Source organism: Pseudomonas sp. QS1027 (assembly GCF_002814235.1).
Classification (GTDB): domain Bacteria; phylum Pseudomonadota; class Gammaproteobacteria; order Pseudomonadales; family Pseudomonadaceae; genus Aquipseudomonas.
Genome location: NZ_PHSU01000031.1, coordinates 55801 through 171143 on the forward strand (window position 1 = coordinate 55801; position 115343 = coordinate 171143).

Genomic DNA, 115343 nt, shown 5'->3' on the forward strand with positions numbered 1-115343 from the left:
CGTGTTCGGTGCCGGCTTCCTGATGCGCCCGCTCGGTGCGGTGATCCTCGGTGCCTATATCGATGACGTCGGTCGGCGCAAAGGCCTGATCGTCACCCTGTCGATCATGGCCAGCGGCACCATCCTGATCGTGCTCGTGCCCGGTTACGAAAGCATCGGCCTGCTGGCCCCGGCCCTGGTATTGATCGGTCGCCTGCTCCAGGGCTTCTCCGCCGGTGCCGAACTGGGCGGTGTCTCGGTCTATCTGTCGGAAATCGCCACGCCGGGTCGCAAGGGTTTCTTCACCGCCTGGCAGTCCTGCAGCCAGCAGGTTGCCGTGGTGATCGCCGCTGCCCTGGGTTATGCGTTGAACCAGTGGATGTCGGCCAGCGTGGTCGCCGACTGGGGCTGGCGCATTCCGTTCCTGGTCGGCTGCATGATCGTGCCGTTTATCTTCCTGCTGCGTCGCAACCTGGCGGAAACCGAGGAGTTCGCCAAGCGCAAGCACCGTCCGGGCATGCGCGAGGTGTTCAACACCCTGGCGCAGAACTGGGTGATTGTGGTCGCCGGGATGCTGATGGTCGCGCTGACCACCACCGCGTTCTACCTGATCACCGTGTATGCGCCGACCTTCGGCAAGACCGTACTGCACCTGAGCACCGCCGACAGCCTGTTGGTGACCCTGCTGGTGGGTGTTTCGAACTTCTGCTGGCTGCCCCTGGGCGGTACCCTCTCCGACCGTATCGGCCGTCGTCCGGTACTGCTGACCATGTCCGGCCTGACCCTGGCCACGGCCTATCCGGCGCTGTCGCTGCTGGTCCAGGCGCCGACGTTCACCAGCATGTTGCTGGTGCTGCTGTGGTTCTCGTTCCTCTACGGGATGTACAACGGCGCGATGGTCGCGGCCCTGACCGAGATCATGCCGGCGGAAGTCCGGGTAGCGGGTTTTTCCCTGGCTTACAGCCTGGCGACCGCAGTATTCGGCGGGTTCACCCCGGCGATCTCCACCGCCCTGATCCAGTACACCGGGGACAAGGCCGCGCCGGGCTACTGGATGAGCTTTGCCGCGCTCTGCGCCCTGTGCGCGACGCTGTTTCTCTACCGCAAGGCCAGGGTGCAGTTCCAGCCGGCGATGTAAGCCGGCTGTTTCAATCAAAAACAAGAGAGATCCGATGAAAGCAGTGTTTCTCAAGCTCGCCCTGATCGGCAGCCTGGTCCTGGGCAGCGTGGCCCAGGCCGAGGAAATCCGTGTGATGACCTCCGGCGGTTTCACCGCCGCCTACAAGCTCCTCGGCCCGAAATTCGCCGCCGACAGCGGCAACACCCTCGACACCATTCTCGGCCCGTCCATGGGCAAGGCCCCGGAAGCCATTCCCAACCGGCTGGAACGCGGTGAAAAGGCCGATGTAGTGATCATGGTCGGGTATGCCCTCGACGAGTTGATCAAGCAAGGCAAGGTCCTGCCCGGTTCACGGGTCGAGTTGGCCGATTCGCGGATCGGTCTGGTGGTACGCGCCGGCAGTACCCGGCCGGCCATCGGCACCGAAGCGGAACTGAAAGACACGCTACTCAAGGCCAAGTCCGTGGCCTACTCCGACAGTGCCAGCGGCGTGTATATCCAGGATCAGCTGTTCAAGCGCCTGGGCATCGAGACGCAGCTCAAGCCCAAGGCAACCATGGTGCCGAAGATCCCGGTGGCCTCGGTGGTAGCAACCGGGGAGTATCAACTGGGCTTCCAGCAGGTCAGCGAACTGCTGCCGGTGCCAGGGGTGACCTATGTCGGCAAGATCCCCGAATCGGTGCAGTCGGTGACGCGGTTTGCCGCCGGGATTCCGGTGGGGGCCGAGCATCCCGCACAGGCCAAGGCCTTGCTTGACTACCTCGCGGCTCCGGCCGCCCAGGCTACCGTGAAGGCCACCGGGCTGGATTCCGTTCCGCATTGACGAAACGGGCAAACCGACACCTACACCTGCGGCAGTTTCATCTCGACAATCAGCCGCTCCAGCTCCCGCGCCGCCGGGGTCAGTACCCGCCCCCGGCGCTTGAGCAGCCCGACCTTGCGCATCACCTCCGGTTCGATCAGCGGCACACTGGTGAGAATCGGATGCTCGTCGCCCACCGGCATCGCCATGGTCGGCACCGCCGCAATCCCCAATCCAGCCTCCACCAGGCCAATCATGGTGGTGACGTGCCGGGTTTCACACACCCCGGGCTTCTGCGCCTCGATCCCCACCAGCGCCTGGTCGAGCAGGAAGCGATTGCCCGAGGTCTTGTCGAGGCTGATGTAGTCCTGCTGGTACAGCTCGGTCCAGGTCACACTGGCCCGGCCGGCCAATGGATGATCGCGGCGACAGGCCACGACGTAGCGCTCCTCGACCAATAACTCGAATTCGATTTCCGCTTGCAGGTTGCCAGTGAAACTCAGGCCGAAATCCGCTTCGCCACTGAGCACCGCGGCGTGCACGTCATTGGCACTGGAGTCGAGCACCTTGACCTTGATCTTCGGGTATTGCCGGTGATAGTGAGCCACCACCTTGGGCATGAAGTAGTAGGCCGCCGACGGCACACACGCCACCGTGACATGCCCGAGCCGGGTCGAGGCCACGTCGGTGATACCCAGCAGTGCGAGGTCGAGATCGTCCAGCAAGCGCTCCACCGTCGGCGCGAACGCCCGGCCCACCTGGGTCAGGCTGACCCGCCGGGTGGTGCGTTCAAACAGCCGGACACCAAGGGCTTCCTCGAGTTTGTCGACACGTCGGCTCAACGCCGGCTGGGAAATATTGATGGCCTGGGCCGCCTTGCGAAAACTGCCCTGCTCGACCACGGCGCGGAAGGCCTGCAGGTCGTTCAAATCGAAGTTGATGGCCACCGGGCTTACTCGTCGGAAACTGATTGATCAGTTTAACGCATGAGTCTGCCGACTCGATGCATGAGCTGAGTTTGAATGCGCGTTATTCGTCGCAATCGAGCAGGAGCCGGCTTGCCGGCGATGGCGTCTTTAAGGACGCCAAAAGCTTCGCGGGCAAGCCTCGCTCCTACAGTTACGCAGCGTTTTCAAAGCATTTGACCGGTCACAACCGCCGCGACTTCTGATCAGAACTTGTAGGTCGTCGACAGACTGACCACGTCGCCGGAAGCTTCCACCTTGCCATCCAGGGTCGAGCCACCCAGGCGATCTACGTTCTGGGTATTGATCGGAGCGTCTTTCACAAACTGGTGCGAATAGGCCCCGTCGACGCTCAACCCCGGTATTTCCTTGACCTCATAACCAAAGCCCAGGGAAGTGAACCAGCGGTTGTTGTCCGGGATGCGCGGATCGCGGGTCGAATTGCGGGTCGGAGTCTCGTCGAATGCCACACCCGCGCGCAGGGTCAGACGATCAGTGAACCGATAGTCACCGCCCACCGAGTACATCATGGTGTCCTTGTAGTTATAAGGAATGGAGACGATGAGATTTCCATTGGATTTCAGCGTCAGGTCCTGGAAGGACGACCACTGGGTCCAGGTCGCACTGACGCCCAGGGTGAAACGGTCGTTGAAGACGTGTACCCAGTCCAGGCCGGCCGTGGCGGGGATATCCAGTTGGGTACTGGCGTTGGCACCGTCCGGATTGAGGCTGAGCCCGGGATAGGCCAGTCCAACCAGCGTCTGACCGTTGGGCCCCACCGGTAGGGTGGTGTACTGCCTACCGAGCGCATCGGCGTAGATATTGTATTTACCCTCCAGCTTGTTCTTGATCTTGGCGTGATAATTCAGTCCCAGAGAGTCACGATCAGTCGGCTTCCACTCTACCCCGGCAAACCAGCCGACCGAAGTGTTATCCACCTTGACACGCATCAGGTTCGAGCCGACGCCCGATGGGAACGGAATGCCCCCCAGGCCCGGGGACAAGGCCGCCGCGCCAGTCAGGTTGAGGTTCTGGCTGACGAACCCATTGGTGTGTTGCACGATAGCGCCGGCGCCCAACGAAAAGGCGTCGTTGACCTTGAACGACAGCGAGCCGGTGAGCCCCACGGTCTCGATCTTGGTATCCACGGCAAAGTCACGACCTTTCCAGTCTTCGTCCCAAGTACTGCGCATCCCCTGGGGAACCACCTGGCTCAGGCCAAAAGCAAAACGATCGTTGATCGGTACGACCAGGAACCCGGTTGGAACCCAGGCCGTAAAACCGCCTTGGCCACCATCGCCGGTCAGGGGCACCGGGTTGCCGGGAATGCCATTGGCATCCACGGGGGTTACCGAGGCAGGATTACCCTGATAGTCGGTGGCGGTCCCCGTGTACTTCAGTTTGATACGCGCATAGTCGACCGTGAACTGGCCAACACTCTGATCAATGAAAGCCATTGCCGCCGGGTTGTTGAAGGCAGCACTGGGGTCGTTCTTGAACAGTGAGCCGCCACCGAAGGCACGCCCCCAACCCGGTGCACCGTAGGTGGGTGTTGAAAAACCACCGGCCTGAACAGGCCCCGCCGTCACCAAACCACCCAGAACAGCCAGTGCGATAGCCACGTGCAATTGTTGTTTCTTATTATTCATTCCCCACTCCTTATTATTATCAACCGCAACAGGTCATTCCGGCTCACCAGCACTCAACAGACGCCTCCGAGGAGGCGCCGGTCTTATCAACGAGTGATCAGCACGTTGTTCTCAACCCAACCTCAAGGGTTGGTGATGACGAAGGTCGGGCTAGGTGCGACGTTGAGCGCGGTGATACTGCAACTGCCCACGGCCTGGGCGCTTGGAACGGTCAGAGCGCCGCCACCATAGTTGGTGTTGATCGTGGCGGTGCCGCAGTTTGAAATAACACTGAAGCTGACGCCGGCCACCGTTGCGGTGCTGGTGCTGGTCGGTGTCAGCGTCCAGGGCAGGTTCTGCATCACCGGCACACCGCACAGGGAGTTGGAACCGCTGACAGTGGCCGCGGTAATCGACGCCGAGGAACCGTCAGCGGCGGTTTTGCCGGTGAAGGTGATGTTGCAGGTCACAGGCAGGTTGAACGACGCCGGGGATTTCACCGTAATGGTGCCAGGTGCGCTGAAGGTGGTATTCACCGGAGTAATGGTTGCCGCGTTGACCATGGATGCCGCGCCTAAGCAGACAGCAATGGCAGTGAACGATACGAGAGTTTTGATGCCTTTCATTGTTGTTATTCCTCACATGTTATGGCGATTCATTTCGCCGGGGGTAATGGCCTTTAACGGACAACACGGAGTACCACGACAGCAACAGCGACCGAGCTTCCTTTTCCAGCCAAACTTTCAAATCCGTTACATCACTTTTCAACACCCGCCAAACGACGGGTTATTCCATTCAGGGCACAACCCGAAAGTTTGCCGGCATCTGGATAGAGACCGTCTTGATGGTGCAGCCGCCGTCCAGCGCCACATCGGCCGCCTGGAGTTTTCCGGTGCTGTTGTTCCAGGTGCCACTCGCCGTGGTCGGCCCGCAATCGCCGCCCACAAACGGGGCATGCACCGTGACCTGGATGCCGGACATCGAGCCGCTGCCCTCATCCTTGGCCACCAGCTTCCAGGGCAGGTGCGTGGCTTCGACCTGGCCACACTTCAGGCCACCGTCGAAACCGACTTTCTCGACACTGGCATAACTGCCGTCGGCGCTGATCCGGCCGCTGACTTCAATGGTGCAGTCGGCATTGATGATGCTCTTGGCAAAACTGATCGGTCCCTTGGCGCTGAACTCGCTATTGGCCGGTTCCATCCGCGCGGCGGCAAACGCCGGGGCCACGGCGGAAAACCCCAGCAGTACGACAAGTACCCGAACAGCTAATAGAACTGAGTGCATGGTTGACGTCCTTCCTGGTCTTTATTGTTGTTTTATGGGTCAACTTCATCTTTCGCCCGGGTGTCATCCGCCACTCTCGACGTGAGTCTTCCCGTCATGCCCACTTTGAAAAATGGGCATGTTATTCAATTGTTCTATTCAATCGGTGTGACGAGTGCCGTAGTGCTTCAATAATTCCACACGCCGGGAGGGCTGTAAGTTGGCCAGCCTTACATTTCCTTCATAGTGCGCCAGTACCCGATGATCCATCAGTCTTCGCCAGAGAAATGGCACATAGGCCCAGACAATCATGCTTGCGTAACCATAAGGCAGTTGTGGCGACTCATCGAAGTGGCGCAAGGCCTGATAACTGCGCGTCGGATACGCATGGTGATCGGAATGCCGCTGAAGTTGAAAGAGGAAGATATTGGTGACAATCCGATTGCTGTTCCAGGAGTGCCGTGGCGAACAGCGCTCATAACGGCCGTTGGGCAACTTCTGGCGCATCAGGCCATAGTGTTCGACATAGTTCACCACTTCCAGCAACGAGAACCCGTAGATGCCCTGGATCAGCAGGAAAGGAATCACCGCGCTGCCCAGCCAGAGGATCAGGCCTCCCCACATCACCACGCTGAACATCCAGGCGCCGAGCACGGTGTTTTTCCAGTGCAGGGCCGGCAGCCCGAGTTTGCCCAACCGATCGCGCTCCAGGTGCCAGGCCGAACGCAGACTGTGGTACACCGAGCGCGGCAGGAACTGCCAGAAACTTTCCCCCAGTCGCGAGCTGGCCGGATCTTCCGGGGTGGCAACCCGCACGTGGTGACCACGATTGTGCTCGACGAAGAAGTGCCCATAGAAGGTCGGCGCCAGGGACAACTTCGCCAGGAACTGCTCCAGCGGCCGGGTCTTGTGTCCCAGCTCATGGGCAATGTTGATGGCAATCCCGGTGGCGGCCCCGGTGGACATCGCCATGCCCAGGTAGGTGAAGGCACTGACACTGCCATGGACCTGGGCGCGTTCGGTGATATAGGCCAGCAGGGTCGCCAGTCCGCCGTGCAACGACCACGCCTCGCCGAGCCGCAACAGCCCGCCACCGATCAACCAGTCGATGCCACCCGCCGCCAGCCAGGCGGTGCTGATCATCGACAGGGTGACCAGGGCCACGCAGGTGTAGATGATCCAGCGGTAGTAGGTTTGTTTCTCCAGATCCGGAACCACGGTTTCCGGTGGATTGCTGCGGTCTTCACCAAGCAGGCCGTCGATCATCGGGATCAACCCGAAGATCACCAGCACCCCGCTCCACCACAAGCACTGGATGCCCGTGGTGAGGGCGAACAGGCCGGACAGGAGTGGCGTGGCCATCGGTAAAGCACCGAGCCACCACAGATGCCGCTTGCCATCGGTCCAGACGCCAGGTGCCGCCAGGGAAGCGCTCATGGTAGCCTCCGCAGGATCGCAACGACACACGACCGCACATCCGACTGATGGGCAGGCAGGGAGAAAGCAAATGCGTCAGAAAGCGTTATTTTCATTATTTTAATCGCTCAATTGCACTTTTAAAAAAAACATTCAAAACATTTTTTTAAATATTTAGCCCGATTTCGTTAGCTCGTCAACTATTTTTTTATCGAATGTTGAATGTCGTCACGTCACGCTGGATCAACCTGCAAACCGCTCGCTCAGGAAGTCCCCAGCACCGGGGCCGCCAGATCCACGGCAAGACAGGGTTGCGGTTTTGCCCGCAGGGCAATGCTGCGAACCAGCTCGACCACCGGCTCCACGGCGGTGACCGGCAACATGTGCCCGGCCCCTTCGACAATCTCCAGGCACAGGCCTGGCAGCTTGCCGAGCATCGATTCGCCGTGCTTGCGGTGGCTCAGCACGCGGTCCCGGGAGCCATAGATCAGGCCCACTGGCAGCTTGAGGGAGGGATAACGCCTGACCATGTCCGGGAGATCGTCGTTCACCGTGGCGATCTCGCTGGAGGCGCAATAGAAGTTGCGGCTGCGCAAGCCCAGCAACCCACCACCGCGCTCGGCAAAGTCATGGGGCGGCGACTCGGGGGCGAATACCGCCCTGATCAGGGCCTTGCGCCCGAGCAGCCCGATGGGCGCGGCCAGGACTTGCGCAAACCAGCGTCGCAGAAACGCCGGCCTCACCCCCAACGACAGAAACACCGGGGGCAGGATGGGCTGGGGATGGGTCAAGGGCGCCACCAGTACCAGGCCGCACACCGACTGCGGATGATTCAGCGCCAGGGACAACGCCAAGGCGCCGCCGAGGGAATGGCCGAGTACCAGGGGGCGGTCGAGATCCAGTTTGCCGATGAATTCGGCGATCAGGGCGGCCTGGGCCGGGATATCGACCCCGGCGCCAGGCCTGCGGGAGGAGTAGCCGGAGCCGGGACGGTCCAGGCTGATCACCCGGAACTCTTCGCGCAAACGCGGCGACAAGGCATAGGTCAGGTTGCGTCCACAGCCGGACAGCCCATGGATCATCACCAGGGCCGGGCCGCTGCCCTCATCCACATAATGAATCCACTCGCCGCCCACCTCGATGAAACGCCCCTCGGGCGGCACCGCGGCTTCGATGCTCCGGTTGATCCGTGAGCTGATGACCCATAGCGCGGCATTCGCCGCCGCAAAGAGTGCAACCCCAACGCCCCATCCCATTGCTCGCCCCTCGCATCCCTGCCCCAAGGCGCGGCGCCGGGATTGGCTGCCACCTCGAGAATCGCCTACACCTGATGAACAGGCCCATCGGTCGGATGAGTCGCCAGGGTTCGGCAGAACACTAGCGTAGGCGATATTTTCAGGTAAGTTATTTAAATTATTTTTTAAAACATTTAATTTAATTATGCAATGCTGAGTGTTCATCCAGCGCTGCCACTCACCGGCAGGCGTTGCCACAATCGAGGTACACACCATGAATGCGTACTCGTCACCCCCGCCAGATGGCGAAGCCGTTGATATCGCGATCATCGGCGCCGGCTTTGCCGGATTGTGCATGGCCATCCGCCTGAAGCAGGCCGGCATCAGCGATTTCTTCGTCGCCGAACGGGCCGACAGCCTGGGCGGTACCTGGCGCGACAACCACTATCCGGGCTGCGCCTGCGATGTGCAGTCGCATGTCTACTCCTTCTCTTTCGCGCCCAATCCGCACTGGAGCCGGCAGTTTGCGCCACAGGCGGAAATCCGCGCCTATCTGGAACGTTGCGCGAAGGATTTCGGCGTCACCCCCCATCTGCATTTCGACATGGCCCTGAGCCGCGCGGTGTTCGACGAAAGCCGCCAGCGCTGGGCCCTGAGCTTTGCCAACGGGCGCCAGCTGTCGGCGCGGGTGCTGATTTCCGGCATGGGCGGACTCTCCCGCCCCGCGCTGCCGGATATTCCGGGACTGGCGGACTTCCAGGGCAAAAGCTTCCATTCCCAGCACTGGGATCATGGCTATGCACTGGAAGGCAAACGGGTCGCGGTGATCGGCACCGGGGCCAGCGCAATCCAGTTCGTGCCACAGATCGCCCCGCGGGTCGCGCACCTGAGCCTGTTCCAGCGCACGCCACCGTGGATCCTGCCCAAGCCCGACCGTGAACTGTCGACGGCCGAACGCTGGCTGTTCCGACACCTGCCGTTTACCCAGCGCCTGGCCCGCTCGGCCATTTACTGGGCCCTGGAAAGCCGGGTGATTGCCTTCGCCCGCTATCCGAAACTGATGAAGCTGGTACAGAGAATTGCCGTGCGCCATCTGCATCGGCAGGTTGCCGCACCGACATTGCGCAAGACCCTGACGCCCGACTACACCATCGGTTGCAAGCGCATCCTGATTTCCAACGACTACTACCCGGCACTGGCGCGCAGCCACGTGAAAGTGGTCAGCCAGGCCGTCACGCGGATCGAGGCCGATGCCGTGATCAGCGCCGACGGCGTGCGCCATCCCGTCGACTGCCTGATCTTCGGTACCGGCTTCCAGGCCACCGAGCCCCTGCCCCGCGGCCTGATCAGCGGACGCAACGGCCTCGATGTGCTCGATGCCTGGGCCGACGGCGCCCACGCCTACCTGGGCACCTGCCTGCCGGGCTATCCGAATTTCTTCATGATCATCGGCCCGAACACCGGGCTGGGGCACAACTCGATGATCCTGATGATCGAGGCCCAGGTGACCTACATCCTCCAGGCCCTTGAGCAAATGCGCAGCCAGTGGATCGAAACCCTGGAGATCAAGCCCGAGGTGGAAAACCGCTACAACGAGCGGCTCCAGCAGCAGCTCCAGCGCGCGATCTGGTCAACCGGCGGCTGTCGCAGCTGGTACCTGGACCCGCGTACCGGCAAGAACACCACCCTCTGGCCCGGCTCGACCTGGCGTTTCCGTCAGGTCACCCGCCACTTCCAGCTCAGCGACTACAAGGTCGGCGCCCGGATATCCCCCCACCCGGAACAGGCCCCCGCTCAAGCCCAAGCCCCCGGAGGCCGGCCATGAAAACCTTCGACGGCAAAGTCGCCGCCATTACCGGAGCCGGGGCCGGCATGGGCCGCGCCCTGGCCATTGCCTTGGCCCGCGAAGGTTGCCATCTGGCCCTGGCGGACAAGAATCCCCAAGGCCTGGCACAGACCCTGGAACTGGCCCGGGCCGCCGCACTGCTACCGCTGCGCATGACCACCCAGGTCCTCGATGTCGCCGAACGCCAGGCCCTGTTCGACTGGGCGGCGGCCACAGCCGCCGAGCATGGCGGCGTCAACCTGGTGTTCAACAATGCCGGGGTGGCGCTGTCGAGCACCATCGAAGGCATGAGCCAGGAAGACCTCGACTGGATCGTCGGAATCAACTTCTGGGGCGTGGTCCATGGCACCCAGGCCTTCCTGCCCTACCTCAGGCAGGCCGGCAACGGCCATATCATCAACACCTCCAGCGTGTTCGGGCTGTTCGCCCAACCGGGGATGAGCGCCTACAACGCCAGCAAGTTCGCCGTGCGCGGCTTTACCGAATCATTGCGCCAGGAGCTTGATCTGATGGACATCGGCGTCTCCGCCACTTGCGTGCACCCTGGCGGGATAAAGACCGATATCGCCCGTTCCAGCCGGATCAGCGACAACGTCAAGGGCCTGCTCATCGACAACGAGGAACAGGCCCGGGCGGATTTCGAGAAGCTGTTTATCACCGATGCCGACCAGGCCGCCCGGGTGATCCTGCGCGGCGTACGGAAAAACCGCCGACGGGTGCTGATCGGCCGCGACGCCCATGCCCTGGACCTGTTGGTGCGCCTGCTGCCCGGCGCCTATCAGGCCCTGGTGGTGTTCGTCACCCGTCAGATGTCGCCTTCGGGCAAACGCAAGCCCCGGCCCGACGCCAGTGACGCCGGCGGTCTCAATTGAAAGGAGTACCCGTCATGCAGCCTGTACGCCGTGATGTTCGTGTCGACCTGCCCGCCGAGCGTGCCAAGGACTGGCATGCCCAGGGGCCGTGGGTCACGCATTTCTTCAATGCCCTGTCCTTGCTGTTTCCCTCTGGCGAACTGTTCTTCATGGACAGCGTGCGCCATTACCGGGACCGGGTGCACGACCCCGAGCTCAAGCGCCAGATCCAGGGTTTCATTGGCCAGGAAGCCATGCACAGCCGCGAGCACCTGCGCTACAACGACATGCTGCAAGCCGCCGGCCTGCCGGCACACAAGCTCGACCGACGCTTGCGGATCATTCTCGACTTCCAGAAAAAGTACTTTCCGCCCGCCTTCAACCTGGGCATCACCATTGCCCTGGAGCATTACACGGCGATGCTCGCCGACCTGATGCTGCGCGACCCGAGCCGCTTCGGCGACTCGGTCGAGGGTTATCGGCAGATGTGGATGTGGCATGCGCTGGAGGAGACCGAGCACAAGTCGGTGGCCTTCGATGTGTGGAATGCCGCGCTCAAGCCGGGGCTGGGGCGCTACCTGATCCGTGTCGGCAGCATGCTCAGCACCACGCTGATGTTCTGGCTGGTGGTGTTCGACTTTCATGTGCGCCTGCTGATCGCCGACCGCAAGGCCGGTCATCAGCTGAAAGGTTGCTGGACCATGCTCAAGTACCTGTTCGGTCGCCGCGGCGTGTTTCCGCGTATCGCCCTGCCCTGGCTGGATTACTTCAAGCCAGGCTTCCATCCCTGGGATCATGACAACCGCGAGCATCTGCAACGCATCGATGCCCTGGTCGAGGCAATGAATAACCAGCGCCCCTGAGCGAAGCGCCCTGGCCTGTCAGTCGGGTTCTACCGGCTGGACCTGACTGGCGGTGTCGATACTCACCACCACCGACAGCCCCGGGCGCAGCCGATCGATCTCCTCCTGCCCCGGGTCGACGATGATCCGTACCGGCACCCGCTGGGCGATCTTGACGAAGTTGCCGGTGGCGTTGTCGGCCTGCAACAGGCTGAACTCCGAGCCGGTCGCCGGGGCAATGCGCTGCACCCGGCCAGTAAAGCGTCGATGATTGAGGGCATCAACGGTAAAACTCGCCGCCTGCCCCACCCGCACCGCCGCCATCTGGGTTTCCTTCATATTGGCGATCACCCAATGCCGATCCGGCACCAGGGCCATCAACTGCGCGCCGGAGTTCACATAGGCCCCCAGCCGCACGCCAATCTGCCCCAGTTGGCCGTCCCGGGGGGCGGTGATCCGGGTATTCGACAAATCGATCCTGGCCAGCTCCACCGATGCCTCGGCGTTGGTCACCGCCGCCTCCAGGGAGCCACGGTTGACCAGCACGGTTTGCAGGTCCTGACGGGAAATATCCAGCGCCGCCTTCGCCTGGGCCACCGCCGCGTCCGTCTGGGCATGGTCGGCACGGGTCACGTCGAGCTCGCGGCGGGACACCGAGCCATCGGCGATCAGCGCTTCGTTGCGCTTGAGGTCGGCGCTGCTCTTGAGCACCTGGGCCCGGCTGTTGTCGAGGGCCGCCTGGCGCTGGGCAATGGTCGCCTCGGCACTGCGGCGCTGTTGCAGGTTGTTGGCCAGGGCGGCCTTCTGCACGTCCAGTTGGGCCAGCGCCTGGTCCAGTCGCTGCTTATAGATGCGGTCGTCGAGGCGCACCAGCAGCTCGCCGGCCTTGACGAACTGGAAGTCCTGCACCGGCACTTCGTACACATAACCGCTGAGCTGCGGACCGATCAGCGTCACCTGTCCGCGCACCAGGGCGTTCTCGGTGCTTTCGATGGCGCTGCCGAACGGCGGCAGCTGCCAGGCATATAGCACGATCAGCACGCCGGTGATGGCGATCGCGGCAAAGCCCAGGGAGGAGACGATCCGCACCCCCAGGGACCTCGGCTCGGTGGACGAAGCGCCGGCCGGGGTGACCCCTTCGGGGGTGGCGGCAATGGCATTGGTCGTGGTCGCAGGTTCGCTCATCGTGAAGGGGCACCGCTGGTGAGAGTGGAAGACGGGGCGTTGCGGGCAATCTTCTTGTTCATGCTGAGCAACCACAGGCTGCGGGCGAAAATCCACAGCATGGTCAATACGGCGATCACCGCGATCAGCATGAATACATCGTTATAGGCCAGGATATTCGCTTCGCGGGTCGCCGACGCGGCCAACGCCTGCATGCCCTGGGTGGTCCGCGCCGACGGATCGAAAATCACCCCGGCATAGGCCGCACTGCTGCTTTGCAGGCGCGCGGCCACTTGCGGATCGATCAGTGTCAGGTGCTCGACGATGCTACTGGAGTGGAATTTCTCCCGCACCACCTGGAAAGTGCCCAGCAACGCGGAGCCGATCAAGCCGCCGAGATTGTTGCAGATCCCGAACAACACCGAAAAGCTCACCAGGTTGCGCGGGTTGGTCACCACGTTGCGGGTCCCCAGGGCCATGGTCGGGCCGAGGAAAAAGGTCCCGCCGAAGGCCAGCAGGAATTGACTGGCGTACATATTGGCCGGACGTGTCAGGTTGTTGGAGAAACTGTCCATGGACGAACCAACGGCCATCAGCGCCAGGGAAATGATCAGCGGCTTGAGCAGATGATCCGGGTGGATGGTCAGGGCGCTGACCGCCAATCCGGCGATGCTGCCCAGCAACATCACCCCGTAGAGGCTGCGCATCTGCTCGCTGCCCATGTTCAAGGCCTGGAGAAAACCCACCGCGCCGGTGGACTGCTCCGAGAGCACCATGCGGATCAGGATCACCGCCAGCCCCAGGCGGATCATCGCCCCGCTGCCCAGCCAGCGGGTCATCAGCATCGGGTTGCTGCGGTTGTGCTCAATGGCCAGTCCCGCGAGGATCAGCACGATCGAGGCGGCCGAGGCCACTCCGATCCAGGGCGCCTCCAGCCACCAGTCGATCCGCCCCAGCGAGAGCACCGCACACAGCAGCGCGACACCGGTGGCGAGAATGGCGAAGGTCAGGAAATCAAGTTTTTCAAAGGTCTTGAAGCGGTCGCCCGGCGGCAGCTTGAGCAGGAACACGCAACCCAGGGCCGCCAGCGCCAGTCCCAGTTCGAACAGATACAACCCGCGCCACTCGGCGATCTGCAGCAGGTCCTCGGAAAACAGCCGGGCCAGGGGCAGCGCCAACTGCGAGGTGCCCAGCCCCAGCACCAGGGCCTTGAGCCGCCACTTCGCCGGGAAAGCCTGGATCATGTAATACAGCCCCAGGGAACTCAGGGCCGCACCGACCATGCCGTGGGCCGCCCGCACGGCAATCGCCGAACTCAGGTCATTGACGAACAGATGGCCGAAGGTCACCAGCGCATAGAGCACCAGGAACACCTCGGTGAAGGCCCGCAGCCCAAATTGCTGGCGGAACTTCACCAGCAACAGGTTCATCGAGACATTGGTCATGACATAGGCCGCCGGCAACCAGGCGATCTCCGCCGTGGTCGAGCCCAGGGCGCCTTGCAGGTACGGCAGGTTGGCGATCACCAGCGAGTTGCCGAGGCCGCCGGTCAAGGCCACCAGCAGCCCGACCATGGCATAGGCCCAGCGCTTGGGCGTGGAATGCAACGGCGTCGACGGCGATCCGGGCAGGCTGGGGCGCTCGTGGGGCTGCCAGTCGTGCGGCGCGTATTGGTTCATCGGGGCCCTGCTCCAAACACCGGAAAGCGACTCTTTTGCGCGGCTGCACAGATTACCTGAATCGCCGCTGTCTATTGAGCAAAAACAACAGGATGTTCATCTCTTCTTCATAGGCTTTTCACATTTGGGCGTTTACCGTAGAATCCTGCCCGCGCTCCGGGCCAGGGAACTGATAAAAATCATGAACATAACGCTGTTATGCAGCTTTGACATTTCATTTTTTTAGGCTTTAATCGCCGCATGTCTTTTATTACCCCTGTATCATCCCACGGTCATGCCTCTATGCTTGCCCGCATAAAAGGCATCGTTCATTGTGCCTGAGCGTTGAGTCCGGCATGCTATCGGCTGGCTTGAAGCATCGCCGCACCATTGAAACCATTCTGGAAAGAAGCCTTTGAAACCTTATCCAATTCAGCGCGTGTCGATCGTTATCCCGGTCTATAACGAAGAACAGAGCCTGCCTGAACTGTTGCGCCGCACCGAAGCGGCCTGTGCGCAGTTGACCCAGGATGTCGAAATCATCCTGGTCGACGACGGCAGCCGTGATCGCTCCGCCGACATTCTTCAGGAAGCCGCCGAGCGTGAAGGCAGCCCGGTCATCGCCGTGATCCTGAACCGCAACTACGGTCAGCACGCCGCGATCATGGCCGGCTTCGAGCAATCCACCGGTGATGTGGTCATCACCCTGGACGCCGACCTGCAGAACCCGCCGGAAGAAATTCCGCGTCTGGTGGAACAGGCTGCCCTGGGCTTCGACGTGGTCGGTACGGTGCGCAACAATCGCCAGGACTCGGCCCTGCGCCGCTGGCCGTCGCGCCTGATCAACATGGCCGTGCAACGTTCCACCGGCGTCGCCATGAGCGACTACGGCTGCATGTTGCGCGCCTATCGCCGGACCATCGTCGACGCGATGCTGGCCTGCCGCGAGCGCAGCACCTTTATCCCGATCCTGGCCAACAGCTTTGCCCGGCACACCACCGAAGTACTGGTGCAGCACGCCGAACGCGAGCACGGTGACTCGAAATACAGCCCGATGCGCCTGATCAACCTGATGTTCGACCTGGTCACCTGCATGACCACCACGCCCCTGCGGCTGTTGAGCATCATCGGTTTCACCATGGCCGGTCTCGGCGCGCTCTTCGCCATCCTGCTGGTGGTGCTGCGCCTGATCTTCGGTGCCGCCTGGGCTGGTGACGGTTCGTTCGTGCTGTTTGCTATCCTGTTCGTCTTTACCGGCGGTCAGTTCATCGGCATGGGGCTCCTGGGTGAATACCTGGGCCGCATGTACAGTGACGTGCGTGCACGTCCGCGCTTCTTCATCGAGAAAGTGCTGCGTAGCCAGCCTTCTCCTGCCAGCGCTGCTGGTGATACCCCTTCTACTACTACCTCCAATCAGGTCGCACCATGAATCCGAAAGTTGTCGTCTTCGCCTATCACGATATTGGTTGCACCGGCATCGAGTCCCTGCTCGCCGCAGGTTACGACATCGCCGCAGTGTTCACCCATGCCGACGACCCGAAGGAGAACGCCTTCTACGGTTCCGTAGCGCAACTCTGTGCTCGCAAGGGCATTACCGTGCACGCCCCGGAAGATGCCAACCATCCTCTGTGGATCGAGCGCATTGCCAAGCTGAACCCGGACTACATCTTCTCGTTCTACTACCGCAACCTGTTGAGCGAAGAGCTGCTGGCCACCGCCAAGAACGGCGCGTTCAACCTGCACGGTTCCCTGCTGCCACGCTACCGCGGTCGTGCACCGGCCAACTGGGTACTGGTCAACGGCGAAACCGAAACCGGCGTGACCCTGCACCGCATGGTCAAGCGTGCCGATGCCGGTGGCATCCTGGCGCAGAACCGCGTTGCCATCGACCGCACCGACACTGCCCTGACCCTGCACACCAAGCTGCGTGACAGCGCTGCCGCCCTGCTGGGTGAAGCCCTGCCACAACTGGCTGCCGGCAAACTGAGCGAAACCGCCCAGGACGAATCCAAGGCCACCTACTTCGGTCGCCGTACCCCGGCTGACGGCAAGCTGGTCTGGAAAAAGCCTGCCGAAGAGCTGTTCAACCTGGTTCGCGCCGTGACCCAGCCTTACCCGGGTGCTTTCTGCGCCGTGGGCGAGCACAAGCTGATCGTCTGGAGCGCCGAAGTCGTCAAGGGCAACGAAGGCCAGGCCCCTGGCCGTGTGATCAGCGTCGATCCGCTGCGCATCGCTTGCGGTGAAGACTCCCTGGTGATCAAGGCCGGTCAGCGCAACGACGCCGGCCTGTTCCTCAGCGGCCCGCAACTGGCCAACGAGCTGGGCCTGGTGGACGGTTCCTTCCTGCGTGGCGCCGAGTCGGGCCGCAAGCCACGTCGTACCCGCGTACTGATCCTGGGCGTCAACGGCTTCATCGGCAACCACCTGTCCGAGCGCCTGCTGCGTGACGACAAGTACGAAGTCTACGGCCTGGACATCGGTTCGGACGCCATCGAGCGCCTGCGCAGCCACCCGAACTTCCACTTCGTCGAAGGCGATATCAGCATCCACTCCGAGTGGATCGAATATCACATCAAGAAGTGCGACGTGGTCCTGCCGCTGGTGGCCATCGCCACCCCGATCGAATACACCCGCAACCCACTGCGCGTATTCGAACTGGACTTCGAAGAAAACCTGAAACTGGTTCGCTACTGCGTCAAGTACAACAAGCGCGTGATCTTCCCGTCGACTTCCGAAGTCTACGGCATGTGCCAGGACGAGAACTTCGACGAAGACACCTCGAACCTGGTCGTCGGTCCGATCAACAAGCAGCGCTGGATCTACTCGGTTTCCAAGCAGTTGCTGGACCGCGTGATCTGGGCTTACGGCGCCAAGGGCCTGAACTTCACCCTGTTCCGTCCGTTCAACTGGATGGGTCCACGCCTGGACCGTCTGGATTCGGCACGTATCGGCAGCTCCCGTGCCATCACCCAGCTGATCCTGAACCTGGTGGAAGGTACTCCGATCCGTCTGTTCGACGGCGGCGAGCAGAAGCGTTGCTTCACCGACATCGCCGACGGCATCGAGGCCCTGGCCCGTATCGTCGACAACGAAAACGACTGCTGCAACGGCCAGGTCATCAACATCGGTAGCCCGGACAACGAAGCCAGCATCCGTCAGCTGGGCGAAGAACTGCTGCGTCAGTTCGAAGCTCACCCGCTGCGCAGCAACTTCCCTCCGTTCGCCGGTTTCCGCGACGTGGAAAGCAAGGCGTTCTACGGTACTGGCTACCAGGACGTGTCGCACCGCAAACCAAGCGTCGAAAACGCCAAGCGCCTGCTGAACTGGGAGCCTACCGTCGAGATGAGCGAAACCATCGGTAACACCCTGGACTTCTTCCTCAAGGAAGCCATGCTCGAAATCGCGGACAAGCGCTGATGCAGGCTGGACTTCGCATCGATGTGGACACCTATCGCGGCACCCGTGAAGGGGTACCGCGGTTGCTGGAACTGCTCGACGAGGCCCAGGTCAAGGCGACGTTCTTCTTCAGCGTCGGACCGGACAACATGGGGCGCCACTTGTGGCGCCTCATCAAACCCCAGTTCCTCCTGAAGATGCTGCGTTCCAAGGCTGCCAGCCTTTATGGCTGGGACATCTTGCTGGCCGGCACTGCCTGGCCAGGCAAGCCGATCGGTCGGGATCTGGGGCATCTGATGCGCCAGACCCTGGCTGCCGGCCATGAGGTCGGCCTGCACGCCTGGGATCACCACGGTTGGCAGGCCAACGCCGGGCGCTGGAGCGAAGCCGAACTGATCGAACAGATCCGTCGCGGCGTCGATTGCCTGAGCGATATCACCGGGCAAGCCGTCGAATGTTCGGCCACCGCCGGTTGGCGGGCGGACGAGCGTGTCGTGCAAGCCAAGGAGCATTTCGGTTTTCGCTATAACAGCGACTGCCGCGGGCACGGCCTGTTTCTGCCACGGTTGGCGGATGGCAGCCTGGGTACCCCGCAAATTCCCGTGGACCTGCCTACCTTCGACGAAGTCGTGGGTGCGGATCTGGCCGCGAAAGATTTCAATGCGTTCATTCTCGACCGGTTCAGTCCGGCGCGCCTGAATGTCTACACCATTCACGCAGAAGTAGAAGGGATTCTGATGGCAAACGAGTTTCGCCAGCTCCTGGCCCAGGCCAAGGCACGCGATATCGAGTTCCAACCCCTGGTCAATCTATTGCCAGCCCAACTGGACCGCCTGCCCGCAGGGCAATTGGTCCGTGGCACCCTCGGCGGCCGTGAAGGCTGGCTCGGGGTACAGCAGGGATGACCAGGCGCTGGGCTTTGCCGTTACTGTTTCTCGCTTTTCTGCTGTTCTACCTCCTGCCACTGGTCACCCATGGCATGTGGATTCCGGACGAAACCCGCTACGCCCAGATCGGCCAGGAAATGCTCCGGCACGGCCACTGGGCGTCGCCGCACTTCATGGAACTGCGCTACTTCGAAAAACCCATCGCCGGGTACTGGATGATCGCCATCGGTCAGGCCATTTTCGGTGAGAACTTTTTCGGCGTGCGTTTCGCCTCGGCCCTGAGCACCGGGCTGAGCGTATTGTTGGTCTACCTGATCGCCGGGCGCCTGTGGAACGACGAACGCAAGCAGTTTGCCTGCGCCGCCTTGTACATGAGCTTCGGCCTGATCGCCGGGCAAGCCGGTTATGCCAACCTCGATCCGCAATTCACCTTCTGGGTCAACCTGAGCTTCGTCGCCCTGTGGTTCGCCATCGACGGTAGCACCCCGCGGGCACGCCTGTGGTCGTGGGTGGCCCTGGGCCTGGCCTGCGGCATGGGTTTCATGACCAAGGGTTTCCTCGCCCTGATGCTGCCGGTGCTGATCGCCCTGCCCTACATGATCTGGCAGAAGCGTTTCCGCGAACTGGTGGGTTATGGCCTGGTGGCCGTGGCCGTGGCCACGCTGATCAGCCTGCCCTGGGTCCTGGCGGTTCACCTCCAGGAACCGGACTACTGGCGTTTCTTCTTCTGGCACGAGCATATCCGTCGTTTTGCCGCCGAAGACGCGCAGCACACCCGGCCGTGGTGGTTCTACCTGCCGATGATCGTGGTCTCCAGCCTGCCGTGGGCACTTTTGTTGCCGGTGACCCTGAAGGACGCCTGGCGTACCAAGGGCCAGCGCATCACCGTGTTCCTGCTGCTCTGGTTGCTGCTGCCGCTGGCGTTCTTCAGCCTCAGCCGCGGCAAGCTGCCGACCTACATCATGCCGTGCCTGATGCCCCTGGCGTTGCTGATGGGACATTCACTGATGGAGCGCATCAAGCTTGCGCAAGGTCAGGTTCCCCGTCTCAACGGCCTGCTCAACCTGGTACTGGGCCTGGCGGGACTGGCGGCTCTGGTGTATTTCCAGATCAAGCAGCCGTTCTACGATAACGAGCCGTTGCACCTGACCCTGCTCTGCGTCTTCATCGGCAGCTGGATCCTGGTCAATATCCTGCCCGTGCTCAAGCCGCTGACCTTCTGGGCCACGCCGGCGCTGGGCATGGGCATGCTGGTGCTGTTGCTGCCGGCGGCGATGCCGAATGTCATCGTGCACAACAAGATGCCCGACCAGTTCATCGCCCACCATGCCGAGGAACTGAGCCAGAGCCGTCACTTCCTGAGCAATGACCTGGGTGCCGCTTCGGCCCTGGCCTGGCGCATGAAACGCAGCGATATCACCCTCTACAACACCCAGGGTGAATTGCAGTACGGCCTGGGTTATCCCGAGACCGCGGGTCGCGCTCAGGATTTGAGCCAGATCCAGGCCTGGATGGACAACGCCCGCCGTGAAGGCCAGGTCGGCGTGGTGATGCGCGTCAAGGATGAGGACGAACTGCACGAGATCGACCTGCTGCCCAAGGATCATGTTCGCTATGAAGAAGGCAACATGGTTATCCTGATTTTCTCGAAGACCGCCCCATGACCCTGATGTTGTTACTCAGCGCCTGCCTGCTGACGTGCCTGGGCCAGGTCGCGCAGAAGTTTGCCGTCGAAAGCTGGCGCGGCCCGGACCTGGGCATCCTGCATAAACTGCGTTCGCCCTGGCTGTGGCTGGCCCTGGCCAGCCTCGGTTTCGGCCTGCTGGTCTGGCTGCTGGTCCTGCAACGGCTGGAAGTCGGGATTGCCTACCCGATGCTCAGCCTGAACTTTGTCCTGATCACCCTGGTGGCGCGCTACCTGTTCAAGGAGTCGATCGACACCCGCCATTGGTTGGGCGTGGCGTTGATCATCGCCGGTGTGGTCCTGTTGGGGCGTCACGTATGAGCCAGGCTCGTGGTTTTACCCTGGCCACCGGCAGCGTCCTGCTGGTCAGCGGTGCCCAACTGGGCATGCGCTGGAGCATGACGCGCCTGCCGGAACCGACGCAGTGGCTGGACGCCCTGATGACTCAGGACGTATCGTTACTCGCCTTGGGTGTGGTGGCCGGGTCGATCCTCGCCTACGCCCTGTCCATGCTTTGCTGGCTGGCCGCCTTGCGCGACCTGCCATTGGGCCGGGCCTACTCGTTGCTCAGCGTCAGTTACGCGCTGGTCTACCTGTTGGCCGCCGGCCTGCCGTTTTTCAATGAAAGCTTCAGTCTTTCGAAATCGCTGGGAGTGGCCCTGGTCATTCTCGGCGTGTTAACGATCAACTCTCCACGTATACCCCGTCCTAGGGACTCCGTATGAAAATCAGCGTAATTGGTAGCGGTTATGTCGGTCTGGTGCAGGCGACTGTGCTGGCCGAAGTCGGTCATGATGTCGTGTGCATGGACGTCGACCAGAACAAGATCGACTTGCTGCGTAAAGGCCACATCCCCATCTTCGAACCAGGGCTGGAGACCATGGTCAAGAGCAACCTGGAAAGCGGCCGCCTGCACTTCACCAGCGACGAGAAGCTGGCGATCGAGCATGGCCAGGTACTGTTTATCGCCGTCGGCACGCCGTCGGACGAAGACGGTTCGGCTGACCTCAAGTACGTCCTCTCGGTGGGCGATGCCGTGGTCCGCCACCGCGTCGAGCCGCTGATCCTGGTGGAAAAATCCACCGTTCCGGTCGGTACCGGCGACACCCTGCGCGCGCATATCCAAGCCGCCCTGGACAAGGTCGGCCGGACCCTGGAATTCGATATCGTCTCCAACCCGGAATTCCTCAAGGAAGGTTCGGCGGTGGAAGACTGCCGTCGTCCGGACCGGATCGTTATCGGCTGCGAGCGTGAAGAAGTCCGCGAAGTGATGCGCGACCTCTACGCCCCGTTCAACCGCAACCATGACCGCATCATGTTCATGGACCTGCGCAGCGCCGAGCTGACCAAGTACGCCGCCAACTGCATGCTGGCGACCAAGATCAGCTTTATCAACCAGATCGCCGAACTGGCCGAACACCTGGGCGCGGACATCGAAGCCGTGCGCATGGGCATCGGCGCCGACCAGCGCATCGGTTACCACTTCATCTACCCGGGCTGCGGCTACGGCGGTTCGTGCTTCCCTAAAGACATGCGCGCCCTGATCCACAGCGCCCAGGCGGCCAACTGCTCGAGCGACCTGCTGCAAGCGGTGGAAGCGATCAACGAGCGTCAGAAGCACAAGCTGTTCGACCGTCTGAACGCGTTCTACAAGGGCGACCTGAAAGGCAAGACCTTCGCCCTCTGGGGCCTGGCGTTCAAGCCGAACACCGACGACATGCGCGATGCACCGAGCCGCGTGCTGATGGAAGCCCTGTGGGCGGCCGGCGCACAGGTTCGTGCGTTCGACCCGGAAGCCATGCAGGAAACCCAGCGCATCTATCCGGATGAGCCAGGCCTGTCGCTGATGGGCACGCCGGAATCGGCCCTGGTCGGCGCCGACGCGCTGATCATCTGCACCGAATGGCAGCAGTTCAAGGCGCCGGACTTCGAGCTGATCAAGCAGCGCCTGAAAGCGCCGGTGATCTTCGACGGCCGCAACCTGTTCGACGCCAACCGCATGCAACGCAAAGGTTTCACCTACTTTGCGATCGGTCGCGGTGCTTCGCTGGACCTGCCGGTGACCCGTCACGGTCTGGAATGATGCCCTGCCCCTTGTCCAGGGGTGACTGAGCAGACAAACGACGCGGTCATTTCAAAAAAATGACCGCGTTTTCGTTCCTAACGGGTTCGCCCGTTTTTTCAGGTTCACGGCCGTGACATTGACGTCCTCATCCCGCAACACCCTGAATCGCCAATCCCTCGGCCTGGGCCTGGTGGCCCTGCTGCTGTTTATCGCCGGCGTCTATCAGCAAGCCGCCATCGGCTTCGACTCGCGCTTCGTGCTGTTCGCCGAGGAAATGCTGCGCCATGGTCCGAGTTTCTTCCCGACCACCTATGGCGAGCCGTATCCGGATTATTCGGCATTTTCCACCTTGCTGATCTGGCTGCTGTCGCTGCCGTTCGGCACGGTCAACGCCCTCGCTGCCTGGCTGCCAAGCGCCCTGGCCTCGGCCTGGATCGTGGTGCTGATGTACCGGCTGGTGGCTCCGCATTCGCCACGTTGGGCGCTGCTGAGCATCGCCTTGCTGTTGCTGACCAATAATTTCCTGATCGAAACCCGCGCGGTTTCCCTCGACCAGATGCTCGCCGCCGTGTCCCTGGCAGTGTTCTACCTGGGTTATGCCGCCAAATACTACGGCGCGCCAAAACGCAGCGTGCTGCTCCTGGCGCTGCTGGTGCTCGGCTTTGCCATTCGCGGCCCCATGGGCCTGGTGATCCCCACCGGCATGCTGTGCAGCTTCTACCTGCTCAGCGGTCAATGGCGCCGGCTGTTCGTGTTTGGCTTCCAGGCGCTGTTCCTGCTGGCAGCCTGCATTGGCCTGCTGTTGTGGCTGGCCTCGCTGGATGGCGGCCCGGCCTTCCTCCAGGAAGTGATCCGCATGCAGTTCACCGGCCGCATGGACGGCTCGGCGGGCTCCAGCGGTACGCTGTACTACTTCAGCAGTGCCTTTGGTAACTACGCCCTGGCGTATCCATTGGCCGTGCTGGTGCTGGTCGCCATCCTCGCAACCGGTCGCCAGCATCGTGGACCGGCCTTGCAACTGACCCTCTATGCGGTTGCGGCGGGTCTGATCGTGATGCTCGGCTTGTCAGTGCCCCAGGCGAAAAAAGCCCGTTATATCCTGCCCATGGTGCCGATGGCGGCAATTGTCGCAGCCTATCCGTTCCAGGTTGCCAAGGGTCGTTTGTTCGCCTGGTTGCGTGGGCTGATCCAGGGGCTCTGGCTGATCCTGCCGGGCCTGCTGATTGCCGGGATGTTCATGTTGCATCGGCGCTTCCCTGAAGAACTGCCGAGCCTGGGCGTCGCGCCTTATCTGGTCGGGGCCTTGCAGGTGATCGCCGTGCTCGCGCTGTTCAACGCCCGCTGGCGTGCACTCGGGCTGGCCGGTTGTGCGGTGCTGGCACTGTGGAGCAGCTATATCCTGATCGTCGAGCCGACCGAACGCGTGGCCTACGATACCCGCGCCTTTACCCAGGCGACCCAGCAGTTGATGCAAAAGGATCCGGCACCGCTGGTCATGCACGCGGTGGGCAAGGATGGACGGGCGATCAAGTTCATGGTCAATGCCGAGGGCGATCTGCAGCCGATCTTCACCGATACGCCGGAGCAGCTTCAGGGCGTGGCGCGACCGGCGTGGGTGATGATGGACAAGGGTACTTACGAAGCGCTGAAAGGCACGGCCATCGGCGATCTGACGCCGGCGCTCAGCCAGCGGTTCGACAAGAACGATTATGTGTTGTTGAAGCTGCCATAGAACCTGCAGGAGCCTGGCTTGCCAGCGAAGCTTTTTGGCAATCTTGAGGCCCAATCGCCAGCAAGCCGGCTCCTACAGGGTTTTGTTGTACGCAACACCAGTGTTCAACACTGAACTGTAGGAGCCGGCTTGCTGGCGATTGCTTCACCGCCGAAACCGGCTCCTGCATTACAGCGTCAGGCGATGACTACACTCGCCCCCTTCAACACATCCAGCCCTACCCCCACCAACGTCACCGAATCCGCCCCGAAGGTCAGCACGGTATCGTGCCCCACCACCTTGGCGTGGTCCTGGATATTGTGTCCCTGGGAATCGGCGTAGCCCATGAACACCAGTTTGTCGGAAGCCTGGAAGCCGGTGATCTTGTCCTGGCCGAACGATCCATTGAAGCCGTTGAACAGGAAGGTATTGCCGCCGCCCTTCGCATCCATCAGGTCGTTGCCGGCGCCACCGATAAACACGTTCCCCCCCTTGATCGCACCAATCAGGTGATCGTTGCCGCCATTACCCAGCAACCATTCCCCCGAAGATTTCGCGGTCAGGGTATCAGCCCCATCGCTGCCCACCTGCGAGTTGACATAACTCCCCTCGGACAAGCTCTGGTTGCCCACCACATGAGCCACGTCCTTGTTGAAGAACACCAGGCTCGACTCCTTGCTGATCAGCGTGCCGATATTCTGGGCGATGGTGATCCCGCCACTGGCATCACGGATATACAAGCTGCCGTGGCCGTCATTGGCGATATCGAAGCTGGCCAGGGATTTCTGCAGATCGAAGGTGTTGTTGCCCTTGCCGCCGAGAATGATGTTGTAGCCGCCGTCATCGCGGAAGGTATCGTTGCCACCACGCCCTTCGATGTAGTCGTTGCCACGACCGCCCTTGAGCAGATCATTGGCATCACTACCGATGATAAAGGTGCTGCCGCTATGGGTTTCGGCGTTGCGATTGAGGTCCTGCACCCAAGTCTTGTCCCGCGCCGGATCCGACAGGTTGGCGACGATAATCGTCGAGTCCTTGCTGGTCAGGTTATAGAACTGCGACCCCAGCACCCGATTCAGGCCGTCGCCATAGGCCGTCGGCAGGTGGGAAATCCAGGTGGCGACATTGCCGATGGAAAACGGCAGCACGTTCCAGGCATCGGACGCGTAATGGTCGTTGAAGCTGACGATGTTGTTGGTAGCCGACGCCTTGTTCGCATCGTGCACCCCCAGGGTCGCCAGGGTCAGGCTGGAGCCGTCGAGGGCGCGGAACACCGGGTCGTTTTCGTAACCGATATTCAGCACCTGGGTGCCCGGACCGCTCTGGGTCGGCGAGGCAAAGGCGATGTAGTTGGCGTCCTTGTAGAAACCGCCCCAATGGTCCTTGCTCAGGTCGGCCACGCTGTTGACCGCCAGCCCGCCGAGGCTGTGGCCGCTGACCAGCACGTCCTTGCCGGAAAGACCGTTGGCCGCGGCAAAGCTGGCGACGCTTTTGAGCAGGCCTTCGAAGGCATTGGCGCTGTAGTTCTTCGCGTAATCCTTGGGCCCGATGGCCGCCAGCAGGTCGTTGATCGCGTCGCCGATGGTATCGCTGATCTGGCTTTCCCGAGGCCCGCTGGTGCCACGGAAGGACACGCCGATCTCGGTCAGGTGCCCGCTGGCGTCGTACTTGCCGAGGATTTCCGCCTGCGCCGTGGTGTAGCCGGCCTTCTCGCCATAAAAGGTGCCACGGGCGTCGGTCTTGCCTCCGTAGCCCAGCTGCGCGGCGCTGATGGGCGTCCAGCCGGCGGCCTTCACCGCCGCCAGCGCGGCTTTCTCCGAGTCCGGGTTCCAGGGTATCCCGGGGATGACCCCCTGGGCATCCGTGCCGCCGATCAGGGCCTTGACCAGGGTCGCCGGCAGGCCGAGGCCGAAGCCGTTCTGCTGGTAGCCCACGGCAAAGCCGTTATCGAGGTTGTGGTAGGAATACAAGGTGATCGCCATTGCATCGGAATACAACGCTTTCGAAGCCTCGGTTCCTACGTTTTTATAGTCAAACACACCCATGGTATTGCCTCCTTGCTGGTTGGAATTATTGTCGTATGAAGGCCTCATCGACCCTGGCCAGGTCGGTTTCGCGCAAAGTGCCCGCGTAGTAATGCAATTTGGTCCAGGCCATCAGGTAGTCGTAGCGCGCCTGGGCCAGGTCGCGCCGGGTGCTGTAGAGCTGCTGCTCGGCATTCAGCGCATCGAGGTTGACCCGCTCGCCACCGAGGATGCTCTGCTTGGTCGAGACCACCAGGGCTTCGGCCGAACTCAAGGCCTTCTTGTAGGCGCGCAACTTGCTCACCTCCGACAGGCAGGCGCTGAACTGGCGGCGCAGTTCGATCAGGGTTTCGCGGGTCTTGCCGTCCAGCTCGTATTCGGCCTGCTCCAGATTGGCGCTGGCCTGGCGCACCGACGCCGAGACGCCGCCACCGGCGAACAACGGCACGTTCACCTCGAAACCAATGGTGTTGGTGTCGTAGCGCTGGTTGTAGGTGTTGCCGCTGTCGGACTCGCTCTTGCGCACGCTGGCATAGGCATTGAGCTTGGGCAGGTGCCCGGCGCGATTGCGCTCCACTTCATACCGGGCCACTTCCAGGGCCTGGCGCTGGGACGCCAGGGTCGGGTTGTTCTCCAGGGCCATGGCGTGCCAGGTATCGAAATTCGCCGGTTCCAGGGGAAACGACTGAAAGGTCTGGGCCAGCGGCGCCAGCTCGGAAACATCCACCGACGGCACGCCGATCAGCGCCCCCAGTTCGCGCAGGGCCGCGTCCTGTTCGTTGCGGGCTTCGATTTCCTCGGCGGTGGCCAGTTCGAAGCGCGACTCGGCTTCGAGAATATCGGTGCGCGTGCCCTCCCCCTGACGGAACAGATGCTCGTTCTGCTGGAACTGCTCCTCATAGGCTTTCTTGCGGGCCTGGGCGATCTCGATCTGGTCCTCGGCAAACAACGCCTTGGTGTAATAGGTCAGGACCCGTACCAGCAGTTCCTGGCTCTTGCCGCGAAAGGTTTCATCGGCGAACAACGCCTGTGCCACACCCTTGCGGTAATTGGCGTAGGCCTCGTAGTCGATCAGCGGTTGTTGCAGCATCAGCGTCGAACCGGAGCTGGTGTAGTGGCGGTCCTCATGGGCGTTACCGCGTTCGCTGAGGTAGGTAGCCCGCGAATCGTTGCGGCCCTGGTTGTAGTTGTAGGAAATCTTCGGCAGCAGGCCGGCGCGGCCAATGGCGCGGTTTTCCTGGCCGGCATCGCGCTCCTTGAGCGCGCCGAGGAATACCGGGTCATTGCGCAGCGCCTGCTCATAAATCTGGAACGGCCCCATGGCCTGGCTGCCGGTGCTGACCAACAGGGACAGCGTTGCCACGATCATCGACAGTGTCTTCATTCGGTGAAACATCCTATTGCTCGGTCAGCGCGGAACCCGCGCGGTCCAGCAGGGGTTTGAACAGATAGTTGAGCAGCGAGCGCTCGCCGGTCCGCACGAACATTTCGGCGGGCATGCCCGGCTTGATCACCAGCCCGTGGAGCTTTTCCAGGGCCATGTCGCTCACCGAAGTGCGCAGCACGTAATACGGCGCGCCGGTCTTTTCATCGAGCAACTGGTCGGCGGAGATCAGGCTGACTTCGCCTGGCACCCGTGGCGTGCGGCTCTGGTTGAAGGCGGTGAAGAGGATGTCCACCGGCAGATGGCTGCCGACCTTGTCCACCAGGTTGACCGGCAGATGCCCCTCGACTTCCAGGCGTTCACCCTGGGGCACGATCTCCAGCAGGGTTTCCCCGGCGCGGATCACCGCGCCTTCGGTGTGCACGCTGAGGTTGACCGCGATGCCCTCCGCCGGAGCAATGATCTCGCTGTGCTGCAAATTGAAATCCGCCGAGCGCAATTGCTGCTCCAGGGTCAGGCTCTTGAGCTGGGCCTCGGCCAGTTGGCCGCGCACTTCCTTCTGGTACTCCTCGCTGTGCTGGGAGAGCTTGAGCCGCGACTCGACAATGCCCTGCTCGACCCGCCCGCTTTCGCCGCTGTTCTGCGCCAGGTCCTGTTGCACCTGGGACAACTGGCGCTCGTAGTCCAGCAGCCGGTTGCGCGGGATATAGCCGTTGTCCGCCAGGGGCTTGAGGTTGTCCAACTGGCTGCGCAGGGAATCGGCGCGGGCCAGCATGTCGTTGCGTGCCCGACGCATACCGGCCAGTTGCGAGCTGGCGCCATCGATACTGGCGCGAATGCCGGCCTGCTCGCGGGAAAAGGCTTCGCGACGGCTGCTGAACAGTTGCCGCTGGCCTTCGAGGACCAGCGCCAGGTGCGGGTCGGCCTCCGTGCTCAACTCGGGCGGAAACACCACCCGGGGCAGGTTGTCGCGCTCGCTCTGCCAACGCGCCTGGCTGGCCCAGGCCATGCGGTACTGGGCCTGCAAGGATTGCACATCGGCCGACAGTTGGGTCTGGTCGAGGCGAAACAGCGGCTGGCCCTGGTGCACCACTTGCCCTTCGCGCACCAGGATCCGGCTGACCACGCCGCCGCCGAGGGATTGCACGGCCTTGCGCTTGCCGGACACCACCACGGTGCCCTGCACGGCAATGCCCTGGTCCAGCGGCGCCAGGGCCGCCCAGAGAAAGAAGCCACCGGCACCCAGGAGTGCCAACAGCCAGCCCATGCGGGCAAAGAACCGGGCATCGTGCTCCCGGTATTCAACAGGGGTACTGATCTGCATCGTGCTGTCCTTGCTCATGCGCCGCTGCTGCGCGTCGGCGCGGGATACTGGCGGCTCAGGCTGACGCCGGCCGGGGTCGCGGTCTCGCGGGTTGGCTGGGGCGGCGGCGACGCGCCGGCCGAGAGTGCCTTGAGCACATCGGCGCTGCTGCCGAAGGCTTGCAGGCGGCCTTCGTTGAGCACCAGCAACTTGTCCGCCTGGGTCAGGGAGGTGGAACGGTGGGTCACCAGGACCACCGTGCTGCCCCCGGCCTTGAGCAGGGCAATCGCCTGGGTCAAGGCGGTTTCCCCGACCACGTCGAGGTTGGAATTGGGTTCGTCCAGCACCACCAGGCGCGGGTTGCCATACAGCGCACGGGCCAAGGCCACGCGCTGCTTCTGTCCGCCGGACAGGCCGCTGCCGTCCTCTCCCAGCAGCGTGTCGTAGCCCTGGGGCAGGCGCAGGATCAGCTCGTGCACACCGGCCTGACGCGCCGCCTCGACCACTTTCACTGAGTCGACCTCGGCAAACCGGGCGATATTTTCGGCAATGGTGCCGCTGAACAACTCGATATCCTGGGGCAAGTAGCCGATATGCGGACCGAGGTCATCCCTGTCCCAGCGGTGCAGGTCGGCACCGTCCAGGCGCACGGTGCCGCCCAGGGCCGGCCAGACGCCCACCAGCACCCGGGCCAGGGTCGACTTGCCCGAGCCAGAGGCACCGAGCACCCCCAGTACTTCGCCGGGGGCCAGGCTGAAACTCACCTGGTGCAGGGTCGCGATACGCTTGCCCGGCGGTCCGGCGCTGACCTGTTCAAAGGCCACCTGGCCCTGGGGCGCGGGCAGGCTCATCTGCCCTTGCGTCTCGGGAAACTCGCGCAACAGGCCGTCGAGGCGCTGATAGGCGAGCTTGGCCGTGCTCCACTGTTTCCACACCGCGATCAACTGATCGATGGGGCTGAGCACCCGGCCCATCAGGATCGAGCCGGCGATCATCATCCCGGCGGTCATCTCGCCCTTGATCACCAACAGCGCCCCCAGGCCCAACACCAGCGATTGCAGGCACAGGCGCAGCATCTTGCTCAGGGAAGTAATCACCGCCCCGGTATCGCTGGCGCGGTTCTGCCGCGCGAGGAATCGCGAGTGCACCTGGAACCAGCGCTTGCGCAGGGCACCGAGCATGCCCATGGCCTGGATGGTCTCGGCGTTGTGCAGATGACTGGTGGCCAACTGAGTCGAGCGTTGCGAATAACCGCTGGCTTCGCCCAAGGGCTTTTTGGTCATCGATTCGTTGAGGCAGGCCAGGGCGATCAACAGCAAGGCCCCGACACTGGCGAACACCCCCAGCCAGGGATTGAACAGGAAGATCACAAGCAGGTAGATGGGAAACCACGGCGCATCGAAAAAGGCGAACAGGGCCGGCCCGGTGAGAAACTGGCGAATCTGCGTCAGGTCGCCGAGGGACTGGCCGGCGTGTCCTTCGCCGCGCAACAGGTTGCGCTCGAAGGCCGCCTGGTAGACCCGCAGGTTCAAGCGCCGCTCCAGGGCGCTGCCGATACGGATCACGATAAAACTGCGGACCACTTCCAGCAGCCCGATAAAGGCAAAGAACCCCACCACCATCAGGGTCAGCATCACCAGGGTGGTTTCGTTCTGCGAGGTCAATACGCGGTCATAGACCTGGAGCATGTAGATCGAAGGCACCAGCATCAGCAGATTGATCAATGCGGTGAAACAACCGACGCTGAGCAGCACACTTTTATAATCGCCGAGCACACGGATCAAAGGTGTCCCGGACATCATTTTCGGCGGGTTCATCTATCTTCCTTGAAGTTTGCGGACAGCCGGATACGCACCTTTATTCGATGGCCGGCGAGCCGCTCGGGAATATAGGCACTTTCAATAGGAGTCGTTCTTTCGCGACTCTAAAGACTGAACGACATCACAACTAACGGACACTGGATATCAAGTTGCCGTTTAATCGATTTTCTTCTGAATACTCAGGGCGTATCGCGCACCAGTACCAGAACGGTTCCATTCTTCAAGCGCACTTCATAACGATCGGCCTTCTGCCGGTTGAGATGGACGATGCCGGTTCCTTCGGCGCCATACAGCCACAGGCCATCGGGGGTCGGCTCCCAATTGGCCGGGCGCTCGCCCAACCAGCCGGCGATACATTCCAGGTCGCCGCTCACCCGTGGCGACTGGAGCAGGAGTTCCAGCCCGCAGACCTGGGGGGCGGCTCCTTCGGGGTACATCCGCCACTGACCGGCAAGGGCCTCGGGTGGGGGCAGGATCAGGCTTCTCGCCATGGTGACTTCTCCAGAAAACGCCAGAAACGCAGCCATCAGCCACGTCGAATAGATGCTGCGGACAAAGGTCTTGATCATGGGTCTCGACTACCGGGCCAGAGGGCAGCGCTGCAGCGCTGCCCCTACCGCATCAACTCAAGCCACGATATCCGTGACCGCTGCCTGGCCCACGGTGGTCACCAGGAAATCGGCGACGCCGTGCCCGGAGAAGTCCACCGCCAGGGTACCCAGGTTGGTGCCCGAGGCATACGTCAGCACCGCATCGCCGGCATGGCCGGTAAACGCGTTGACGAAGGTCAGGCCCGAACCATGGGTGATCCCGGACAGATCGATCTTGTCCTGGCCACTGGTGAAATCCATGATCCGGTCGGCCGCTTTCGGCGCCGAGTCGGAAACGGCGGCGAACACGAAGGTATCGTTGCCCGAACCACCCCAGAGCTTGTCGGCACCGCCAGCCCCGTAGAGGATGTCGTTGCCGGCACCGCCGCGCAGTTCGTTGGCCGCATCGTTGCCGATCAGCAGGTCGTTGCCCGAACCGCCGATGGCGTTCTCGATCGTGACGCCCTGGGCAATGGAGATATTACCCACCATGCCGCCAACGTCGGAGAACGAGCCGTCATGCAGGTTGATCTTCTGGTTCTGGGTGAACCCGGAGAAGTCCAGGGTATCGTTGCCGCCACCGTCCCAGACCGAGAACACCAGCTTGTCCGAAGACGAAGTGGCGCTCATGTAGTCGCGACCGGCATTGGAGTTGAACCCATAGGTGGTGTCACCGGAACGGGTGCTGTAGTTGGCGCCGTAGAGCTTCTGGATCGCCGCGATATCATCCATCAGCGGGCCCGAGGAATAAGCCTCGACGCCGCCTTTGCTGAAGTTCTGGCTGGTGTTGCTTTCGCTCCAGTAGCTCATGACGCTGTAGCCGCGGGTGTCCTGCCCATAGGACGCGTCATTGTAGGTCGGGTTGCCCTCGCCGGCGTTGTAGTCGCCGGGATGAGCCAGGCCGAGGGTATGGCCGATCTCATGGGTCAGGGTCTGACGACCGTAGTTGTTCAGGCCAGGCGTCTTGTTGACGTTGTAGCCGCTACCGGTCAGGTACCAGGACTGGCCGTCGTAGCCAGGCTCGGTTCCCGGCAGGAAGGCGAATGCCGCCGCGCCTTCCTGTCCGCCACTGTAGTTACCGAAGGTCATATGACCATCGCCACCCTTCGCTGCCTCCGTGAAGGTCACATTGGCCACGTCCGCCCAGGATTGCATGGACAGAACGGCCTGCGACTTCTGCAGCGCGCTGAACTGGCTGAACCCGGTGACGCCCAGACCGCTGAAATTCGAGGTCTGGGAAGTCAGGAAGGTATAGGTCAGTTCGATCTTGCCGCTGCCGTTCAGATCGTGCCAGGTGGCACCGTCACGCAGCAATTGCGTGGCGGCCTGATCGACGGAGTAGGAGGGTTTGCCATTGACCGTGAGGTTGCCGCCACGGTCGTATTGATGGCTGAAGCTATCGATCTGGTTAAAGGCGGAACTTGTACCGTTGGCCGCCAGTGCCGCATCAGAAGAAACAATAGCTTTGGTTTTGACTTTCGACATAAACACACTTCCTTGTTTGCAAGTGAAACAGTTTTTGTCAGATAGCGACAATCCCTTGGCGAGATCATCCTATCACTCGCCCTTTTTGAAGGCAGCAAGAAACTGACACAATTTGAAATCAAACGTCCAGCGCTTTTTTGATAACAAATCCCATAAACACCGAAAACACCTACAAACGTTGGACGCCGCCATGAAAGTTTTTTCTGACAGTAACAACCTACTCCCGCAAGCAGACTTTCGGAAAACTTCAAGTCGCAAGAATGCATATGGGAAGTGCATCAATAAATGACCAGCCGGTCACTTTTATACTTATAAATTCCCCGGCCGACCGCTCGTTCTCAGTGCATTCAGGACAACTTCACCGTTTAACCCCGGCACCGCTGTTCCATCGGCCGTGCTCATATCCTCGCCGGCCAGCAGGGCATTGATGATCGCCTCCTCCACCGCTTCGGCGGCCGCCAGGAACAACGGGGAAATATGATCGTTGTTGACCATCGCCAGCGGGCTGCTGAACGGCAGGTCCTTGCGCCCGTAATCGGCGGGTGGCAGTTGATCATTGCCGGTGGCGAAGGCCAGGAAGATATCGCCACTGGAGTCCTCGGTACCGCCGCCGGTACGGGCGATCCCGATGGAAGCCCGCTGCGCCAGGCGCTGGCATTGATGGGGCAGCAAGGGTGCATCGGTGGCCAGGATCACCACGATCGAACCCATGCCCGGAGTGCCACGACGGGCGAAAGGCGACGGGATATCGAGTAATTGGCGACCAACCGGATAGCCGTCCACCCGCAGCTCCTGGCGCTTGCCATGATTGGCCTGGACCAGCGCGCCGATGGTCCAGCCGCCCTGCGCTGCCGGCAAGCGCCGCGATGACGTACCGATGCCGCCCTTGAATTCGTGGCAGATCATCCCGGTCCCGCCGCCCACCGAGCCTTCGCTCACCGGTCCGGGCCTGGCGTCGGCCAGCGCTTCACGAACCTGCGCGGGGCCGACATGCTGACCCCAGATATCGTTGAGCACCCCGTCGTAGGTTTCCATCACCACCGGCATGCACCAGTACACCGCCGGGTCCGCCAGGCTGTCGCGCTCGTCGGCGATCAGCGCATCGCGCACCACACCGACGCTATGGGTATTGGTGATCGCCACGGGCGTGGTCAGCAATCCGGCTTCGCGAATCCACTCCAGTCCCGTGGCATCGCCATTGCCGTTGAGCACATGGCAGCCGGCGAAACAGGGCTGTTCCCGCGCCGCACCGGCCCGTGGCTGGATCACCGTCACGCCGGTACGCACCTGCTTGCCGTCGATCTCGGTCTTCAGCGTGCTGTGACCGACCCGTACACCGGGCACATCGGTAATGGCATTGAGTGGCCCCGGTGTGCCCAGGCCCAGGGTGATTCCCCATTCACGTGCGCGCATAATCCCTCCTATCTGCGTGTTTGAAATGTGCGGCCACTCTAGGCGCTCACTCCCCGCCCGCCAATTCCCCTATCGGGGTACTGTCGAGCCCGTGCACGGATCTTCTAGACTGTTACCCGGTCGCCAGTATTCACTGACCCCCTGCATGATTGACCACGACTCCGGGAACCCCATGTCCAGCACCATCAACCACTGGGTCGACCTGAACCAGGACCGCGACACCGGTATCGAAACCCTGCGCGCGCGTTTCCAGGGCCATACCCATGCCTATGATGCCCACTGGCACGACAGCTATCTGGTAGGGGTCACCGAACAAGGCGTGCAGCAATTCAATTGCCGTCGCACCCGCTATCAAAGTCTGGCGGGTAACGTCTTCCTGCTCGAACCCGGCGAGATCCACGACGGCGACGCGCCCACCGACGGCGGCTTCACCTACCGTACGATCTATCTCGACCCGCACTGGCTGGAACGGGAACTGAGCGCGCTGTTCGAGGAAGCCCCGGCAGGCAGCCAACTGAGCTTTGCCACCACCCTGGCCACCGACCCTCGCCTGGCCCAGGCCACCAGTGCCGCGTTCCAGGCCATTCACACCCAGGAACTGCGTATCGTCCGGCAAAGCGCCCTCGACCGGTTGTTCGACAGCCTCACCGACCATCTGCACTGGCGCGCCCGCTATCGCGACGATCCGCGCCTGCCGCGGGTCGCGCAGGTCGCCCGCGAGTACCTGCACGCCCATCTGCAACACGACCTGAGCCTGGATGAGGTCGCCGCCGTCTGCGGTGTCGACCGCTTCCGCCTGACCCGCGCCTTCAAGGCCGCCTACGGCTTGCCACCCCACGCCTACCTGGTGCAATTGCGGGTGGCCAAGGCCCGGCAACTGCTGTCCCGGGGCGAAACCCCGGCGAACGTCGCCATGACCCTCGGCTTTGCCGACCAGAGCCATCTGGGCCGCTGGTTCGTGCGCGCCTATGGGCTGACACCCGCCGCCTACCGCAAGCGCTGCTCAAATCTTCCAGACGCCTGAGGCGGCACACGGGAAGATCGGTTCATCGATCTTTCAGTGGAGCCCATCCCATGTTGTCCAGTCTTTCCAGCTTGCTGCCCTTTGTGCTCTTCGCCATCGTCGCCTCCGTTACCCCCGGGCCGAACAACATCCTGGTACTGAGCAACAGCGCCCGCCATGGCCTGGCGGCAGCGCTGCCGATCATCCTCGGTGCTGGCGCTGGCGCCGCCCTGATCGTCCTGCTGGTGGGCAGCGGCGTCGGTGAATCCCTGGCCCAACTGCCCCAGGTACGGACGGGCATGCAATGGATCGGCATCGCCTGGCTGAGCTACCTGGCCTGGCAGATTTTCAGCGCGCCGGCCACGGCCATCGATCCCGACGCGGCCCCGGTCAAACGTCTCGGCCTGCTGGGCGCGGCCAGCCTGCAACTGATCAACCCGAAGGTCTGGATGATGGCCCTGGCGGTGGTCGGTGTGTTCGCCGGCAGCGGCGCCGAGCGTCAGGCCCACGTGCTGTCGTTGTCCCTGGTGTTCTTCCTGGTGTCGCTGCCGTGCATGAGCCTGTGGGCGGTGCTGGGGGTGGGCTCCGCGCGGCTGTTCCGTTCGCCCCTGGCGATGCAGCGGTTCAATCGCTGCATGGCGCTGTTGTTGCTGGTTTCAGCCTGGCTGAGCGTGCTGGTATAACGGGGCGGGGTCGCCGCAGTGCAAAAGCCGGTCGCACTGGTGCGCTTTTGCCAGCAGTCGGCTGCGTAACGTGGCCGGACGGTGCATGAAGACACCGAACTCCACAATAAACGACCTGCCGCGAGACCTGCGTATCATGAAAAGACTGTTCAACAGCTGTCTGTTCCTCTGCGGTACCGCCCTCCTGAGCACCAGCGTGCTCGCCTCCGAAGACGCTTCCTGCAAGACCGTGCGCATGGGCGTGGTCAACTGGACCGATGTGATCGCCACCAGTGGCATGGCCGATGTGCTGCTCAACGGACTGGGCTATGAAAGCAAGCAGACCAGCGCCGTGCAGCAGATCATCTTTGCCGGGATCCGTGACAAGCGCCTGGATATCTTCCTCGGCTACTGGAAGCCGGCGATGGACAAGAACATCGCGCCTTTTGTCGCCGCCAACCAGGTCAAGGTCCTGGCCCAGCCCAGCCTCTCCGACGCCCAGGCCACCCTCGCCGTACCGCAATACGTGGCTGACGCGGGCCTGAAGACCTTCGCCGATATCGCCAAGTTCAAGGACAAGCTCGGTGGCAAGATCTATGGCATCGAGCCCGGCAGCGGCGCCAACACCACGATCAAGACCATGATCGACACCGACCACTTCGGCCTCAAGGGTTTCAACCTGGTGGAGTCCGGGGAAGCCGGGATGCTCGCGGCCGTGCAGCGGGCGGTCAACCGCAAGGAGTTCGTGGTGTTCGTCGGCTGGACCCCGCACCCGATGAACATCAATATGAAGATCACCTACCTGACCGGCAGCGAAGATGTCTACGGGCCCAACGAAGGCGCGGCCACCGTGTCCACCGTCACCGCCCCGGACTACGCCCAACGTTGCCCGAACGTGAACAAGTTGCTGGAGAACCTGACCTTCAGCGCCGCCCAGGAAAGCCAGTTGATGGTGCCGATCATGGAGCGCCAGACGCCCCAGGACGTGGCGAAGAAATGGCTGCGCGATCACCCGGAAGATCTGCAGAAATGGCTGGCCGGCGTGACCAGTGTTGATGGCAAGGACGGTGTGGCGACCGTGCAGGCCAGTTTGAAGTAGTGATCATCATTGTGGGAGCGGTACACCGCTCCCACACGCTCTCCCGACACCTGGAACACAGCTGAGACTGCGCATGACCGATTACCCGCTCTCCCCCGAACTCAGCGCCTTTGTCGCCAAGACCCTCGATTTCAACGCCCCGGACAGCACGATCAATGGCCTGCGTCTCGGCTACAGCGCGATGTGCAGAGCCTTCACCCCGGCACGCCCGACAAACATCAGCGTCAGCGAACAGCTGATCGGCCAGGTGCTCGTACGCCAATACCGTCCGACTTCAGAAGCGCCGGCCAATGGCTGGCCCAGCGTGATCTACCTGCATGGTGGCGGCTGGGTGGTCGGCGACCTCGACTCCCACGATTTCATCACCGCTGAACTGGCCTCCCTGCTCAACGCCGTGGTCATCGCCGTCGACTACCGACTGGCACCGGAACATCCCTTCCCTGCGGCCTTCGATGATTGCCTCGCGGCATGGCGCGGCTTGCAGGACAACGCTGTAACCTGGCAACTGGACCCGCAACGCATGGCGATTGCCGGCGACAGCGCCGGTGGCAATCTCGCCGCCGCCGTGTGCCTGGCCCTGCGTGATGCCGGACAAGCGCAGCCGCTGCTGCAAGCCCTGATCTATCCGGGATTGGGTGGCGACGACCGGCTGCCCTCGCGCACCGAATGCGCCGACGCGCCGCTGCTCAGCGCCAGCGATGTGCACTGCTATCACGCGTTGTACCTGCCGGGTCCGGCCAGCCCGCCGGCCTACGCAATGCCGTTGCAAGCCACGGACCTGCGAGGCCTGGCCCCGGCGTTTATCGCCGTGGCGCAATTCGACCCCTTGCACGATGACGGCGTGCAGTACAGCGAACGCCTGCAAGCCGCCGGTGTAAGCGTGGACTTCCATCCCGGCCACGGCCTGGTGCATGGCTGCCTGCGAGCCCGGGGTAGCGCACCAGAGGTCGATCTGCTCTACGAAAAACTCCTCGCCGCCCTGCGCCGCTCCCTGGACCTGTAGCAAAAGTTACTTGACGACCGCCTTGCCTTGAGTTCTTCTGAAACCGGTTTCAGTGCCAATGCACCAACCGCCTGCCGACAACTCCAAGAAAAGGTTTCAGGCCGTGAACAGTTTTTCCGCCGCCCAACGCAGCCGCGTGACCATGCTCGATGTCGCTGAACGCGCCGGGGTTTCCAAGGCCAGCGTGTCGCGTTTTATCGGCGATGACCGCGCCCTGCTCTCCGAAGCCATCGCCTTGCGTATCGAGCAGGCGATCAGCGAACTGGGTTACCGCCCGAACCAGATGGCCCGTGGCCTTAAGCGCGGCCGCACCCGCCTGATCGGCATGCTGGTGGCCGATATCCGCAACCCTTATTCGATAGCCGTGATGCATGGCGTGGAAACCGCCTGTCGCGCCCACGGCTACAGCCTGGTGGTGTGCAACACCGACCGCGACGACCAGCAGGAACGCCTGCATCTGGCGGCGCTGCGCTCATACAATATCGAAGGCCTGATCCTCAATACCCTCGGTCATCACCTCGAAGAACTGCAGGCACTGCACCAGGAAATGCCGATGGTGCTGGTGGACCGCAAGGTCGAGCACCTGGACAGCGATCTGGTCGGCCTCGATAACGGTGCCGCCGTGAATAGCGCCGTCGAGCACCTGGAGCAACAGGGTTACCGCGACCTGATGCTGATCAGCGAACCCCTCGACGGTACCAGTTCGCGACTGGAACGGATCGAACATTTCAACCTCGAAATCGCCGGGCGTGACTCACTAAGCGGCCGCATCGGCCATACCGGCGAGTCATTACAGCATCAGTTGCAAGATTTCCTGGCCGCCCCCGGCACCGGGCCCAAGGCGCTGTTCTGTGCCAATGGCATTGCCGCCCTGGCCTGCGTCCAGGCCCTGCGCGAGTTGGGTTGCGAGCTTTTCGACGATATCGGCCTGATCGCCCTCGACGACCTGGAATGGTTCCCGCTGGTCGGTAGCGGCATCACCGCCCTCGCCCAGCCCACGCAACAGATCGGCGCCCATGCCTTCGACTGCCTGTTCAAGCGCCTGCGGGGCGACAAGGGTGCGGCCAGGGTCCTTGATTTTCCCGCGCAATTGATCGTCCGTGGTTCCACCCAACGTACAACATTGGCCTGAGGCACAGCGGCGCGTGAAGCCCAGTGGTAAAAGCCTGCCAAAAAATGAAACCGGTTTCAGAGGTACAACAACCATGAAAGAACAGCTGTTTCCCGTCTCCATCAGCCTCTCCAGTTATGGCGCGACGCTGGTTCGCGAACGTGGCCAGGAAAGTTTTATCGAACTGCTGGCCGAGGCCGGCGCCCGCCGGATCGAGGTGCGCGAAGAGCTGCTGACCCACGAAGACCCGCAGCGCTTTGCAACCCGTGCGGCGGCCATGGGCCTGGAGTGCGCCTACTCCTCGCCACTGGAATTGTGGCCGGCCGGTCAGTCGCGCCCCGACCCGCAACTGGCAGCCACCCTGCAACACGCCGAAGCCTTTGGCGCCCGCTGGCTGAAAGTCTCCCTGGGCTACTTCAGCGAAAACTGCGATCTGTCGGCACTGGCAGGATTGCTCTCGGCGTCACCGGTACGCTTGCTGGTGGAGAACGACCAGACCACCCAGGGCGGGCGCATCGAACCCCTTCTGCGTTTTTTCGATCAGGTCGAGCAACAGCAACTGCCGGTGAAAATGACCTTCGATATCGGCAACTGGCAGTGGCAGGACCAGTCCGCCAGCAGCGCCGCACGCCTGCTCGGCCGGCATGTCGACTACCTGCACTGCAAGGCCGTGGCCCAGCGCGCGGACGGCAAGCTCGTTGCCCTGCCACCGAGCGCCACCGACCTGGAACTGTGGGAACGTTTGCTGGGCCAGATGAGTCAAGGTGTAACCAGGGCCGTGGAATACCCGCTGCAAGGCGACGACCTGCTGGCCGTTACACGCGAACAGGTGCACACCCTCGCCCGCCTGGGTCGCTCCATGGAGGAAACTGCCCATGCCTGAGATCGAAATCCTTTCGTTCGGCGAAACCATGGCGATGTTCGTCGCCGAACAGACCGGTGACCTGGCCCGGGTCGGACACTTCCACAAGCGCATTGCCGGCGCCGACAGCAACGTCGCCATCGGCCTGGCGCGCCTGGGTTTCAAGGTGAACTGGCTGAGCCGGGTCGGCGCCGACTCCCTGGGCCGTTTTGTGATCGATACCCTGCAAGGCGAAGGCCTGCACTGCGATTATGTCGACATCGACCCGGCCTATCCCACCGGTTTTCAACTCAAGTCCCGGGAAGACCAGGGCCAGGACCCGCAGGTGGAATATTTCCGCCGGGGTTCAGCCGCCAGCCACCTGTCGGTCGCCGATATCCGCCCGGAGCTGCTCAAGGCCCAGCATCTGCATGCCACCGGTATTCCTCCCGCCCTGTCGGCCAGTGCCCGGGAGCTGTCGTTCGAGCTGATGACACGCATGGCGGCGGCCGGGCGCAGCGTGTCCTTCGATCCCAACCTGCGCCCGAGCCTGTGGTCCAGCGAAAAACAGATGATCGAAGACATCAACGCCCTCGCCGCCCTCGCCCATTGGGTCCTGCCGGGACTGGGCGAAGGCCGCTTGCTGAGCGGTTACCAGGAACCACGGGATATCGCCGCCTTCTACCTCGACCAGGGCGCCGCCGTCGTGGCCATCAAGCTCGGGGCCGACGGTGCCTACTACCGGACCCAGCGGGACGAGGGGTTTGTCGCCGCGGTGCCAGTGAAGAGCGTGGTGGACACGGTCGGCGCCGGTGACGCTTTCGCCGTCGGCGTGGTCAGCGCGCTGCTGGAGAACCACAGCGTGGCCCAGGCCGTGGCGCGTGGTAACTGGATCGGCGCCCAGGCGGTGCAGAGCCGCGGCGACATGGAGGGTTTGCCGACCCGGGCACAACTGACAGCGGCGCGCCGGCCCGAACCCGCCGACTAAGCAAGACCACGATTTTTTGAATGCCACCTGCTGCGACAAAAACAACAAGCTCAGGAGCCACACCATGCACACGTTGAAACTCGCCACCCGCCGCTGGTGGTACATCATGCCCATCGTTTTCATCACCTACAGCCTGGCCTACCTGGACCGCGCCAACTATGGCTTCGCCACCGCCTCGGGCATGGCCGCCGACCTGCAGATCACCCCCGGCCTGTCGTCACTGCTCGGCGCGCTGTTCTTTCTCGGCTACTTCTTCTTCCAGGTGCCCGGCGCCCTCTACGCGCAGAAGCACAGCGTGAAGAAGCTGATCTTCGTCAGCCTGATTCTCTGGGGTGGCCTGGCCACCCTCACCGGCATCGTTTCCAACGCCTATATGCTGATCGGCATCCGCTTCATGCTCGGCGTGGTCGAAGCCGCCGTGATGCCGGCGATGCTGGTGTACCTGTGTTATTGGTTCACCCGCGCCGAACGCTCCCGGGCCAATACCTTCCTGATCCTCGGCAACCCGGTGACCATGCTCTGGATGTCGGTGGTCTCGGGTTATCTGGTGCAGCACTTCAGCTGGCGCTGGATGTTTATCGTCGAAGGCCTGCCGGCGGTGATCTGGGCCTTTATCTGGTGGCGCCTGGCCGACGAACGCCCGGCCCAGGCGAGCTGGCTCAGCGCCCAGGAAAAGCGCGACCTGGACAGCGCCCTCGCCGCCGAACAGGTCGGCATCAAGGCGGTGAAAAACTATGCCCAGGCCTTCCGCGAACCCAAGGTGATCATCCTCGCCCTGCAGTTCTTCTGCTGGAGCATCGGCGTCTACGGCTTTGTGCTGTGGCTGCCGTCGATTCTGAAAAGCGGCTTGAAGATGGACATGGTCGAAGCCGGCTGGTTGTCGGCCCTGCCGTACCTGGCCGCGGTGATCGCCATGCTCGCGGTGTCCTGGGGTTCGGACAAGCTGCAACGGCGCAAACGCTTTGTCTGGCCGCCGCTGCTGGTGGCGTCGGTGGCGTTCTATGCCTCCTACGCCCTGGGCGCGGAGCATTTCTGGTGGTCCTACAGCCTGCTGGTGCTCGCCGGTGCCTGCATGTACGCGCCCTACGGGCCGTTCTTTGCCATCGTCCCGGAGATCCTCCCGGCCAATGTCGCCGGCGGTGCCATGGCGCTGATCAACAGCATGGGCGCCCTCGGCTCCTTCGGCGGCTCCTACCTGGTGGGCTACCTGAACAGCGAAACCGGTTCACCGGGGGCTTCCTACCTGTTGATGAGCGGTGCCTTGCTGCTGTCAGTGATCCTGACCTTTTTCCTCAATCCCGGCGCCAGCGATCGTGCAGCCCCCAAGGGCTTGCCGAGGCCGCGTGCGCTCTCCCATCCCTGAACCCTGTCGAGCGAATCCGATGAAAAAACCGGTTGTGTTGTACAAGAAGCTCTCGCCCCCGCTGATGGCCCGCCTGCATGAGCACACCCAGGTCACCCTGATCGATGACCTCGGTGACAACGGCCTGGCGCAATTGCGCGCCGCCCTGCCCGAAGCCCGGGGACTGCTGGGTGCGAGCCTGAAGCTGGACGCCGCGCTGCTCGACCTGGCACCGCAACTGGAAGCCATCGCCAGCGTTTCGGTGGGCGTCGACAATTACGACATCGATTACCTGACCCGCCGGCGGATCCTGCTCAGCAACACCCCGGACGTGCTCACCGAAACCACCGCCGACACCGGTTTCGCCCTGATCCTGGCCAGCGCCCGACGGGTAGTGGAACTGGCGAACATGGTACGCAACGGGCAGTGGACACGGAATATCGGCCCGCTGCATTTCGGTACCGATGTGCATGGCAAGAAGCTCGGCATCATCGGCATGGGCCGTATCGGTGAAGCCCTGGCCCAGCGCGGGCATTTCGGCTTCGGCATGCCGGTGCTCTACCACAGTCACTCGCCCAAGCCCGAGGTGGAGCAACGCTTCAACGCACGCTACCTGGGACTGCACGAACTCTTGCGGGAAGCCGACTTTGTCTGCCTGACGCTGCCCCTGACCCCTCAGACCGAGGGGCTGATCGGTGCCGGGGAATTGGCCCTGATGCGCCCGGAAAGCGTCCTTATCAATATTTCCCGGGGCAAGGTGGTGAACGAACAGGCGTTGATCCAGGCCTTGCAGAACCGGCAGATCCGTGGCGCCGGCCTCGATGTGTTCGAACGCGAACCGCTGGCGCCGGACTCGCCGTTGCTGAGCCTGAGCAACGTGGTGGCCACACCGCATATCGGCTCGGCCACCTATGAGACTCGCGAAGCCATGGCGCGCTGCGCGGTGGACAATCTGCTTGCGGCCCTGGCCGGAGAACGCCCGCCCAACCTGGTCAATCCCCAGGCCTACCGGCACTGAGAGCCTTGCCGGTAGCGAGCGTTGCCACGACGCGGCAACGCTCGCGCCATCAGATCACGAAGCGCGCGACCATGGTATTGAGGTCCACCGCCAGGCGCGACAGTTCATGGCTGGCGGCACTGGTCTGGTTGGCACCGGCGGCCGACTGGGAAGCCAGGTCGCGGATGTTCACCAGGTTGCGGTCCACTTCACGGGAGACCTGGGCCTGCTCTTCCGAGGCGCTGGCGATCACCAGGTTGCGCTCGTTGATCAGGTTGATCGAGTGGGTGATCTGCTCCAGGGCCACACCGGCGGCACGGGCCGTCTCCAGGGTACTCTGGGTCCGCTGGTTGCTCTGCTGCATCGATTGCACGGCCTGACCGGTGCCATTCTGGATACCGGCAACCATCTGCTCGATTTCCTTGGTCGACTGCTGGGTACGATGAGCCAATGCCCGTACCTCATCGGCCACCACCGCAAAACCACGCCCGGCCTCACCGGCCCGCGCCGCTTCGATGGCGGCGTTGAGGGCCAGCAGGTTGGTCTGTTCGGCAATCGCGCGGATCACGTCCAGCACCTGGCCGATATCACGGCCCTGGGTCGCCAGGCCCTCGATCAGCACCGAAGTGCTTTGCACGTCCTGGGTCATGGCCTGGATAGCTTCCACCGTCTGCACTACACGGTCACGCCCTTCACGGGCGGCCTGATTGGACTGTTGCGAGGCTTCGGAAGTCGACACCGCATTGCGCGCCACTTCTTCGACCGCGCTGGTCATTTCATTGACCGCCGTGGCCGCCTGCTCGATCTCGTTGTTCTGCTGCTGCAGCCCGCGGGACGACTCCTCGGTCACGGCGCTGAGCTCTTCGGCCGCCGACGCCAACTGCGTGGCCGAACCGGAGATCTGCTCGATGGTCTTGCGCAAGTTGCCTTGCATCTTCGACAAGGCACTGAGCAAACGCGCCGGCTCATCCTTGCCCTCGACGGTAATGGCCTTGGTCAGGTTGCCGCCGGCAATGGTTTCGGCGGCTTCGACCGCTGTGTTCAAAGGCGCGACTATGCTTCGGGTCAACAACCAGGCCAGCAACACGGTCATCAGCGCTGCAACCACCGAGACCAGAATGATACCGAAACTGGCATTGTCGTATTGCTCGCCAGCCAGGTTCGAGGCGGCCTTGGCCCCGGCTTTGTTGATATTCACCAACTGGTTGAGTTGCTCGCCCATCAGGTCGGTGCCGTTCTTGATCTGGTTATTGATCAGGTTACGCATCTCCTCGACATTGTTCTGGCGCGACAACTCCAGCATCTGGTTCTGGTCACGGAGGTAGGTATCGAGCGTCGCCGCGAACTCTTTGTATTTGGCCAGCTCGTCCCCATCCGCAGGCAAATCGGCGTAACTCTTCACGTCCTTGCGAACTTTTTCCACCAGTGCAGCGACGCGTGTGTCGGCGTCCTGCAAGGATGCCGCATCACGGTTGATCAGAATGCGAAAGGACAGAATGCGCATACGCAGCACACTTTCGAGCGCATTACCCAGATAACCTACACTGGGCAGTTGATTGGTTTCCATGTCGATGGACGCCTGACGAATCACTGTCATGCGGGTCTGGGAAAAGACCCCCAGCGCAATCACCAGTAATGCAATGAATGCAAAACCAAGAAAGGCACGAGGAGCGATATTCATATTTCGTAGGGACATGGGCTGCTCTCTATAAGGCTTGAGGACTACTAGCTTCCATGCCGGAAACCTGCCAGATAGCAAAAGGCTATACCGACAGTCTTGCACCACTCTTTTCATCGACGGTGGGCTTACGACTGATTATCGGCAGAAGTTGTGAATTTATTCAGGGGGAATGAAAAAATATTTCATTTTATGACTGGGCACGGTCAAATATTTCATCACTGATACACTTATTGCCCTGCGAACATAAAATTATGGCTATATGCCATTAACTGTACAGACGTGTTCAATGAGCTGGAGCTGTAACTTGTGGGAGAACTGAACTCCCACAAGCGGGTCAAGGACTCGTCGCCCATTATTCGCCGGTCTTGATCTTGCTCCACAAGCGCGTACGAATCCGGTCGATATTCAGCGGCATCGCTTCCAGGGCAAACAGCTTGCCCATCATTTCCGGGCTCGGATACACCTTGGTGTCAGCCTTGAGTGCCGGGTCCACCAGGCTATCGGCCGCCGCATTGCCATTGGCGTACTTCACGTAGTTGCTGATGCTGGCCATTACTTCCGGGCGCAGCAGGTAGTTCATAAAGGCGTAGCCGGCCTTTTCATCCGGGGCATCGGCCGGCATGGCCACCATATCGAACCAGATGGCGGCGCCTTCCCTGGGAATCGAGTAGCCGATATTAATACCGTTCTTCGCTTCCTTGGCCCGACTATCGGCTTGCAGGATATCGCCGGAGAAACCCACCGCGACGCAGATATCGCCATTGGCCAGGTCGCTGACGTATTTCGAGGAATGGAAGTAAGCCACATAGGGACGTACTTTCATCAGCAAGGCTTCGGCTTTCTTATAGTCCGCCGGGTTCTTGCTGTGGGGGGGCAGGTGCAAGTAATTCAAGGCAGCCGGGAGCAACTCGGGGCCATTGTCGAGTATCGCCACCCCGCACTTCTGCAGCTTTTGCATGTTCTCGGGCTTGAAGATCAAGTCCCAGGAGTCCACCGGCGCGTTGTCGCCGAGCACCGCCTTGACCTTGTCGATGTTGTAGCCGATGCCCGTGCTGCCCCACAGGTACGGGAAACCATGCGCATTGCCGGGGTCGTTGACCTCCAGCGCCTTGAGCAGCGCCGGGTTGAGGTTCTTCCAGTTCGGCAGCAGGCTCTTGTCGAGCTTTTTCAGCGCCCCGCCCTCGATCTGCCGGGCCATGAAATGGTTGGACGGGAACACCACATCGTAGCCGGACTTGCCGGTCATCAACTTGCCATCCAGGGTCTCGTTGCTGTCATAGACGTCATAGGTGAAGGCAATCCCGGTCTGCGCCTGGAAGTTCCTGGTGACCTCCGGGGAGATATAGTCCGACCAGTTGTAGATCTTGACGGTCTCGGCCGCCTGGCCGAGTGAGGCGACCAGCATCAAGGGAGCAAGGGACATGCGGATCATGAGTCGATTCCTGTGTGAGTTTTTGTTGGCAGGTTCGGGCGATCAGAGGATCAGAAAATCAGCACATAGGTCTTGCGCACGGTTTCCTGGATATCCCAGATCCCGGTGCTGTTGGCCGGCAACATCAGTGCATCGCCGGCCTCTATTTGTAAGGGCTCGCCATGGTCCGGGGTGAAGGTGCAGCGCCCCTGGATGAAGTGGCAGAATTCCTGGGCGACGATCTGCCGCCGCCAGCGACCGGGGGTGCATTCCCAGATCCCGGTCTCGACACCGTCGTCGTGCTCGACGCAGGTGACCGAGGTCACTGAAACCGGCTCGCCGAGGGGCACGGCCACCGGGTTGGAAAGCTCAAGGACGGCAGTGCCGGTGTGCTTGAATTGCGTAATGCTCATAGGCTTGATCCTGCGGGTGGATGAGCCGGCGCCCAGGCGCCGGTTACTGCATGAAACCTTCCATGAACCCGGCCACGCCGCTGGCCAGCTTGCGGCGCCAGGGCGGCGTGTTGGGGTTGGCCAGGGTCTGGTCTTCATGGACGAAGCTGCGGATGATCGCGTTGTAGCCCAGCCAGCGGCAGGGTTCCGGCTCCCAGGCTTTCAGCGCCTGGAGGCCGCCCTCGCGGATCACCCAGGGTTGCCGGACCCGTTCGCTGTCCTGTTCCAGGATCAGATCGGCCAGGGTCCGCCCGCCGAGATGGCTGGCACCCACACCCTCGCCGCCGTACCCCCCGGACAGAGCGATGCCATTGGCACGGTCGCAGAGCATGTGCGGCTGGAAGCGTCGCGACATGCCCAGGTTGCCGCCCCAGGAATGGCTGATACGGACCTTCTTCAGTTGTGGGAAGAGTTCGCCGAACAGGTAGCGACGCAACTCGATTTCGTTGTCGGTAAGGTCGAAGTCATGCCGTAGCCGGCCGGCAAAGCGATAGCCGCCGCGAGCACCGAAGATCAGTCGGTTGTCCGCCGAGCGCTGGCCGTAGGTGACCTGGCGGCTGCTCTCGCTGAAGGCCTGGCCCTGGCTGAGGCCGATTTCGTCCCAGGTCGCGGCGGACAACGGTTCGGTCGCCACCAGCAGGCTTTGCACCGGCAGTTGATAGCGGCCCAGGGGCGGCAGCGTCACCGAATAGCCTTCCACGGCCGGAACCACCCAGCGACTGCGAATCAGTGCCCGGGCCGTGCGCAAGCCGCCGGAGTGCCAATCGGTCACCGGGGTGTTTTCGAAGATCCGCACGCCCAGGCGCTCGACGGCGCGGGCCAGGCCGCGTACCAACTTGGCCGGCTGGACGGTGGCGATATGGGCGGCATGGATGCCGCCGTAGGGTCGGGCGACACGAATCTGCCCGGCCAGTTGCTCGGGGCTCAGCCAGCGGTAGTCGCTTTCGTTGAGGCCTTGCTTGTAGAGTTTGTCCAGGTAGGCCCGCAGGCTGTGTTCCTGCTCGGGGTAACGCGCGGCGCAGTACAGCGCCCCGCCTTTGCGGTAGTCGCAGTCGATGCCTTCACGATCGATAACCCGCTTCACCTCGTCGGGAATGTCATGCAGCAAGTCGAAGGACGCCCGCCGCTGTTCGGGCGACAACCCGGCCAGCAAGCGATCTTCACCGAGCAGATTGCCCATCACCCAGCCGCCGTTGCGCCCCGACGCGCCGAAACCGGCGGTCTGCGCCTCGACAATCACCACGTTCAATTGCGGGGCCTGGCGCTTGAGGTAATAGGCGGTCCAGAGTCCCGTATAACCGGCACCGACAATGGCCACGTCGACATCCAGGTCCTGCTCCAGCGACGCCCGCGGTGTCAGCGGCTCATCGAGCTGATCCATCCATAAACTGATATTGCGCCATGCCGGCATTCCAGACTCCACCACCCGTAACAGATGGTGGCGATCCTAGTGCCAGCCGTCAGAGGCTGTCGTGCGCGCGTGCACGCAGAGAAATTTGCCTGGCATAGGCCTTGGGCGACAGGCCAGTGTGCTCGCGAAAGCATTTGTAGAAGGCCGACAGGGAGTTGAACCCGGCGGCGAACGCCAGTTCATCGATGCGTACCGGTGGCGCGGCCTTGTCCAGCGCCGCCAGCAGATGCTGCAAACGCGCCTGGTTGACGTAACGGTAGAAACTCTGGCCGAGCACCTGGTTGAGCAGATAGGAAATCTGATTGCGGCTGTAGCCGCACTCCCTGGCCACCCGTTGCAGGTCCAGGTCGGGGTCCAGGTAGGCTTGCTGACGCTGGAAATACTGCTGCAGGTCGTCGGCCATAAAGCTCAGTTGCCGTGGCGACAGGCCCAGGCGACTGGTCGCCGCGCGCCTACCGCCGGTGGTCGTGCTGGCGGCCTGTTCGCGCACCAGGGAAGCGTATTCATTGACCCGCCAGATCAGGCCATCACGAACGGTGATCGCCTCGCTGGAGTGAAACGACACCAGGCCCTCGCCGCCCCGCAGGGTCATCTGGTACTGGATAAAAGCGGTATTGCCATCCAGACGGATGCGATCGCTGTGCTCGAGGGCTTCGTCTGATTCGCGCGGCATACTCAGGCGCACGTATTCACGCAAGTCCGCAAGGCCGAGGACACGGTTCTGAAAGAAGTCGTGGTACTGGATCTGGGGATGGTACAGCGCCATGACCCCGTCGAGGTCGCGATGTTTCCAGCACAGGTGGTAACGCAAAACGGTTTCGCCGGTCGCCCGGGTCTGCTGCGGGCCGTCATCGTCGTCGGACATGGCGCACTCGAATCAAGATAAGAGACATAGATCAAATTACACGAAAACAATTGCCGAACGGCTTGAAAAAACTCTCCTGCGTCCATTGAACGGATGCTATTTTTAAGCCTTGTGCTGGCGGGACCATGAGGTCCCGCCGTTCCTACCCGCGAGCAAAAGGAAGCGCTCAATGAAACAGGTGGGCAACATGAGTAAAGTCTTCAGCAAGGTGACTTTCCCCAACGCTTGCCAGCTGATGCGCTGGCATTTTCATCCCATGGGCTTCGAAGCCAGCATGGATGCGCCGGGCAGCATGGTCGCCCGGCTGTTCGACCGGGTCAGTGGCGAAACGTTGATCGCCATCGCCGGCATTCCTTGCGCCACGGTGATGAACGCCGCCGATGTCGAGCGGATCATCGAGGCGGTCGAGGATGAGCTCGAGGCCTTTGTGCCGCCCATGGGGCTGCGGGCCGTCAACTGACGGCCCTACGGCTTGACCCGTAAGTCGGCGAAAAACGCCTTGTCTCCCGCCACCCGATCCGAGGCCTTCGGCCCATTCGCGGCCTGGCCGTCCTGCCCGTCCAGATACCAGTAGCAGTGCTTCACCGCCCGGGTGATGCCGACGTAGGCCAACCGCAGGATCTCGTCCTTCTGCGCCTTGTCGTAGGCCTCGGCATCGCCATCCTCCCCGAGCCCGGCCATGCGGTAGACCTGGTTCTTGTAGGGCGAACGGGTCAGATGCAGGCAGTCGCCCAGCAGGAACACCACGTCGGCCTGCAAGCCCTTGGCGCTGTGGTAGGTCAGTTGCTTGAGCCGGCGCTGCTCGAAAGGCAAGCTAGAATCAACATTAACTACAGATGAAATATGCTCATTAATCAGTAACTTATCGCTACTTTTTCGAAACAACATCAAGATACTTTCGCCACGGCGATAGTGTTCTTCCAAGCGCTTGGCCAAACCGGCATCGTCACGATCCAGCACATTGACCGGCCACAGCTCCTTGGGCTCGCCGCTGGCCTTGGCTTTCTTCCCGGCAATCGCCGGTGCCGCGCGGACGATGTGCTCGGCCGCATCGATGATGTGCTGATGGCTGCGATAGTTGTCGCTGAGCATGACCCGGGTGGTCGTCGGCGACGGGAACTGTTTGCCGAACTCCATAAAGTACTTGGGCGAGCTACCCCGCCAGCCATAAATCGACTGCCAGTCATCGCCCACGCACAATAACGACGAATGCCGGGCCGCGCGGCCGACCTGCATCGCCGGGCCACGGCGACGGATTTCCCGCAGGCTGGCCCGCAGCCAGGAAACGATCTGCGGTGACACGTCCTGGAACTCGTCGATCATCAGGTGTGACAACGGACGCAACAACTCGTCGCTGAGCAGCGCCTGGTTTTCCGGGGTGTTTTCGCCGAACAGCGAGAACATCCGGTTATAAGTCATGATCGGTGGCGACTGGGCCAGCAGATGGCTCTCCAGGGCCTTCCAGAACAAGCTCAGGGCTTCGAAGAAGAAGCGGTCCGGATCGTCCTGGGCGAAACTCATCCGCGCCACGGCGGCCGGCACATCCAGGCCGAGGTTCTCGATAAAGCCGGCGGCCATCACAAAACAGTCGAGCAGTGGCGCGGACGCCAGTTCACCCTTGACCTTGTAATCGAAGCCGGGACCGGCGGTAGCATTCCCTGCCAGGGACGCTAAAACGCATTTCGCTGACTCATAGTTTTCCAACCATATCAATGGTTTACGACAGAAAGCTTGAAACAGGGTGCGCTTCACCGCCCATTCGGCGCGTACCGTGAGTTTGGCCCCTGGACGGCTGATCTGCGGACTTTCCCGCGGATCGAAGCCCAGCACCACCCAGGCCTCCAGCTCGGCAATGTAACCATGGCAATGGAACGGCGAACCATTGATCTCGATAACCTCACGGTCAGGCTCAATCCCGGCAATCGGCCAGGCGCCCGCACGAAACCACAGGTCCTCCAGGGTGTCGCACAGCTCCTCGTCGCGTTTGGATGCCAGTTCGGTGACCGCCATGCGCTTGCGCACATCCGGGTGGTCCTGATCCAGCTCGCGCAGTTGCAAGGCCTGCTTGTAGAGCGGCACCAGCACTTCGCGAAAACGCGGGTTATCGGTATGCAAACGTTGATAGCAGGCATTCAGCTGCTGGCGCTGGGCGTCGTTGATCCGCAGGTCGAACGGGTTGCTGTCGGCGCCGTCTTCGGCGAACAGGCTACGCTCACTGAGGTTCTCGAACGCCTGCAACTGGCCGAAGCCCGGCAGGCTGCGGACCATGGGCAGAATCCGCGAATGGAAGGTACGCACCACCTCACGGGCATCCCGGGGGCTGAGCACGTGCCCCCAGAGGCCCATGACTTCCACCAGCTTGGCCATGAAGTCCTTGCGCGACTCACGGGTAAAGGTCACCACGGTCATGGCGTCCAGCTCGAAACCCAGATAGTGGGTCAACAGCAGGATGCGCAGCACCAGCGAAGTCGACTTGCCCGCACCGGCCCCCGCAATCACCGACGTCGAGGGCGTGTCACTGAAGATCATTTTCCATTGCGCCGCACTGGGCTGCGACTGGGCGGGCAGGAGCCGGGCCACATCGGCCTTGATGCGTTTCTTCAACTCGGCCGTCAACGGCAGGCGCCAGTCGTCGAACAGGTTATCGTCGACCCCGGGCGCGCGGTGCTCCGATGGCCGCGTATCGCGGATCAGCAGGACCTGGCGCCCCTCTTCCAGGCCGTCGCGCCGCCCTTCGTCGTAACCGTACTCGAGGCCCGCGCCATGGCCACTGCGAAAGCCGTCGGCCTGGCCCTGCAACCAGGACGCCACGTGCTGGGCGCGCAAGCGACTCAGCCCGCCGCCCAGCAACTTGGCCAGCAAGCGCTTGAACAGGGGCAATTGAGCCAGGGAGGAAAGTTCGGCAGGCGGTTCGGGTGTCGGTGATGGCACGCTGACTCCAGGTAGGCGACGGTCTGGGCGAAAGGCCTATGGTCGCTCCATTACGCCCCGAGTTCTAGTCAATTGCTTGTCGATCAGCCATTTAGGCGACGAATTGAAAGTCCGGAGAGAACTTTAATTATCGAACAAATCGATTGATTTAAGGCATTTTTTACGCTTTTTATCGATATCGATTTAATAGATGATCGCTGCCATCAACCACCGGTTACCGTCCTGCCCCGGCTCCTGCCGGCCCATGACGAACCTGAACAGGAGAAGACTCATGCTGCAACTTCGACCCTTCAAGACCCTGGGCGGCGCTCATCATGGCTGGCTGGATGCGCACCACCACTTTTCGTTCGCCGAATACCATGACCCGCAACGCATGAACTGGGGCAACCTGCGGGTCTGGAACGACGACGTGATCGCACCCGGCACCGGCTTTCCGAAGCACCCGCACCGGGACATGGAAATCATCACCTATGTCCGTGAAGGCGCCATCAGCCACGAAGACAACCTTGGCAACAAGGGCCGCACCGAAGCCGGTGATGTCCAGGTCATGAGTGCCGGGACCGGGATCGCCCACAGCGAGTACAACCTGGAGTCGACGCCGACCAAGATCTTCCAGATCTGGGTCATTCCCAACGAAGCCGGTTCGGCACCGTCCTGGGGCGCCAAGCCGTTTCCCAAGGGCGAACGTGGCGAAGGCTTCGTCACCCTGGCCAGCGGCAAGACCGGCGACGACCAGAGCCTGCGGATTCGCGCCGACGCCCGTCTGGTGGCGGCCAACCTGAAGGCTGGAGAAAGTGCCGAGTATCACCTGGACAGCGGTCGTCGGGCCTACCTGGTGCCGGCCACGGGGGTGATCGAGGTCAATGGCCTGCGTGCCGAAGCCCGTGACGGGGTTGCGGTGGCCGATGAGCAGGTGCTGCGGGTGACCGCCGTGCAGGACAGCGAAATCATCCTGGTGGACCTGGCCTGATTCGCTGATCGGAAAAACCAAAAAGGGGTGAACGACAATCGTCGTTCACCCCTTTTTTACGCTGCAAACGCAATCAACTGTGAGCTGGCTTGCCAGCGATAGCGATGTAGCATTCACCACCGCTATCGCCAGCAACCCGGCCCCTACAGAAACCGTGTTCAGCTCGGCGAAATCGCCCCATCCACCAGCACCTGGGCTTCTTCCACCAGGCGCTTGAGGTGATCGTCACCGATAAAGCTCTCGGCGTAGATCTTGTAGATGTCCTCGGTGCCCGAAGGACGCGCGGCGAACCAGCCGTTCTCGGTCATCACCTTCAACCCGCCAATGGCTTGGTCATTGCCCGGTGCATGACTGAGGATGCGCTGGATCGCCTCGCCCGCCAGTTGCGTGGAGATCACCTGTTCCGGCGCCAGCTTGCTCAGCAGCGCCTTCTGCGCCGGGGTCGCCTTGGCATCGACGCGCACGGAGAACGGTTCGCCCAGCTCATCGGTCAGGCCACGATAGATCTGGCTCGGGTCACGACCGGTGCGCGAGGTCATTTCCGCTGCCAGCAAGGCAGGGATCAAACCGTCCTTGTCGGTGGTCCAGACGCTGCCGTCCTTGCGCAGGAACGACGCGCCCGCACTCTCCTCGCCACCAAAGCCGAGGGAGCCATCGAACAAGCCGTCGGCGAACCACTTGAAGCCCACCGGCACTTCGTACAGGCGTCGTCCCAGACGGGCCGCGACCCGATCGATCAGGCCGCTGCTGACCACGGTCTTGCCCACGGCCGCATCGGCGCGCCACTGTGGACGGTTCTGGAACAGGTAGTCGATGGACACCGCCAGGTAGTTGTTCGGCGCCAACAGGCCGCCGGACGGGGTAACGATGCCGTGGCGGTCATGGTCCGGGTCGCAGGCAAAAGCCACGTCGAAACGCTCTTTCAAACCGATCAGGCCTTGCATCGCATAGCTGGAGGACGGGTCCATGCGGATCTTGCCGTCCCAGTCCACGCACATGAAGCGGAAGGTCGGGTCGACCTCGGTGTTGACCACTTCCAGGTTCAGCCGATAGTGCTCGGCAATCGCCGACCAGTAACGCACCCCGGCCCCACCCAGCGGGTCCACGCCCAGGCGCAGATCGGAGGAACGGATGGCATCCAGGTCGATGACATTGATCAGATCGGCCACATAGGTATTGAGATAGTCATGGCGATGGGTCGTACTGGCCTTGAGCGCTTGCTCATAACTCACACGCTTCACACCGGCCAGGCGGTTACCGAGCAGCTCGTTGGCCTTGGCCTCGATCCACTTGGTGACATGGGTATCGGCCGGACCGCCATTGGGCGGGTTGTACTTGAAGCCGCCACTTTCCGGCGGGTTATGGGACGGGGTGATGACCACGCCGTCCGCCAGGCCCGCGGTGCGGCCGCGGTTGTAGCAGATGATCGCATGGGACACCGCGGGCGTCGGCGTGTACTCGTCGTCGGCGGCGATCATGGTTTCCACGCCATTGGCGGCGAACACTTCCAGCGCACTGGCGCCGGCCGGCGTGGACAGGGCGTGGGTGTCGATGCCGACAAACAGCGGACCGTCGATCCCCTGGGCCTGGCGGTAAAGGCAGATGGCCTGGCTGATGGCCAGGACATGCCATTCGTTGAAACTCAGCTCGAACGAAGTGCCACGATGCCCGGAGGTGCCGAAGGCTACACGCTGGGTGGAGATCGCCGCATCGGGCTGGCCGGTGTAATAGGCCGATACCAGTCGCGGGATATCAACCAGCAACTGTGCCGGTGCCGGCTTGCCCGCAAAAGGACTGAGTGTCATGCAAAACCTCTGGAAATGGGGGGTACGGGGGAAGACGCGCAGTTTACTGGCAGTTCGACACTGACGTTAAGGGTTCTATCCGTTGCCGCGAAGATTTTCCATGGGAGACGCGCTCCCCCGGGAAGGAAGCGCGTCTCTTGATCGGCGCAAATGATGCGGCGCGTTAGCGCGCCCGTGCTTTCATTTCGCCAGCGGCGGCGACCTGATGATTTTTCAGGTCATAGCGCAGTCCTGCAATCAAGTCGGAAATGGCCCGACTGCTGTCAAGCTTCGAAGCCTGGATGCCGGTGACCATAAGGTCGATCCGTTCGGATTTTCGGTCGAAGACTCTGACCGTCAACGACTCATCCGCCCCCAGGCTGCATTGGCAGCGCGTGGGCAGGAAACTGCTCTCGATAATGTTGCGTAATTCCAACGTGGACAATACTTGCATGGCGACTCTCTCCTTTATGTGAGACGGCCAGGTCTTTGGCAGAATAGCCAGGGTTAGCCATTCACATCTGCGTTTCAGGCGGGCGCCCGATCCAACCTTGGAGGACGACACCGACTTTTAGATTAGGCTTTTTCACACCACTCGTTAAGGTTATTCGTCCGACAATCCGACACAATGAACATGCACTCAACATGCCGAAACAAGATGAATAATTGTTTGATGGAAAATCAATGAGTTAAGGTGCTAATAAGGCGTTAATCGGCCCGTGCGCCCGTGCAAAATGCATCAAATGCCTTCTAGGATCATGCCGTTTGCCGGTATCGTGACAAACGCCCCTGGCCTGGACCGGCATCCAGCGTCAGTGTCAGTCGGCGCCGTACCGCCACCGCATCCAACAAACGAGGGAGTCCCCCTCATGACAGGGCAACGAGAGCTCATGAATTCGACGACGATCGCCGCAACCTTCCTGCTGGCGCTAACCACCACTGGCGCGTTTGCCGCCGACAAAGCAGACCTGGCGCCGTTCCCCAAGGCCGAAGACGGGTTCACCCGTTCGGTCATTCGCGTGCCGAAGATGACCAAGGACTCCGACCACCGGGTCGAGATCATCGCCGGCAAGGTCATGCCCGTCGACTGCAACACGAAGCGCCTGGGCGGCAACCTGGACGAGAAAAACCTCGAGGGCTGGAGCTACTCCTATTACCGCCTGGAGAAAGTCACCGGGCCGATGTCCACCCTGATGGCCTGCCCGCCCGGCAGCAAGGCGAAAAAAGACTTTGTCCCGGTGATCGGCGAAGGCTACATGCTGCGTTACAACAGCAAGCTGCCCCTGGTGATCTACGCGCCCGATGACCTCGAGATCCGTTATCGGATCTGGACGCCGTCCAAGCTGATCAAGCCCGCCAGCCCCGAATAAGCCGCCCAGGTTCACGCGGCCCCGGCTTTTCATACAGAGCCCAGGGCCGCGCGCTCGGCGACATGGCGCAGGCTGTCGAAGTTGATGTTGGCTCCCGAGTTGATCGCCACCAGGGTCTGGCCGCGCAGCCCATGCGCCGCCACGTACTGCTTGATGCCCGCCACCGCCAGCGCACCGGAAGGTTCGGTGATGGAGCGGGTATCGTCATAGATGTCCTTGATCGCGCTGCACAGCTGGTCGTTGCTGACGGTGATGACCTCATCGACGTACTCGCGGCAGACTTCAAAACCGCACGCGCCGATCTGCGCCACGGCCACGCCGTCGGCAAAAGTCCCGACCTTGGGCAACACCACCCGCTCCCCCGCCCTTAGCGCCGCCTGCAGGCAATTGGAGTGTTCCGACTCCACGCCGATGATGCGCACCTCCGGCCGCAGGTATTTGACATAGGCGGCGATGCCGGCGATCAACCCACCGCCACCGACCGGAACGAAGATCGCATCCAGCGGCCCGGGGTGCTGGTTGAGCAACTCCATGGCCACGGTGCCCTGTCCGGCGATCACATCCGGGTCGTCGAACGGCGAGACGAAGGTGTAGCCACGCTCCTCGGCCAGTTGCAGGGCATGGGCCAGGGCAAACGGAAAACTCTCCCCGTGCAGCACCGCCGTGGCCTCACGGCTGCGCACGCCCTGCACTTTCAGCTCCGGCGTGCTGGTGGGCATGACGATGGTTGCCTGGATCCCCAGGGTCCGGGCCGCCAGGGCCACACCCTGGGCGTGATTGCCCGCCGAGGCCGTGACCACACCGCAGCGGCGCTGGGCCTCGCTGAGCTGGACCAGCTTGTTGTAGGCGCCACGGATCTTGAAGGAGAACGTCGGTTGCAGGTCCTCGCGCTTGAGCAGGATCTGATTGCCCAGGGCCAGGGACAGCGCCGGGGCCACTTGCAGCGGCGTCCGGATCGCCAGGTCGTAGACCGGCGCGGCGAGGATCTTGCGCACATAGTCGCCAAGCAGGTCGGTACGGGTGGCAGGTTCCTGGCTGAGGGTAGCGGTGCTGGGCATGGCGGTCTCCGGGTGATCGGTTGGCCTCGGAGACAGAAACAAAAAACCCGCCTCGGAGGCGGGTTTGGGTAACAGATACAGGTCAGCCCGCCAGATAAGGAATGGCGGTAATAATGCTTGGCTGAGAAAAACGCTGTACGGAAGTCATGTGTCGACGTTATCCGGGCACCACGGCCAAGTCAATGCCCGGATGCATCGATTACCAAGCCTGGCCACGGCGCTTGAGCTCCAGGCGCCGGACAAACTCCTCGAGCACCAGGCCGTACAGGTCATCCTGCAGATAGGCGTCCTCGATGCCGGCGTCCATGTTCGGGTTGTCGTTGACCTCGATCACCACCACCTTGTCGCCGGACTGCTTGAGGTCGACGCCGTAGAGACCGTCGCCGATCAGGTTGGCGGTCTTCACCGCCAGCTCCACCACCGCCCGCGGCGCTTCGTGAACCGCCAGGGTGCGGCATTCGCCGTTGATGTCCTGGCCCTTGGCCTTGTGGTTGTAGATCTGCCAATGGCCCTTGGACATGAAGTACTGGCAGGCAAAGATCGGTTTGCGATTGAGGACACCGATGCGCCAGTCGTATTCGGTGTAGAAGAACTCCTGGGCCAGCAACAGGACCGAGTGTTCGAACAACTCGGCGGTGGCCTCCAGCAACGCCTGCTGGCTTTCGACCTTGATCACGCCTCGGGAGAAACAACCGTCGGGGATTTTCAGCACCAGGGGAAAGCCCAGCCGGTCACCGACCCGTTCGAAATCTTCCGGTCGCTCCTTGTAGAGAATCTCGGTGGCGGGCATGCCCAGCTTGTGGCTCTTGAGCAGGTCGGTCAGGTAGACCTTGTTGGTACAACGCAGGATCGAGGTCGGGTCATCCATCACCACCAGGCCTTCGCTTTCGGCTTTCTTGGCGAAGCGATAGGTGTGGTTGTCGACGCTGGTGGTCTCGCGGATCAGCAAGGCGTCGTACTCGGCGATGCGCGAATAATCCTTTTTCTCGATCAATTCGACATCGATGCCCAGGCCCTTGCCGACCCGGATAAAGTTCTCCAGGGCCTTGGCATTGGACGGCGGCAGCGCCTCCTGGGGATCATGCAGGACCGCCAGGTCATAACGGGCCAACCGTCGCGAACGGGGCACACGCCAGATCTTGCGACTGAAACTGTCCAGGGACTGGGCGAAGTGATCTTCCTGATCTTCGCGTAACTTGTGCAGGGTTCCCGACTTGACCCCTTCGATATGCCAGGCGTTGGTCTTTTTAAACTCGACCAACAATATCGGACAGGGGAATACTTCAAATAACTGACGCGCCAGATCCTGTAACGGCTCGATCACCGTACTGCCAAAATACAAGGTCAGGGTAAAACCTTCGGTGCCTTGGTAAAGTTGATCTCCCAAGGCTTTATCGAGGGTTTTATCAAGATCATCCAGGGCCAGGCCGTACAGCGCCTTGCGAGTCAATTCGCTGATCGTGCGTACCGACGGAATGACCTTGTGCCCCCGCGCTTCGGCCAGCAGCGAGCAGTAATAACCGTGGCCCAGGTACTTGTAGCTGCGGCACAGGTTGATCACCTGCACGCGCTTGCCGGGCTCGTTGCCCCGGGTCTGCTCAAGGTATTCCTGGGCCGTGACAATGTCTTCGCTGGGAAAATAAGAGGCCCAGTCTTCCTTGCGCTCCACGATAATAACCAACTGACTGCCGGGACTCGTTGAACTTGACAAAATACTTGTCGTGGTTATTGCTGTCAGTGCAGTTTGCTCGGATACTTCGCGCCAATGACCTTGTACCGCTGACATAAAAACCGACCCCATGGAAAACAAGACACTTCCTATTAAGCACGAAGTTTTTTGAAAGTCCCGTTTCGTTACACAACTTTTACGGTGGTTATATGGATCTTGTCTTTCGCGTTGCCACGACCGATGATTTGCCCGCCTTGCTGGAGCTGGAAGAGCACTGTTTCACCACCGACCGGCTGACCGCGCGCAGCTTCCAGTGGATGGTCAGCCGCGCCCATGCGCAACTGATGGTCGCCCAGCAAGCTGACGGTCGACTGGCCGGTTATGCCCTGGTGCTGTTTCATCGCGGCACCTCCCTGGCGCGCCTGTACTCCATCGCCATCGCTCCCCATGCCCGCGGCACCGGGCTGGGCAAGACACTGCTGCAACGCAGCGAAGCCTGCGCCCTGGAACATGACTGCGCCTACCTGCGCCTGGAAGTGCGCAGCGACAACGCCGCCGCCATTGCCCTTTACGAACGCAACGGTTATCGCCGCTTCGGGCGCATCAGCGATTACTACGAGGACCATGCCGACGCCCTGCGCCTGGAAAAACGCATTCTCGAACACCGTGACAGCCGCGACCTGCATGTCCCCTACTACGCCCAGACCACCGAGTTCACCTGCGGACCGGCCTGCCTGCTGATGGCCATGGGCGCGTTGCAGCCGGGGCGCAGCACCTCGCGGCGGGAAGAGGTGCAGATCTGGCGCGAGGCGACCACGGTATTCATGACCTCCGGCCATGGCGGTTGTAGCCCCCAGGGCCTGGCATTGGCCGCTTGGCGCCGGGGTTTCGCGGTGCGCCTGCAAGTGAGCATAAGGGGTCCGCTGCTGCTCAACGGCGTGCGCAACGAGCATAAAAAAGATGTCATGCGCCTGGTCCACGAGGGTTTTGAAAGCGAGTTGGCGTCAACCGATGTCGAGCAGGTATTCGGCGGCCCGCTGGACCTGCCACGCCTGCTGGCTGCTGCTGGCCAGCCGCTGGTGCTGATCAGCAGCTACCGCCTGACCCGCTCCAAGGCGCCGCATTGGGTGATCGTCACCGACTGCGATGAGGAATTCGTCTACCTGCACGACCCGGATGTGGATCATAGCCAGCATCGCCAGCCGCTGGACTGCCAGCATCTGCCGGTCAGCCATGCCGAGTTCGACAAGATGAGTGCTTTCGGCAGCAGCAAGCTTCGGGCCGCAGTGATTGTCTATCGACGCCTGGAACAATGAACTCAGCGTTGCGCATTCGGATCGCTGCGGGTGCCCGGACTGATCGGCACCGCCATTGGTGCTGACTGATCACGCGGGTAGCCGTTCTGGATAGCACCGTTTTCGATGGTCGAGGGCCGCTGAGTCGGTAGCGTACTCGGACCGCGCAAGGGCGGTGCGCTGGACACCGAGCCCTGGCGACTGTTGGGGTTGGCGCGACGAATCGGGCTGTTGTAGGGGTTGTCGCTGTTGGGCAGGTTTTGCGTCAGCAACTGCGGCGCGCCCTGGGGAGCACCTTCGGCAGGAAGGGCAACGACCAGAAGCCCGACAACCAGCAAAGCTATCGGAGCGAAGACAAGTCTGTTCATGACGCCTCTCTTCAAGGGTGAGTTCGTTATGGGGGTTGGACAACGCCGCACCCCATAATATACCCGCGATCACCTCGAATTCAGCGCCGCAGCCGACCGCCTTACTGCCGGCTCAACCCCGCCAGCAGGCCACTCAACGCCTGGGGTGCCAGTTGCAATCTGGTCCCGCGTTGCGCCGCCTGCTCGATATCCGGGATCAGCAGGCTGGTATGGACATCACTGTCGTAGAGCATCAGATCCTCGCCGCTGCGTTGCAACACCAGACGCTCGGAATCGGCACTGATGACCGCATCGCGGCTCTGCTCGTCAATGACGATCTGTCGATAATGGCTCAGCAACCCACGACCCAGTGGGTAGTGATGCACGCCATGGCTATGGCCGGAAACCATCAGGCACTCGGCCTCCTCCAGGAGCGGCAACGGCTCGCCGTACGCCGGACTGCTGTCGTCGAGCTGCAGGATCAGGTTGCCTTCGGACAAATGGACAAAACTGTAGCGCCCTGCCGGCGTCGCCTGCAGATTGTCCAGGCACCACAACTGCCCACTGTCTTCATCATGGATGTAACCGCCCGCCTGGCCTGCGGCCTTGCCCAGGTAAGTCAACTGATGGTCTGCCTGCGGACCTGGGGCACACAGCAGCTCGGCGCTGTCCGGCAGATACCAGCCAGGGGCCTGACCTGGCTCGGTCAACAGTCGCACGGCCGAGGGCAGGTCGTAGTGCTTGCGCAACACCGCGATCCGCTCGCCGACCTGCGCCAGCTCCTGATGCGCGTTGATCCGCAGCGCAATCAGCACCGCCCGCTCCGTCAGGGTGGCGGCCACCGGCAGCAGGACCATGACGCCATCGCTGCTTTCCAGGTGCAATCGGGTCCCTTGGCGCTGCCCCCTGATCCACCGCTGCGGCGCCTGCCAGGCCAACGCATCGGGGGCCGCTGGTGACGGGTGCAATTGCTCGTCGAAGGTCAACTCGGTCTCGGCCGGGAGCAGCGCCTGGCGATAGAGCTGTTGGCTCTCGCCATCCAGAATCCAGGCATGACGGTCATCGGCCGTCAATCCCAGATAGGTCAGGGCATGCCGTCCATCAAGATTGCCACCGCCCTGCACGAGTCGTTGCGCGGCACAGTCATACCAGGCACCGATGGTTTTTCCCGCCAGGCCTCCCAGCCCCCATAACACCAGGTTGTCGAGTCGCGCTGGCGTAGCCCTGGCCAACCGCCCCAGCTCCGCTGCCAGGTCTTCCCGGTGATGGCTCAGCCAACGGGCAACCACCCCCGCCAGCCGCGCAGCTCCACGGTCCAAGAGCCATACGCCCCCCTCCGTCGTCAGGGCCAGCCACGGTGACTGATCGTCGCCCCGGACGGCACTGACCTCACTGAGGGCCACCGCCGTGGCCAACGTCCCGGGCATGCCCTCATCGGATTGAAAGTAAGCCCGCCGCTTGTCGGGGTCATAAAAGTAGAAACCGGGCTTGTCCCCGCCCGTCGAACCGACCAGCGAAAGGTCCCGCGGCAAGGCCGAGCCCAGGTTGGCCCGCACCACACGGGGCAGCAGGTACTCGCTGTTGAAAACCAGCCACTGGCGCTCCGTCGTCGGCCCCTGGCTGGCGGCGCAGGTCACCACTTGCGCGCAGGTGGCGCTGACTTGCCGCTCGGTCATCCGTTGCAGCGGATCACGCCAGTGTGCAGCGGCCGATAGCAGCGCCAGGCTGTTTTCGCCGGGGTTGAACAGTTGCCCGGCCCGATGGATCGCCAGCAGTTTCAGCGAGGCCTCTTCGACCCGGTAGATGTGCTCGACGGAGCAGTCCGGCAACAGCTCGTCAATCGCCAGCAGCAGTTGACCATCGCGTTGCACCAGGTGGCTGTGGGTGATGGTTCCGCCAAAGGTCCGCGGCCGGTACTGGACAAGCACTTTCCCCGTGGCAATCGCCACCTGCCAGACATCCGCGCCCCGGTAGAACCAGGCCTTGTCTTCGACGATGCCGCCCAACAGTGCCTGGCCGAGAAATTCACTGGCCCGCGGATAGTCGGTGTAGATAAAACGGTCCTGGCTCACCTGATAGAACGCCCTGCCGGTGTCCTGCCCGGCCGGGCGATAATGCTCAACCGTCACGAAGGGCTGGCTGTGGGGTGAGTCGCCGGTCAACTGCTTGAGATGCGCATGCAGCGCCTGCCAGTCCATAAATCCGCTGCCATCGGCTTCCGACAGGTTCAGTTGCTGCTTCTCCCGGTCGACGGAAAACAGATCGCCACTGGCGTTGATCAGCGAAACCTCGCCACAGTTCTCCGCCAGCGTTATCGCCAGGCTACCCACCTGCAGTTGATTGCCGTTGAGGTGGGTCGTGGCCTCCTTCAGTTGCCGGACATCCAGTGTCCAACGGCTGTTCGCCGTGCCACCCAGGGAAATCGACACGCCGTCCAGCAGGCTGAGACGGTAATGGCCGCCCTCGCCCTCCAGTTGATAAGACAGTTTGCCCTGCAGGATATCCGGCAGCGCGGGCACCAGGATGTCACGGTCCTGCGCGTCCAATAACACCCTGACCGGCGTCTCCACGTACTCAGGCACAATCCGCCGGACAATCCGCTCCCCGGGGAAGGCGTAGAAGTCAAAGTCGAAGCGATAGTCTTCCTCAAGCCTGCGCAGCACATCAAAGCCGTAGTCGTGCCGACTGGTGGCAAACGGCAGGATCATGTATTCGTAATTGAGATACGACTTCGCGGTCATCGGCAGCACCAGAATCGCATCGCCGGGGGCGAAGCTGACCTGGGCCTGGCGATAACCGATCCCTTCGCGAATATTGATCGCCTGGTTCTTGTCCAGGTTCGCCCCGCGGCCTGGCCACCAGAGGAAGTAGTTGCTCTTGCCGGAACCGGTCGAGCCCCTGGGGTCGTTGCGGTAAAGGTATTGGCTGCCCAGGGTCAGTTGCTGGCGACGCAGATCCAGTGTGTCGATCACCGCGCCCGGAATGGATTCCATCAGGACATGCCCGGGGGCCTGGGCATCCGCCCCATGATCGGTGCTGTTTTTGCGCTCCACGCGCCGATAGCCGCCCTGGCGATAGGCGGCATCGAGACCGGCAAAATAGCTGCCCACCTGGGCGGCTTCCTCGGCCACGGCACTGAATGCCTGGGCCAGGGCGGTGAAGCCGATGCCCAGGCCCGCCATGGGGGCCGCCAGCGCGCCGGCAAAACCCGAGGCGGTGGCGGCACCGACGATACCGGCATTCGCCGCCATCGAAGCGCCAAGACTGAACACGCCGAGGGCCAGTCCGGCGCTATCAAAGGCCAATTGGGTAGCGAAGACCGCACGCTGGGCTTCATTCTGCGCCTGGGACAACTCGATGACGTCCAGTACCACGCTCCCCAGATTCAAGAACAGGCCAACGCCGGTATTGAGTTTCGAGAGCGCCCCCATCATGTTGAGGGACTGCGCCTGACTGAAAAACGCCTTGCCCTTGCTGATCGCCTGCGCCGCCCGAAACAGCTGTACGACTTTCACCACGTCCATGGCCGTGCCATGGACGATCTGCGCCGTATTGAGCCAGCCGTGCACCTGCAGCGAGCAGCCCAATACCCCCGTCAACTCGCCGCCGGCCACCTCCGTGCGACTTTTGTGGCCAAACCAGGCGAACAGGGTCTGGACCATAAACAGGGCATTGAGCCCATCGGCGGCCTCCCCTTCGGTCGCCTCGACCTGGCCCGCCAAGGGCTCGCCCGCTCCCTTGTGAGCCTGCGCGACCCGGGTCAGTTGCCGGTTGTAGTCCTGCATGAATTCAACCACGCGGCGGTCCGACAAACGCAGTACCCGGGCAGGCTCCTCAGGATGCGCGATCCGCGCGAACTCCAACCGGTACTCGCCGCCCGTGACGGCCTCCTCCTGCTTCAGGCTGTGCCAGAGCGGCAGCCATTCGCCCGCGGACAAATCATTGTCGCGGTACAATCGCACCATGCCTTGCTGAAACGCTTGCGCCCGCGTCACCACGCCGAGCCGCTGCTTCTTCAGTGCCAACTGAGCCAGTTTTTCATCCAGCGTCTCCGTCAGCAGCAGGCTTTCGTCATACCCGGTTTTTCCTGGCGCGACCATCGCCATCCAGGCATCGCCGCTACGACGCAGAACCATCTTGGTGTCCGTGAGAGTGACGCCCCGTTTGCCGCCCTGCGGGGTGACGATAATCTTCGCCGAATGGGCCGCGACAGAACGTACGGAGAGTTTTTCCCGATCCAGGGCGTGTACAAAGGCCTGTATATAGCTGCTGGTTTCTGTCGGCTCGTTATCCACCAGCGCACATCCCACCAGGCTGATATGTTCCGGCGCGACAGTGCGCGCCTGCCCGGGCCGCAGCGGGTTGTCCAGAAACTGTTTGAGGGTTTGCACCAATTCGGACGGCAAGTACCCCGCCAGGGTCCGCTGTCCGGCGGCATCATCACGGCCATGACCTACCACTTGCAAACGCCAGTGATTTTTCCCCTGCCGGTTCAACTGGCCGATACGCGCCAGCACTGCGTCCTGGCCTGCGGTAAAGCGCAACTGGCCCGCGACGTCGAGCTGGAGCAGCAATGAATCCGAAGGGTGTTTACCGGCCAGATCAATCGCCGCCTGCCTGACCGTCCGGTTGTCTTCAAGTTGGATAATCAACTGATAGTCAAACCGGCTGGTGCCCTCGCCTTCATTGGACGCGGCCAGCGCCGACAGATCCCACTCGCCGACTTCGTCCCGGTTCAGCACGCTGTCATCTTGCGAAAGAGGCTCTCTGTCCTCCTCCTCAGAGGCTGACGCCGCCCACTGCTCGGCATTCGCCCTCTGGACCGCCTCGGGGTCGTAATAATCCTCGTCACTCCAGCCAACCAATAATTCACCTGGAATAAAACCGACCCGTTTCTCGATATCATGCATCGCAACCACAAAATCGCGAAGACGGTTGTTTAATGCCTCGGGGGCACTGGAGGCCGCGACAACATTGCGCAACGCCAACAGATAGGATCTTTTATTGTTATTCAATCGCGCATGCCGCGAAACCTGGTAACCACGCTGTTTGAAACCCTGTTCCTTGGCGTCACTGAAGTCATTGATAATCAGGACCTGCGCGCCCTTTTCAACCGCTCGCGCCACATAAAGATCGACTTTCTCATAAAACCCTTCGACGCTCAGATAGCTGTCACTGAAATGCCCGCTGAGCAGGATCAAATCGCCTGGCCCCAGATCGGCGCGCGCAAACAACTCCCAACCGTCACCGTTCAGGAACTCGGTGCTGTCGAGATTCCCGCCGTGGAGCCGACTGATAAAAAACAACTTTCTTTCATTGGTGATCAAAGGAAGAAAATTGACTCTGTAATGTTCCTCCGCCGTCAGCAAGGACAGAGGCAAGTGTAATCTGTACCCTACCGAGGGGACCTCGTTGATGGTGACCGTACTCGTATGTTTGGCCGCGTTCTGCATGACATAAAACAACGCGGCGATACGTGTCCTGGCGGTTAATTGGCCAATTTTCGGCACGGCCGGCTCATCAACAATCATCTTGCCATCTTTCAGCGAGATCAATTCAGCCAGACTGTCTTCAAAATAATCCTTTACCGCCTGACGAAGATTGTCCGCCCGATCCTGCCTGACAAACGCCTTGAGCTTTTCCCGCCTTCTTGCTCTTTCCTCCTCTTTTTTGGGTAAAGGGACGTCATCCGGAAAGACACGCTCAAAGCTCATGGACAGGTTGTCGTCGAAATCAAAGCCATGTTGGCGGCCGATCGCCAGGAGATCGGACTTGATCTCCTGGACACCCCTGACGACGCCCTGCGGATGGCTGACCACCTCGCTCTGGGTCACCGCGATCAAGGGATTGATATCGTTGACGATGATTTTGCCCTTGAACCCCAGCGCCCTGGCCCAGTTCGAATAAACCCCCGAGCCGGCCATGGGTTCTATCACGCGGGTGACCACAGGTGCAGGGATACCCTCTGACTGGCGGTGAAGGATATCGGAAATCAGCGCGCCATCCACCTGCTCCAGTTCGGTCGCCACACTGCCCGGCATGCTGAAAAAAGGCAGGCCACGCAGATCAATCCGCAGGTCCATCTGGCTGAGCGCCCGGACCTTTTCCGCCCGTGTTCCACTGCTATCGCGCAGGCGCTCTTTCACCTTGCGCCAGAAATCGGGATCACGTTTGCCGCCACGCCCCATGCCGGTCACCGGGTAAGCGGGATGCCGGGTGTTCCAGTTCGAGACAGTGGTCAGATAGTCCTCGTAAATAGAACCTTTCAAGCCATAACTACCGTAGTGATAGCGATCACGCAGCCAGCCACGGAACTCGCTGATCCGGCTTTCCACCTGGGCCGGCGTATAGCCGCTCAAGACCCCTTGGGCACCCGCCACGCCGAGGACCAGGATGCGGGCATACCCGTTCATGTGTTCGGGATCGCCAAGCACCCGTGCAAAATCCTGCCCGCTCAGCCGAAACCACAGGGTGGGCTTGTCGGGATGCTGCAGTCCGAGCGAGCGTATGGCGTCGGCAGTCCCCGGGACCTCGCCGAGTTCCAGGATGACCTGGCTGTCAAAGGTTTCAGCGGCCTCGTTGTAGCGCTTCGATTGCCCCCAGAGAGCGAGGTTGGCCCCGAATGGGCTCGGTTCATTACTGTGTGTCGAGGCGCCGGCTTCATTCCCCTGGATCCTGGGGCGTCCGCCCTCGTTCCCGACGGCCGAACCGGGTCTTTTCCTCGATCCGCTGCTCCCGTTCCCATCAATACCGTCCCTGGTTGTAGCCGCTCCAACACCCATGTACCGCCTCCAGAATCATGATTTCAATTAGGGGGGCGTATTGTGCTGAGAAGCGTTATGTCTCAAGTCGTACATATGTATGGCACAGCTCTGCGCCGGGCCGTCGCAGACAGACACCCGCCGACAGCCATGTAACTGTCGTCATCCGTATGCGACAATAGGCCCAATGTCTGGAATGAATCCCGCCTTTAATTGCACAGCAGCTCGGACGAAACCGTCGGATGCTGCTCTTTACGTACGCGCGCTGGCTGAACTCCAGCGGTGACCGGAGCGAGATGGAAAAGCTCCTGAAATGCCCAGGGAATGGCCCAAGCACCCAATCAGCAGCGCGTAACCCCTTGATAGGTAAAGTAATTGATCTCCACCGCAAATATCACCATGCAGTTCGGCGCCAAGCCGCTCTTCGAGAACGTCTCGGTCAAATTCGGCGCCGGTAACCGCTACGGCCTGATCGGCGCCAACGGCTGCGGCAAGTCGACTTTCATGAAAATCCTCGGCGGCGACCTCGACCCGTCCGGCGGCCAGGTCATGCTGGAGCCGAACGTACGCCTGGGTAAACTGCGCCAGGACCAGTTCGCCTACGAAGAATTCACCGTACTCGACACCGTGATCATGGGTCACGAAGAGCTGTGGAAGGTCAAGGCCGAGCGCGACCGCATCTACTCGCTGCCGGAAATGACCGAAGAAGACGGCATGACCGTGGCCGAGCTGGAAACCGATTTCGCCGAGATGGACGGCTACACCGCCGAATCCCGCGCCGGCGAATTGCTGCTGGGCCTGGGTATCGGCATCGAACAGCACAACGGCCCGATGAGCGAAGTCTCCCCGGGCTGGAAACTGCGGGTGTTGCTGGCCCAGGCGTTGTTCTCCGACCCGGAAGTGTTGCTGCTCGACGAGCCAACCAACCACCTGGACATCAACACCATCCGCTGGCTGGAAAACATCCTGACCCAGCGCTCCAGCCTGATGATCATCATCTCCCACGACCGTCACTTCCTGAACAGCGTCTGCACCCACATGGCGGACCTGGACTACGGCGAGCTGCGCCTGTTCCCGGGCAACTACGACGAATACATGACCGTGGCGACCCAGTCCCGCGAGCAGTTGCTGTCGGACAACGCCAAGAAGAAAGCGCAGATCTCCGAGCTGCAATCCTTCGTCAGCCGCTTCTCGGCCAACGCCTCGAAAGCCAAGCAGGCCACTTCCCGCGCCAAGGCGATCGACAAGATCCAGCTGGCCGAAGTCAAGCCGTCGAGCCGCGTCAGCCCGTTCATCCGCTTCGACCAGACCAAGAAGCTGCATCGCCAGGCGGTCATCGTCGAGCGTATGGCCAAGGGCTTTGATGGCAAGACCCTGTTCAAGGACTTCAGCTTCCAGGTTGAAGCCGGCGAGCGCGTGGCGATCATCGGTCCGAACGGGATCGGCAAGACCACCCTGCTGCGCACCCTGGTCAACGAACTGACCCCGGACGCCGGCACCGTCAAGTGGACCGAAGCGGCCGAACTGGGCTACTACGCCCAGGACCACGCCTCGGACTTCGAAGACGAATCCAACCTGTTCGACTGGATGGGCCGCTGGACCAAGGAAGGCGAACAAGTGGTTCGCGGCACCCTGGGCCGCATGCTGTTCTCCAACGACGAGATCCTCAAGTCGGTCAAGGTCATCTCCGGTGGTGAGCAAGGCCGTATGCTGTTCGGCAAGCTGATCCTGCAAAAGCCGAACGTGCTGATCATGGACGAACCGACCAACCACTTGGACATGGAGTCCATCGAAGCCCTCAACCTGGCGCTGGAGAACTACCCGGGCACGCTGATCTTCGTCAGCCACGACCGTGAGTTCGTTTCGTCCCTGGCCACCCGCATCATCGAGCTGAGCCCAAGCGGCGTGATCGATTTCAGCGGCACCTATGACGACTACCTGCGTAGCCAGGGCGTGGTGTTCTAAAAAACGCTGGGAGCCGGTAAGCCGGCTCCCACAGCGCACACAAGAAATTAGTTAGCCTGCTTTCTTTTATCCTTCCATCCCGCCATCATGTTCGCCTCTAACCGCCCGCCCGCGAACGAGCCTTCATGTCCGCCCAGCAACCGCCCCGACCGACCAGCAACCTGACGATCACCCTGCAGATCGTTTCCATCGTCTTCTACACCTTCATCGCCTTCCTCTGCATCGGCCTGCCGATTGCGGTGTTGCCCGGTTACGTGCACGGACAACTGGGGTTCAGCGCGGTGATCGCCGGCCTGACCATCGGTTCGCAATACCTGGCGACCCTGCTCAGCCGCCCCATGGCCGGGCGCATGGCCGACGGTATCGGCACCAAACGTTCGATCATCTATGGCCTGTCGGGCATTGTGCTCAGCGGCGCGCTGACGTGGGTCTCGACACAGGTGCAGCACCTGCCACTGTTGAGCCTGGGGATTCTGATCGTCGCGCGCCTGCTGCTGGGGATCGCCCAGGGCCTGATCGGCGTCGGTACCATCAGTTGGGGGATTGGCCAGGTCGGCGCCGACCAGACCGCCCGGGTCATCTCCTGGAACGGCATAGCCTCCTATGGCGCCATCGCCATCGGTGCACCACTGGGGGTGCTGATGGTCGAGGATTACGGCTTCGCCAGCCTCGGCATTGCCTTGTCGAGTCTGGCCCTGGGCGCCCTGCTGCTGATTCGCAACAAACCCTCGGTGCCGGTGATTCGCGGCGAGCGCCTGCCGTTCTGGGCGGTGTTCGGGCGTATTGCGCCCTATGGCGCCAGCCTGACCCTGGCTTCCATCGGCTACGGCACCCTGACCACCTTTGTCACCCTCTTCTATCTCAGCCGCGGCTGGACCGGTGCCGCCTATTGCCTGACGGTGTTCGGCACCTGCTTCATCCTTGCCCGGCTGTTCTTTATCGGCTGCATCAACCGTTTCGGCGGTTTCAAGGCGGCTATCGCGTGCATGAGTATCGAGACCCTCGGCCTGGTACTGCTCTGGCTGGCGCCTTCCACCGGCGTTGCCCTGACCGGCGCGGGCCTGGCGGGGTTTGGCCTGTCGCTGGTGTATCCGGCATTGGGTGTGGAGGCGATCAAACAGGTGCCGAGCAGCAGTCGCGGCGCGGGCCTGAGCGCTTATGCGGTGTTTTTCGACCTGGCGCTGGCCATCGCCGGTCCGGTGATGGGCGCGGTGGCCTCGAACCTGGGCTATTCGTGGATTTTCTTTACTGCGGCGCTATTGTCGGTCAGCGGCCTGTCGGTCACGGTGCTGCTGGCACGTCGCGCAGCAGCCCACTGACTCACTGATCGGCGGTCTGCATCCCGCCATGGCTCGGCGTACTGAGAGTCTTGGTGAAGAAGCGCCCGGCTTCATGGATCAGGTCGCGATGAATATCCTCGCGGTTGACCCCTTCGGCATCGGTACACAGGCCTGGCGTAGCCTGGAGTTGCTCTGGGCTGCACGGCGCCATGAAGACGAAATGCCCGGCCCCGGCGATCAGCTTGAACTGCGGCGCCACCGGAAGTTTGCGCGCCAGGGCGGCGGCATTCTTGTCCGGAAACACCAGTTGGTCGGCGCCACCGCTGTACATCAGCACCGGCACATGGACATCCGCCAGGGTATGGCGGCCGAACATCAGGCTCAGCGGTGCCATCAGCAGCAAGGCATGCACCCGAGGATCGGCTACCGGCTGCAAGTCATCGCGGTCGACGATCAGTTCACCCTTGGTGTTGCAGGCATCCTTGTCATCCGGACGCTGCTGGCAATAACGGCGCAGGCGCTCCAGGTTCGGCTGGGCTCCGGCCAGGATCAGGGCGGTTTCACCACCCGCCGAATAACCGATCACACCGACATCCTCGGCTTCGATAAAAGGTGACAGCGTCGCGTCACCCAGGGCAGCGGTGATGGCCTCGGAAATCTGCATGGGCCGACCATAGAGGTTGCTCAGCGTCCCCAGGCGGCTTTGATCCTTGTAGTTGTCGCCCGGATGCAACACGGCGACCACGATAAAGCCCTTGCGCGCCAGGGAGGTGGCCAGGTCGTGCAAGGCCAGCGGCGTGCCGGTGTTGCCATGGGACAACATCAACAATGGATAGCGGCCGATAGCGACCTTGGTGTCTTCGCCGGCCTGGATCGTATAGTTGCCGATCCGGCTCGTGTGCTCACGATCGCTGGAAGGATAGAAGGCAATCGCCGACATCGGCTTGAGATCCAGCGGATCAAGGAATGTCAGGCGATGATAACCGACGCTCCAATGAGCGGGCGGCGCCGCCTGCACTGTAAGGAGGCTGCTGGACAGACAGATCAGTAACACTGCACAAAGACGCATCATGGGGATGCCCACCTTTGTTGCGTAATTAGCACACCAATTCTCTTCAATTCCTTGAAGTTAAAGCTCCGTAAAGGGCTTTGACTGATTTTCGAGGTTTTTCAGAGCACCTATGGTTGATCGATGATGCATAACCCGAGCCAAACCCAAACAGCCAGACGCAAAAAACTCCGTACGCTGACCATTCATAATGATCAGAGCACAGAGTTTAATGGGTGTTCCGGAAAGAAGCTCGCGTGTTTACGAAAGCTTTACGCGGTGGCGAACAGCTCTTCGCTGATCCGTGCCTGCGCGGTGCTGATGGCCTTGGCGCGGACGTCTTCGCCGTAACCCAGGCCATGGGCGCGGACGAATTCGATGTCGGTGATGCCGAGGAAACCGAACAGCACGTTCAGGTAGTCTTCATGGGCCACGCCGGTAGGCATGCCGACATGCAGGCCGCCGGAAGTGGAGACGATCACCAGCTTCTTGCCGCCCGCCAGGCCTTCAGGACCGGCTTCGGTGTAGCGGAAGGTCTTGCCGGCAACGGTGATACGGTCGATCCAGGCCTTGAGCTGGGTCGGGATGCTGAAGTTGTACATCGGCGCGGCGATCACGATGGCATCGGCGGCGAGGAATTCTTCGATGGTCGAAGCGCTGAGTTCGGCTTCGTGGCGCTGGGCCGCGTCACGCAGTTCGGCAGCGGTACCGCCGGCAACCAGGGTCAGGCTGGAGAAGTGGCTGATGGCGTCGCTGGCCAGGTCGCGGTAGGTCACCACGGCAGAAGGCTCGGCGAGTTTCCAGGCGTCGACCACCTGACGGCTCAACTGACGGGAGGCGGAGTTGTCGCCCAGGATGCTGGAATCAATGTGCAAGAGTTTCATGCGGGATCTCCAAGTGAGGATCGCCACTGGGCGATCAAGTTGAGATAATCCTACAGGCGAAACCAATAGCCGATTAGACGGCTTGAATGTGATAGTTTGTCCCAACCATAGAACGATCGAGTCACGGCCCATGCAAGACCTCAACGATCTCTACTATTTCGCCAAGGTGGTCGAAGCCGGCGGCTTCGCGGCGGCCGGACGCCTGCTGGGAATTCCCAAGTCGCGCCTGTCACGGCGGATCGCCGAGCTGGAGGAACGCCTCGGCGCCCGCCTGCTGCAACGCACCACCCGCCAGTTGAAACTCACGGCCGTCGGCGAGCGCTACCTGCGCCATTGCCAGGCGATGCTGCTGGAGGCCGAGATGGCCGACGAGGCGGTGGCCAGCATGTCCAGCGAACCCCGTGGACGCTTGCGCGTTTCCTCTCCGGTGGGATTGGCCCAGGAGTTCATGCCCTGGGTGATCTCCAGCTTCCTGACCGCGCACCCACTGGTCCAGCTGGAAGTGCTGATGGTCAATCGGCGGGTCGACCTGGTGACCGAAGGTGTCGATGTCGCCCTGCGGGTCCGCGAACAGGGCGACGAAGACCCGTTGCTGGTGACCCGCCGCCTGCGCCAGGCGCAGACCTTCATCCTGGCGACACCGGCCTTTCTCGAACAACATCCCATCAACAGCCTGGAGGACCTCAGGCATGCACCTGTTCTGGGCGCCCTGGAGGCAGATCGGCTGGTGCACTTGAGCCTGATCAACGCCGAAGGTGAAAAACGTGAACTGACCCTCGAGGCCCGGCTCGGGGTCGACGATTTCGTCGTGCGCAAGGCCTGCGCCCTCGCCGGCCTGGGCTTCACCGTCCTGCCGATGCTGTATTGTGAGCAAGAGCTGGCCAACGGCACTTTCGTGCAGATACTCCCCGAATGGTCCTTGCCCGGCGGCTGGTTGCAGGCCGTCTACCCCCATCGGCGCGGCGTACTGCCGGCGGTGAGGGCCTGGATCGATCACCTGGCCGAAGTTTTCAAAGGTTGCGGAGATAGAACACTGTGAAAGGATCGAACCTGAGCCGGGAAGACGTCGCGCATTTCTGCCTGACATTGCCCGGGGCGCGAGAAGACTATAAATGGGGCGGCGTGCGCGTTTTTTCCATTGCCGGCAACAAGATGTTCGCCGTGCAGGGGCTGCGCGGCGACTCCCTGGCCTTCAAGGTCGACAAGGAGCTGTTCCTCGGTCATGTCGACCGTCCGGGGATCGGGCCCGCGCCCTATCTCGCCAGGGCCCACTGGATCATCATGGACACGCCCTACCCGCTGGACCGTGAAGAACTGCAAGGGCTGATCCAGCGCTCCCATCAACTGGTGGTGGCAAAATTGCCCAAGCGCGTCCAGGTCGGCCTGCTGTTATAAAAACGACAGGTGCGCCAGGCTGGCGCCGAGGAACAGGTGATCGATCCAGAACACCTGGTGCAACAGCACGATCAGCCAGAACACCAGTTGAAACGAGACTTTGCGGGTCTTGTGCCGGAACACCTGCTGGGCGATCAGCGCCCCCGGCCAGCCGCCCAGCAGCTCGATGGCGTGCAGGACCTTCTCCGGTGTGCGCCAGGTCTCGTCGCGGGCCTTGCGCTTGTCGCTCCAATAGAGGAAGAACGCCAGCAGGCTGGCGATCCCATAGCCCCACAGCGGCAGCGCCGAACCACCGCCGAGCCACATCCTCAACCCGCCAAATCCAGGCAACACACAGAGCACCAGCAGCACCGCCAGCTTGAACCTGAGGTGTTGGACCCGAGTCGCGACCTGGCGAGTCTGTTCCTGGCTACGTGGCGTCCTCATGAGTGGCTCGACCAGTCGACCCAGCCGAACTGCCAGGTGGCCAGGATCACCAGGCCGAAGACAATCCTGTACCAGGCGAACGCCACATAGGTATGGCTGGCGATGAATTTCAGCAAGCCACGCACGGCGATCATCGCGAAGACAAAGGAGGTCACGAAGCCCAGGGCGATCACCGGCAAGTCCGCCATCTGGAACTGATGGCGGAAACCGTAGCCGGAGTACACCGCGGCGGCGACCATGGTCGGCATTGCCAGGAAGAACGAAAACTCGGTGGCGGTCTTGCGCGACAGCCCGAACAACAAGCCGCCGATAATCGTCGCGCCGGAACGCGAGGTGCCGGGGATCATCGCCAGGCATTGGGCGAAGCCGACCTTCAGGGCGTCTTTCCAGGTGATCTCATCCACCGTCTCGGCGTGCACCACATGCTGGCGGCGCTCGGCCCAGAGAATGATAAGGCCGCCCACCACCAGCGCGGCGGCGACAGTGATCGGGTTGAACAGGTAGGTGGCGATAAGCTCCTTGAACAACACCCCCAGCACCACCGCCGGCAGGAATGCCACCAGCAGATTGAGGGTGAAGCGCTGGGCATTGCGTTGCGTCGGCAGATCCCGGACCACCGAGAACACCTTGTGGCGAAACTCCCAGACCACCGCCAGGATCGCCCCGAGCTGGATGATGATATTGAAGGCAATCGCCCGTTCCCCGCCAAAGTTCAGCAGATCCGCAACGATAATCTGGTGCCCGGTGCTGGAGATCGGCAAGAACTCCGTCAACCCCTCGACGATACCCAGAATCACTGCCTGTGCGGCGGTCCAAAGATCCATTATTCCCCCCTGCTGCCGCACACCCCGCGCGGCACTTGAAAAACTCGACGCTCGATAGTTTGCCCGTGGGCAACACCTGTCCAGCGTGCCGTACCGCTTGTCGTCAAAGCGTAAAAAATGCCTGAAAAATCAAACATCAACTCAGGTTTGTCGATTTCGGGCCGAGATCCTATCAGACACGCCTGTTTGTGGCTGCCTGGAAAGTAGCCATAAGCCTACTGGGCAGGAGCGACAAAACCTGTTTGGATGCAGATCGGCGATGATCACAACAAGAAGAAACAAGGAGCGATGCCCACATGAATAGTTTGCGAAATGTGTCGATCAGTCGGCGGCTGTGGCTCATCCTCATCGTCGCCATGGCGATGCTGCTGACCCTGGGCCTGTTGATGCTCCAGCAGATCCATGACGACCTTTACCAGGGCAAGGCGCAGAAGACCCAGCACGTGGTCCAGGTCGCCAGTGGCGTCCTCAACTACTACCACGACCTGGAAACCGCCGGCACCCTCAGCCGCGAAGCCGCGCAGAAGCAGGCCCTGAGCGTGATCCGCGGCCTGCGCTACAACCAGACCGACTACTTCTGGATCAACGACCAGCGCCCGGTGATGATCATGCACCCGGCCAACCCCAAGCTTGAAGGCCAGGACCTGTCAGGGATCAAGGACCCGGACGGCTATGCCCTGTTCAACGAGATGGTCACCCTGACCAAGGCCAAGGGTGCGGGCATGATCGACTACCGCTGGCCGAAACCGGGCGCCAGTGCGCCGGTGCAGAAAACTTCCTATGTGCAACTTTTCGAACCCTGGGGCTGGATCATCGGCTCGGGGGTGTACGTCGACGACCTGCAGGACGAGTTCTACGGCCAGGTATGGCGAGCGTCGCTGATCGGCCTGGGGATTGCGCTGATCATGGCGTTGCTGGTGACAATGATTGCCCGCAGCATCGTGCGCCCCTTGCAGGAATCCGTGAACGCCATGGCCAATATCGCCAGTGGTGAAAGCGACCTGACCCGCAGCCTCGACACCCACGGGCAGGATGAAGTCACGCAACTGGCCCGCCATTTCAATGGTTTTACCAGCAAGCTGCGCAGCGTGGTCGGTCAGCTCCAGGACTCGGCAACGGCGCTCGGCCAGTCCTCCACCGACCTGGGCAGCAATGCCACCCAGGCCCAGGCCCGCAGCCAGCAGCAATCACAACAGATGGAAATGGTGGCGACGGCGATCAACGAAGTCACCTATGGCGTGCAGGACGTGGCGAAAAATGCCGAGCAGGCCGCCAGCGAGATGCGTGATGCCGAAGCCCAGGCGCGCCAGGGCCAGCTGAATATCGACAACAGCCTGCAACAGATCGATTCGCTCTCCGCCACCATCAACCAGGCGGTGGAAGTGATCCGCACCCTGGCGGCCGAAAGCACGCAGATCGGCAGCGTCCTGGAAGTGATTCGCTCGATTGCCGAACAGACCAACCTGCTGGCCCTGAACGCCGCCATCGAAGCCGCCCGGGCCGGTGAACAGGGTCGCGGCTTTGCCGTGGTCGCCGATGAAGTGCGCCTGCTGGCCCAGCGCACCCAGAAGTCCACGGCGGAGATCCAGTCGATGATCGAACGCCTGCAAGGCCATTCCGAAGCCGCGGTGAAAGTCATCGGCGACAGCAGCCGCGCTTCGCAACTGACCATCGAACAGGCCGGCCTGGCCGGCGAGAGCCTGAATGCCATCGGCCAGGCCCTGCGCAACCTCAACGGGCTGAATGCCTCCATTGCCAGCGCCACCCTTGAGCAGTCCCATGTGGTGGAGGAAATCAACCAGAACGTCACCGACGCGGCGGGCCTGTCCCACAGCACGGCCCTGGCGGCCGAGCAATCGAGTGTCGACAGTGAAAAGCTCAAGAACCTGAGCCAGCAGCTCAATACCTTGCTCAAGCAGTTCAAGGTCTGAGAATGGGAGGGTACAATCGCCCTCCTTTTTTCGAGCCCAAGGAATCCCCATGTCCGCGTCCATGAAGGTCGTCGTCCTGGCGGGGCCTGAGTCCAGTGGTAAAAGCTGGTTGTCCGCCGAGTTGCAAGCCCGTTTCGGCGGCCTGGTGGTCGGCGAATACGTGCGTTATTTCATCGAGTGCAACCCGCGCGATACGTGCCTGGCAGATATCCCGGCCATCGCCCGCGGGCAGCTCGAGTGGGAGGATGCGGCCCGTACGCAGGCGCCCAGGCTGCTGATTCTCGACACCCACTTGCTGGGCAACCTGCTCTGGAGCCGGACCCTGTTCGGCGAGTGTCCGGCGTGGATCGAACAGGCTCTTGAGGCACGCCACTACGACCTGCACCTGTTGTTGCGCCCCGAGGGCGTGGGCTGGACCGACGACGGCCAGCGCTGCCAACCGGAGCTGTCTGAACGCCAGGCCTTTTTTGCCGCCAGCCTGGATTGGCTGACCCGGCACGGGCAAGCAGTGAGCGTGATTGACGGCGATTGGCAGGCGCGTCGTGAACAGGCCTTCACTGCCGTCACCCGGTTGCTTGAAAGTACCTGAAGCCAGCGAAAACCCTGGAAAAACCGGGGTCAGTGTCCACTTATGAAACACTTCGTACACAGGCGAAGCCTCAAAATCAACGGTTCAGGCACGGCACTGCCCCAAGTGTTAAGCCGCTGATACACCTGCCCTGAAAGGCCCGTATTACCGCATTGCGCCGTATTTTCCCCGCCCCGCCCCCTCACTCCTGTCTCATCCGTGAAACAGCTTTCCCGCGTTTCATCCTCAATCAAAAACAACCCATTGTTTTAAAAGGAAAAACAAAAAGCGGCACAGCTTCTGCTCTTTCCCTCTCAACGCCAGGCTAGGGCCAGCGTACTGAAGAAGGAATGCCGTCATGGGGACTCTCACTACCGGCTTTACCCGCACCGTGCTGATCAGCTGCGCGATCAGTTCGATGCTCTGCCTCACGGCCCAGGCCGGTGGCAACGGAGTGATTGTCCTTGATCGTACCGTGCAACCTCAGAGTTATGGCCGCCCTGCCCTCCAGCCAGATCCCAACCCGGTCACCGTCAACACCAATCCATCCGGTCTGATCACTTCGATAACCGGCCGGGAACTGAGCGACGGCGATATCGCGGGTATCAGCACCGGCGGCTCCATCAGCCAACTGATCGACGCCAATACCACCAGCATGCCAGGCCTGAACAACCCCAATGGCCTGCCAGGCATGACTGCCGGACACGGCGGCGGCAATGGCGCCAGCATCGCCAACACGATCAACCACGGGTTGTCGGCCGGTATGAACGCCCTCGGCGCCATCGGCAAGGGGCAATGACATGCGCCATTCACTGTTTCTTCTCGCCCTGTTCAGCAGCGCCAGCGTATTGGCCGACTCAAGTAGCCCGGTCATCGACAGCGCCACGATCAACAACAGCGGCCAGCAATACAACGGCAACGTGATGGTCAACCAGGCCGCCGGCGACCAGCAGCAACAGCTCAACAGTCGCGCTATCGCGGTCGGCACCAGCGCCAACGCCACCACCTTGCTGAACCAGAAAATCACCAGCGGGGCCAGTACGGCGATCAACGCCAAGGCCGCCATCCAGGGCAACTCTTTCAGTAACGGCAACGGCATGATCGGGGTCAACCAATCCGCCGGTGCCAACAACCAGGCAATCAATGCCGTGCGGATCAGCATCAGTGCCGCGCCGCAAAGCATCGACGACAGCGTCCTGTCCCAACAGAACGTGGCGCTGTCACCGAACTCGGACTCATCCACACCCTCCGGCAGTCGCCAGGTCGTTACCAGCGACCAGGCCTTCACCGGCAGCCGGGGCGTGATTCAGGTGAGCCAGAGCGCGGGGGTGGGCAACCGTATGGCCAACACCCTCAGTATCCGGGTCGCTGATTGACCCGTGCAGTGCCAATTAGAAAGTACCAACACTTAACTCAACTAATAAGCACGGAGATACACACCATGAAACCCACAATGGCTCTCAAACCACTGGTCTTCGCACTGGCCGCCGTCATGGCAATGGCTGCCCAAGCAGGCGGCGATGATGGACACGGTCATCGTCATCATGACCATAACAAAGGCCCGGACCTCGCTACCCTGCTGCAGATCACTGCCGGCGCCAATGCCTCGGTGAACGACACCCAGGACAGCCACGGCAACGTTGTCACCAACGAAGGCACCCAGAACAATGGCAGCATCAACAACTCGTTGAACAGTGCCAGCGGCAACATGGGCGCCAACGCCGCAGCCGGCGACGGCAACCAACAACTCAACGAAGCCGCGCTGGCCACCGCCGACGAAAGCTTCATCTTCGGCAGCGCCACCTCCAATACCACGCTGACCCAGACCAACCACAACAACACAGTCGCCAATGAATCCACCCAAAACAACGGTTCATTGAACAGCTCTGGCAACTATGGCTCCGGCAACATGGGCGTCAACGTGGCCGCCGGCGACTTCAACCAACAGAAAAACGACCTGGCCATCGCCGTATCCGGCGGTCGTGTTGCCTCGGCAACGGGTTCGGCGACTCAGAACTCCAATGGCCTGCAAGTGGCCAACGCCGGGGTTCAGGCCTACAAAGTCACCACCCTCAAATCCACTATCGATCTCAAAGGCAGCTACAAAGGGACCTTTAGCGGCACTGTAAGCGATCCTAAAGGCGGTCATAACAATGACGGCTGGGGTGGTGACCAGGGTGACCATGGAAAAGGAACCATCAAAGGTACCGAGATGGGCACTATCGACCTGAATGGCGTCGCCACTTATCAAGTGATGACACCTAACGGCTGGACCATGCCAGTGGTCAACAACGCCAGCATCAACGGCTCGCTCAACAATGCCTCGGGCAACGTGGGCGCCAACGTGGCGGCCGGTGTCGGCAACCAACAGGGCAACACCCTGTCCATCGCTGCAGGCTGCCGCGCCTGCATGTAATGGCAACAGTACTGAGAGCCCCGGAAACGGGGCTCTTTTTTCAGCTCTGAGAGGCGTATGACCATGCGTACCATCGCCCTTGCCGTTGCACTTTTGCTCTCCATCCCTATTCAGGCCGCTACCATGGCCGTGCCCGGCCTGCCGGGCGCAGTGGTTTTCTACAAGCATGTACAAAGCATTCGCGAACGGCGTTTTTCCGACCTGGTCGAGCAGAAGACCGACTTCAGTTGTGGTGCCGCCGCACTCGCCACCCTCTTGCGCCAGGCCTACTGGCTGGACGTCAACGAAGAACAGATTATCAAAGGCATGCTGACCACCTCTGACCAGGAGCTGGTCAAGAAACAGGGTTTCTCCATGCTGGACATGAAGCGTTATATCGAAAGCATCGGCATGCGTGCCCGGGGCTACAAGATTCCCGCCGACAGCCTGCCCAGCGTAACCATTCCGGTCGTGGTGATGATGGACATCCGCGGCTACAAGCATTTCGTGGTGATGCAGCGCGCCGACAAGGACTGGGTCTATATCGGCGACCCGGTGCTGGGCCACAAACGCTACACCAATGCCGATTTCCAGAAAGGCTGGAACGGCATCATCTTCGCCATCATCGGCCCCGGCTACGACAAGAGCAACGCCTTGCTCGACCCACCGGCACCGCTGACGGCCAAGAACAAGCTGGACACCTTCCACCCGGTCAAGGACGCGGAACTGATGGATTTCGGCTTTATCCAGAGCGACTTCTTTTAAGGTGAACTAAAAATAAAGGGGCAGGATGCTCCGGGAGCAACACATGAAAACCTCACACAGGCTGATGGTCAGTTGTTTGGTGCTCGCCTGCCTGCCGGCACACGCTGCCCTGCCCTTCAAACCCATCGAACTGAAAGACTCGGAGATGTCCGAACTGCGTGGTCGCTACGTCATGCCAGGACGCATCATCAGCTTCGGGATTGTCATGCAAAGTACCTGGACCAACGCCCGTGGCGACACCATCGGCGCGGCCACTTCCCTGCAAATCCAGCAATCGACCGTCAAACCGCAGTTCTACGTCACCACCTTCAGCACCCAGGGCAATGGCTCGGCTCCGACCCAAGGCACCGGCACGGTGATCGGCGGTGCCGGCCTGAACGCCTCGGCGGGTGTGACCCAGGTGGTGCGCGCCGCCGGCGACGGCAACAGCGCCAACAACAACGTCGCGATCAATGTCAGCGAAGCCAACCAGGTTCCAAGCAGCCCGCAGCAAATGGGCCAGGTGCTCACCAGCGGCGGCAGCATCACCGGTTCCAGCGCCGCCGGCAGCGTCACTGTCTCTGCCGCCGCCAGCGGCGTGACCATGCAGATATTGGCCAACAACAATCAGGGTAATGCGCTGCAGCAGATCGCCCAGGGCGGGGTGCTGCAGTCCACCACCCTGCTGGGTGGCAACAATCTGGTCAACAGCATGACCCAACTCAATGTGGTGTTGCAGAACAACATGCCTACCGTGGGGGCACTGGATTGCAGCCTGACTCAACTCAAGGGACTACGCAGCATGGGATTCTGAACTACGCTCATTTTCGACCATTGGATGTCAGAAAAGGACGACTTATTTCATGTCTCTATCGCTCTCGCTACGCATGGCGGTATGTGTGGGTGCCCTCTTCCCGGCGGCGATGCTACAAGCAGCGCCGGATGCCGAAGTCGAGGCCCTGAAACAGGAACTCCAGGAGCTGAAACAACGCTACGTACAACAGCAACAAGCGTTGTCGGTACTGGAGCAACGGGTTAAGCAGGTCGAAGATCAGCCGGCAGCGCCGCCACCCAAACGCCTGGTCAAGTCTCCCGCGGACCTGAAAAAGGGGCAAACGGTGGCTGTGGGGGCCAGCACGAACGCTACAGGATCGGCGGCCAGCACGTCCGGCGCCTCTTACGGCCAGTCGCTCAAGGATGATTCGGCGCCGGCCCAGAGTGTCTCTGATCTGTACAACGAGGCCAGTGGCTTCTTCGGCAATGGCAAGTTCAGCGTCGAAACAGGGATCACCTATTCGCACTACGATACCCGACAGCTGTTTCTCAATGGCTTTCTGGCCCTGGACTCGATCTTCCTCGGCAATATCAATCTGGATAGGATCAAGTCCGACACCTGGACACTCGACCTGACCGGTCGTTATAACCTCAACAACCGATGGCAGTTCGACATAAACGCCCCGATTGTCTACCGGGACTCGGTCTATCAAGCGGGGGGCGGCAACGGCGGCGCGGCCGGAACTACCGTAGAGCAAACGGTGAAGCAGGATCCAGCCTTGGGTGACGTCAACTTCGGCGTGGCCTACAAGTTCCTCGACGAATCGGAGAATTGGCCGGACGCGGTCTTCAGCTTCCGGATCAAGGCGCCCACTGGCAAGGATCCGTATGGCATCAAGTTTCTCACCTCGTCTCAAAGCAACAGCCTGGCTTACCCACAAAGCCTGCCCACCGGCAATGGCGTCTGGTCTATCACCCCGGGTATCTCACTGGTCAAGACCTTTGACCCGGCCGTACTGTTCGGCACCCTGGCCTACACTCACAACTTCGAGGAGTCGTTCAGCGATATCAGCGCACAAGAGGGTGTGGTCGTTCCCGGCAAGGTCCGACTCGGCGACAGCTTCCAGATTGGCGCTGGCGTGGCCTTTGCCCTGAACGAGAAGATGAGCATGTCCTTCTCGTTCTCGGACCTGGTGCAAAGCAGGAGCCAGCTCCAGCAGAGCGGTCAGAGCTGGCAGAACGTGATCGGCAGCGATGCCAACTCCGGGTTCTTCAACATCGGCATGACCATTGCTGCTTCGCCGAGTCTGACCATCGTGCCCATGCTGTCCCTGGGCATGACCCCCGACGCGCCAAACTTCTCTTTCAGCGTGAAATTCCCCTACTACTTCTGACTTGGCACAATGGAAAAGGCCCGCAACGTGAAAACGCTGCGGGCCTTTTCTTTTCGCTCACCGCGCCCTAGCGGATCTGGTGCTTGTGCAGCAATCGGTAGAAAGTCGGGCGTGACACCCCCAGCACGCGAGCGGCGACGCTCATATTGTCGCTGTGCCGGTTCAGCACATCGCACAGCGCCTGGTGCTCGGCGCGGCGCACATAGTCTTCCAGGGTGCCCATGGGGGCGCTGTCGCAAGGCAGGCTGTCCAGCCCCAGGTCCCGGGCCTCGATCTGCCGTCCTTCAGCCAATACCAGCCCGCGCCTGACCCGATTGGCCAGCTCACGGACATTACCCGGCCAGGCATGATTGCCCAGGGCGATCAATGCCTCTTCGCTGAAACTACGCGGCCGGCGCCCGGTTTCCTGGCTGTAGAAATGGGAGAAATGGTTGGCCAGCATCGCCACGTCGCCATGCCGTTCGCGCAGCGGCGCCGTCATCACTTGCAGGACATTGAGCCGGTAATACAGGTCCTCACGGAAACGCCCGGTGCCGATGGCCGCTTCCAGGTCGACATGGGTCGCCGCCAGTACCCGCACATCCACCGCGATGGGCTGGCTACCGCCGACCCGCTCAATATGCTTTTCCTGGAGGAAACGCAAGAGATTGGCCTGCAACTCCAGCGGCAAGTCGCCGATTTCGTCGAGAAACAAGGTGCCGCCGTTGGCCGCCTCGATGCGCCCGACCTTGCGCTGGTGCGCCCCGGTAAAGGCGCCCTTCTCATGGCCAAACAACTCGGACTGGATCAGGTGTTCCGGAATCGCCCCGCAATTGATCGCCACAAACGGCTTGGCGTGCCGCTGGGACTGCCGGTGCAGGGTGCGCGCCACCAGCTCCTTGCCGGTCCCGCTTTCCCCACGGATCAACACCGGCGACTCGGTGGGCGCCAGTTTGCCCAGCAGCTTGCGCAGCTCACGGATCGGCCGGCTGTCGCCGAGCAACTCGTGCTCCGGCTGGTCGACATGGATCGAACCCTGGCCGCGCAAGCGCGCCATGCCGAAGGCGCGACCTAATGTCACCTGTACGCGGGAAACATCGAAGGGCAAAGTATGAAAGTCGAAGAACCACTCGCACACGAAGTCACCGACATTCTGCAAACGCAGCACTTCCTGGCTGAGAACCGCAATCCACTCGGTGCCGCTGCGGCTGATCAGGTCCTTGACCGCTTCAGGGCGTTCGAGATGAAAAGGTTGCAGGCGCAACAGGCCGACATCGCAGGAACGGTCGACGGCAGCGTCCAGATTACAACTGTCGACATCCCAGCCAACGGTGCGCAAGCCGGGTAACAGGCGATGACAGTCATCGCAAGGATCAACCACCAGCAGGCGTCTGAGCGGAACCGCTTCTTGCATGACTGATCCTTGGCGCCAGAGTTTTAAATATTTATTAGAAACAAGCAGTTGGCAAACCTGCCTGTAACACTAGCAAGAACTTGACGCAGACTTGTACCGTTTGGTTATAACTTTGCCGATGGATAAGCCATAAATCCGGAAAGTCGCGTGCCAGAGCCTTCGGGCGACCACTACTGGTTCAGTGGAACTGGCCTGAGTATCCCGGGGCTTGAACTGAGTATATGAAAGAAAGTGAAAAAAACTTTATGACTTGTGTGACCTGATGCCCGCGATCGGACATCAGTACAAGTAACCGACCGAAACGGTGAGCCCAAACCGACGGTCCAGAGAATTGTTTGGGCATACTTGAGAGAAAACCCCATGAACGCCCCGCTCCGTATGAACGAAGCACTTCTGATGGCCGGCCAGGCCCTCAAGCCATTCCAGTGTGTTGCCTGGGTGGCACAAGACAAAGGCGAACTGAGCCTGACCGTGATCGACCGTACCAACAACAGCATCGGTCGCCAGCAGATTCCTTGCAGCGCCTACTCCGACTCCGAGCAGTTGGTCAGCCTGCTGCAACAGGCCCGCGCGGAGTTGAGCCAGAAAGGCTACGACCTGCAGCCGTGGACATTGTCGGCCTGATAGCGCTCCAGAGAACACGCAACCCCCTGTAGGAGCAGAGCTTGCTCGCGAACCGCTGCAAGCGGCCATTCACCATAGAGCTACGGCGTCTATGAAGCCGTCTTCGCGAGCAAGCTCTGCTCCTACAGGGACCGCGTTTTCCCTGCATGATCGCAGTGCCTGTCAGACCGTTGTCAGGTCTTCGATATGCCGATACTGGGCACCCAGCTCCGCCGCCAATTGCACGGCACGTCCCAGACGGATCGGACCTTTTTCCAGGTCCACCAGCAAGGTCTGGCAGTTAAGCACCGGCAAGCCGGACCAGGCTTTCAAACGGCCATCTGTCAGCAACAGCACCCGCTGCTGTTCAGCCCCAAAGCGCTTCTGCCGCTTGGCCAACCAATCCGCTGCCTGCGTCAGCGCCGCCTGCAAGGGTGTGCCGCCCCCTGCCCCCAAGCCCTCCAGCCAACCACGCAAGTCACTCGAAGCCTTCAGCCCCTGAAGCTGCCACCTCGGCCGATCACCGCTGGCCGTCATCAACGCCAGGCGCGCCCGCTGCCGGTAAGCATCGTCAAACAACTGCGCCAGCAAGCCCTTGGCCTCACTCAACGCCTGATGTCGACGGGTCGAGGCCGACGCATCGACAATCACCAGCCACAATTCATGGGGCGAACGGCTGCGTGGACGAAAACGCAGGTCCTTGCGCGAACGCGGGCGCCCGCCCAACAAGGTCTCCACCCAACTGATCGAGCCGCTTTCGCCGGCCCGGCTGACGCCTTGACGCCCAGCGGACAAACGACCTGACCGAGGCCTGGCATCCGCCCCCGGCTTCAGTCGAGGGCGGATGCCTAGGGCTTTTTTGGCCAGCTCGGAATTTCCCGGCGCGCACCGACCGGCAAGGCCTGGGCCGGCAACTCACCCCATTGCCCCTGGCCCTGGGCCGGATCGCTCGCCGCCTGAGGTGCGGTGCCCGGATTCGACGCCGGCGCCGAGGCCGGCGGTGTCAGTTCGCGACGACGATGGCGCAAGGCAAACTCGGCCACCGCCTCGATATCCTCCGGGGCGATCTGCCCGGCCCCACGCCAGGCCGCATGGGCCCGGGCGGCACGCAACCACACCAGATCGGCGCGCAGGCCATCGACACCCGCCGCAAAGCAGCGTTCGGTAATCGCCTCCAGGGCCTGGTCATCCAGGTCGATATCCGGCAAACGCACGCGGGCCTGGCGGCAGCGCTCACGCAAAGCCTCCTGCGCCGGCGCCCACTGCTCGCAAAAGCCCTGCGGGTCGCTATCAAAATCCAGTCGCCGACGAATAATCTGCCCCCGTTCGCTCGGCTGTGGCTGGCCGCTGAGGGCCACGTTCAGGCCGAAACGGTCGAGCAACTGTGGACGCAATTCGCCCTCTTCCGGGTTCATGGTGCCGATCAGCACAAACCGCGCCGAATGCCGATGGGAAATACCATCACGCTCGACCCGATTGACGCCACTGGCGGCGACGTCCAGCAACAGGTCCACCAGATGGTCAGGCAGCAGGTTGACCTCGTCGACGTAAAGCACCCCGCCGTCAGCCTTCGCCAGCACGCCGGGGGAAAACTGCGTCCGGCCTTCGCCCAGGGCCGCGTCCAGATCGAGGGTGCCCACCAGCCGCTCTTCCGTCGCCCCCAACGGCAAGGTGACGAACAAGCCGCTGGCCAGCAGATCGGCCAGGCCACGGGCCAGGGTCGACTTGGCCATGCCCCGCGGGCCCTCGATCAGCACACCGCCGATCTTCGGGTCGATCGCCGTCAGGCACAGCGCCAGCTTCAGGTCGTCGGAAGCAACCACGGCCGACAGCGGGAAATGCGGGGTATCGCTCATGACTTGCACACCTCAGGAATCTTCTTCTATATCCAGCAGCAGGTTTTCCAATGCCTCGCGGTACTCGCCAGGCTCGCTCCACAACCCACGCTGCTGGGCTTCCAGCAGCCGTTCGGTCATATCTCGCAGCGCCGCCGGATTGTGTTCGCGGACAAAGTCGCGGGTGTCCGGGTCCAGCAGGTAGGCATCGGCCAGCAAGGCGTACTGGTGATCGTCGATCAGGCCGGTGGTGGCGTCGAAGGCAAACAGGTTGTCGACGGTCGCCGCCAGCTCGAACGCACCTTTGTAGCCATGGCGCTTGACCCCGTCGATCCATTTCGGGTTCGCCGCCCGTGAGCGGATCACCCGGTTCAACTCGTCCTTGAGGGTGCGGATCTTCGGCAGGTCCGGCTGGCTGTGGTCGCCATGATAGCTGGCGGCCTGTTCCCCGCGCAGGGTTTCCACCGCCGCCAGCATGCCGCCCTGGAACTGGTAGTAGTCGTTGGAGTCGAGCAGGTCGTGCTCTCGATTGTCCTGGTTTTGCAGCACCGCCCGGACCTGGCTCAAGCGTTGCGCGAACTGCCCGCGCGCCGCCGTGCCTTCATCCTGGCCGCCATAGGCATAACCGCCCCAGTTCAGGTAGACCTCGGCGAGGTCCTCGCGGCTCTGCCACAAGCGCCCGTCGATGGCGTTCTGCACCCCGGCGCCATAGGCCCCGGGTTTGGCCCCGAAAATTCGCCAGCCGGCCTGACGGGCCGCCTGCTCCTCATCCAGGCCTTCAGCCCGCAACTGCTCGCGCTCGGCGCGGACCCGGGCGGCCAACGGGTTCATGTCCGCCGGTTCGTCCAGCGCCGCCACGGCCTGCACGGCCGCGTCGAACAGGCGGATCAGGTTGGCAAAGGCATCGCGGAAAAACCCGGACACGCGCAAGGTCACGTCGACCCGCGGACGGTCCAGCAGGCTCAGGGGCAGGATCTCGAAATCGTCAACCCGCTGGCTGCCGGTGGCCCACACCGGCCGCACGCCCATCAGCGCCATGGCCTGGGCAATATCGTCGCCGCCGGTACGCATGGTCGCCGTGCCCCAGACCGACAGGCCGAGCTGGCGCAGATGGTCGCCATGGTCCTGCAAATGCCGTTCGAGAATCAGGTTGGCCGACTGAAAACCGATACGCCAGGCCGTGGTGGTCGGCAGGTTGCGCACATCCACGGAAAAGAAGTTGCGCCCGGTGGGCAACACATCCAGGCGCCCGCGACTCGGCGCACCGCTGGGCCCCGCCGGCACGAAGCGACCCGCCAGGGCATCGAGCAGGCCGTTCATCTCAGCCGGTCCACAGGCATCCAGGCGCGGCGCGACCACCGTCAGCAGCCCGTCGATAATCAGCCGTACATCGGCCCACAACGCCGTGTCCGGCCAATCGATTTCGGTTTGCAACGCCCGCTCGATCAGTTGCCCGGCGTACAGTTCGAGGCGCTCGCGGCTGTCGCCGGCGGTACGCCAGGTTTCCGTACTGACGCTTTGCAACGATTCGGGCCGGGGCCCGCCCCAGGGTTCGGCCAGGGCACAGTCCAGCGGATCGAAGCCCATTGCAAAGGCCTTGGCCAAGGCCCGCAACAAGCTGGACTGGGCACCACGCCCGTCACCCCGGGGAATCCGCAGCAAGGCCAGCAGCGTATCGATGCGCAGGCGCCCGGTTGGCGATTCGCCGAACACATGCAAACCGTCGCGGATCTGCGACTCCTTCAAGTCGCAGAGATAGGTGTCCAACCGGGGCAACCAGATCGCCGCGTCGGCATCGCTGTCCAGGCCCGCGTCGAGTTGCAGTTCACGGTCGATCTGCGTCTCGCGCACCAGCTTGAGAATATCGCGCTGCAATTCGCGGGCACGCCGTGGGTCGAGCAATTGCGCTTCGTAGTATTCGTCGGCCAGCCGTTCCAGGTCTCGCAGCGGTCCGTAGGTCTCGGCGCGGGTCAGTGGCGGCATCAGGTGATCGATGATCACCGCCTGGGTGCGACGCTTGGCCTGGGCGCCCTCACCCGGGTCGTTGACGATAAACGGATAGATATTCGGCAACGGCCCCAGCAATGCATCCGGCCAGCACTGCTGCGACAGACCGACGCCCTTGCCCGGCAGCCACTCCAGGTTGCCGTGCTTGCCGACATGGATCAGCGCATGGCTGCCATAGGTGTGCCGCAGCCAGAAATAGAACGCCAGGTAGCCATGGGGCGGCACCAGGTCCGGATCATGGTAGACCGCGCTGGCATCGACCTGATAACCCCGGGCCGGCTGGATACCGACGAAGGTCAGGCCAAAGCGCAGGCCGGCGATCATCATCCGCCCGCCACGGAACATCGGGTCCTGTTCCGGCCGGCCCCAGCGCGCCACGACCGCCTGGCGATTGGCCCCGGGCAGGCGCTCGAACATCGTCTGGTAATCGGCCAGGGCCATGCTCTGGTGACACGGCCGCAGGTCGAGGTTATCGAGATCATTGCTGACCCCGCCGAGCAAGGCCTGGATCAGCGCCGTGCCGCTTTCAGGCAAATCGTCACTCAGCGGATAACCCTGCGCCTTGAGCGCCCGCAGGATATTCAGCGCCGCCGCCGGAGTATCCAGGCCCACGCCGTTGCCGATCCGCCCATCGCGGGTCGGGTAGTTGGCGAGGATCAGGGCGATGCGCTTGTCCGCGTTGGGCACCCGCGCCAGATCGATCCAGCGACGGGCCAGTTCGGCAACGAAATCCATGCGTTCGGGCTGGGCGCGATAGCAGACCACATCACTCTGGCTGCGCTCGCTGCGCCAGGCCAGGTCCTTGAAGCTGATGGGCCGGCTGATGATACGCCCGTCCAGTTCCGGCAAGGCGATATGCATCGCCAGGTCGCGAGGGCCGAGGCCCTGCTCGCTGGCCTGCCAGCCGGGTTCGTTGTCCTGGGCGCAGATGGCCTGGATCACCGGAATATCCCGGCGAAACGGCCGCAGATGAGGGGCTTCAGGGCTGGACTGGGCAAATCCGGTGGTGTTGAGGATGATCGAGGCCGCCACCTCGTCCAGCAGGTCCTCGACCACGCTCAGGCACGCGGGTTCCTTGAGACTGGCCACGGCAATCGGCAAGGGATTGAGCCCGGCCGCCTGCAAGCGCTGGCAGAACACGTCGATGAAAGCGGTATTGGCCGCCTGCAGGTGCGAGCGATAGAACAGCACCGCCGCGACCGCTTGCCCGACCTGCCAGTCGGCGCGCCAACCCGCCAGTCCGGCGTCATGGCGGTGTGGATGATAGATCGCCGTGCGCGGTAAGGGCTTCGGCTCTTCCCAGGCATAATCGCGCCCCAACCAGCGGTTGGCGAGACAGCGATACAGGTCCAGGGCATTGCCCAGGCCGCCCTGGCGCAGGAAATGCCAGAGCCGCTGGCCTTCCTCGGCGGGCACCGTGCTCAGGTCGCTCAGTTCCGGGTCCGGACGATCGTCCCCCGGCACCAGGATCAGGGTCACCCCGCGCTCGGCCAGTTGCACCAGCCGTTCGATACCGTAGCGCCAGTAACCGATCCCGCCGTGCAACGACAGCAGGATGACCCTGGCGTGTTGCAGCACCCGATCGAAATAGAGGTCGACCGAGGCGTGATTCTGCACCTGCATGGGATTGGCCAGGCGCAGACTCGGATAATTTTCAGGCAGTTGCCGCGCCGCTTCGGCGAGCAATGCCAGGCTTGAATCGCCGCTGCAGAGGATCACCAGCTCGGCGGGGGTTTGTCCCAGGTCGGCGATGTTGTCATCCGACACGAAACCGCCGGGCTGGGTCCTGAGCAGATGCATGGGATCAGGCGGTCAGCGCGGCGCGCAGGGTCGATTCGAGCAGCGCGGCATCCAGCTCCTGGCCGATCAGCACCAGGCGGGTGACACGCGGCTCGTCCGCCGTCCAGGCACGGTCGAAGTGCTTGTCGAAACGGCTGCCCACACCCTGGATCAGCAGGCGCATCGGCTTGTTCGGGATCGCGGCGAAACCCTTGACCCGCAGGATGCCGTGCTTGACCACCAGTTGCGTCAGGGCGTCCAGCAGCAGGCTTTCATCGGCCTGCGGCAGTTCGAGGGAGATCGAGTCGAAGGCATCATGATCGTGGTCATCATGGTCGTCATCGCCATGGTGGTGATCGTGGTGGCTGTGACGACCGTCGATATGTTCCTCGGAACCGGCGCCCAGGCCCAGCAGCACGTCCAGGGGCAGGCGACCGCTGCTGGCTTCGATGACCTTCACCGCCGGCGGCAGCTCTTCGGCCACTTCCAGGCGCACCCGGGCCAGGTCTTCAGGGCTGATCAGGTCAGCCTTGTTGAGAATCACCAGGTCGGCGCTCGACAGTTGGTCGGCGAACAGCTCGTGCAGCGGCGATTCGTGGTCCAGGTTCGGGTCGAGCTTGCGCTGGGCATCGACCTGGTCCGGGAACGCAGCGAAGGTGCCGGCGGCCACGGCCGGGCTGTCGACCACGGTGATCACCGCGTCGACGGTGCAGGCGCTGCGGATTTCCGGCCACTGGAAGGCTTGTACCAGGGGCTTGGGCAACGCCAGGCCGGAGGTTTCGATGAGGATATGGTCGAGATCGCCACGACGCGCCACCAGTTCACGCATCACCGGGAAGAATTCTTCCTGGACCGTGCAGCAGAGGCAGCCGTTGGCCAGTTCATAGACACGGCCATTGGCTTCTTCTTCGGTGCAGCCGATCGAGCACTGCTTGAGGATCTCGCCGTCGATGCCCAATTCGCCGAATTCGTTGACGATCACCGCGATGCGGCGGCCCTGGGCGTTGTCGAGCATATGCCGCAACAGGGTGGTCTTGCCCGAGCCGAGAAAGCCGGTGACGATGGTGACGGGAAGCTTGGCCAGTGTTTTCATCGGATGCCCTTTGGCAAAGTGGCGGGCATACGGGACGAGAACCACAGCCCTTGGGCGCGGATGCGTTCGCCACCGGATCACCCCGCCCGGTTGTAGTGAGAAACGGTTACGAGGCAGGTCTCCTGGCTTACGGTCGGGCGGTTGGCGCCGCCTCCGGGAAGCACGCGAACCAGCCTGGCCTTGCGCCTTCCCGCCCAGGGGGCAGTGGCAGTGCAGGGCTATCGAACCGTTTACAGTTGCGGGGGCAGCCGCGGCATACCGCGTTCCCTTCTTAGCTTCGGCCGAGTGCCGAAGAACCTCGAAGCTGCAAGGCTACGCAGTGCGTCGGGGCAGGTCAATCGCGAGCGCCGCTGTGGTTTAATTGCGCCCCTTTTCCCGCCCTGCCCGTTTCAAGGAATCGTGTTATGAACGCCACCGACATCACCCAGGTCCTGGTTATCGGTTATGTCTGGCCGGAACCGCGCTCGTCGGCAGCCGGCGGGCACATGATGCAGATCCTCGAAAGCTTTCTCGAGGCCGGCTGGCGCATCACCTTCGCCAGCCCCGCCGTCGTCGGCGAACACAAGGCCGACCTGGCGAGCCTGGGCATCGAAGAGTGTCGCATCGAGCTCAACAACAGCAGCTTCGACCGTTTTGTCGCCGGCCTGCAACCGGACGTGGTGCTGTTCGACCGTTTCATGATGGAGGAGCAGTTCGGCTGGCGCGTGGAAAAACACTGCCCCACGGCCCTGCGGGTGCTGGAGACCGCGGACCTGCAAAGCCTGCGCGATGCCCGCCAGCAACAGCTCAAGGCGCGCCTGAAAGACGACCAGGACCTGAATGACTTCAGCGCCCTGTTCGCCCCCGACCAACGGCAAATGTTCGAACAGATGAGCGCGACCGATCAGGCCCAGCGGGAAATCGCCGCCATCTACCGCTCGGACCTGAACCTGATGATTTCCGATGTCGAGTCGCAGTTGCTGATCGAACAGTTCAAGGTCCCGCCAGCGTTGCTGCACTGGTGCCCGTTGATGATCGACACCCCCGCGACGGCCTGCCGTGATTTCGACGAACGCGCGCACTTTCTCAGCATCGGCAATTTCCGCCACGCGCCGAACTGGGATGCGGTGCTCTGGATGAAGACCACGATCTGGCCGCTGATCCGCCAACAGTTGCCCACCGCCCAATTGCATATCTATGGCGCCTACACCCCGCCCAAGGCCACCGCGCTGCACAATCCCGCCCAGGGCTTTCATGTCATGAACTGGGCCGAGGATGCCTTGGAAGTCATGGCCGCGGCGCGGGTTTGCCTGGCGCCGCTACGGTTTGGCGCCGGGATCAAGGGCAAGATCGTCGACGCCATGCTCTGTGGCACAGCGAATGTCACCACCCCGATCGGTGCCGAAGCCATGCACGGTGAGCTGCCCTGGGCCGGCGCCATCGAAACCAGCGCCGTCGCCCTGGCCCAGGCGGCCGTGCGTCTCTACCAGGACCGTGCGCTGTGGCAGCAGGCCCAGGCCAACGGCCAGGCGCTGCTCGCCGCCCGTTATGAGCGTCGGGTCCATGGCCCCGCGTTGATTGCCCGGATCCAGGCCTGCCGCGAGGACCTGGCGGCCCATCGCCGGGACAACTTCACCGGGGCGATGCTGCGTCACCATCATCACAAGAGCACGCAGTACATGTCCCAGTGGATCGAGGCGAAGAACCGCACCGACTGAGTCGTCAGGAGGCACCCAGGACCTGACGGATCTCGATCAGTTGCGCCGGCTCGCCGGACACCACCACATGGGCCGACAGCGGCGGCAGTTGCCGCCCCTCCGGCGTGCGGCTGGGCCTGACGGAGAAGTTGACGGTAATCAGGGTGCCGTCGGCAAAGGTCGAGCGCTGCAGCAGGCGGTCCCCGGACAACACCTGGAAATCGTCCATGGCCTGGCTGAACAGGCGCTCGTGCAAGGGCCGGAACACCTTGTCGTAGGCGCTGATCAGCGGCAGGTCGCGGGGGATCACCTGATCGTTGAGGTGATACAGCGGCGGCACCATGTACAGCAATTGCAGCAACGCCGTGACATCACGTTCGCTGGAGAACTTCAGCGAGCCGTACTCCCAGTGGTGGGTACTGACCAGGCTGTCATGCAGCGCGATCTGGTACAGCGGCAGGCGAAACTCGGCGGAAGTCACGAAGCGCGCCACCTCCGGCTTGAGCGGGACCGCCTTGAAATACAGGTTGGGGGTTTCCGGCGGCCAATAGCCGCCCAGGTAGTAGCGCGAGCGCTTGTTCTTGCGCATGTCCGCGTCCATCCAGGCAAAGGGCTGGGTCGCGATGCCATGGCTGAAGGCGATGATCGACGCATAGAAGGACTGCCCGCCTTCGCTGCCCGTGACCAGGTCCAGTGCCTGGACCGGATACGCCAGGCGTCGGCGGCGTGCCTCGGCATCCTGCGCCTGGCTGGTTTCCCGACCCGGAGTGTAATCACTGAACTCGGGCCCGGCGGCATCGACATCGAGAAAGTAACTGTTCAAACGCCCCGCCCGCGCCACGGCACTGATCCGTTGCCGGGCATAGGTTTCGACACTGCGCGGGTTGACGAAAACACCGCGACCATTAAAACCCTGGACCTTCTTGCCCTGCTCGTCGGTATAACCGGCCGCGGCCAGTTCGTCACCCATCTTCGCGGTCGCCCAACTGGCTTGCAGATTAGACGGATGCGCGCTGCCGTAGCTGTCGTAGGCCGACACCAGGTAGCCGGCGGCCTTGGCGGCATCCACCGCCTCGGGGTGCCAGAAGGTATCGCGCCAGTCATCGGCGCCCAGCCAGGCCCGGGCCAGACCCGCGCCCTGCAAGGCGGCAACGGTGTCCAGGGACAAGCCACCGCCCCAGCGCTCGGCCGGTGCCAACAGATCACCAAAGGCCTCGCGCAACTGCTGACGCACCGTTTGCGCCCAGGCCACTTCGGCCAGGGGATCATGATTGCCGGGCAGCGGCGCCTGGGCTTCACGCCCGATCACTGCGAGCAACCCGGAGTTGATCGCCCGGATCACCTGGGTCCGGGCAAAGGGTGGAACCTGCTCAAAGGCACTATCGGCTTCGCCCAACGCCAGCAGGAAGGCCTCGCGGGCCTTGAGCTCGAAGGCCCCCCAGAGCCTGGACGCCAGGTGATCGCTGTCATCCCGGTGGCGGGCAAAAAAGCGCAGGAACTCCGGCCAGTGCAGGACATCGCCGGCCTTCAGCGGCCCGGCATCCCACAGATAGATATGCGGTGCGCCGCCCAGGCGGGCAACCTGCGGTTGAGTGTGGATTTTTTCGCGCAACGAGACGAACTGATCATGATCGCGCAGCCATTGCCGGTACAGCCGTGCGCCGATCAACGGCTCCCGCGGGCCGACGACGACACGCACCCGGTAAGGTGCGCCGGGGGCCAGACGATTGAAGGCATGGCTGAGGATCGGCAACGGCCGGGCGTTTTGCTCCTTGATGCCAAAACTGGTGTTGAACGGCGTCTCGACGATCCAGGTGATGGAATAGTCCTTGCGCAATTCGGTCCAGAACGGCATCGACAACACCCCATTGAGCCGCGCCGGCTGATAACGCCGCAGCAGCCAGTCGAGCCATTGCGGATCGTCGCTGGGGATATAGGCGCCTTCGCCAAACGGAATTGCATGGGCCTCGATCACCCCGTCCTCAATAGGCCTGGGCCACTGCAGCCGCCCTGGTTGTTCGGCATGCACCGTGACCAGCAGGGCATCCCGGTCCACCCCGACCTCGACCCTGAAATCCTGGTCGGCCTGCCGCACCCGCCAGCGGTTGCCGTCTCGCTCGATGACCTGCGCGTCCTTGTCGAAGGCCGCGGCGCTGAGCAGGGCCGGGAGCCGATGTTCGTCGTTGTGGTGCAGGGACACGGCCAGGGTGGCCGGATCGATGACAAAGGTTCCTGAACGATGAGGCAGGTAGACCTGGGAGGCCCCTTCGACGGTCAGGGCCAAGGTCCATCCGAGCAGGGTCAGCCAGATCGGCAAGCAGCGACGATCATTCATCCACCGCGGCGGCATGGCCTTCATGTTGTCCTCGTCGATTCAGGTGTGTAAACCGACGAACCTTAACTGAGCGGGGAGAAAACACCCTGTAGTCCCCTTCTCCTCAATTCGAGTGAAAGCACTAAAAATCAGCACCCCCACAACAAATAGGTTTCAGGACTTGAGTGGCCGACGCAGCAGGTAACAATCCATGATCCAGCCTTTGCGCTTGCGCGCCGCTTCGCGCACACGACGAATCCGCTCGCCCACCTCGTGCAGCTTGCCGGCCACCAAGAGTTCGTCTTCAGTGCCCAGGTAGGCGCCCCAATAGATTTCCAGGTCCTGGTCGGCGAACTGGCCGAACGCGCAGCGGGCATCGAGCATGACCACCACATTGTCCAGGTTGGCTGCCTCCAGCCGTCGCCCGGTGGTGATCAGCAACGGCTCGCCGATACGATTCAGGGGAATCCGATGTTGCGCGGCCAGCACCTGGATACTGCTGATGCCCGGAATCACCTCGACGGCGAACGCCGGACCGCCCAGCGCACGGACCCGTTCAAGAATCCTCAGGGTACTGTCATAGAGTCCGGGATCGCCCCAGACCAGGAACGCGCCGCTCTCATCCTCGCCGAGCTCTTCGTCGATCAGCCGCGCGAACAGCGCGGCCCGTTGCCGGTGCCAATGCTCGACACCCGCCTCGTAGGACGCCGCCGAGTCCTCGCGTACCGGGTCGCTGACCTGCACCTGTCGGCAGCCGGGCTGCTGGATGTAGCGCTCGCAGATGTCCTTGCGCAAATTCAGCAGATCGTCCTTGGCCTCGCCCTTGTCCAGCAGGAACAGCACCGAGGCGCGATTGAGCGCGTTGATCGCCTGAACGGTGATCTGCTCCGGGTGGCCGGGGCCCATGCCGATCAGAAGAAGGGTTTTCATGGCTGGCGCTCCGGTTGGCTGGCGCCTGGCGCGTGCCCCTCTTGGGCACGGTGCAACTGGCGCGATGGTGAGGATGAGGGCATTATCGGAAAGCGCCCACAACAAAAAACGACAAAAGTAGCCAGGCATGACCCGAGCAGCCCGCGTCACCGACCCCTCCTACGAGCTGATGGACGACCACAACGGCCTGTCGATCATCTATCGCCAGCATGGTTTTCCCTGCCCCCTGGTCCGTTGGCATTTCCACAAGGAATACGAGCTGCACCTGATCGTCGCCAGTTCCGGCAAGGTGTTCATTGGCGACTATATCGGCAACTTCTACCCGCAGACCCTGTTCCTGACCGGCCCCAACCTGCCCCACAACTGGATCAGCCAGGTGGCCGAGGACGAAGTGGTGCCCAAGCGCGACATGCTGGTGAACTTCACCGACGAACTGTTCGAAAGCGGCCATCTGGTGTTCGCCGAGCTGAAAACCCTGACGCCACTGCTGGAACGGGCCCAGTACGGCATCGAGTTCCGTTGCCAGCACACCGTGCGCCAGGCCACGACCTTGATGCAGCGTATCGCCGACTCCCAGGGAGTCACCCGGCTCGGTCACTTCCTGATCCTGCTGGAGCTGCTCGGCAACTGTGACGACTACCAGTTGCTGTCGGGTGTTACCACACCACAACTGGCCGACGAGCACAATATCGACCGCACCAACCGGGCGGTCGACTACATCTTTGCCCACTATGCCCGGGAACTGCCACTGGAAGAAGTGGCCGAGTACCTGGGCATGAAGCCCACCTACTTTTCCCGGGTCTTCAAGCAGGCCACCGGCCGTTGTTTCGTCGAATTCGTCAATCGCCTGCGTATCAGCAAGTCCTGCGAATTGCTCGCGGACGGCGACAAACCGGTGACCGATGTCTGCTTCGAGTCAGGCTTCAACAATATCTCCAACTTCAACCGCCGCTTCCAGCAACTCAAGGGCATGACCCCCTCGCATTACCGACGTTTGGCGGTCCAACGCCTGACCGAGCAGAACCACGGCTGAAGCCGTGGTCGACAGGTCAGGCCAGGGCGGCAAAACCACGCTGCAAGTCTTCAATCAGCGAGGTCACCGCCTCCAGACCGATATGCAAGCGGATAACCGGGTGCAGTGTCGGCCCGGCAAATTGCCGCTCGCTCACATCCACCACCGTCACCAGGCTTTCATAACCGCCCCAGGAAACACCCAGCCCGAACAACTGCAACGCTCCGATAAAGCGCTCCAACTGCCCGGGATCGGCCTCGGCGAACTCGAACGACAACAACCCGTTGCTGCCACTGAAATCCCGCACCCACAGTTCATGATCCGGGTGCGTGGACAAGGCCGGATGGAACACCTGCCGCACCTGTGGCTGCGCCTGCAACCAGCGGGCGATTTCCAGCCCCTGGCGCTGGTGCACCTCCAGGCGCGCCGCCAGGGTCCGCGCACCGCGCAGCACCAGGTAGGCATCATCCGGGCTCACCGTGTTGCCAAAGCTGTCGCTCATCCGCGACAGCGCCGGCCAGGCCGCCTCGGTGGTACAGACGCTGCCCATCACCACATCGCTGTGACCGCACAGGTACTTGGTCAGGGCCATGATCGAGATATCCGCCCCCAGGGCCAACGGCCGGTACTGGTAACCCGAACCCCAGGTGTTATCGACCGCCAGCAGGATACCCCGCGGCTTGCACAGGGCCGCGATGGCCGGCAGGTCGTTCAGTTCGTAGAGCAGGGAGCTCGGCGACTCGCAGTAGACCATGCGGGTATTGGCCTGCAAGCGTGACTCGATATCCCGGCCATCCGCCGGAAAATAGCCGACTTCAACGCCAAAGGGCGCGAGGAACTCCTTCGCCAGGCGCCGCACCGGGAAGTAGACGCCATCGGTAATCAGCACATGGTCGCCCGGGCGCAGATAGGCCAGGAAGGTCTGCGCCACTGCCGCCAGCCCGGTACCGAACAGACGTGTGCGATGACCGCCTTCCAGCTCCGTCACCAGGTCTTCCAGGGCAAAGGCCGTGGGATTGCCCCGAGCGCCGTAGCTCAGGACCCGTTCGCTGTCGCGGCGGCGGCGCGCCTCACGCATATCCGCCAGGTTGTCGAACAGTACGGTACTCAGCCGGGTGACCGGCACGTTCACCGAGCGCGGGCCATTGCCCTTGACGGTACGGGCGGCATGAACCAGCCGGGTCCGCACATCCACCGCAGCCTTGGCGGGCGCCAACGGCTTCAGGCTGGCGATCTCCGCTGGCGTCATCTGCCCCAGCAGGCCGGTTTCCCAGGCCAGGTACTGGCGTGCCGCGTCCTTGTTGCCGGAATGGCGGTCGTGGGTGAAAAACAGAAAGTCGATGCAACGCTCGTCAGGCAACACCGACGCATCATTGACCACCGTCAGCCCGGCCGCTTGCCAGACCGACAGGTCCGCACTGAAAAACTGCGCCCGCGCCCGCTGGGCCTCGGGCAATTCCAGGGCCGCCAACTGTGCAACCGCGATATCGTCCGCCAGCAACACCAGGGGCCGTTCTTCACCGGCTACTTCAGCGGCAAGCAACGAACGGATCGACCACTGCGAGCCGGCCAGATGGGCTTTGCGAAAGGCCATGCTCGGGCGCAGGTCGATCAGCACCACCGCGTCTTCGGCCAGTTCACGGGATAGATCCCGCGCCTCAATCACGGGCAATTCGGACCACGGCAAGGCGCTCGCCAACGGCAAGCGCAAGCCGCTGTACAGTCCGTCTTCCAGCACTCGGGCATCGTGTCCCAACTGGCGCAGCCAACTGGCGACAATCGGTGCACGCACACCGTCGTCATCGAACACCACCACCCGCGCCTGGCGCACACCGATATACAGGTCGGTGGACTGGATCAGCTGGCCACCCGGCGTGTGCTGCGCACCCGGCAGGCTACCAAGGCCAAACTCCTCGGCACTGCGTACATCGCAGAGGAACAGGCTGCCCTCAGCCGCTTGCGCCCAGATCGTGACCTGCGCCGCTGTAACCGTTGGCACTTCGGCACGCCGGGCCAAAGCACGGGCGGCCTCGCGCTGCTGCTCGATACCGGCGGGCGGCAACCCGTCAGCGTAGCGGCGGGTGCTGCCATGTTCCAGCTGAAGGTCGGCCAGAAACCAACCCTGGGTGCCGTTTTCCAAGGCATAAACCGGGTTCTTCACCCCGAGGTTGATCAGCGTCTGGGCCCCGATAATGCTACGGGTACGCCCGGCACAGTTGATCACGATCGGCGTCGACTCGTCCGTCACCAGGTCGTGCAGGCGATAACCCAGCTCACCGTTCGGACAGCAGACCGAGCCCGGAATGGTCATCTTGCGGTATTCGTCGAACGGACGACCGTCCAGCAGCACCAGGGGTTCGCCCCGGGCCTGCCAATCGGCCAGTTCGGTCGCACTGATATGCGGCGTATGGCAGGCTTCTTCCACCAATTCGCCAAAGGCCTTGGACGGCACATGCACGCCGGCGAACAACCGCAGGCCCGCCGCCTGCCAGCCGTCGGCACCGCCCTGCAGAATATGCACCTGCTCATAGCCCAGCGCTTGCAGGCGTTGCGCGGCACGGGCAGCCAGTTCACCGCCCTCCTGGTCGTAGATCACCAGCCGGACTCGCAGCTCGGGCGCCAGGCGTCGGGCTTCCAGTTCCAGGCGGCTATAGGGCAAATGCACCCCGTGAAACAGATGGGCCTCACCGTACTGGCCGTGTTCACGCACATCGAACAGGGCGATTTCACGCCCGTCGAACAGCCATTGCTGCAACTGCGCCGGTGTAATGGTTTTACTCACACAAACCCCGTTTTCCAGTGAAAAGCTCATTCCAGCACCAGCGAGCGCTCGCCCGCGGCCAGCTCGCGGCCCCTGGCATAGGCGCGCTGCACCGCCGGACGGGCCTTGATGCGTTCGCGCCAGCCGTTGATCGCCGGGTAGTCGCCAAGGTCGAACCCCTGCCGGGCAGGCTGGATCCAGGGAAAGATGGCCATATCGGCAATGCTGTATTCACCCGCGACAAAATCCTGCTGGGCCAGGCGTCGCTCCAGCACTTCATACAGCCGGGTGGCTTCGCCTTGCAGCAGGTCGAGAGCAAAGGGAATCGGCTCCGGGGCCTTTTCCCGGAACAGCTGCCACTGACTCAGGTACGGCGTGATATGCCCCACTTGCCAGAATAGCCACTCCTGCACCCGCCGCCGCTCGCGACTGCCGACCGGCGCAAGGAACTGCCCGGTCTTGTCGGCCAGGTAATTGAGAATCGCCCCGGATTCGAACAGGCTCAGCGGCTCGCCACCGTCGGCCGGCTGGTGATCGACGATCGCCGGGATCCGCCCGTTGGCGCTGATCTGCTGGAACGCCGCTTCACGCTGCTGGCCCTGGCGAATATTCACCGGCAGCAGGCGATACTCCAGCCCCAGTTCCTCGATCAGGATCCCGACTTTCAAGCCATTGGCCGTCGGCCAGTAATGGAGGTCGATCATGCCGCATAAGCCTTGATCGAAGGCGCCATCTGCGAAGCGTTGTAGTTGAGGATGCTGCCGTCGTCCTGCACGCCATAGCGACCATTGAGCGACTCCAGCGGACGCCCGTAAAGATGGAAATGCAAGGTCGCCTGCTCGCCATCGACACGGATGCTGTGCAGGTCTTCACCGAGGAAGGCGATGGAAGTCCCCGGCTGGACCACGACTTCGCGCTCAAGCTTGAGATCGGCGCGCTGAGGGTCGCTGCCGTCATCACCGCGAGCATAGACGCGGTTGAGTTCCTGGCCTTCAACGGCACTGATCACTGCCCAGGTTTCGTGGTTGTGGGCGATGGTGTTCTTGCCCGGCAGCAGCGAGTTGAGGTACAGGGTCGGGGTTTCGCCATCGTCGTTCAGGCGATAGCGGAAGGCGGTATTGCCCTCGCCGGCCACCGGGGCCGGAAAGGCCTCGAAGTTGAACAGGTCGCGGCGTTCGGCAAGGTCTTCCAACAGGGCGACGATCTCTTGCAAAGCGGCACGGTCGACGCCGCGTTGATGGATGGCGCGGATCTTCACCAGGAAAGATTCGATCACGTTGGCGCGTTCGGTGGTGCTCATGGGCAGGCTCCTTATCGGGTGGATCACGGTCAGACGGATAGGCTGTAGCGGCTGATATTGCTCAGCAAATACGGGTCGGGTGGCAGGTGGCGACGGCCGGCGTCGCCCAGGGCATGCCGGAGGAATTCGCGGGTGCGTTCGCTTTGTGGCTGCTGGAACACCTGGTAGGCGCTGCCGGACTCGACGATCAGGCCGTTCTCGGTGAAATACACCTGATCGCTGATTTCCTCGGCAAAGCGCATTTCATGGGTCACCAGCACGCAGGTCATGCCTTCTTCGGTCAGCTCGCGAATCACCGTCAGCACCTCGCCGACGGTTTCCGGGTCGAGGGCCGAGGTCACCTCATCGAACAGGATCAGTTCCGGGCGCATGGCCAGGGCACGGGCAATCGCCACCCGCTGTTGCTGACCGCCGGACAGTTGCCCGGGAAAGGCGTCGACCTTGTGCTCCATGCGCACCTTGGCGAGCAACTGCCGGGCCTCCTTTTCGGCGTCGGCGCGGCTGCGACCGAGCACCTTGCACGGGGCGATCAGCAGGTTGTCCAGCACCGACAGATGCGGGAACAGGTTGTATTGCTGGAAGACAAAACCGACCCGCTTGCGCAACTCGATCAGCTCGGCCTCGCGGTGCAACTGGTGCACCTCGGTGGCGCCGACGCGAATAGTCCCGCGCTGGGGTTTGAGCAGCCCGGTGATGCAGCGCAGGATTGTCGATTTACCCGAGCCCGAAGGCCCGATGATGGACACTGCCTGGCCGCGCTGTACATCAAGGTCGATGCCCTTGAGCACCGCGTTGGCGCCGAACGACAGGTGCAGGTCGCGCAGGCTGACGAGGGGTTCAGTAGAAGGCATAGCGTCGCTCCAGGCGTTGGGTCAGACGGGAAATCGGGTAGCAGTAGACGAAGAACAACGCCAGCACGCTGAAGTAGATCAGCACGGTGAAACCGGTGCGGTTGACGGTGTTGCTGGCGATCTGCGCGGTGTCGATCAGGTCATGCACGCCCACCAGCGATGCCAGCGCGGTGCCCATGGTGATCACCGCGTAGAGGTTCATCCACGGCGGCAGCATGCGTTTGAAGCACTGCGGCAGGATGATCGAGCGAAACAACTGGCCGCGACTGAAGGCCAGGGAACGCGCGGCTTCCCATTGGGTGCCGGGAATCGAACCAATGGCCCCGCGAAAGATCTCGGCGACGTTGGCGCTGGCCGGCAGCGCCAGGCCGACGGTGACTTTCAGCCAGTCGGGAAACGGCAGGTAGTAGCTGCCGACATGGATCTCGAACGGGAACACGTAGGTGGTGAAGTAGATCAGCACCAGCCAGGGCGCGTTGCGAAACAGCTGCACCCAGAGCCGTGCCGGCAGGCGCAGGATCCGCAGCGGCGACAGCCCCAGCGCACCGATCAGCAAACCCAGCAGCGAACCGATGGCAATCGCCAGCAGGCTGATCAGGATATTCTGCGCAAAGCCCACGGCCAGCGCCGGCGACCATTGCCACAAGGACTCAATGACCATAACCGGGCATCCTCAACCGCGCTTCCAACGCCCGGCCCACACAGTTGACGATAAAACTCAAAACCCCGAAAAAGCTCAGCATCAGGATCATCAGTTCCAGCACATTGTCGCTCTGGGTCCAGATCATGATCGAGGCGTAGGTGATATCGCCGACGGCAATCGCCGAGGCCACGGCAGTCATCTTCACCAGGTCGATCAGGTTGTTCACCAGCGACGGCAGGGCAAAGCGCAGGGCCAGCGGCAACTGCACGTTCCACAGCAACTGGCGACGGCTGAAGGCCAGGGAACTGGCGGCCTCCATCGTCACCGCCGGCACCGCCTCGATCCCGGCGCGCAGGGCCTCGGCATGAAAGGCGCCCTTGTGCAGGGAAATCACGATCACCACCCAGGCAAACGGCGTCAGCGGGTTGGCCGCGCCCACCGCCTGGGTCAGCAGCATGTTCAGCACCAGGAAGGCGCAGTAGAGCTGGACCAGGGTCGGTGTATTGCGCGTCACCTCGATGAACACCCGCGCCGGGCGCGACAGCGCCTTGTTCCCGCTGGTGAGCATCGCCGCCAGGGTGACCCCCGCCAGCAGACTGCCGATGATGGTCAACACGCACAGCAGCAGCGTGGTCCAGGCCCCGTCGATCAGGCTGCCGCGTTGATAGGCGTCCAGCAGGAAGCGGTAGTTGAGCCCCAGGTGGGCGGCCCACTGCACAAAGGTTTCCATTACGCCGGGCCCTCGACCAGGCGGGCGCAGGCGGCAGCGATCCGGCGGCCGGCTTCGCGGACACTGTCGGTGGCCGTGGCAATCGATAGACGGAACCACGGCGACAGGCCATAGGCACTCCCCGCGACCCCGGCGACGCCCTCCTCCAGCAGATAATCCACCAGTTCGTTATCGCTGCCGATGGCCTGGCCGTCCGGACGCAGTCGGCCAATCAGGCCGGCGCAACGGACGAAGACGAAAAACCCGCCCTCGGGTTGCAGCACCTCGAGCCCGTCGACGTCGCTCAAGGCGGCCACCAGCAGGTCACGACGTTCCTGATAAGCCGCCACTTGTGGCTTGAGGAAATCCAGCCCGCCTTCATAGGCCGCCAGGGCTGCGGCCTGGCTGACCGACGAAGCACCGGACGCCGACTGCGACTGGACCACGCTCATGGCCGTGGTCAGCGCCTGGGGACCGGCGCCAAAGCCGATGCGCCAGCCGGTCATGGCGTAGGTCTTGGACACGCCGCCCACCAGCAGGCAGCGCTCCTGCAGATCCGGCGCGACATTGAGCAGGTTCAGTGGTGGCTGGCCGTCAAAACGAATGTGCTCGTACAACTCATCGAGCAGCACCAGCACCTGGGGATGGCGACGCAGCACCTCGGCCAGCGCCCGCAGTTCATCGGCGCTATAGACCGCACCGCTGGGGTTGCCCGGGCTGTTGAGGATCAGCCAGCGGGTACGCTCGCCGATCAGGCCATTCAGTTGCGCCGGGGTCAGCTTGCAGCCCTGTTCCAGGGTCGACTGGACAAACACCGGTTCGCCGCCATTGATCCGCACGCTGTCCGGGAAGGACGGCCAGTACGGCACCGGCACCAGCACTTCGTCGCCCTCGTCGAGGGTCGCGGCGAAGGCATTGAAGATGATCTGTTTCGCGCCATTGGCGATCACGATCTGGGGCAGTGCATAGTCGAGGCGATTCTCACCCTGGAGTTTGCGCCGCACCGCCTCGCGCAAGGCCAGCACGCCCGGCGTCGCGGTGTATTTGGTCGCACCGGCGGCAATCGCCGCATAGGCCGCTTCCTTGATATGCAACGGGGTATCGAAATCCGGCTCGCCGGTGGTCAGGTCAAGCACGTCGCGGCCGCCGTCGCGCAAGGCCGTGGCCCGGGACTTGGCCGCCGCATTGGCCGACAGCGAAACCTTCTGCACCCGTTTGGACAGTCGAAGAGTCATGGCAGTACCTTGCCTGGATTGAGCAACCCACGGGGATCGAGGGCCTGTTTGATTCGGCGCATCAGGTCCAGCTCCACCGGGCTCTTGACCTCGGCCAGCAGCGCACGCTTGCGTTGGCCGATGCCGTGCTCGGCACTGATGGAACCGCCGTGGGCGTGGGTATTGCGATGCACCAGGGCGCTGAGCGCCGCATAGTGGGCCATATGCGCTTCAACCGGCTGACCGAGGGGGGCGGCGACGTTGTAGTGCAGGTTGCCGTCGCCGAGGTGGCCGAAAGTCAGGTTGCGCACGCCGGGGAAATGTTCCTGCAACAAGGCATCGGTCTCGCGGACGAAGTCGACGATATGCGAGATCGGCAGCGAGATATCGTGCTTCATGTTGCGCCCTTCGCGGGCCTGGGCTTCGCTCATGTTTTCCCGCAGTTGCCACAGCGCGGCGCTCTGGGCCAGGCTTTCGGCGATCAGCGCATCGGCCAGCAGATTCAGTTCGAAGGCCTCGCCCAGCACCCGCTCGAAGGCATCCCGGGCATGTTCGGCGCTGTGGTTGTCGGACAGCTCCAGCAGCGCGAACCAGGCTTGCGGTGCCTGGGCGAAAGGTTGCGGGTCATCGGGAAACTGCTGGCGCAACAACGCCAGGCAGGCGGCGGACATCAGTTCGAAAGCCGTCAGGTCGGCGCCGAAGCCGGCACGGGCGTGGGACAGGAAAGCCACCGCCTGTTCCAGGGAGTCGAACGCCAGCAACGCCGTGCTCTGGGCCTTGGGCAGCGGAAAGAGCTTCAAGGTGGCGGCGGTGATAATCCCCAGGGTGCCTTCGCTGCCGATAAACAGGTCGCGCAGGTCGTAGCCGGTATTGTCCTTGCGCAGACCGCGCAAGCCGTTCCAGATATCGCCGTCAGCAGTCACCACTTCCAGGCCCAGGGTCAGCTCGCGGGTGTTGCCATACCGCAACACCCCGGTGCCGCCGGCATTGGTACCGAGATTGCCACCCAGGGTGCAACTGCCTTGCGCCCCCAGACTCAGGGGAAACAGGCGCCCGGCGTTACGGGCCGCGTCCTGCAGGTTCTGCAGGATGCAACCGGCCTCGACGGTGACGGTGTCATTGTCGGTATCGATCTGGCGAATGCGGTTCATCCGATCGAGCAGCACCAGCACGCTGTTGCCGCTGGCATCCGGGGTAGCCGCACCCATCAGGCCGGTATTACCACCCTGCACCACCAGCGGCGCACCATGGTGAGCGCAGACCCGCACCACGGCAGCGACTTCTTCGGTACTGGCCGGATGCACCACGGCGACGACCTGGCCATGGTAGACACGGTGCTTGTCGCTGAGAAACGCACTCCCGGCAATGGAGTCCTGGACATGGGCGGCGCCCAGCAGTTGTTGCAACTGCGCGAACAACCCACTCATGGGAGCTGCGCCAATGGAGCTGCATCCTTGAACTGCTCATGCAGTTGCAGCAGCGCCTGGGATGGCGGCATGCCGGTGCGTTTGCCCAGTTCGATCAGCCAGCCGCTGCGGTGCCAGTCGCGGACAATCGCGTCGAGACGGGCCTGGATATCCTTTTCGCCTTTACGTACCCAGATCACCGAGCGGGACGGGATCAGGTCGGTGGGCAAAGGAATCTCGTAGCCGGACCATTCGGCCTCGTCGAGCAGGCTGTGCATGGTCGGGCTGACGTGCACCGCGGCCACGCAACCATTGCCGCGCAGGGACAGCAGCGATTCGGACTGGCTGCGGAAGGCCTTGATCTGCGCGCCATAGACCTCCTGCAACGGCTTGGTGAAGTTGCTGCCCTGGGAAACACAGACCGGCTTACCCTTGAGGTCTTCCCAACGGGTAATCCCGGCGCCCTTGCGAATCAGCGCGGCGCCGCCGACCTCTTCGTAAGGCGTGGGCACGTAGTCGAGGATCTCGGCGCGCTCTTCGGTGAACTGCATATTGGCGATCAGCGCATCGACCTTGCCCTGCTGCAGGAACTGCACACGGTTGGGCGCCAGTACCGAGACGCTTTCCAGCTCCACGCCGAGACGCTGGGCCAGGCCCTTGGCGAGTTCGACGTTGTAGCCCTGGTGGACACCAGTGGCCGGGTTGATCGTGCCGAACGGCGGACCGCTGAGAATCACACCGATACTGATCTTGTGCCGCACCTGGATCTTGTCGAGGGTGGCATCGGCCTGGGCCAGGGAAGCGAAGAGCGCCAGGGCGAGGGGCAAATACTTGAACATTGCGGGGGTATCCTTGAAGACAGGTACGGTCAACCCTTGAACTGGTTATGCAACTCCACCAGCGCTGGCGATTTCGGCGAGATCTGATTGCGACTCTCGGCCTCGATCAGCCAGCCGCTGCGGTGCAGGCCCTGGACCACCGTGTCCAGGCGCTTCTGGGTATCGACCTCACCCTGACGGGTCCAGATCACCGACGGGGCCGGGTTCAACTCCGGGGTGATGGCGCGATAGTCCTGCCACTCCGGGTTGCCCGCCAACAGCGGATTGATCAGCGTCGCATCGTGGACCGCCGCCACACAGTTGTTGCCACGCAGCGCCAGCAAGGACTCCGACGAACTCTTGAAGGCTTTCAACTGCGCGCCCAGTTCACTCAGCGGCTTGACGTAGCTGCTGCCCTGGGAGGTGCACACCGGCTGCCCCTTGAGGTCTTCCCAGCGGGTGATCTTGCTGCTCTTCAACACGGCCGCGGTACCGCCGACCTTGTAGAACGGCGTCGGCACATGGCCCAACTGACCGTCGCGCTCCGGCGTCCACTCCATATTGGCGATCAGCAGGTCGACCTTGCCCTGCTGCAGAAACTGCACACGGTTGGCCGGCAGCACCGGCACCAGCTCGACATCGACCTTCAGGTCCTGGCCCAGGGCATTGGCCAAATCCACATTGAGGCCCTTGGGCGCCTGGGTCGATGGGTCGATGGAACCGAACGGCCCGCCGGACAGCAGCACGCCGACCACCAATTTGTGACGCTGCTCGATCTTGTCCAGGGTGGCATCGGCCTGGGCCGCAGCCACCGCCCCCAACGCCAGCACGGCGCCGATGAAAGCAGGAAGCAGGCGTTGACCCGGTGTGCGCTTGAACGACATGACTATCCCCTCGATGGCAATCGGCGTATCCCGACCTTGTTGACCTGCATGCTAGGGAGCGTCACGGGCGAACGGAAATTCAAATATCTAATATTGTTATAACTTTCTGGTTATTAGCTTTTGAGAAAAACGGCATAACCCCTGTTTACAGGGGCTTTCAGCGATCCTAATAATTTAGACTCGCCAAATACATCAGCATCTGTAATCTATTGGCGATCGCCCTTGATATGAATTCGAACCGCCATGCCCTCTCCGACCCTGGACCTGGAACTGCTGCGCACCTTCGTCGCGGTGGTGGACCATCACAGTTTTGCCGAAGCCGGCCAGCACCTGGCGCGCACGCAATCGTCCGTGACCCAGCAGATGCAACGCCTGGAACAGCAGGTGGGCGTCAGCCTGTTCCAGAAACAGGGCCGACAGAAACAACTGACCGAGCCGGGTCGGCAGTTGCTGCGCCATGCCCGGCAGCTGCTGTCGCTGAATGACGAGGCGCTCAATTCCCTGCAGGAAAGCCACTTGAGTGGCGTGCTGCGCATCGGTTCACCCCACGATATCGCCGATACCATCCTGCCGCCGATCCTCAGCCATATCGCCCGCTCGGCGCCGCGCCTGCGCCTGGAAATCGATGTCGGCCGCAGTCCCTACCTGATGGAAGACCTGCACCGGGGCAAGATCGACATGGTCATCTCCACCCGCGAAGACTCGCGCCTGCAGGGTTTTGCCCTGCGCACCTCGCCGGTGTGGTGGATCTGCTCGGCGCAGTACATCCACGTCCCCAGCGAGCCGCTGCCGCTGATTCTGGTGGAAGAACCCAGCATCTACCGGCGCTATGCCATGGAAGCACTGGAGCGTGAGGGGATTGCCTGGCGCCAGGCTTATCTGGCCTCGAACCTGATCGGCATCAAGGCGGCGATTCGCGCCGGGCTCGGGGTGACGCCGCGCAGCATGGAACTGCTGGGGCCGGATATGCGGGTACTGGGGGAGAACGATGGTTTGCCGCGTCTACCGGATGTGACCTATCACCTGTGGATCCGGCCCAATACGGTGAACCCGCTGGTGCGCCGGGCCTATGATCTGATTCGTAGCAGCCAGGGGTTGTAGGCGCGCATCAAGCGCGCCAGCTACATCGGCTCGACAGCCACCGGGACCTCAAGCCCCACCTTCACATTGCTCATCGAGACCAGTGTCTTGAAGCGCTTGACGTTATTGCTCTCGAAAAACAGCGTCCGCGTCAGTTCGGTGTATTGCTCCATGTTCCTGACCGCCAGGATCAGCACAAAATCGCTTTCGCCCGTGACGTAATAACACTGCTGGACCTGCGGGCAAGCGAGGAAGGTGCGCTTCATGGCATCCAGCAGGTCCAGGCGCTCATTCTCCACCTCCACCGCCACAATCACCGTCAGCCCGTAACCCAGGCGCACCGGGTCCACCAACGCGACGGTCTTGCGTACGACGCCGTCCGTATTCAGCTTTTTCAAACGCCGATTCACCGCCGCGGGCGACAGGTTGACCCGGGCGCCGAGGTCCTGCTGGGAGGTGCTGGCATCCTGCTGGATGGCTTCGAGCAGGGCTAAATCGAAATGATCAAGGCTCATGGCTGACGGGTTCTCCGAGGGGCAATCGCAGGCGCTGCCAAAAATGGAATAAAAATTCATTTAAGCACCGAAAATCAAGCAATAAGTGCGCGGCATTGAAATAGGATTTACCCAACAACCGCCATCCACTCACGAACAGGCCGGACTGTCAGCCGCCGGAGAGCTCTATGACCCCGCTTCCCCCTCTTCACCTGAACGGAGCCATTCTCCTTCAACAGCTCCGTATCTTGGGCGAAGTGGGTGCTGACCCCTTGAACGGCGGGCGTACCCGAATCGCGCTGACCGATGCCGATAAATCCGCGCGCGACCAACTGGTGGCCTGGATGAAAGAGCTGGATCTGGAGATCCAGGTTGATCGAATCGGCAACCTCTTCGGCACACTCCGTTCCGTTGCCGATCAAGGCAAGCAGGCCCCGCTGATGATGGGCTCGCACATCGACACGGTAAGCAATGCCGGCGCGCTGGACGGTTGTTATGGCGTGCTGGCCGGCCTGGCCGTGGCACGTGCCTTCCGCGAGGCCGGTGTGCTGCCGGCGCGCTCGATTGTCATCGGCGCGTTTACCAATGAAGAAGGTGTTCGCTACCAGCCGGACATGATGGGCTCACTGGTGTACGCCGGGGGACTGCCAGTTGAAGAGGCCTTGGCCACCCTCGGCACGGACGGCACGCGCCTCGCCGAGGAGCTGGAACGCATCGGCTATGCCGGCGACCTGCAACCGGGCTCCATCGTCCCCCACGAATACCTGGAGTTGCATATCGAGCAAGGGCCGATCCTCGAGGCGGAGAACACTCTGATCGGCGTGGTCGAAAACCTCCAGGGGATCTCCTGGCAACAGGTGGTCGTGCAAGGCAATGCCAATCACGCGGGCACCACCCCTACCCGCTTGCGCCATGACGCCGGCTACGTCGCCAGCGCGGTGGTGGCCGAGTTGCGCAAGATCGCCATGGACTCGGACGACACAACCCTGGCCACCGTCGGCTGCATGAGTTTCGAGCCGAACCTGATCAACGTCATACCGCGCAAGGCCAGTTTCACCGTGGACCTGCGCGACCCCGATGAAACACGGCTGGCAAACGCCGAACAACGGCTTTCGCGGTTCCTTGCCAAGATCTCGGAAGCTGAGGGCGTGCATATCAGCAGCACACAACTGGTGCGCTTCCAACCGGTGATATTCGACGCCGGCCTGGCCGACGAAATCGAGGCCTCGGCCCAAAGCCTGGGCTTCAGCCACAAGCGCATGACCTCGGGCGCGGGCCATGACGCCCAGATGATCGCGAGGATTGCACCGTCGGCAATGATCTTCGTGCCCAGCCGCGGCGGCATCAGCCACAACCCGCGCGAACACACCGATGACGATCAGTTGATCAAGGGTGCCGAGGTGCTCCTGGACGTGGTCCTGCACCGCCTGAGCGTCCGGCTTTAGCTTCCCCCGAAACCACAGACTGCCGACGAAAGCCGGTGGTGATGGCCCCGTCTTGCCTGAAGGAGTCCGTAATGTTGTTCGCCAATCCAAACGCAACCCGTGAGACCTACCCCGATGCCCTGAAAAGCATCATGAGTGTCGAGAAGGCAGCGCAAAGTCGTGCCTGGCTGTCCCACTGGTCGCAACTGAATCACAGCACCACGCCACTCTATTCACTGCCCGATCTGGCCACGGAGCTGGGGGTCGCGCAGATTCTGCTCAAGGATGAATCGAAACGCTCGGAACTGGGCAGTTTCAAGGCCCTCGGCGCGCCGATTGCCCTGCTCCGCCTGATCCTGCGTCAGCTCCCGGAGCAGCGCTTCGAACCCCGGGAATTGTTAGCCGGGCAACACCGCCTGGCACTCCGCGATTTCACGGTGATCAGTGCCACTGACGGCAACCACGGCCGCGCCTTGGCCGCGGCGGCCCAAAGTGTCGGTTGTCGCTGCGTCATCGTCCTCCATGCCAACGTCAGCCTTGAGCGCGAACAGGCGATTGCCGCCTACGGGGCCGAGATTGTCCGTATCAGCGGCAACTACGACCAGTCGGTGGCAGAAGCCGCGGCACTCGCTCAAAACAACGGATGGTGGGTGGTTTCCGATACGTCCTACGAAGGTTACGAGGACATTCCTCGCGATGTGATGCAGGGTTACGGCACCCTCGCCGCCGAAATCATCGGAACACTCAACGGCAGCGCCTTCACCCACGTATTCCTGCAAGGTGGCGTTGGCGGTCTGGCGGCCAGCATCACCAGTTATTTCTGGGAGTGGCAGGGTGAGCAACGTCCGAGCTTTATCGTCGTTGAGCCGGAGCAAGCGGACTGCTTGTATCAAAGTGCCGTGGCCGGCAAAGCCGCGAAGGCCAGCGGCTCGGTGGACTCGGTGATGGCTGGCCTTGCCTGTGGCGAAACCTCGCCCCTGGCCTGGAGGTTCCTGCAAGCCAGCGTCGACTTCTTCATGACCCTGCGCGACGACGAAGCGGTCAGTGCCATGCGGCGCCTGGCAACGGGCAGCCAGCGCGATATCCCGGTGGAAGCCGGCGAGTCGGCCGTGGCCGGGCTTGCAGGCCTGATAAGGCTTGTCGCATCGCCAAGCCTGGCCGCGAAGGTCGGTATCGACGCCCAGTCACGCATCCTGCTGATCAGCACCGAAGGGGCTACGGCTCCTGGGGTCTACGCCGAACTGGTGGGCGAATCCGCGGCTTCGGTTCGGAGCCGCCAGCAGGCGTGGTTGGCCAGCGCTTGAGCGGCGCCGACGCCGGTGCCTGGCGTCTCAGTTCAAGTCGTCGTATCCGATAGATGATTGGAAATAACCGTCCGATTTCTACCACTGGTCTTGGCGACATAAAGTGCTTTGTCAGCGATATCGATCAAATTCTCCGGCGTGTCCGCTTTTGAACCGGATAAAGCACTAATGCCCACGCTGATGGTGACGACCTTGGCTGGCGAGTCGTCATGTCGAATTGAACTGTTCTCCAGTTCCGTTCGAATTCTCTCGGCGATAATAAAGGCGCCCACATAGTCTGTATTCGAAAGGACGATAGCAAACTCCTCGCCTCCGTACCGGGCGGCGAGATCGCCATCCCGAGTGATATTTTTCTTGATGATGGTGCTCACCACCTTCAAACACTCATCACCTTGTACGTGACCGTAGTGGTCGTTGTATTTTTTAAACAGGTCCACATCGATCATGATCAGCGCAACATCATCCGGTCTTCGTCTTGCCTTTCGGACTTCGGCACTGATAAACAAGTCGAACTTACGACGATTCGGCAGGCCCGTCAGGCTATCCTCGAGCGCCAGTTGCCCGAGTGCCTTGTTGGCCTCGATATAATTTTTCTCAGAGCGCTGCAATTCCTTTTGTACCTGAATCTGCTGGCCCATCAGCTTTATCAGCCGATAGCCCAGGAAACTGAGAATCAGGAGTAGCACCGAGGATATAAGAAAGCTGGCAAAGGATTCACTACGCCAATCGGCCAGTATTTCACTCTTGTCAAAGGCCGCGATCACGACCAGCGGGTAGCCGTTGACCCGCTGAAAGCTGATGACCCGCTCAACCTTGTCAATAAACGACTTTATGGTAGCGCTGCCCGAACTGATCTCGGGCCTCAGCAACGCAAAGACTTCCCCTTTTGAAATATCGGTGCCGATATCAGCATCGTGAAAAGGTTTGCGTACGACAATATGCCCTGTGGAGGAAGCCAGATTGATCAGGCCATTTTCTCCCATGTCGATGCCGTCATAGAGACTGAGAAAATATTTAAGATAGATTGTGGCTATCGTCACGCCAGCAAAACTGCCATCCGGATGGTTGAGCCGGCGCGAGATGGTCATGACCCATTCGTTGGTTGAACGACTGCGTATGGAGGGGCCAATATAGGGCGCGGAGCTGGTATGGTCGCGATGGTAGATAAAATAGTCGCGATCCGAATTGTTAACGCCGAGCGGGGTTGCGCCGTTTGAGTTGAATAACCAGCGGCCCTGCTCGTCATAAATAAAAAAACCATGGACCTGCGGCAGGCTTTTTTGTTGGTTTTTCAGTATCCCCCCCAACCTTTCCAGGGTCTGCGCCCCCGTGCCTTCCACTTCCACCTGCCCCTGAATACCCAATATCACGGTGTCGGCTTGAGTCAGTGTCGCCGCGATACTGGATGACAAGGCCTTGGAAAGGTTTGACATCTGGATCTCTTTGTCATGCAAGTGGTACTCCAAAGAGTTGAACATCCCCCAGATGCTGATCGCGATCAATGAGATACAGACCGCTGCCACAAAAAGCACCACATGGCTGAGCTTGAGTTTGGCATCTGCCCACTCGGCCTTAAGAAACGAGGTCGCCTTTGTGATCATGAAACCCTTTCCCTGTGGTTGGAATGACGATCTGTAGTTTATGCGATTTTCACGGATACCTCATATTTCTGACAATGAGATGCACTCACGACGTCAGCCCCCTTCAGGGTAGGCCCAAACCGTTACGCCCGATGGCATTCAACTGCTCAAACGTGAAGCGGTCTTTCCAGGCGGTTTCGTAGTGTTCCGGGGGGAAATCATCCGGTGATTCACCGGCCTCGAACGCTCGGCAAACGTCCTTGGCATATTTGAGGTTTTTCGGGCACATCGGGGCGGCAGGCACATACATGACGTTCCCCCAGCCCTCTTGGCTCTGCACTGGCGCGACACTATGGATAACGTCGCAATGCCACCAGACCGAGTCCCCTGCCTGCACATCGGGGATCGGCGTCAGCCCTTGAACCAGCAGCGGATGCCACTTTTGCGAAACCGGCAGTACCTTGCCCGGCGCGACGCCACACAGCTCGTCCTCCGGCACATCATTGAGCAAAGGGCGCAGGAGCATGTAGGCCATGGCTTTGGGGATCGGCAAGGTATGCAGCACACCTTGATCAGCGCGCATATCCGATAAGGCGGTCCAGCCCTGAAAGGTTCTGAATGCAGAGCATTTCACCGTGTCCTTGTAGGCGTACTCATCGACCTCGGTACGATACGCGGCATCCCAAGGGTCGTAAGCCTTGAAATCATTGCGGTAGATCTTATCGAACACCTTCAAGTAGGCAGGATGCAGCCAGCGCTCCAACGCGCCCGAGTCGGTATGCGGCCCCAACCCCCTGGAAGTGGTGCCGGGTGGACGACGGCGCACGCGATCCGGGTAAAGTGCGTTGATCTGCGGGTTGAACCATTGCTGGCCGTGGGAATGAATTTTCCATAAGCGGTTCAGAAACGACTGCGCGGTGCCCATGCGCACATCCTGGCGCAGTTGCATCTGAGAGGCCGACCAATAGATCGGAAAAATCTCCGGCCGCGAGGCATCAAGGTTGCCAAAGAACTGATCGA

General features: G+C 62.1%; 94 protein-coding genes, 2 pseudogenes and 1 riboswitch (2 of these 97 only partly in view). Of the genes and pseudogenes, 44 read left to right on the top strand and 52 right to left on the bottom strand.

The features are described 5' to 3' along the window. Positions 1-1117, top strand: the 3' portion of a protein-coding gene (locus CWE01_RS25630) for an MFS transporter (RefSeq protein WP_100943479.1). The gene continues 182 nt to the left of window position 1, outside the view; 1117 of the gene's 1299 nt are visible here — the last part of the coding sequence; the start codon falls outside the window, past its left edge; it ends in the stop codon at positions 1115-1117. A gap of 34 nt (positions 1118-1151) precedes the next feature. Then, positions 1152-1922, top strand: coding sequence for a substrate-binding domain-containing protein (locus CWE01_RS25635; RefSeq protein WP_100943339.1), 771 nt, complete (start codon positions 1152-1154; stop codon positions 1920-1922). Positions 1923-1942: 20 nt separating this feature from the next. On the opposite strand, the gene CWE01_RS25640 is transcribed toward CWE01_RS25635, so the two are convergent. From CWE01_RS25640 to CWE01_RS25665, 6 genes are all read right to left on the bottom strand, one after another. After that, on the bottom strand, positions 1943-2848 hold the full coding sequence (locus tag CWE01_RS25640) for a LysR family transcriptional regulator (protein WP_100943340.1): 906 nt from the start codon (positions 2846-2848) through the stop codon (positions 1943-1945). A gap of 224 nt (positions 2849-3072) precedes the next feature. Continuing rightward, positions 3073-4515: an outer membrane protein transport protein gene (locus tag CWE01_RS25645; RefSeq protein WP_100943341.1), complete on the bottom strand. Its 1443-nt coding sequence runs from the start codon at positions 4513-4515 to the stop codon at positions 3073-3075. 122 nt (positions 4516-4637) lie between these two features. Beyond that, positions 4638-5120: an alkane oxidation protein activator PraB gene (gene praB, locus CWE01_RS25650; RefSeq protein ID WP_100943342.1), complete on the bottom strand. Its 483-nt coding sequence runs from the start codon at positions 5118-5120 to the stop codon at positions 4638-4640. A 169-nt stretch (positions 5121-5289) separates the two neighbouring features. After that, entirely contained in the window at positions 5290-5781 is a 492-nt protein-coding gene (gene praA, locus CWE01_RS25655) for an alkane oxidation protein activator PraA (protein ID WP_100943343.1), read from the bottom strand. A gap of 138 nt (positions 5782-5919) precedes the next feature. Beyond that, positions 5920-7197 (bottom strand): alkane 1-monooxygenase, encoded by a 1278-nt coding sequence (locus CWE01_RS25660; RefSeq protein ID WP_100943344.1) that lies wholly within the window; start codon positions 7195-7197, stop codon positions 5920-5922. Between the two features lie 242 nt (positions 7198-7439). Beyond that, positions 7440-8432 (bottom strand): alpha/beta fold hydrolase, encoded by a 993-nt coding sequence (locus CWE01_RS25665; protein ID WP_100943345.1) that lies wholly within the window; start codon positions 8430-8432, stop codon positions 7440-7442. Positions 8433-8685: 253 nt separating this feature from the next. Here CWE01_RS25665 and CWE01_RS25670 point away from each other — a divergent pair, with 253 nt between their 5' ends. The 3 genes from CWE01_RS25670 to CWE01_RS25680 are packed head-to-tail and all read left to right on the top strand — an operon-like array spanning position 8686 to position 11971. Next, positions 8686-10236, top strand: a complete 1551-nt coding sequence (locus CWE01_RS25670) for an NAD(P)/FAD-dependent oxidoreductase (protein ID WP_100943346.1) — start codon at positions 8686-8688, stop codon at positions 10234-10236. After that, positions 10233-11129 (top strand): SDR family oxidoreductase, encoded by an 897-nt coding sequence (locus tag CWE01_RS25675; RefSeq protein ID WP_100943347.1) that lies wholly within the window; start codon positions 10233-10235, stop codon positions 11127-11129. Before CWE01_RS25670 ends, CWE01_RS25675 begins: the two co-directional genes overlap by 4 nt. A gap of 14 nt (positions 11130-11143) precedes the next feature. After that, the gene (locus tag CWE01_RS25680) at positions 11144-11971 is read left to right on the top strand and encodes a metal-dependent hydrolase (protein ID WP_100943348.1); all 828 of its coding nucleotides are present in this window, start codon (positions 11144-11146) and stop codon (positions 11969-11971) included. An 18-nt stretch (positions 11972-11989) separates the two neighbouring features. Here the strand turns inward: CWE01_RS25680 and CWE01_RS25685 are convergent, their stop codons facing one another. Together CWE01_RS25685 and CWE01_RS25690 are read right to left on the bottom strand one after the other, a co-directional pair. Beyond that, positions 11990-13135: an HlyD family secretion protein gene (locus tag CWE01_RS25685; protein WP_100943349.1), complete on the bottom strand. Its 1146-nt coding sequence runs from the start codon at positions 13133-13135 to the stop codon at positions 11990-11992. After that, entirely contained in the window at positions 13132-14793 is a 1662-nt protein-coding gene (locus tag CWE01_RS25690) for an MFS transporter (RefSeq protein WP_100943350.1), read from the bottom strand. The genes CWE01_RS25685 and CWE01_RS25690 overlap by 4 nt, the downstream gene beginning before the upstream one ends. Positions 14794-15187: 394 nt before the next feature. Between CWE01_RS25690 and arnC the strand changes: the two genes are divergently transcribed. The 8 genes from arnC (at position 15188) to CWE01_RS25730 (ending at position 24536) form a co-directional block, all read left to right on the top strand. Continuing rightward, positions 15188-16201 (top strand): undecaprenyl-phosphate 4-deoxy-4-formamido-L-arabinose transferase, encoded by a 1014-nt coding sequence (gene arnC, locus CWE01_RS25695; protein WP_100943351.1) that lies wholly within the window; start codon positions 15188-15190, stop codon positions 16199-16201. After that, positions 16198-18189: a bifunctional UDP-4-amino-4-deoxy-L-arabinose formyltransferase/UDP-glucuronic acid oxidase ArnA gene (gene arnA / locus CWE01_RS25700; RefSeq protein ID WP_100943352.1), complete on the top strand. Its 1992-nt coding sequence runs from the start codon at positions 16198-16200 to the stop codon at positions 18187-18189. Before arnC ends, arnA begins: the two co-directional genes overlap by 4 nt. Further along, complete coding sequence (gene arnD / locus CWE01_RS25705) at positions 18189-19073, top strand: 4-deoxy-4-formamido-L-arabinose-phosphoundecaprenol deformylase (RefSeq protein ID WP_100943353.1); 885 nt, start codon at positions 18189-18191, stop codon at positions 19071-19073. Before arnA ends, arnD begins: the two co-directional genes overlap by 1 nt. Further along, positions 19070-20719 (top strand): lipid IV(A) 4-amino-4-deoxy-L-arabinosyltransferase, encoded by a 1650-nt coding sequence (arnT, locus tag CWE01_RS25710; RefSeq protein ID WP_100943354.1) that lies wholly within the window; start codon positions 19070-19072, stop codon positions 20717-20719. Before arnD ends, arnT begins: the two co-directional genes overlap by 4 nt. Further along, positions 20716-21060, top strand: a complete 345-nt coding sequence (gene arnE / locus CWE01_RS25715) for a 4-amino-4-deoxy-L-arabinose-phosphoundecaprenol flippase subunit ArnE (RefSeq protein ID WP_100943355.1) — start codon at positions 20716-20718, stop codon at positions 21058-21060. The genes arnT and arnE overlap by 4 nt, the downstream gene beginning before the upstream one ends. Beyond that, a complete protein-coding gene (arnF, locus tag CWE01_RS25720) occupies positions 21057-21464 on the top strand; it encodes a 4-amino-4-deoxy-L-arabinose-phosphoundecaprenol flippase subunit ArnF (protein ID WP_100943356.1) in 408 nt (135 codons plus the stop codon). The genes arnE and arnF overlap by 4 nt, the downstream gene beginning before the upstream one ends. Further along, positions 21461-22822, top strand: a complete 1362-nt coding sequence (locus CWE01_RS25725) for a UDP-glucose/GDP-mannose dehydrogenase family protein (RefSeq protein WP_100943357.1) — start codon at positions 21461-21463, stop codon at positions 22820-22822. Before arnF ends, CWE01_RS25725 begins: the two co-directional genes overlap by 4 nt. Positions 22823-22940: 118 nt before the next feature. Then, positions 22941-24536 carry a glycosyltransferase family 39 protein gene (locus CWE01_RS25730; protein WP_100943480.1) on the top strand — a complete coding sequence of 532 codons (1596 nt, stop codon included), beginning with the start codon at positions 22941-22943 and terminating at the stop codon, positions 24534-24536. Positions 24537-24712: 176 nt separating this feature from the next. Here the strand turns inward: CWE01_RS25730 and CWE01_RS25735 are convergent, their stop codons facing one another. The 7 genes from CWE01_RS25735 to CWE01_RS25765 all read right to left on the bottom strand — a co-directional run bounded on the left by CWE01_RS25735 (position 24713) and on the right by CWE01_RS25765 (position 34534). After that, positions 24713-26560: a polyurethanase gene (locus CWE01_RS25735; RefSeq protein WP_100943358.1), complete on the bottom strand. Its 1848-nt coding sequence runs from the start codon at positions 26558-26560 to the stop codon at positions 24713-24715. 25 nt (positions 26561-26585) lie between these two features. Further along, positions 26586-27935, bottom strand: a complete 1350-nt coding sequence (locus tag CWE01_RS25740) for a TolC family outer membrane protein (protein ID WP_100943359.1) — start codon at positions 27933-27935, stop codon at positions 26586-26588. Position 27936: 1 nt separating this feature from the next. Further along, the gene (locus CWE01_RS25745) at positions 27937-29265 is read right to left on the bottom strand and encodes an HlyD family type I secretion periplasmic adaptor subunit (RefSeq protein ID WP_100943360.1); all 1329 of its coding nucleotides are present in this window, start codon (positions 29263-29265) and stop codon (positions 27937-27939) included. Beyond that, a complete protein-coding gene (locus CWE01_RS25750) occupies positions 29262-31043 on the bottom strand; it encodes a type I secretion system permease/ATPase (protein WP_100943361.1) in 1782 nt (593 codons plus the stop codon). The genes CWE01_RS25745 and CWE01_RS25750 overlap by 4 nt, the downstream gene beginning before the upstream one ends. A 182-nt stretch (positions 31044-31225) precedes the next feature. Further along, the gene (locus tag CWE01_RS25755) at positions 31226-31537 is read right to left on the bottom strand and encodes an AprI/Inh family metalloprotease inhibitor (protein WP_100943481.1); all 312 of its coding nucleotides are present in this window, start codon (positions 31535-31537) and stop codon (positions 31226-31228) included. Positions 31538-31672: 135 nt separating this feature from the next. Further along, the gene (locus CWE01_RS25760; protein WP_100943362.1) at positions 31673-33121 is read right to left on the bottom strand and encodes a serralysin family metalloprotease; all 1449 of its coding nucleotides are present in this window, start codon (positions 33119-33121) and stop codon (positions 31673-31675) included. Between the two features lie 309 nt (positions 33122-33430). After that, a complete protein-coding gene (locus CWE01_RS25765; RefSeq protein ID WP_100943363.1) occupies positions 33431-34534 on the bottom strand; it encodes a P1 family peptidase in 1104 nt (367 codons plus the stop codon). A gap of 172 nt (positions 34535-34706) precedes the next feature. Here CWE01_RS25765 and CWE01_RS25770 point away from each other — a divergent pair, with 172 nt between their 5' ends. The 9 genes from CWE01_RS25770 (at position 34707) to CWE01_RS25810 (ending at position 43601) form a co-directional block, all read left to right on the top strand. Then, the gene (locus tag CWE01_RS25770; protein WP_100943364.1) at positions 34707-35558 is read left to right on the top strand and encodes an AraC family transcriptional regulator; all 852 of its coding nucleotides are present in this window, start codon (positions 34707-34709) and stop codon (positions 35556-35558) included. A gap of 50 nt (positions 35559-35608) precedes the next feature. Then, entirely contained in the window at positions 35609-36220 is a 612-nt protein-coding gene (locus tag CWE01_RS25775; RefSeq protein WP_100943365.1) for a LysE family translocator, read from the top strand. A 136-nt stretch (positions 36221-36356) separates the two neighbouring features. Further along, entirely contained in the window at positions 36357-37298 is a 942-nt protein-coding gene (locus tag CWE01_RS25780) for a choline ABC transporter substrate-binding protein (protein WP_100943482.1), read from the top strand. Between the two features lie 73 nt (positions 37299-37371). Continuing rightward, the gene (locus CWE01_RS25785; protein ID WP_100943366.1) at positions 37372-38301 is read left to right on the top strand and encodes an alpha/beta hydrolase; all 930 of its coding nucleotides are present in this window, start codon (positions 37372-37374) and stop codon (positions 38299-38301) included. Positions 38302-38404: 103 nt separating this feature from the next. Next, positions 38405-39433: a LacI family DNA-binding transcriptional regulator gene (locus tag CWE01_RS25790; protein WP_100943483.1), complete on the top strand. Its 1029-nt coding sequence runs from the start codon at positions 38405-38407 to the stop codon at positions 39431-39433. Positions 39434-39506: 73 nt separating this feature from the next. After that, the gene (locus tag CWE01_RS25795) at positions 39507-40295 is read left to right on the top strand and encodes a sugar phosphate isomerase/epimerase (protein ID WP_100943367.1); all 789 of its coding nucleotides are present in this window, start codon (positions 39507-39509) and stop codon (positions 40293-40295) included. Beyond that, positions 40288-41241 (top strand): sugar kinase, encoded by a 954-nt coding sequence (locus tag CWE01_RS25800; protein ID WP_100943368.1) that lies wholly within the window; start codon positions 40288-40290, stop codon positions 41239-41241. The genes CWE01_RS25795 and CWE01_RS25800 overlap by 8 nt, the downstream gene beginning before the upstream one ends. A gap of 64 nt (positions 41242-41305) precedes the next feature. After that, positions 41306-42604, top strand: a complete 1299-nt coding sequence (locus CWE01_RS25805) for an MFS transporter (RefSeq protein ID WP_100943369.1) — start codon at positions 41306-41308, stop codon at positions 42602-42604. A 19-nt stretch (positions 42605-42623) separates the two neighbouring features. Continuing rightward, positions 42624-43601, top strand: a complete 978-nt coding sequence (locus tag CWE01_RS25810; protein ID WP_100943370.1) for an NAD(P)-dependent oxidoreductase — start codon at positions 42624-42626, stop codon at positions 43599-43601. Positions 43602-43650: 49 nt separating this feature from the next. Here the strand turns inward: CWE01_RS25810 and CWE01_RS34395 are convergent, their stop codons facing one another. From CWE01_RS34395 to CWE01_RS25835, 6 genes and pseudogenes are all read right to left on the bottom strand, one after another. Next, positions 43651-44514 (bottom strand): methyl-accepting chemotaxis protein, encoded by an 864-nt coding sequence (locus CWE01_RS34395; RefSeq protein WP_371917161.1) that lies wholly within the window; start codon positions 44512-44514, stop codon positions 43651-43653. 42 nt (positions 44515-44556) lie between these two features. Beyond that, positions 44557-45375: pseudogene (locus CWE01_RS34400) on the bottom strand (MCP four helix bundle domain-containing protein); the annotation flags it as partial. Between the two features lie 238 nt (positions 45376-45613). Next, positions 45614-46693, bottom strand: coding sequence for a polyamine ABC transporter substrate-binding protein (locus CWE01_RS25820; RefSeq protein WP_100943372.1), 1080 nt, complete (start codon positions 46691-46693; stop codon positions 45614-45616). 50 nt (positions 46694-46743) lie between these two features. Further along, positions 46744-47085, bottom strand: a complete 342-nt coding sequence (locus CWE01_RS25825; protein WP_100943373.1) for a cupin domain-containing protein — start codon at positions 47083-47085, stop codon at positions 46744-46746. Positions 47086-47128: 43 nt separating this feature from the next. Then, entirely contained in the window at positions 47129-48535 is a 1407-nt protein-coding gene (locus tag CWE01_RS25830) for an FAD-binding oxidoreductase (RefSeq protein ID WP_100943374.1), read from the bottom strand. Positions 48536-48584: 49 nt separating this feature from the next. After that, on the bottom strand, positions 48585-49400 hold the full coding sequence (locus CWE01_RS25835; protein ID WP_100943375.1) for a nuclear transport factor 2 family protein: 816 nt from the start codon (positions 49398-49400) through the stop codon (positions 48585-48587). 169 nt (positions 49401-49569) lie between these two features. Between CWE01_RS25835 and CWE01_RS25840 the strand changes: the two genes are divergently transcribed. After that, the gene (locus CWE01_RS25840; RefSeq protein WP_100943376.1) at positions 49570-49860 is read left to right on the top strand and encodes a DUF1652 domain-containing protein; all 291 of its coding nucleotides are present in this window, start codon (positions 49570-49572) and stop codon (positions 49858-49860) included. A gap of 5 nt (positions 49861-49865) precedes the next feature. On the opposite strand, the gene CWE01_RS25845 is transcribed toward CWE01_RS25840, so the two are convergent. Then, on the bottom strand, positions 49866-52331 hold the full coding sequence (locus CWE01_RS25845; protein WP_100943377.1) for a UvrD-helicase domain-containing protein: 2466 nt from the start codon (positions 52329-52331) through the stop codon (positions 49866-49868). A gap of 271 nt (positions 52332-52602) precedes the next feature. Here CWE01_RS25845 and CWE01_RS25850 point away from each other — a divergent pair, with 271 nt between their 5' ends. Further along, positions 52603-53301, top strand: coding sequence for a pirin family protein (locus CWE01_RS25850; protein ID WP_100943378.1), 699 nt, complete (start codon positions 52603-52605; stop codon positions 53299-53301). Between the two features lie 158 nt (positions 53302-53459). Here the strand turns inward: CWE01_RS25850 and pgm are convergent, their stop codons facing one another. Together pgm and CWE01_RS25860 are read right to left on the bottom strand one after the other, a co-directional pair. Beyond that, complete coding sequence (gene pgm, locus CWE01_RS25855; RefSeq protein ID WP_100943379.1) at positions 53460-55106, bottom strand: phosphoglucomutase (alpha-D-glucose-1,6-bisphosphate-dependent); 1647 nt, start codon at positions 55104-55106, stop codon at positions 53460-53462. 163 nt (positions 55107-55269) lie between these two features. After that, positions 55270-55539, bottom strand: a complete 270-nt coding sequence (locus CWE01_RS25860) for a DUF1652 domain-containing protein (protein ID WP_100943380.1) — start codon at positions 55537-55539, stop codon at positions 55270-55272. 436 nt (positions 55540-55975) lie between these two features. Between CWE01_RS25860 and eco the strand changes: the two genes are divergently transcribed. Continuing rightward, complete coding sequence (gene eco, locus CWE01_RS25865; RefSeq protein ID WP_100943381.1) at positions 55976-56455, top strand: serine protease inhibitor ecotin; 480 nt, start codon at positions 55976-55978, stop codon at positions 56453-56455. A 38-nt stretch (positions 56456-56493) separates the two neighbouring features. On the opposite strand, the pseudogene ilvA reads toward eco, so the two are convergent. Then, positions 56494-57513 (bottom strand): annotated as a pseudogene (ilvA, locus tag CWE01_RS25870) (threonine ammonia-lyase, biosynthetic); the annotation flags it as partial. Between the two features lie 199 nt (positions 57514-57712). Then, positions 57713-59299 (bottom strand): RimK family protein, encoded by a 1587-nt coding sequence (locus CWE01_RS25875; protein WP_100943383.1) that lies wholly within the window; start codon positions 59297-59299, stop codon positions 57713-57715. A gap of 92 nt (positions 59300-59391) precedes the next feature. Between CWE01_RS25875 and CWE01_RS25880 the strand changes: the two genes are divergently transcribed. Further along, positions 59392-60498, top strand: coding sequence for a GNAT family N-acetyltransferase/peptidase C39 family protein (locus tag CWE01_RS25880; protein ID WP_100943384.1), 1107 nt, complete (start codon positions 59392-59394; stop codon positions 60496-60498). 2 nt (positions 60499-60500) lie between these two features. Here the strand turns inward: CWE01_RS25880 and CWE01_RS25885 are convergent, their stop codons facing one another. Together CWE01_RS25885 and CWE01_RS25890 are read right to left on the bottom strand one after the other, a co-directional pair. Next, positions 60501-60845 carry a hypothetical protein gene (locus CWE01_RS25885; protein WP_100943385.1) on the bottom strand — a complete coding sequence of 115 codons (345 nt, stop codon included), beginning with the start codon at positions 60843-60845 and terminating at the stop codon, positions 60501-60503. Between the two features lie 101 nt (positions 60846-60946). Then, complete coding sequence (locus tag CWE01_RS25890) at positions 60947-67237, bottom strand: TcdA/TcdB pore-forming domain-containing protein (protein WP_177410514.1); 6291 nt, start codon at positions 67235-67237, stop codon at positions 60947-60949. A gap of 723 nt (positions 67238-67960) precedes the next feature. Between CWE01_RS25890 and CWE01_RS25900 the strand changes: the two genes are divergently transcribed. Continuing rightward, a complete protein-coding gene (locus CWE01_RS25900; protein ID WP_100943387.1) occupies positions 67961-69550 on the top strand; it encodes an ABC-F family ATPase in 1590 nt (529 codons plus the stop codon). Positions 69551-69675: 125 nt separating this feature from the next. Further along, positions 69676-70869 (top strand): MFS transporter, encoded by a 1194-nt coding sequence (locus CWE01_RS25905; protein WP_100943388.1) that lies wholly within the window; start codon positions 69676-69678, stop codon positions 70867-70869. Between the two features lies 1 nt (position 70870). Here the strand turns inward: CWE01_RS25905 and CWE01_RS25910 are convergent, their stop codons facing one another. Next, complete coding sequence (locus tag CWE01_RS25910) at positions 70871-71902, bottom strand: dienelactone hydrolase (protein ID WP_100943389.1); 1032 nt, start codon at positions 71900-71902, stop codon at positions 70871-70873. 248 nt (positions 71903-72150) lie between these two features. Further along, positions 72151-72762, bottom strand: a complete 612-nt coding sequence (locus CWE01_RS25915) for an FMN-dependent NADH-azoreductase (RefSeq protein ID WP_100943390.1) — start codon at positions 72760-72762, stop codon at positions 72151-72153. A 130-nt stretch (positions 72763-72892) separates the two neighbouring features. Here CWE01_RS25915 and CWE01_RS25920 point away from each other — a divergent pair, with 130 nt between their 5' ends. Together CWE01_RS25920 and CWE01_RS25925 are read left to right on the top strand one after the other, a co-directional pair. Beyond that, a complete protein-coding gene (locus CWE01_RS25920) occupies positions 72893-73801 on the top strand; it encodes a LysR substrate-binding domain-containing protein (RefSeq protein ID WP_100943391.1) in 909 nt (302 codons plus the stop codon). An 11-nt stretch (positions 73802-73812) separates the two neighbouring features. Beyond that, positions 73813-74157 carry an MmcQ/YjbR family DNA-binding protein gene (locus CWE01_RS25925; RefSeq protein WP_218176809.1) on the top strand — a complete coding sequence of 115 codons (345 nt, stop codon included), beginning with the start codon at positions 73813-73815 and terminating at the stop codon, positions 74155-74157. On the opposite strand, the gene CWE01_RS25930 is transcribed toward CWE01_RS25925, so the two are convergent. Continuing rightward, the gene (locus tag CWE01_RS25930; RefSeq protein WP_100943393.1) at positions 74152-74583 is read right to left on the bottom strand and encodes a DUF1294 domain-containing protein; all 432 of its coding nucleotides are present in this window, start codon (positions 74581-74583) and stop codon (positions 74152-74154) included. The two genes, CWE01_RS25925 and CWE01_RS25930, sit on opposite strands and share 6 nt — an antisense overlap. Then, positions 74580-75407 (bottom strand): undecaprenyl-diphosphate phosphatase, encoded by an 828-nt coding sequence (locus CWE01_RS25935; RefSeq protein WP_100943394.1) that lies wholly within the window; start codon positions 75405-75407, stop codon positions 74580-74582. Before CWE01_RS25935 ends, CWE01_RS25930 begins: the two co-directional genes overlap by 4 nt. Positions 75408-75703: 296 nt before the next feature. On the opposite strand from CWE01_RS25935, the gene CWE01_RS25940 reads away from it, so the two are divergent. From CWE01_RS25940 to CWE01_RS25975, 8 genes are all read left to right on the top strand, one after another. Then, positions 75704-77338, top strand: a complete 1635-nt coding sequence (locus CWE01_RS25940) for a methyl-accepting chemotaxis protein (protein WP_100943395.1) — start codon at positions 75704-75706, stop codon at positions 77336-77338. Between the two features lie 61 nt (positions 77339-77399). Then, positions 77400-77927: an AAA family ATPase gene (locus CWE01_RS25945; protein ID WP_100943484.1), complete on the top strand. Its 528-nt coding sequence runs from the start codon at positions 77400-77402 to the stop codon at positions 77925-77927. 337 nt (positions 77928-78264) lie between these two features. Continuing rightward, on the top strand, positions 78265-78705 hold the full coding sequence (locus CWE01_RS25950) for a hypothetical protein (protein ID WP_100943396.1): 441 nt from the start codon (positions 78265-78267) through the stop codon (positions 78703-78705). Between the two features lies 1 nt (position 78706). Beyond that, positions 78707-79282, top strand: a complete 576-nt coding sequence (locus tag CWE01_RS25955) for an adhesin (RefSeq protein ID WP_100943397.1) — start codon at positions 78707-78709, stop codon at positions 79280-79282. Positions 79283-79347: 65 nt separating this feature from the next. After that, complete coding sequence (locus tag CWE01_RS25960) at positions 79348-80322, top strand: heme utilization protein (RefSeq protein ID WP_100943398.1); 975 nt, start codon at positions 79348-79350, stop codon at positions 80320-80322. Between the two features lie 63 nt (positions 80323-80385). Then, positions 80386-81066, top strand: a complete 681-nt coding sequence (locus CWE01_RS25965; RefSeq protein ID WP_100943485.1) for a C39 family peptidase — start codon at positions 80386-80388, stop codon at positions 81064-81066. 43 nt (positions 81067-81109) lie between these two features. Further along, positions 81110-81859, top strand: a complete 750-nt coding sequence (locus CWE01_RS25970) for a hypothetical protein (protein WP_100943399.1) — start codon at positions 81110-81112, stop codon at positions 81857-81859. A 49-nt stretch (positions 81860-81908) separates the two neighbouring features. Continuing rightward, positions 81909-83213, top strand: coding sequence for a hypothetical protein (locus CWE01_RS25975; protein WP_100943400.1), 1305 nt, complete (start codon positions 81909-81911; stop codon positions 83211-83213). Between the two features lie 67 nt (positions 83214-83280). On the opposite strand, the gene CWE01_RS25980 is transcribed toward CWE01_RS25975, so the two are convergent. Then, positions 83281-84606: a sigma-54 dependent transcriptional regulator gene (locus CWE01_RS25980; RefSeq protein WP_100943401.1), complete on the bottom strand. Its 1326-nt coding sequence runs from the start codon at positions 84604-84606 to the stop codon at positions 83281-83283. A 360-nt stretch (positions 84607-84966) separates the two neighbouring features. Here CWE01_RS25980 and CWE01_RS25985 point away from each other — a divergent pair, with 360 nt between their 5' ends. Beyond that, on the top strand, positions 84967-85230 hold the full coding sequence (locus tag CWE01_RS25985; protein ID WP_100943402.1) for a hypothetical protein: 264 nt from the start codon (positions 84967-84969) through the stop codon (positions 85228-85230). 162 nt (positions 85231-85392) lie between these two features. Here the strand turns inward: CWE01_RS25985 and CWE01_RS25990 are convergent, their stop codons facing one another. Genes CWE01_RS25990 through cobW form a run of 4 tightly spaced genes read right to left on the bottom strand, consistent with a single transcriptional unit; the run spans position 85393 to position 91923 of the window. Continuing rightward, entirely contained in the window at positions 85393-86004 is a 612-nt protein-coding gene (locus CWE01_RS25990; RefSeq protein WP_100943403.1) for a VWA domain-containing protein, read from the bottom strand. Positions 86005-86057: 53 nt separating this feature from the next. Further along, the gene (locus tag CWE01_RS25995) at positions 86058-87065 is read right to left on the bottom strand and encodes an ATP-binding protein (RefSeq protein ID WP_100943404.1); all 1008 of its coding nucleotides are present in this window, start codon (positions 87063-87065) and stop codon (positions 86058-86060) included. 12 nt (positions 87066-87077) lie between these two features. Continuing rightward, entirely contained in the window at positions 87078-90851 is a 3774-nt protein-coding gene (gene cobN, locus CWE01_RS26000) for a cobaltochelatase subunit CobN (RefSeq protein WP_100943405.1), read from the bottom strand. Positions 90852-90855: 4 nt separating this feature from the next. Continuing rightward, positions 90856-91923 carry a cobalamin biosynthesis protein CobW gene (cobW, locus tag CWE01_RS26005; protein ID WP_100943406.1) on the bottom strand — a complete coding sequence of 356 codons (1068 nt, stop codon included), beginning with the start codon at positions 91921-91923 and terminating at the stop codon, positions 90856-90858. Between the two features lie 94 nt (positions 91924-92017). Next, positions 92018-92239, bottom strand: a riboswitch (cobalamin riboswitch). A gap of 88 nt (positions 92240-92327) precedes the next feature. Here cobW and CWE01_RS26010 point away from each other — a divergent pair. After that, positions 92328-93620 carry a glycosyltransferase family 4 protein gene (locus CWE01_RS26010; protein ID WP_100943407.1) on the top strand — a complete coding sequence of 431 codons (1293 nt, stop codon included), beginning with the start codon at positions 92328-92330 and terminating at the stop codon, positions 93618-93620. 4 nt (positions 93621-93624) lie between these two features. Here the strand turns inward: CWE01_RS26010 and CWE01_RS26015 are convergent, their stop codons facing one another. Further along, positions 93625-95958, bottom strand: coding sequence for a glycoside hydrolase (locus CWE01_RS26015; RefSeq protein WP_256579415.1), 2334 nt, complete (start codon positions 95956-95958; stop codon positions 93625-93627). Positions 95959-96087: 129 nt separating this feature from the next. Continuing rightward, positions 96088-96843, bottom strand: coding sequence for a precorrin-6A synthase (deacetylating) (gene cobF, locus CWE01_RS26020; RefSeq protein WP_100943408.1), 756 nt, complete (start codon positions 96841-96843; stop codon positions 96088-96090). Positions 96844-96970: 127 nt separating this feature from the next. On the opposite strand from cobF, the gene CWE01_RS26025 reads away from it, so the two are divergent. Further along, the gene (locus CWE01_RS26025; protein WP_100943409.1) at positions 96971-97876 is read left to right on the top strand and encodes an AraC family transcriptional regulator; all 906 of its coding nucleotides are present in this window, start codon (positions 96971-96973) and stop codon (positions 97874-97876) included. Between the two features lie 16 nt (positions 97877-97892). On the opposite strand, the gene metC is transcribed toward CWE01_RS26025, so the two are convergent. The 10 genes from metC to CWE01_RS26075 are packed head-to-tail and all read right to left on the bottom strand — an operon-like array spanning position 97893 to position 108441. Next, complete coding sequence (gene metC / locus CWE01_RS26030) at positions 97893-100637, bottom strand: cystathionine beta-lyase (RefSeq protein WP_100943487.1); 2745 nt, start codon at positions 100635-100637, stop codon at positions 97893-97895. A 26-nt stretch (positions 100638-100663) separates the two neighbouring features. Next, entirely contained in the window at positions 100664-101320 is a 657-nt protein-coding gene (locus tag CWE01_RS26035; protein WP_100943410.1) for a glutathione binding-like protein, read from the bottom strand. Beyond that, a complete protein-coding gene (locus CWE01_RS26040) occupies positions 101317-101916 on the bottom strand; it encodes a cysteine dioxygenase (RefSeq protein ID WP_100943411.1) in 600 nt (199 codons plus the stop codon). The genes CWE01_RS26035 and CWE01_RS26040 overlap by 4 nt, the downstream gene beginning before the upstream one ends. Before the next feature lie 29 nt (positions 101917-101945). Next, entirely contained in the window at positions 101946-102767 is an 822-nt protein-coding gene (locus CWE01_RS26045; protein WP_100943412.1) for an amino acid ABC transporter ATP-binding protein, read from the bottom strand. Continuing rightward, positions 102754-103428 carry an amino acid ABC transporter permease gene (locus CWE01_RS26050; protein ID WP_100943413.1) on the bottom strand — a complete coding sequence of 225 codons (675 nt, stop codon included), beginning with the start codon at positions 103426-103428 and terminating at the stop codon, positions 102754-102756. The genes CWE01_RS26045 and CWE01_RS26050 overlap by 14 nt, the downstream gene beginning before the upstream one ends. Then, positions 103418-104140, bottom strand: a complete 723-nt coding sequence (locus tag CWE01_RS26055) for an amino acid ABC transporter permease (RefSeq protein WP_100943414.1) — start codon at positions 104138-104140, stop codon at positions 103418-103420. The genes CWE01_RS26050 and CWE01_RS26055 overlap by 11 nt, the downstream gene beginning before the upstream one ends. Beyond that, on the bottom strand, positions 104140-105354 hold the full coding sequence (locus CWE01_RS26060; RefSeq protein ID WP_100943415.1) for an aminotransferase class I/II-fold pyridoxal phosphate-dependent enzyme: 1215 nt from the start codon (positions 105352-105354) through the stop codon (positions 104140-104142). Before CWE01_RS26060 ends, CWE01_RS26055 begins: the two co-directional genes overlap by 1 nt. Next, positions 105351-106760, bottom strand: coding sequence for an FAD-binding oxidoreductase (locus tag CWE01_RS26065; RefSeq protein ID WP_100943416.1), 1410 nt, complete (start codon positions 106758-106760; stop codon positions 105351-105353). Before CWE01_RS26065 ends, CWE01_RS26060 begins: the two co-directional genes overlap by 4 nt. Then, on the bottom strand, positions 106757-107578 hold the full coding sequence (locus CWE01_RS26070; RefSeq protein WP_100943417.1) for a transporter substrate-binding domain-containing protein: 822 nt from the start codon (positions 107576-107578) through the stop codon (positions 106757-106759). Before CWE01_RS26070 ends, CWE01_RS26065 begins: the two co-directional genes overlap by 4 nt. A 29-nt stretch (positions 107579-107607) precedes the next feature. Next, positions 107608-108441 (bottom strand): transporter substrate-binding domain-containing protein, encoded by an 834-nt coding sequence (locus tag CWE01_RS26075; protein WP_100943418.1) that lies wholly within the window; start codon positions 108439-108441, stop codon positions 107608-107610. Positions 108442-108684: 243 nt separating this feature from the next. On the opposite strand from CWE01_RS26075, the gene CWE01_RS26080 reads away from it, so the two are divergent. Then, on the top strand, positions 108685-109542 hold the full coding sequence (locus CWE01_RS26080; protein ID WP_100943419.1) for a LysR substrate-binding domain-containing protein: 858 nt from the start codon (positions 108685-108687) through the stop codon (positions 109540-109542). A gap of 20 nt (positions 109543-109562) precedes the next feature. Here CWE01_RS26080 and CWE01_RS26085 read toward each other — a convergent pair whose 3' ends face one another. Further along, on the bottom strand, positions 109563-110036 hold the full coding sequence (locus CWE01_RS26085) for an Lrp/AsnC family transcriptional regulator (protein WP_100943420.1): 474 nt from the start codon (positions 110034-110036) through the stop codon (positions 109563-109565). A 167-nt stretch (positions 110037-110203) separates the two neighbouring features. Between CWE01_RS26085 and CWE01_RS26090 the strand changes: the two genes are divergently transcribed. Together CWE01_RS26090 and CWE01_RS26095 are read left to right on the top strand one after the other, a co-directional pair. Beyond that, positions 110204-111460, top strand: coding sequence for a Zn-dependent hydrolase (locus CWE01_RS26090; RefSeq protein ID WP_100943421.1), 1257 nt, complete (start codon positions 110204-110206; stop codon positions 111458-111460). A 71-nt stretch (positions 111461-111531) separates the two neighbouring features. Then, positions 111532-112743 carry a diaminopropionate ammonia-lyase gene (locus CWE01_RS26095; RefSeq protein ID WP_100943422.1) on the top strand — a complete coding sequence of 404 codons (1212 nt, stop codon included), beginning with the start codon at positions 111532-111534 and terminating at the stop codon, positions 112741-112743. 32 nt (positions 112744-112775) lie between these two features. Here the strand turns inward: CWE01_RS26095 and CWE01_RS26100 are convergent, their stop codons facing one another. Next, entirely contained in the window at positions 112776-114344 is a 1569-nt protein-coding gene (locus CWE01_RS26100; RefSeq protein ID WP_100943423.1) for a sensor domain-containing diguanylate cyclase, read from the bottom strand. Between the two features lie 103 nt (positions 114345-114447). Then, positions 114448-115343, bottom strand: partial view of a DUF1479 domain-containing protein gene (locus CWE01_RS26105; protein ID WP_100943424.1) — the 3' portion only. It continues 373 nt past the right edge of the window; only the last 896 of its 1269 coding nucleotides appear in the window; its start codon lies off the right edge, out of view — the gene reads right to left on this strand; the stop codon is at positions 114448-114450.

What these genes read in the sequence shown, in the direction of transcription:
- CWE01_RS25675 (WP_100943347.1), top strand. Translation starts at nt 10,233, where the DNA reads ATGAAAACCTTCGACGGCAAAGTCGCCGCCATTACCGGAGCCGGGGCC.
- CWE01_RS25750 (WP_100943361.1), bottom strand. Translation starts at nt 31,043, where the DNA reads ATGAACCCGCCGAAAATGATGTCCGGGACACCTTTGATCCGTGTGCTC.
- CWE01_RS25820 (WP_100943372.1), bottom strand. Translation starts at nt 46,693, where the DNA reads ATGATCCGCATGTCCCTTGCTCCCTTGATGCTGGTCGCCTCACTCGGC.
- CWE01_RS25835 (WP_100943375.1), bottom strand. Translation starts at nt 49,400, where the DNA reads ATGTCCGACGACGATGACGGCCCGCAGCAGACCCGGGCGACCGGCGAA.
- CWE01_RS25915 (WP_100943390.1), bottom strand. Translation starts at nt 72,762, where the DNA reads ATGAAACTCTTGCACATTGATTCCAGCATCCTGGGCGACAACTCCGCC.
- arnE (WP_100943355.1), top strand. Translation starts at nt 20,716, where the DNA reads ATGACCCTGATGTTGTTACTCAGCGCCTGCCTGCTGACGTGCCTGGGC.
- cobW (WP_100943406.1), bottom strand. Translation starts at nt 91,923, where the DNA reads ATGAAAACACTGGCCAAGCTTCCCGTCACCATCGTCACCGGCTTTCTC.
- CWE01_RS25660 (WP_100943344.1), bottom strand. Translation starts at nt 7,197, where the DNA reads ATGAGCGCTTCCCTGGCGGCACCTGGCGTCTGGACCGATGGCAAGCGG.
- CWE01_RS25930 (WP_100943393.1), bottom strand. Translation starts at nt 74,583, where the DNA reads ATGAGGACGCCACGTAGCCAGGAACAGACTCGCCAGGTCGCGACTCGG.
- arnF (WP_100943356.1), top strand. Translation starts at nt 21,057, where the DNA reads ATGAGCCAGGCTCGTGGTTTTACCCTGGCCACCGGCAGCGTCCTGCTG.
- CWE01_RS25800 (WP_100943368.1), top strand. Translation starts at nt 40,288, where the DNA reads ATGCCTGAGATCGAAATCCTTTCGTTCGGCGAAACCATGGCGATGTTC.
- praB (WP_100943342.1), bottom strand. Translation starts at nt 5,120, where the DNA reads ATGAAAGGCATCAAAACTCTCGTATCGTTCACTGCCATTGCTGTCTGC.
- CWE01_RS25940 (WP_100943395.1), top strand. Translation starts at nt 75,704, where the DNA reads ATGAATAGTTTGCGAAATGTGTCGATCAGTCGGCGGCTGTGGCTCATC.
- CWE01_RS25935 (WP_100943394.1), bottom strand. Translation starts at nt 75,407, where the DNA reads ATGGATCTTTGGACCGCCGCACAGGCAGTGATTCTGGGTATCGTCGAG.
- CWE01_RS25665 (WP_100943345.1), bottom strand. Translation starts at nt 8,432, where the DNA reads ATGGGATGGGGCGTTGGGGTTGCACTCTTTGCGGCGGCGAATGCCGCG.
- CWE01_RS25885 (WP_100943385.1), bottom strand. Translation starts at nt 60,845, where the DNA reads ATGAACAGACTTGTCTTCGCTCCGATAGCTTTGCTGGTTGTCGGGCTT.
- CWE01_RS25755 (WP_100943481.1), bottom strand. Translation starts at nt 31,537, where the DNA reads ATGGCGAGAAGCCTGATCCTGCCCCCACCCGAGGCCCTTGCCGGTCAG.
- CWE01_RS26095 (WP_100943422.1), top strand. Translation starts at nt 111,532, where the DNA reads ATGTTGTTCGCCAATCCAAACGCAACCCGTGAGACCTACCCCGATGCC.
- cobF (WP_100943408.1), bottom strand. Translation starts at nt 96,843, where the DNA reads ATGAAAACCCTTCTTCTGATCGGCATGGGCCCCGGCCACCCGGAGCAG.
- CWE01_RS25880 (WP_100943384.1), top strand. Translation starts at nt 59,392, where the DNA reads ATGGATCTTGTCTTTCGCGTTGCCACGACCGATGATTTGCCCGCCTTG.
- CWE01_RS25980 (WP_100943401.1), bottom strand. Translation starts at nt 84,606, where the DNA reads ATGCAAGAAGCGGTTCCGCTCAGACGCCTGCTGGTGGTTGATCCTTGC.
- praA (WP_100943343.1), bottom strand. Translation starts at nt 5,781, where the DNA reads ATGCACTCAGTTCTATTAGCTGTTCGGGTACTTGTCGTACTGCTGGGG.
- CWE01_RS25635 (WP_100943339.1), top strand. Translation starts at nt 1,152, where the DNA reads ATGAAAGCAGTGTTTCTCAAGCTCGCCCTGATCGGCAGCCTGGTCCTG.
- arnD (WP_100943353.1), top strand. Translation starts at nt 18,189, where the DNA reads ATGCAGGCTGGACTTCGCATCGATGTGGACACCTATCGCGGCACCCGT.
- CWE01_RS26015 (WP_256579415.1), bottom strand. Translation starts at nt 95,958, where the DNA reads ATGAAGGCCATGCCGCCGCGGTGGATGAATGATCGTCGCTGCTTGCCG.
- cobN (WP_100943405.1), bottom strand. Translation starts at nt 90,851, where the DNA reads ATGCATCTGCTCAGGACCCAGCCCGGCGGTTTCGTGTCGGATGACAAC.
- CWE01_RS25920 (WP_100943391.1), top strand. Translation starts at nt 72,893, where the DNA reads ATGCAAGACCTCAACGATCTCTACTATTTCGCCAAGGTGGTCGAAGCC.
- CWE01_RS25840 (WP_100943376.1), top strand. Translation starts at nt 49,570, where the DNA reads ATGAAACAGGTGGGCAACATGAGTAAAGTCTTCAGCAAGGTGACTTTC.
- CWE01_RS26070 (WP_100943417.1), bottom strand. Translation starts at nt 107,578, where the DNA reads ATGTTCAAGTATTTGCCCCTCGCCCTGGCGCTCTTCGCTTCCCTGGCC.
- CWE01_RS25875 (WP_100943383.1), bottom strand. Translation starts at nt 59,299, where the DNA reads ATGTCAGCGGTACAAGGTCATTGGCGCGAAGTATCCGAGCAAACTGCA.
- CWE01_RS25775 (WP_100943365.1), top strand. Translation starts at nt 35,609, where the DNA reads ATGTTGTCCAGTCTTTCCAGCTTGCTGCCCTTTGTGCTCTTCGCCATC.
- CWE01_RS26075 (WP_100943418.1), bottom strand. Translation starts at nt 108,441, where the DNA reads ATGTCGTTCAAGCGCACACCGGGTCAACGCCTGCTTCCTGCTTTCATC.
- CWE01_RS25945 (WP_100943484.1), top strand. Translation starts at nt 77,400, where the DNA reads ATGAAGGTCGTCGTCCTGGCGGGGCCTGAGTCCAGTGGTAAAAGCTGG.
- CWE01_RS25905 (WP_100943388.1), top strand. Translation starts at nt 69,676, where the DNA reads ATGTCCGCCCAGCAACCGCCCCGACCGACCAGCAACCTGACGATCACC.
- CWE01_RS26065 (WP_100943416.1), bottom strand. Translation starts at nt 106,760, where the DNA reads ATGAGTGGGTTGTTCGCGCAGTTGCAACAACTGCTGGGCGCCGCCCAT.
- arnT (WP_100943354.1), top strand. Translation starts at nt 19,070, where the DNA reads ATGACCAGGCGCTGGGCTTTGCCGTTACTGTTTCTCGCTTTTCTGCTG.
- CWE01_RS26025 (WP_100943409.1), top strand. Translation starts at nt 96,971, where the DNA reads ATGACCCGAGCAGCCCGCGTCACCGACCCCTCCTACGAGCTGATGGAC.
- CWE01_RS26045 (WP_100943412.1), bottom strand. Translation starts at nt 102,767, where the DNA reads ATGCCTTCTACTGAACCCCTCGTCAGCCTGCGCGACCTGCACCTGTCG.
- CWE01_RS25995 (WP_100943404.1), bottom strand. Translation starts at nt 87,065, where the DNA reads ATGAGCGATACCCCGCATTTCCCGCTGTCGGCCGTGGTTGCTTCCGAC.
- CWE01_RS25805 (WP_100943369.1), top strand. Translation starts at nt 41,306, where the DNA reads ATGCACACGTTGAAACTCGCCACCCGCCGCTGGTGGTACATCATGCCC.
- pgm (WP_100943379.1), bottom strand. Translation starts at nt 55,106, where the DNA reads ATGACACTCAGTCCTTTTGCGGGCAAGCCGGCACCGGCACAGTTGCTG.
- CWE01_RS25785 (WP_100943366.1), top strand. Translation starts at nt 37,372, where the DNA reads ATGACCGATTACCCGCTCTCCCCCGAACTCAGCGCCTTTGTCGCCAAG.
- CWE01_RS26060 (WP_100943415.1), bottom strand. Translation starts at nt 105,354, where the DNA reads ATGACTCTTCGACTGTCCAAACGGGTGCAGAAGGTTTCGCTGTCGGCC.
- CWE01_RS25960 (WP_100943398.1), top strand. Translation starts at nt 79,348, where the DNA reads ATGAAACCCACAATGGCTCTCAAACCACTGGTCTTCGCACTGGCCGCC.
- CWE01_RS25690 (WP_100943350.1), bottom strand. Translation starts at nt 14,793, where the DNA reads ATGAACCAATACGCGCCGCACGACTGGCAGCCCCACGAGCGCCCCAGC.
- CWE01_RS25810 (WP_100943370.1), top strand. Translation starts at nt 42,624, where the DNA reads ATGAAAAAACCGGTTGTGTTGTACAAGAAGCTCTCGCCCCCGCTGATG.
- CWE01_RS25685 (WP_100943349.1), bottom strand. Translation starts at nt 13,135, where the DNA reads ATGAGCGAACCTGCGACCACGACCAATGCCATTGCCGCCACCCCCGAA.
- CWE01_RS25770 (WP_100943364.1), top strand. Translation starts at nt 34,707, where the DNA reads ATGTCCAGCACCATCAACCACTGGGTCGACCTGAACCAGGACCGCGAC.
- CWE01_RS25830 (WP_100943374.1), bottom strand. Translation starts at nt 48,535, where the DNA reads ATGCCGGCATGGCGCAATATCAGTTTATGGATGGATCAGCTCGATGAG.
- CWE01_RS25725 (WP_100943357.1), top strand. Translation starts at nt 21,461, where the DNA reads ATGAAAATCAGCGTAATTGGTAGCGGTTATGTCGGTCTGGTGCAGGCG.
- CWE01_RS25850 (WP_100943378.1), top strand. Translation starts at nt 52,603, where the DNA reads ATGCTGCAACTTCGACCCTTCAAGACCCTGGGCGGCGCTCATCATGGC.
- CWE01_RS26090 (WP_100943421.1), top strand. Translation starts at nt 110,204, where the DNA reads ATGACCCCGCTTCCCCCTCTTCACCTGAACGGAGCCATTCTCCTTCAA.
- CWE01_RS25680 (WP_100943348.1), top strand. Translation starts at nt 11,144, where the DNA reads ATGCAGCCTGTACGCCGTGATGTTCGTGTCGACCTGCCCGCCGAGCGT.
- CWE01_RS25975 (WP_100943400.1), top strand. Translation starts at nt 81,909, where the DNA reads ATGTCTCTATCGCTCTCGCTACGCATGGCGGTATGTGTGGGTGCCCTC.
- CWE01_RS25670 (WP_100943346.1), top strand. Translation starts at nt 8,686, where the DNA reads ATGAATGCGTACTCGTCACCCCCGCCAGATGGCGAAGCCGTTGATATC.
- CWE01_RS25890 (WP_177410514.1), bottom strand. Translation starts at nt 67,237, where the DNA reads ATGAACGGGTATGCCCGCATCCTGGTCCTCGGCGTGGCGGGTGCCCAA.
- CWE01_RS26040 (WP_100943411.1), bottom strand. Translation starts at nt 101,916, where the DNA reads ATGAGCACCACCGAACGCGCCAACGTGATCGAATCTTTCCTGGTGAAG.
- CWE01_RS25795 (WP_100943367.1), top strand. Translation starts at nt 39,507, where the DNA reads ATGAAAGAACAGCTGTTTCCCGTCTCCATCAGCCTCTCCAGTTATGGC.
- arnA (WP_100943352.1), top strand. Translation starts at nt 16,198, where the DNA reads ATGAATCCGAAAGTTGTCGTCTTCGCCTATCACGATATTGGTTGCACC.
- CWE01_RS26010 (WP_100943407.1), top strand. Translation starts at nt 92,328, where the DNA reads ATGAACGCCACCGACATCACCCAGGTCCTGGTTATCGGTTATGTCTGG.
- CWE01_RS25860 (WP_100943380.1), bottom strand. Translation starts at nt 55,539, where the DNA reads ATGCAAGTATTGTCCACGTTGGAATTACGCAACATTATCGAGAGCAGT.
- CWE01_RS26055 (WP_100943414.1), bottom strand. Translation starts at nt 104,140, where the DNA reads ATGGAAACCTTTGTGCAGTGGGCCGCCCACCTGGGGCTCAACTACCGC.
- CWE01_RS25745 (WP_100943360.1), bottom strand. Translation starts at nt 29,265, where the DNA reads ATGAGCAAGGACAGCACGATGCAGATCAGTACCCCTGTTGAATACCGG.
- CWE01_RS26080 (WP_100943419.1), top strand. Translation starts at nt 108,685, where the DNA reads ATGCCCTCTCCGACCCTGGACCTGGAACTGCTGCGCACCTTCGTCGCG.
- CWE01_RS26035 (WP_100943410.1), bottom strand. Translation starts at nt 101,320, where the DNA reads ATGATCGACCTCCATTACTGGCCGACGGCCAATGGCTTGAAAGTCGGG.
- CWE01_RS25760 (WP_100943362.1), bottom strand. Translation starts at nt 33,121, where the DNA reads ATGTCGAAAGTCAAAACCAAAGCTATTGTTTCTTCTGATGCGGCACTG.
- CWE01_RS25985 (WP_100943402.1), top strand. Translation starts at nt 84,967, where the DNA reads ATGAACGCCCCGCTCCGTATGAACGAAGCACTTCTGATGGCCGGCCAG.
- CWE01_RS25910 (WP_100943389.1), bottom strand. Translation starts at nt 71,902, where the DNA reads ATGATGCGTCTTTGTGCAGTGTTACTGATCTGTCTGTCCAGCAGCCTC.
- CWE01_RS25765 (WP_100943363.1), bottom strand. Translation starts at nt 34,534, where the DNA reads ATGCGCGCACGTGAATGGGGAATCACCCTGGGCCTGGGCACACCGGGG.
- CWE01_RS25735 (WP_100943358.1), bottom strand. Translation starts at nt 26,560, where the DNA reads ATGGGTGTGTTTGACTATAAAAACGTAGGAACCGAGGCTTCGAAAGCG.
- CWE01_RS25950 (WP_100943396.1), top strand. Translation starts at nt 78,265, where the DNA reads ATGGGGACTCTCACTACCGGCTTTACCCGCACCGTGCTGATCAGCTGC.
- CWE01_RS25780 (WP_100943482.1), top strand. Translation starts at nt 36,357, where the DNA reads ATGAAAAGACTGTTCAACAGCTGTCTGTTCCTCTGCGGTACCGCCCTC.
- eco (WP_100943381.1), top strand. Translation starts at nt 55,976, where the DNA reads ATGAATTCGACGACGATCGCCGCAACCTTCCTGCTGGCGCTAACCACC.
- CWE01_RS25965 (WP_100943485.1), top strand. Translation starts at nt 80,386, where the DNA reads ATGCGTACCATCGCCCTTGCCGTTGCACTTTTGCTCTCCATCCCTATT.
- CWE01_RS26085 (WP_100943420.1), bottom strand. Translation starts at nt 110,036, where the DNA reads ATGAGCCTTGATCATTTCGATTTAGCCCTGCTCGAAGCCATCCAGCAG.
- CWE01_RS25825 (WP_100943373.1), bottom strand. Translation starts at nt 47,085, where the DNA reads ATGAGCATTACGCAATTCAAGCACACCGGCACTGCCGTCCTTGAGCTT.
- CWE01_RS25955 (WP_100943397.1), top strand. Translation starts at nt 78,707, where the DNA reads ATGCGCCATTCACTGTTTCTTCTCGCCCTGTTCAGCAGCGCCAGCGTA.
- CWE01_RS26100 (WP_100943423.1), bottom strand. Translation starts at nt 114,344, where the DNA reads ATGATCACAAAGGCGACCTCGTTTCTTAAGGCCGAGTGGGCAGATGCC.
- CWE01_RS34395 (WP_371917161.1), bottom strand. Translation starts at nt 44,514, where the DNA reads ATGCAAGGCAACTTGCGCAAGACCATCGAGCAGATCTCCGGTTCGGCC.
- CWE01_RS25740 (WP_100943359.1), bottom strand. Translation starts at nt 27,935, where the DNA reads ATGTTTCACCGAATGAAGACACTGTCGATGATCGTGGCAACGCTGTCC.
- CWE01_RS25970 (WP_100943399.1), top strand. Translation starts at nt 81,110, where the DNA reads ATGAAAACCTCACACAGGCTGATGGTCAGTTGTTTGGTGCTCGCCTGC.
- CWE01_RS26050 (WP_100943413.1), bottom strand. Translation starts at nt 103,428, where the DNA reads ATGGTCATTGAGTCCTTGTGGCAATGGTCGCCGGCGCTGGCCGTGGGC.
- CWE01_RS25645 (WP_100943341.1), bottom strand. Translation starts at nt 4,515, where the DNA reads ATGAATAATAAGAAACAACAATTGCACGTGGCTATCGCACTGGCTGTT.